The organism is Pseudomonas sp. NY15437 (assembly GCF_048068435.1).
GTDB lineage: Bacteria > Pseudomonadota > Gammaproteobacteria > Pseudomonadales > Pseudomonadaceae > Pseudomonas > Pseudomonas nitroreducens_B.
This window is the reverse complement of sequence record NZ_JBLUQC010000002.1, coordinates 665,875-750,075: the sequence shown is the minus strand read 5'-3', so window position 1 is coordinate 750,075 and position 84,201 is coordinate 665,875. Positions and strand designations below refer to the sequence as shown.

Below are 84,201 nucleotides of genomic sequence, written 5' to 3'. Positions count from 1 at the left end.
TTTTATAACCCCAAACGCCGGCACAGCAGCGCTATGCAGCTATCGCCAGTGGAGTTTGAGAAACGCTATTTCCAGAGCTTGGAAAGTGTCTAGGAAAGCCGGGGCGATTCACTGTTCGAGGTGAGAAATCAAATCAATGGAGGAAAAGGCCAGAAACTCCTCAAACACAGCCAGATGCTCAAGGTACTTCTTGGTCGTTTCGAGGGCTCTGCCCGAGTGCTCCATGGTGATGTATAGGTTGGGGTAGTAGATCGGGATGTAGTCTTGTACCAGCAGCTTTCTTCGAGCAGCATTCACCACCTGCTCTGTGACCTGGAAACCCATGTTGCCCTCTCATAAAACATAACTTTTTTAAGTATAGTCATGGGCATCGACTGGTCAGCGCAAAACCTAACGTTTTACTTTCCCGAATTTTAGCGCTTGTCGCTACCATTCAAGCACTGAAGAGACAGGACTAAAGGCGAATCAAAGCATGTCCAAAAGTGACAAAACAGGCAAAACAGGCTCTTACGTCTACACCATGCACCGGGTCGGCAAGGTCGTGCCGCCCAAGCGTGAAATCCTCAAGGACATCTCCCTGTCGTTCTTCCCTGGCGCCAAGATCGGCGTGCTGGGCCTGAACGGCGCGGGTAAATCCACCCTGCTGCGCATCATGGCCGGCGTCGACACCGAGATCGAAGGTGAAGCCCGCCCGATGCCCGGCATCAACGTCGGTTACCTGCCGCAGGAGCCCAAGCTCGACCCGCAGGCCACCGTGCGCGAGATCGTCGAAGAGGCCGTCGGCCAGATCAAGGCAGCCCAGGCTCGCCTGGACGAGGTCTACGCCGCCTACGCCGAGCCGGACGCCGACTTCGACGCCCTGGCTGCCGAGCAGGCGAAGCTGGAGGCCATCCTCCAGGCTTCCGACGGCCACAACCTGGAGCGTCAGCTGGAAGTCGCCGCCGACGCCCTGCGCCTGCCGCCGTGGGACGCCAAGATCGAACACCTCTCCGGTGGCGAGAAGCGCCGCGTGGCGCTGTGCCGCCTGCTGCTGTCCGCCCCGGACATGCTGCTGCTCGACGAACCGACCAACCACCTGGACGCCGACTCCGTCGCCTGGCTGGAGCACTTCCTGCACGACTTCCCGGGCACCGTGGTGGCGATCACCCACGACCGCTACTTCCTCGACAACGTTGCCGGCTGGATCCTCGAACTCGACCGTGGCCACGGCATCCCGTTCGAAGGCAACTACTCCGGCTGGCTGGAATCCAAGGCCAACCGCCTGGCCCAGGAAGCCAAGCAGGAAGCCTCCCACGCCAAGGCCATGAAGGCCGAACTGGAGTGGGTACGCCAGGGCGCCAAGGGTCGCCAGGCCAAGTCCAAGGCCCGTCTGCAACGCTTCGAGGAACTGCAATCGCAGGAATTCCAGAAGCGCAGCGAGACCAACGAGATCTACATTCCGGCCGGCCCGCGCCTGGGCGACAAGGTCATCGAACTGCACAACGTCACCAAGGGCTACGGCGAGCGCGTGCTGATCGACAACCTGTCGCTGAGCATTCCCAAGGGCGCCATCGTCGGCGTGATCGGCGGCAACGGCGCGGGTAAATCGACCCTGTTCCGCATGCTGACCGGCAAGGAACAACCGGACTCGGGCACCATCGAAATCGGCGAAACCGTGCAGATCGCCAGCGTCGACCAGAGCCGCGAAATCCTCGAAGGCAACAAGACCGTGTGGGAGCAGGTCTCCGACGGCTTCGAGCAGATCAAGATCGGCAACTACGAAGTCCCGTCGCGCAGCTACGTCGGCCGCTTCAACTTCAAGGGCGGCGACCAGCAGAAGTTCGTCAAGGACCTCTCCGGTGGTGAGCGTGGCCGCCTGCACCTGGCGCTGACCCTGAAGCAGGGCGGCAACGTGCTGCTGCTCGACGAACCGTCCAACGACCTCGACGTGGAAACCCTGCGTGCGCTGGAAGAAGCGCTGCTGGACTTCCCCGGCGCCGCCATCGTGATTTCCCACGATCGCTGGTTCCTGGACCGCATCGCGACCCACATCCTCTCCTACGAGGACGACGGCAAGGTGGTCTTCTTCGAAGGCAACTACACCGAGTTCGAAGCCGACCGCAAGAAACGCCTGGGCGACGCGGCCTCGCAGCCGCACCGCGTGCGTTACAAGAAGCTGGCGTAAGCCACTTCTGCAGGAAAACGGGGCCTTCGGGCCCCGTTTTCGTTTCTGCGGCTTTGCGGCCGGCTCAGCGGCTGCGCTTGAGATCATCCAGCGCGCGGCGCTGCTCCTCCAGCTGGCGCTGCAGTGTGTCGATTTGCCGCGCCTGGTCCTGCAGGGTACGTTGCTGGTCTTCCAGTTGGCGCGCCATGCGCTGCAGGTCGTCCGTGCTGAAGTTCGACTTGTGGATCACTTCGCTGTCGAATGTATCCGCCACCAGCAGCGCGCCAGACTCGGTGAAGTGGCCCAGTTTCATGGCTCCGAGAGCCGGCAGGGCGAGGCAGGCGGTGAGGGCGGCAAGGGCGACGAGGGGGCGGCTGGGCATGGTCGTGATCCTGGAAGATGTGAGCGGATGGATGCAATGATCTATTGATTTTGTATACAGGAATCTGGTTTTCTGCCGCTCTGGCAGACGTGGGAATTATATTTTTTGCACCATAAAGATTCAGAAAAGCGTCACGCTGCACTATCTCAGTGCGGTGTGGGTTGCTAGAGTCTGCCGGCAAAAAAAAGCGTTACATAACCAGAAAAGTACCGGTGTAGACATGATGCAATCCGTTGATTCGTTCCTCGAGCGCCTCAAGCGGCGCGACCCCGACCAGCCCGAATTCCACCAGGCGGTGGAAGAGGTGCTGCGCTCCCTGTGGCCCTTCCTCCAAGCCAACCCGCGTTACCTGCAGGCAGGCATCGTCGAGCGCATCGTCGAACCTGAACGCGCGATCCTGTTCCGCGTGCCGTGGATGGACGATGCCGGGCGAGTGCGGGTCAACCGGGGCTTCCGCATCCAGATGAGCAGCGCCATCGGCCCGTACAAGGGCGGCCTGCGCTTCCACCCTTCGGTGAACCTGGGCGTGTTGAAGTTCCTCGCCTTCGAGCAGGTCTTCAAGAACTCCCTGACCTCGCTGCCCATGGGCGGCGGCAAGGGCGGTTCGGACTTCGACCCCAAGGGCAAGAGCGACCTCGAAGTCATGCGCTTCTGCCAGTCGTTCATGAGCGAGCTGTTCCGCCACGTCGGCGCGGACCTCGATGTGCCGGCCGGTGACATCGGCGTTGGCGCGCGCGAGATCGGCTACCTGTTCGGCCAGTACAAGCGCCTGTCCAACGAGTTCACCTCGGTGCTGACCGGCAAGGGCATGTCCTACGGCGGCAGCCTGATCCGCCCGGAAGCCACCGGCTACGGCTGCGTGTACTTCGCCCAGGAAATGCTCAAGGCCCGCGAAAGCGGCTTCGATGGCCAGCGCGTGGCCATCTCCGGCTCCGGCAACGTGGCGCAGTACGCCGCACAGAAGGTCATGGAGCTGGGCGGCAAGGTGATCTCGCTGTCCGATTCCGAAGGCACGCTGTTCTTCGAGGCCGGCCTGACCCTGGCGCAGTGGGACGAAATGATGGAGTTGAAGAACGTCCGTCGCGGTCGCCTCAGCGAGATGGCAGGCCCGGGCCTGCGCTTCCTGGCGGGCCAGCGCCCGTGGTCGCTGGCCTGCGACATCGCGCTGCCCTGCGCCACCCAGAACGAGCTGGATGCCGAGGACGCGCGCACCCTGCTGGCCAACGGCTGCATCTGCGTGGCCGAAGGCGCGAACATGCCGTCGACGCTGGAGGCGGTGGATATCTTCCTCGAGGCCGGCATCCTCTACGCGCCGGGCAAGGCCTCCAACGCCGGCGGCGTCGCCACCAGCGGCCTGGAGATGAGCCAGAACGCCATGCGCCTGCTGTGGACCGCCGGTGAAGTGGACCAGCGCCTGCACGGCATCATGCAGAACATCCACCATGCCTGCGTTGCCTATGGCGAGGAAAACGGCCGGATCAACTACGTGAAGGGCGCCAACATCGCCGGCTTCGTCAAGGTTGCCGATGCCATGCTGGCCCAGGGCGTGGTCTGATCGCTCCCCGGAAATGAAAGACGGGCCCGATGGGCCCGTTTTTCATGTCACCCGCCTTGCGCGGGCTGCCCTTCGCAGGAGCTAGCCTGCTCGCGAACCCGCCCAACGCCGAAGCCGCCGGGAGGTTGTTTCGCGAGCAAGTGCGCTCCTACCTGTCCGCTATCAATCCACGGGTTTTGGCGTGGTCGCGGTGCTTGGCGGCAGCAGCGGGTATTCCACCGTCGGCTGCTTGCCGGTAACGGTCTTGAGGAAAGCGACGATATCGCCCACTTCTTCGTCGTTGAGCTGTTTGCCCAACTGCGCGTTGCCCATGATCTTCACCGCTTCGTCCAGGTTCCAGACCTGCCCGCTGTGGAAGTACGGCGCGGTCAGCGCGACGTTGCGCAGGGGCGCGGCGCGGAAGACGTATTCGTCGTTCTCGGTCTTGGTCACTTCGAAGCGACCCTTGTCGCCGCTGGGCAGGATCTTGTCGTCGGGCTTCTTCACCAGGCCGAACGGGAAGTACGCCTGGCCACCCAGGTTCACGCCGTTGTGGCAGGCGATGCAGCCGGCGCTCATGAAGGTCTGCAGGCCCTTTTTCTCCTGCTCGTTCATCGCCTTGTCGTCGCCCTTGAGGTAGAGGTCGAAGCGCGAGTCCGGGGTGATCAGGGTCGACTCGAAGGCCTGAATGGCCCGCGCCATGTTGTCGAAGCTCACCGGTTGCGGGTCTTTCGGGAAGGCCTTGCCGAAGGCCGCGACATACTCGGGCATGCTCTGCAGGGTCAGCTCGACGTTCTTCGGCGTGTTGTGCATTTCCACCGGGTTCTGCACCGGGCCCTTGGCCTGCTCTTCCAGGTCCTTGGCGCGGCCATCCCAGAACTGCGCGACGTTGAACACGGCGTTGAATACCGTGGGCGAGTTGCGCGCACCTTTCTGCCATTCGTGGCCGCTGGAGGTGGGCACGTTGTCGGCGCCGCCGGTGCCGATGTTGTGGCAGGTGTTGCAACTGATCACGTGGCTGGCGGACAGGCGCGGTTCGAAGAACAACTGCCGGCCCAGCGTCACCTGGTCGGGGTTCAGCGTGTCGCTGGGTTTCTCGGGGATGGGCTTGAAGATGCCATTGGCCTGGTCACGCAGGGCGTCGGCATTCGCGGCTGCCGATGCCGCGCCGAGGGCCAGTAGTAGGCTGCCCAGGGCGAGTTTTCTGAAGGGCTGCATGTGGGGTCTCCTTGTCTCAGGCTATTGGTTGTTGTCTGAGTTCAAGGAGAGGTCAGTGGGGCGGGGGAGGGCTTGATCGACGTCAAGCGCGGGACTTTGTCGGCCGCGCAATGATGCCGCAGTCTCAGTTGGCGCGCAGTGCGCGCGACAGGGCGCGGTCCTTTTCCTGTTCCCAGTCGCGGTCCCGGTCGCTGTTGCGCTGTTCCTCGTACTGCTGGCGTTCCTGGCTTACGCGCATCGCCTGGCATTGCTGGAAGCCGTCGTTCCAGCCCAGGGCATATCTGGGCTCGTCCAGGTAACGCGGCACGTTCTTGCGGAATTCGCCGCCGATGGCGCCGGCCGCCTGGCGACCGCTGCCGCAGCCGTCGTCATAGCCGTCGGCATAGGCGGGCGGGTAGCCCTGGGCAATCAGGCTTTCGTGGGTGGTTTCGCAGCCGGCGAGCAGCGCGGCGCAGAACAGGATGAGGGTGGCGCGGTGCGCCATGGGAGCTCCCGTGTACCGATAAGGCGGGCACACGCGCCGGCAGAGGAAGCGCCACTCGAGGTGACATGGCGCGACTCTAGCCAGCGGCTGGTGAGAAAAGCGTCAAGCCGGCGTGATGCGGATGTGCTGGCCGCCGGCGTGACGCGCCTCGAATGCGATGCGCACCGGCAGGAAGGCTTCGATCACCGTGCGGTTGCTCAGCAGATGGTCGCTCGCCACCGGCGTGGTGAAGCTGCCGCCGCCGGCCAGGGCCAGGGGCAGCAGCAACTGGTCGGCCAGATGCTCCTCGACGCTCGTGCCGCTGCGGCGCCAGTCATCGGCCTGGCGCAGCGCCTGGCTGGCGACGCGCTCGGCGCTGACCCCGGGCTGGCCGAAGGCGCAGAACGCCAGGGTCAACTGCTCGCACGCGATCTCCAGCAGCAAGGCGTTGCCCGGCCCCTGGTCTTCCGGCAGGCGGACGACCTGGACGGACGCCGCGCGCCAATCCTGATGCCGCTTCACCTTCTCCAGCTCGCGATCCCCCACGTGACCGGGAATGGCCGCCAGCAGGGCGCGGGCTGAACGCGATAGCACGGTCCCCGCTTCCGGCAGATGCAGTGGCCGCAGCTCGCCGGGCGCGACGCGCACCCGCAGTTCACCTCCTCCGGCCGGCATGAAGCCATGGCGCAGCAGGGCGAAGTCGACCGTCGCGCCCATGCGCCGCAACAGCGGCAGCCAGCTGCGTTCGATGAAATCCGCTGGCGGTGCCAACGGATTGTGCGTGCCCCCCGTGATCGCCAGGTTGCTCGGCCCATCGGCGAACAGCAAAGCCGGCAGTAGCGTCTGCAACACCAGCACGGCGCTGCCCGCGCTGCCGATGGCGAAACGGTAGTCGCCACCGCGAACCGCACCGGGGCGGAAGGTCAGGCTGCGCGCGCCGAGTTCATCGCCCTGCACCGTCGCGCCGCAGACCTCCGCCGCCGCGCGCACGGCCGTCAGGTGCTGGCGCAGCAGCCCCGGCCGCGAACGCCGGCCACGGATGTTGACGATGCGCAGCGCCTTGCCGGTGATCATCGACAGGCTCAGCGCACTGCGCAGGATCTGCCCGCCGCCGTCGGCGCCGTCGAGTTCGATCAGGTCCTTGTTCATCGGGCATACGTCCTCACCTGATCGCGCAGGAAGTGGTCCAGGCGCTGCGTGTCGCGGCAGCCGCCACGGGGTGCGCCGAGGTCTTCCGCGCGTTGCAGCTCTGCCTCGATCAGCCGGTGCAGTGTCGGGCGCGCCGGGCCGTATTCCGCCTCCACCGCCTGGCGCTTGAGCAGCAGCAGTTCCTCGACTTCGGCACGCTGTGCGGCGTTGTCGAGGGTGGCCTCCATCAGCGTCTCGAAGACCATCGGCGGCATGCCGAGGCCCTGGTCGATCCAGCGCACGGCCAGCAGCGGGCGCAGCACGTAGAGGTACTTCTTGTAGCGAACCTCCTCGCCCTGCAGATAGCCACGGAAGTTCTTCCTGGCCATCGACAGGTAGTGCGCTCGCGCAGCGGCGGGGGAGTAGAAGTCCCGCGCCAGTTGGCGCAGTGCCTCGGCTGCCGCCGATTCGCTGCGGTACACCAGCGGCGAGTCCAGCCATTCCAGCAGTGTCGGGTTGGACTTGCGCAGCAGCCTCAGGGTTTTGCGCAGTTCCCAGCCGCTGAGGTCCAGTTCGTCGGTCAGCGGGCGTTCCAGCACGTCGCGCGGTTCGTCCACGCGCAGGTACCACTCCGGTTGATGCACGTAGACGAAGCGCACATCGTAGTCGCTATCCGGCGAGGCGAAGCCCCAGGCGCGGCTGCCCGACTCGCACGCATAGAGCACCGTCACGCCGTGCTCCTGTTCCAGTCTTGCCAGTTCCTCCAGTACCCGTTCGCGCATGGCGGCGGGGAGGGGATGGCGTTCTTCCTTGTTCATGTTCCGTTTCCTTGTCTTGCTGTCGGCGCGGGCCCGTCCGGCCCGCACCGTTCTATCCCTTCACGCACACCACCTGACGCAGGGTATGCAGCACTTCCACCAGTTCGCGCTGGGCGTCCATCACGGCGTCGATGTCCTTGTAGGCCATCGGGATCTCGTCGATCACATCCGCATCCTTGCGGCATTCGACGTGGGCGGTGGCGCGCACCTGGTCTTCGACGCTGAACAGCTTCTTCGCCTTCGTCCGGCTCATGGTGCGGCCGGCGCCGTGGCTGCACGAGCAGAACGCCTCCTCGTTGCCCAGTCCGCGAACGATGAAGCTCTTGGCGCCCATCGAACCCGGAATGATGCCGAGCTGGCCCTTCTGCGCGGACACCGCACCCTTGCGCGTCACCAGTACCTCTTCGCCGAAGTGGCGCTCCTTCTGCACGTAGTTGTGGTGGCAGTTCACCGCCTCCAGGCTCGCTTCGAACGGCTTGCGGATGACCTGCCGCGCCGCGGCGATCACCGCACGCATCATCAGTTCGCGGTTCTGCCGGGCGAAGTCCTGGGCCCAGCCCACGGCTTCCACATAGTCGTCGAAGTGCCGGCTGCCTTCCTCGAAGTAGGCCAGGTCACGGTCCGGCAGGTTGGCGATGTGCTGGCGCATATCGGCCTGGGCCAGTTCGATGAACAGGTTGCCGATGGCGTTACCCACGCCGCGCGATCCGCTGTGCAGCATGAACCAGACGCGGTTGGCCTCGTCCAGGCAGACCTCGATGAAGTGGTTGCCGGTGCCGAGGGTCCCCAGGTGCTTGCGGTTGTTGGTTTTCTCCAGCTTCGGGTACTTGTCGGTGATCACCTTGAAACGCCCCGCCAGCGCCTTCCATGCGTCATCGGCATGCCCGGGCACATCTTCCCAGGCGCCCTGGTCGCGGCGGCCGAAGGTCTTGCCGTGGGGCACGGCCTTTTCGATGGCGGTGCGCAGGCCGTGCAGGTTGTCCGGCAGGTCCGCGGCCACCAGCGAGGTGCGCGCGGCGATCATGCCGCAGCCGATATCCACACCCACGGCGGCCGGGATGATGGCGCCCTGGGTAGGGATCACGCTGCCGATGGTCGAGCCCTTGCCCAGGTGCACGTCCGGCATCACGGCCAGGTGCTTGAAGATGAAGGGCATCTTCGCGGTGTTCATCAGTTGCTGCTTCGCGTCGTCCTCCACCGGCACGCCCTGGGTCCAGAGCTTGATCGGTCTGCCGTTGGCGACTTCCAGCAGTTGGAAGGTTTGGATGCTCATGTTTCGATGCTCTCTTGTTGCGTGGCGACCTGGCCGGCAGCGGGCTGCGCCCGGCCATCGCGGATGCGTTTGTTCAATCGACAGGCGCGGCAGCGTATCGCCGTGGAATACACCTGTCCCTGACAGTCTTCGTACCACCATTTCTGCTGCGCGGCGGTCCAGGTCTGCCGGACACCGCAGTCCCGGCAGGTGAACTCCTGGTCCTCGTACCAGCCACGGCGCACGAACAATGGGTCTCCGTAGCTGTTGTAGGGTGCCAGGTTCGAGGGCGTGACCGGGAAGCTGCCGGGCGGTCCGGGGCGGTGCCCGGGGCGCCTGGCCTGCTCGGCTTTCCATGCCTTGCGCCGTTCGCGCTTCTGGCGGATTTCCTGACGGCGCTGCTTGTTGCTCTTCACGTTGCCGACTCCTGCGCCGTGCAGGCCCTTGTCAGGCCTGCTTCAGCGTCACCAGTCCATTCAATACCTGATCCAGGCCGCCGAATACCGAGATACGGTCGATTCGTTCGGCGACCCGCTCCAGGGTCTCCAGTTCCTTCAGGCGCAGGGCGGTGGGGTTGTCTTCCATCACCTTGGCCGTGTTCAGCAGCGAGCGGGTCGCTGAGGTCTCTTCGCGACGGCGGATCACGTTCGCCTGCGCAGCCTTCTCCGCCTCCACCACCTGGGCGAGCAGGGTCTTCATCTCGCCCGGCAGGATGATGTCGCGCACACCGAGGCCGCTGACTTCGATGCCGGTGCCCGGCAGGCGCTCGTTGAGGTAGGCGCTGACCGAGTCGTCGATGAGCTGCTTGTTCTCCAGCAACTCGTCCAGCGAACGGGTGCCCACCGCCGCGCGCAGGCCGAACTGCAACTCGCGGTAGAGGTGCTCCAGCGGCTTGGACAGGCTGGAAAACGCCGTCAGCACATCGCTGTAGCGCCAGTTGGCGGCCAGGTTCAGGCGCAGGCTCACCTTGTCACGGGTGAGGATTTCTTGGCCGCTGACTTCCAGCGCCTGGATCCGCGTATCGATCAGCTCCACGCTCACCTGGCGGTTGTAGCGCCAGAAGCCGTACTGGCCCGCCGGCAGCAACTCGACCACCGCACCGTCGACCTTCAGCACGCCGACCTGGTAGGCCGGCACCAGGGTCACCAGCAGCGCCTCGGCGCCGATCACGCTGCGGCCGCGCAGGTTGCTCTGCATCTGCTGCAGCAACGCCGGAGCGACTCGGTATTCCTGGCTCAGGTCGATGCGTTCCAGGCGCTGCTCGGTCTGGCCCTTCCAGTACAACCGGCGGCTGCCCGGCGCGAGGATTTCCGCCAGCACGCCGTCCTCGAAGCGCAGGCCGGCCTCGTCCTCGGCCAGGTCCATGCGGGTGAAATGGCGCTCTACCAGCGCCGGCTCGGACTGGCGCAGGTAGCCGGCCAGGCGGTGTTCGAACAGCGGGGTGTTCAGGCTGAAGGTTTCCACGCTCAGGCGGTTGTACAGGTCCAGGTGGCGGTAAATGCCCGGCTCGAGGATCGCCAGGAAATCGCCCTCGGAGTACAGCAGGCCGCGTTCGTTCTTCTTCACGGTAAAGCGCTTCAGCAGTTTCATCTTTTTCGTCCTTCTTCTGTTGTCCTGGGTGCCGGTGTCCGCCGGCCCGTCGGGTGGCGAGGCGGGGGCTCGCGAGAGCCAGGTGCTGCGGACTGCCTGTCCATTGCGCCGAATCCTTCGGCCAGCATCTGCCTTGTCGCGGGCCCGGTCCTCGTACCGGGCGGGTCGGCGGTGGCTTCGGGTCCCTGGCGTATCCGGCCTTCCTGGCCTCTTTGCGCCTGCCCCGTCGCACACCGGCGGGGTGTTGCCTTCATGAGTAGCTGCCTTAACTGGGCAGTGTTCGAGCGGGAGTCGAACCCGCGACAGGCCATTTCTTGGATGGCTGCTCTACCGGACTGAGCTATCGAACGGCGCGGGCAGGATTCGAACCTGCGACGGCTCCAGCAACGTGGAGTGCTCTACCGGGCTGAGCTACCGCGCCATCGACCGTGACTGCTGCAGCGGCATGCCCGAAGCCGACACCAGGGGTGGGCTTGGGCACCGGCGGGGTTGGAACCCCTGCCCGTGGGCTGCATCAGCGATGCGGTCGAGGGAGATATAGCGAGGGGCGTGCCAGGTTGGCTTTCGATGGGTGTGGTGTGCTTTCAACTTATTGATAAATAACGATTTAATTTTATTTTCGGTGTAAATTTTCGAGTCTGAGGATTGGCCGGTTCTGGAATTTATGGATATGCTGAGATCGTTGTTTATCTTTGTGGATAAAATATGAAGGCCAAGAAAACCGTCGCCATCGGCTTCCTCGGTTCCACCCTGGACCGCGTCGGCAAGGGCGCGGCGCGCTGGCAGAAGTGGCGGCCGACGGTCGGCCTGTGCCAGCAGCAGGACCTGCTGATCGACCGTCTGGAGCTGATCCACGGGCTGGATGCGCGGGACGTCAGTCTGGCCGAGCGTATCGCTGCCGACGTGCGCCACGTGTCCCCGGAAACCGAGGTGCGCCTGCAGCCCATGGCGTTGCGCAACCCGTGGGACTTCGAGGAGGTCTACGGCGCGCTGCACGATTTCGTCGGCGGCTATGCCTTCGATACCGAGCACGAGGATTACCTGGTGCATATCACCACCGGGACCCACGTCGCGCAGATCTGCTGGTTCCTCCTCACCGAGGCGCGTTACCTGCCGGCGCGGCTGGTGCAGGCATCGCCGTCGCGGCGCAAGGACGAGGCGCGGCAGCCGGAAGGAACCGTCGCGGTCATCGACCTCGACCTGTCGCGCTACGACCGCATCGCCACGCGCTTTCGCCGCGAGCAGGAGGAGAGTCTCGCTTTCCTCAAGTCCGGCATCGCCACGCGCAACGCCGAGTTCAATCGTTCCATCGAGCAGATCGAGCGGGTCGCCGGGCGTTCCCGCGCGCCCATGCTGCTGATCGGCCCGACCGGCGCGGGCAAATCCTTCCTCGCCCGCCGCGTCTACGAGCTCAAGCGCGCGCGGCACCAGTTCCAGGGCCGCTTCGTCGAGGTGAACTGCGCGACATTGCGCGGCGACGGCGCCATGTCCGCGCTGTTTGGCCACATCAAGGGCGCCTTTACCGGCGCGCAGAACGCCCGCGAAGGGCTGCTGCGCGCGGCGCACGGCGGCATGCTGTTCCTCGACGAGATCGGCGAGTTGGGCCTGGACGAGCAGGCCATGCTGCTCAAGGCCATCGAGGAAAAACGCTTCTTCCCCCTGGGCGCGGACCGCGAGGTGGGCAGCGACTTCCAGTTGATCGCCGGCACCCACCGCGACCTGCGCGAACGGGTGGCCGAAGGACTGTTCCGCGAGGACCTGTTCGCCCGCATCAACCTCTGGACCTTCGACCTGCCGGGGCTGGCCGGGCGTCGAGAGGACATCGAGCCGAACATCGACTTCGAACTGGAGCGCCATGCCCGCGAGCAGGGCCGCCTGGTGCGCTTCAACCGCGAGGCGCGGACGTGCTACCTGGCGTTCGCCAACTCGGCGCAAGCGCTGTGGAGCGGCAACTTCCGCGAGCTGTCGGCGTCCATCACGCGCATGGCGACCCTGGCCGACAGCGGACGGATCGACGAGGCGCTGGTGGAGGAGGAGATCGGCCGGTTGCGCCGCTCCTGGGGCGCCGCGCAGGCCCAGGGGCCGCTGGATCCATGGCTGGGGGAGGGTGCCAAGGCGCTGGACCTGTTCGATCGCCTGCAGCTGGAAGCGGTGATCGACGTCTGCCGGCAGGCGCGCAGCCTGTCCGATGCCGGTCGCCAGCTGTTCGCCGTCTCGCGCCAGGAGAAGCAGAACCCCAACGACGCCGACCGCCTGCGCAAATACCTGGCGCGCTTCGGGCTGGATTGGGCGTCGTTGCGGGACTGAGGCGCCACGCGCCTCAGTAGTGGTACCAGCGCAGCTCCAGCATCACTTCGCTGCGCGGGCTGGCCTCGTGGCTGAACTCGCGCTGGGCCGACAGGCGCAGGCCGAGGTTGCGGCCCAGTTCCACCTGCTGGCCGAAGCTCAGGGTGCGGCGCACTTCGCCGTTGTGGAAGTAGTCGCCCTTGCCTTCCAGGCTGAGGTTGCCCAGCGGGTTGCTCCACAGCATGCCGGTGTCGAAGCCCATGGCCGGCGCGATGGTGGCGGCGAAGTCGGGGTTGTTCTCGATGCGAGCCGTGCCCAGGGCATAGGCTTGCAGGTCGTCGGTCAGCTTCCAGCTGCCGCCGGCGCCGCCATTGAGGTGGCCGACGAGGGTATCGTGGTCATTGTCGCTGTGTTTGCCGATCACCCGCTCCCAGCCGCCGGCGACCTGCCACGAGAGCGGCTTGAGCAGCTCGTTGCGCGGTGTCATGGAGCGGATGGTGACCAGGTCCAGCTGCTGCAATTGCCAGCGGTTGCCTTCGTACTGGCGCAGCTTGAGCTGGCCGAGTTCGATCTGCGCGCCGAGGGGGAAGCCGTACGCGTTGTCGTCGAGGTCGTGGTAGGCCATGCGCAGGCCGTACTGGGCGAAAGCTTCGCCGTCGCGGCTGCCGGCGCCGATCTGCCAGGTGCGCGACTCGTGACCGTCCTCCGGCTGACCGGGGCGCTCCACGGCCAGTGCCGGCGGCGGATTGCGGTTGATCGCCTTGAGCAGGTTGTAGCTGCGCGAGGCGGTGGATTGGTCGCGCTCCTGGCCGGTGGCGCGGTAACGCACCAGGCGGAAGGCGGTGTCCTGCACCAGTGCCTGGCGATCGGCGGGCAGGGCGGCAAAGGCGGGGCTCAGTAGCTGGCTGTCGTCGTCGGCGATCTGGCGTGCCAGCACCTTCTCGTCATGGCTCAGGGGCTCGCCGCGGGCGAGCAGCTCGCGCTCGCGGGACGGGCGATAGTCCACCCGCTCGATCAGCCCGGCGTCCTTCACCGCGCGCACCGTGTCGGTGGGGATGGCGGTGAGGGGGAAGTGATCGGTGAGTTCGGTGCCGGGGCGGGCGATCTCCAGCAGCTCCAGCAGGCGGAACGAGCAGTTCTCGTCGAAGAAGTAGTACTTGAAGCGGATCTGCTTCAGCTCCCAGACGTGCTCGACCATGCGCGCGGTTTCTTCCGGCGTCAGGTTCAGGCGGTACTCCCAGAGGTCGCGGTTCTCCAGGCGGCTGTATTCGGAGAGCTTCTCGCGGTAGGGCACCAGGGCGAACAGGCCGGGGTAGCCGCCCATCAGGCCTTTCCAGGCGTAGAGGATGCTGTTGTCCATGCCCTCGATGTAGGCGCCGAAGTTGAGCGCGTAGCTGAGCAGGGCGGTGTGGTCGGAGTCGACGTCGGCCTGGTCGATGCGCAGCAGCGTGTGGCCGAACATCGAGGACGGGCTGTTCAGGTAGGCGGCCGGGAACACCAGCGCGGCGCTGTGCGGGTTGATGTCGTGGTACCAGGTGGTGAATTCCTTGCACTCGAACGCCGGCAGGTCATCGAGCTGCAATTGCTGACGCAGCCAGCGGGTGCGCGCCGGATAGATGCACTGGGCGTGCTTGTCGCCGAGGCTCGCCGGGGCGTAGAGGGCGTTCACGGTGGCGGCCAGTTCCGCGTCGGGGTGGCGGTCTCCGTCCGCGGCGAGGAAGAACTTCGGGTCGTCGACGAAGCTGCGCCAGCCACCGAGCTTGGCGTGTTCGTAGTGACCCAGGGCCAGCCAGTAGGGCTCGTCAGCCAGCGATTGCAGGCGTTGCGGGTCGATCTGCGGGGCCGCGATCAGTGGCGTGCAGGCGCACAGCGCCATCCAGGGCAACAGGCGTTTGGGCATCGAGTGGGCTACTGGAAGGAAAGGGGGAGCCCGCCCGGAGCGGGCGGGCTCGCGTCGGCCATCAGGCCTGTTCGGCGTACTTGGCCAGGGTGCTGTCCTGCTTCAGGACGGCCTGGGTGTTGGCGTAGACGTCTTCAGCGGTGACGTCGGACTTGTTGAAGATCTGGGCGAAGTGTTCGTGGGTGACCTGGGCGAAATGCGCACGGTCCTCGGGCTTCACGCCCAGTACCACGGCGTAGGTGGTCAGCGCTTCGCCGTCACCCTTGGCCATGTCTTCGGACAGCTCGTCCATCATGCTGCTGAGCACGATCATCGGCTTGCCGCCGTAGGTCAGCGCGCCGTTGGTGTGGCAGCCGTTGGTGCCGGTGGTCATGCCGAAGGTGTTGTTGCCGCTGGTGCCGTTGGTGGTCGCTGCCAGGACGTGGGTGGCGGTGCCGCGCTGGCCCTTGAACAGCATGTTGCCCCAGCCGCAGCCGTCGCTGCCGGGTGCATCGGCGAGGGCGCTCAGGGAGGCGGTGGCGAGGAGGGTACCGAGCAGAATCCTTTTCATCTTTTTTCTCTCTTTTTGAGGTCGGGGACCATTGAACAGCCGCTGACAGCAGAACAGCGCCAGGCCAGAGCTTTTCTCCATTGCCTGGCGGGTGTCAAGGCAGGCGCTGCCGCAGCCGCTCCGGCTGGGCCTGCGCAAGCGTCGCGAATGACCGGTAGTTGATCGGTATCAGCGGCGGAAGTCTTGGAACCGACCACACTTGAATCAGTTCCACTTGCGAGGAAGTAGTCATGGTCGATTTCGATCCACGGCCAGCGCTGGACCAATTGGCGGCCGAGTATTCCAAACGCGCCGAAGCCATCCGCCGCGACCTCGGTCGCAGCCATTCGCCGGACTTCGCCGAGCAGGCCCAGCAGCGGCAGAACGACGACGTGCTGCGCGCCCTGCTGGCCGAGGCGGAGGCGGGCATGCGCCTGGTGGGCCTGGCGCGCCTGCGCCTGGCAGAGGGCACCTATGGCGAATGCGCGCGTTGTGGCGAGGCCATCGAGGAGCGCCGCCTGCGCGCCCTGCCGGCCGCCGAGCACTGCCTGCGCTGCGCCGATGCGGTGGACTGAAACTGTCACCAATACTGCCTTGCCAGTGGCGCGCGGGCGGCGCGAGAATGCGGACGAATCTCCGCGGCCTCGCGCCGCCCGAAGCAAGGACCTCCAATGCCCGATTCCGTTGCTGCCGGCCTGCGCCTGGCGCCCGATGAACTGACCCGCCCCTTCACCCCCGAACAGTTTCCCTTCAAGACCACCGAAGAACTGGAGCCTTTCCTGGGCGTGCTTGGACAGGAGCGCGCGGTCGAGGCGCTGCAGTTCGGCGTGGCGATGCCGCGTCCGGGGTACAACGTGTTCGTCATGGGCGAGCCGGGTACCGGTCGCTTCTCGTTCGTGCAGCGTTACCTGAAGGCGGAGGGCAAGCGCCTGCCGACGCCGGCCGACTGGGTCTACGTCAACAATTTCGATGATTCCCGCGAGCCGCGGGTGATCGAGCTGCCGCCGGGCAGCGCCGCCGAGTTCGGTTCCGATATCGATCACCTGATCGACAACCTGCTGTCCACCTTCCCCTCGGTGTTCGAGAACCCCGCCTACCAGCAGAAGAAGAGCGCCATCGACCGCGCCTTCAACCAGCGCTACGACAAGGCCCTGGATACCGTCGAGCGCCTGGCGCTGGAGAAGGAGGTCGCCCTCTATCGCGACAGCGCCAACATCGCCTTCACCCCGATGAAGGACGGCAAGGCGCTGGATGAAGCCGAATTCGCCCAGCTGCCGGAAGAGGAGCGCGAGCGCTTCCACGCGGACATCGCCGACCTGGAGGAGCACCTCAACGAGGAGCTGTCCAGCCTGCCGCAGTGGAAGCGCGAATCGAGCAACCAGCTGCGCCAGCTCAACGAGGAAACCATCACCCTGGCGCTGCAGCCGCTGCTGGCGCCGCTGGTGGAGAAGTACAACAACAATTCCGGGGTCAGCGCTTACCTGCAGGCCATGCAGCTCAACCTGCTGAAGACCGTGGTCGACCAGTTGGTGGACGCCGAACGCACCGACCCGCAGCGCAAGCAGAGCCTGGAAGAGCAGTACGCGCCGAACCAGGCCATCGCCCACCACGCCACCAGCGGTGCGCCGGTGGTGTTCGAGTCGCACCCGACCTACGACAACCTGTTCGGCCGTATCGAATACGCGTCCGACCAGGGCGCGCTCTACACCAGCTACCGCCAGCTGCGCCCCGGTGCGCTGCACCGCGCCAACGGTGGCTTCCTGGTGCTGGAGGCGGAGAAGCTGCTCAGCGAGCCGTTCGTCTGGGACGCCCTCAAGCGTGCGCTGCAATCGCGCCAGTTGAAGATGGAGTCGCCGCTGGCCGAGCTGGGCCGCCTGACCGCCATGAGCCTGACGCCCCAGGTGATCCCGCTGAATATCAAGGTGATCATCATCGGCTCGCGGCAGATCTACTACACGCTGCAGGACCTCGATCCGGACTTCCAGGAGATGTTCCGCGTGCTGGTGGACTTCGACGAGGACATCCCGCTCGCCGAGGACAGCCTCGAGCAGTTCGCCCAACTGCTCAAGACCCGCACCTCCGAAGAGGGCCTGGCGCCGCTCACCCGCGAAGCCGTCGCGCGTCTGGCCACCTACAGCGCCCGCCTGGCCGAACACCAGGGGCGCCTGTCGGCGCGGATTGGTGATCTGTTCCAGCTGGTCAGCGAAGCGGACTTCATCCGCCAGTTGGCCGGCCAGGAAGTGACCGACCTGGGCCACATCGAGCGTGCCCTGAAGGCCAAGGAAACCCGCACCGGGCGGGTGTCGGCGCGGATTCTCGACGACATCCTCGCCGGCATCATCCTGATCGACACCGAAGGCGCCGCGGTGGGCAAGTGCAACGGCCTGACCGTGCTGGAAGTGGGCGACTCCGCCTTCGGCATGCCGGCGCGCATCTCCGCCACCGTCTACCCGGGTGGCAGCGGCATCGTCGACATCGAGCGCGAGGTTAACCTCGGCCAGCCGATCCACTCCAAGGGCGTGATGATCCTCACCGGCTACCTCGGCAGCCGTTACGCCCAGGAATTCCCCCTGGAGATCTCCGCCAGCATCGCCCTGGAACAGTCCTACGGCTACGTGGACGGCGACAGCGCCTCGCTGGGCGAGGTCTGCACGCTGATCTCCGCCCTGTCGCGCACGCCGCTGCGGCAGTGCTTCGCCATCACCGGCTCGATCAACCAGTTCGGTGAAGTGCAGGCGGTGGGCGGGGTCAACGAGAAGATCGAAGGCTTCTTCCGCCTCTGCGAGGCCCGTGGGCTGACCGGCGAGCAGGGCGTGATCATTCCGCGCGCCAACGTCGCCACCCTGATGCTCGACGAGCGCGTGCTGCAGGCGGTGCGCAACGGCCAGTTCCACATCTACGCCGTGCGCCAGGCCGACGAGGCGCTGAGCCTGCTGGTCGGCGAGCCGGCCGGTGCGCCGGACGCCAAGGGCCATTTCCCCACGGGCAGCGTCAACGCCCGCGTGGTGGAGCGCCTGAAGGAAATCTCCGAGCTGGGCATGGACGAAGAGGACAAGGAAAAGCCGGCCAAGGAGCCTGTCGCCGCCAAGCCCGCCAGCAAGCCGAAAACCGAGAAGGTGCCGGCGGAGAAGCCGCCGGTGGAAAAAGAACGCGCCCGCCGGAAGAAGGACGCCGACTGACCGTCGGGCGGGGCAGGGGCGCCGCCGCGGCGCTCCTGTCCGCTGGTTTTACACACCGTTGCCTGCAACATACGGGGATAAATCCGCGCTTTCGCGTGTCGGAACCTGGGTGTAGTCTCGAACTCAGGACAACCGCGAGGGTGCCGCCATGCCGCGTAACCTCTGCCTCATCCGCCCCTGTCTGGGGCTGACCACGCGCATCGAGTGCGAGATCAGGCCGCTGGCCGGAGAGAATGGACTCTGGACCTTGTTGTGCGCTGCCGGCATGTCCGGCGCGCAGCCCACCGCCATCAAGGCGCAGGGCCCGTTCTGCGGGCCTTTCGTGGCGGAAGGTGTGCTCGACGCGATCTCCGACTGCCTGGCCCAGCAGGGCTACATCGTGGCAGACGACCCGCCCATCTGGCAGTTGCACCTGCAAGGCGAACTGCGCCGCCTGAACGGCGAACGCTCGCGCCATGTGGGCAATTTCCAGTTCCGCCCGGAAGGTTGACGGTCGATTGCGCAGCCCCTGCACAATTCGCTGAAGCCCGCGGGGCGCCTGGACGCTGCGGTTTCATACCGTGGCCGCCCACATATTTATCCACAGAAATCCGGGATAACTTGTAAACCTCATCCGTTATACTGCGGCCGCCCTTTTCCCAAGACCTTTCCTACGAACACCATGGAACGATTCGTCGAAAACTCCCTGTACGCGGCGCGCTGGCTGCTGGCGCCGATCTACATCGGCCTGTCGCTGGCCCTGCTGGCGCTGACCATCAAATTCTTCCAGGAAATCTTCCACATCCTGCCGAGCATCTTCACGATTGCCGAAGCGGACCTGATCCTGGTGCTGCTGTCGCTGATCGACATGGCGCTGGTCGGCGGCCTGCTGGTGATGGTGATGTTCTCCGGCTACGAGAACTTCGTGTCGCAGCTGGACATCGACGAAGGCAAGGAAAAGCTCAGCTGGCTGGGCAAGATGGACGCCAGTTCGCTGAAGAACAAGGTGGCTGCCTCCATCGTGGCGATTTCCTCGATCCACCTGCTGCGCATCTTCATGGACGCCAAGAACATCGATGACAACAAGCTGATGTGGTACGTGATCATGCACCTCACGTTCGTTCTCTCGGCGTTTGCCATGGGCTACCTGGACAAGGCCACGCGCCACGATCACTGAAGTTTCCCCGCGCTGTCCCCGCCGCCCGGCCGTTGCAAAACGGACGGGCGGTTGTGTTTTCGGCTTGCGGTGGGCCCCGGCTGGTCAAGACTTCTGCGTGGATCAACCCGCAGGAGGTGCAGCATATGAATCTGCAGGAACTGACCAGACGTTCCGTCGCCGGTGACATCGACGAAATCAACCTGGTGTCGCTGGAAGGCGATATCTATGTGCTGGAGGCGCGAATGGGCGCGCGCTTCTACCCGGTGCAGGACGAGGCCGGGCACGTCATCAGCGTGCGTTCGGTCGCCCACGCGCGGGAAGTGCTGAAGGCGCTGCCCAGCGTTCCGTTCCATCTGGTGCATGCGGTGGTGCACGACGAGATGTGCGGCATGGACGATGAGCGCGACATCGGCGCGGGCGTGACCATCCCGCTGCACTAGCGTGGCCAGGACTCCCGCCGAGCGAGGCACGCGCGGTGGGGGAGGCGGAGCATCTGTGCTAGGCTGGCGGCCCTTTTTCGAACCCCCAGCGGAGCGCCCGCCATGAGCGAACTCAACCTTTCCACCGACGAAGCCCGCGTCAGCTACGGCATCGGCCGTCAGCTGGGCGACCAGCTGCGCGAGAACCCCGTTCCGGGCATGACCCTCGACGCCATCCTGGCCGGCCTGTCCGACGCCTACGCCGGTGCCGAAAGCCGCGTGCCGGGCGAAGCCCTGTCCGCCAGTTTCCAGGTGATCCGTGAGCGCATGCAGGCCGAAGCTCAGGCGAAAGCCGAAGCCGCCGCCGCCGTTGGCCGTGACTACCTGGTGGAAAACGCCAAGCGCGAGGGCGTGACCGTCCTGCCGTCCGGCCTGCAGTACGAAGTGCTGACCAGCGGCGAAGGCGCCAAGCCGTCCCGCGAGGACACCGTGCGCACCCACTACCACGGCACCCTGGTCGACGGCACCGTGTTCGACAGCTCCTACGAGCGTGGCCAACCGGCGGAATTCCCGGTGGGCGGCGTGATCGCCGGCTGGGTCGAGGCCCTGCAACTGATGAACGCCGGCAGCAAGTGGCGCCTGCACGTGCCGAGCGAGCTGGCCTACGGCGGCCAGGCCGTCGGCAGCATCCCGCCGCACAGCGTGCTGGTGTTCGATGTCGAGCTGCTGGACATCCTCTGATTCCCGACGGTTCGCTGCGCAGCGCCATCCCTGGCGGCTGCGCAGGAAGAAAGGGGCGCTCAGGCGCCCCTTTGTGCATCCGCCTCCCGGGCGGCGGAGCACCGGCGGCGCATCCTGCGCCGCCGCAATCACTCAGGCGTATCGGCTCTTGTAGGAGCGAGCTTGCTCGCGAACCTCTCAGCTCTGGCGCTGGGCTGTTCGCGAGCAAGCTCGCTCCTACCCTTACCGTCGGCTGCGTCGCTCTCAGCGCAGCGCGCGGGCGTAGCAAAACAGGAACAGGTTGCGCACCAGTTCCTTGAGCACCAGCGGCTCGCTGGTGCTGAGCTCGGACAGCTCGAGGCCACCCTGTTCGCGCAGCTCGTCCAGCGCGTCCTCCTCCAGCACCGCGCAGACTTCCCCGGTGTCCCGGTGCAGGATGCGCAGGTAGGGGTGCGGGCGATCCAGCCAGGCGTCGATCATGTAGGTCATGGCGAGTTCCTCCGTGCAGACCGTTTAATGAGAATAATTCTTATTATCTCAATAGCAAGCCTTAATGGGATAATTTTTTCGCGCAGGCGACGATCTGTTGTTCCCGGTCAATGGAGCGGCAACAAAAAGCCCGCCGCGGCGGACCGGGGCGGGCTCTTGCGAAACGGCAGATCAGTGCGTGCGGGCGACGGCGAACTCGGCCAGCTCGATCAGTGCGGCCTGGTACTCGTTGTCCGGCAGCGCTTTGAGGCAGTCGATGGCGCGGGCGGCGTACTCGCGGGCCAGGTTGGCGGTGTAGTCCAGGGCGCCGGCGGCTTCCACGGCGGCGCGGATGCCTTCCAGGTCCTGGCTGCCGCCCTGCTGGATGGCCTTGCGCACCAGCGCAGCCTGTTCCGGGGTGCCATCGCGCATGGTGGCGATCAGCGGCAGGGTGGGCTTGCCTTCGGCGAGGTCGTCGCCGACGTTCTTGCCCAGGCTGGCGGCGTCGCCACGGTAGTCGAGCAGGTCGTCCACCAGTTGGAAGGCGATCCCCAGGGCGTCACCGAACAGGCGCAGCGCCTCGGATTGTTCCGGCTGGGCGTTGGCCAGCGCGGCGGCGCTGTGGGTGGAGGCCTCGAAGAGCATCGCGGTCTTGCCGCGGATGACTTCCATGTAGGTTTCTTCGGTGGTGCTGGCGTCACGGACCTTGGACAGCTGCAGCACTTCGCCTTCGGCGATCACGCGGGTGGCCTGGGAAATGATGCGCATGACCGGCATGGAGCCCAGCTCGACCATCATTTCGAAGGAGCGCGCATAAAGGAAGTCGCCCACCAGCACGCTCGGCGCGTTACCCCACTGGGCATTGGCGGTGGCGCGGCCGCGGCGCAGGCCGGAGGCGTCGACCACGTCGTCGTGCAGCAGGGTGGAGGTGTGCAGGAATTCGATGGTGGCGGCCAGCAGCTTCAGGTCGTCGCCCGAATAGCCCAGGGCCTTGCCGGAGAGGAGCACCAGCAGCGGGCGCAGGCGCTTGCCCCCCGCGGAGATGATGTAGTCGCCGATCTTTTCCACCAGGGGAACGCGGGAAGTGAGTTGGCGACGGATGATGCCGTCGACGGCGGTGAAGTCGTCCGCCACCACGCGATAGAAAGCCTGGGGTTGCATTAAAGACAGCGCTCCTCGTAGATTGCCGCGGCATGCTAGGTGCCGCTGTTTGGGCTGTCAAGGCAAGGCCCCATGGGGCTTGATCCGCACCGGGGCTTTGCGTACAATCGCGGCCCCGAACTTCCCTGGCATATCCTGCCTTACGCAATTGCACGGGCGTCCTTTCCGGCCCCATGCAGCCATGCCGACCGATTCCTCTTTCTATAAAGCGTCGGGTGAGCAGGTCTAACGGAGACATCCAGATGTACGCAGTAATTGTTACTGGTGGCAAGCAATACAAAGTCACCGAAGGCGAATTCCTCAAGGTCGAGAAACTCGACGTCGCCACCGGCGAAGCGATCAACCTGGATCGCGTTCTGCTGGTCGCCAACGGCGATGACGTCAAGATCGGCCTGCCGGTGGTAGAAGGCGCGAAAGTGACCGCAGAAGTGGTTTCCCACGGTCGTCACGACAAAGTGCGCATCATCAAGTTCCGCCGCCGCAAGCACCACATGAAGCGCCAGGGCCACCGCCAGTGGTTCACTGAAATCAAAATCACCGGCATCCAGGCCTAATTCCTTTTAGGAGAATTGACTCATGGCACACAAAAAAGCTGGCGGTAGTACCCGCAACGGCCGCGACTCAGAAAGCAAACGCCTTGGCGTGAAGCTGTTCGGTAGCCAGGCTGTCAAAGCAGGCAACATCATCGTGCGTCAGCGCGGCACCCAGTTCCACGCTGGCTACGGCGTTGGCATGGGCAAGGATCACACCCTGTTCGCTAAAGTCGACGGCGTGATCAAGTTCGAAGTGAAAGGCGCCTTTGGCCGTCGCTATGTAAGCGTCGTCGCTGCCTAAGCGAGCTCTCACTGAAAAAGCCCTGTCTCGCGACGGGGCTTTTTTGTTTCTGGCGTTTCCAGGCGAGGTGCCGTCGGTTCGGGCGTTTGCGCGGACTTGGCTGTATCCTATGCTCCTTTTCTTATTTTCAACCCGCCGGCTCGGCGGGAGGCGTTCGCAATGAAATTCGTCGACGAAGTATCCATCCACGTGAAAGCCGGTGACGGCGGCAACGGCCTCATGAGCTTCCGCCGCGAGAAGTTCATCGAGAAAGGCGGTCCCAACGGCGGTGACGGTGGCGACGGCGGCTCGGTGTTCCTCGAGGCCGACGAGAACCTCAATACCCTGGTGGACTACCGCTACACCCGCCGTTTCGACGCCCAGCGCGGCGAGAACGGCGGCAGCAAGGACTGCACCGGCGCCAAGGGCGAGGACCTCGTTCTGCCGGTGCCGGTCGGTACCACCATCATCGATGCCAACACCCAGGAAATCATCGGCGACCTGACCACTGCCGGTCAGCGCATCATGGTGGCCCAGGGCGGCTGGCACGGTCTGGGTAATACCCGCTTCAAATCCAGCACCAACCGTGCGCCGCGCCAGACCACGCCGGGCAAGCCGGGCGAGGCGCGCGACCTCAAGCTGGAGCTGAAAGTGCTGGCGGACGTCGGTCTGCTGGGTCTGCCGAACGCCGGCAAGAGCACCTTCATCCGCGCGGTGTCCGCCGCCAAGCCGAAGGTGGCCGACTACCCCTTCACCACCCTGGTGCCGAACCTGGGCGTGGTCAGTGTCGGCCGTTTCAAGAGCTTCGTGGTCGCCGATATCCCCGGCCTGATCGAAGGTGCCGCCGAGGGCGCCGGCCTGGGTATCCGCTTCCTCAAGCACCTGGCGCGCACCCGCCTGCTGCTGCACATCGTCGACATGGCGCCGCTGGATGAGAGCGACCCGGCCGATGCCGCGGAAACCATCGTCCACGAGCTGGAGAAGTTCAGCCCGGCGCTGACCGAGCGCGATCGCTGGCTGGTGCTGAACAAGATGGACCAGATCCTCGAGCCCGAGGAGCAGGAGCGCCGCAAGCAGGAAGTGGTGGATCGCCTGGGCTGGGAAGGTCCGGTCTACGTGATTTCCGCCCTGGAGCGCGAGGGCACCGAGGCCCTGAGCCAGGACATCATGAAATACCTCGACGAGCGCACCCTGCGCATCGAAGAAGATCCGGCCTATGGCGAAGCCCTGGCGGCCCTGGATCAGCGCATCGAAGATGAGGCCCGCGCCCGTCTGCAGGCGCTGGACGATGCTCGCGCACTGCGTCGCGCCGGCCTGAAGAATGCCGACGATGCGGATGACGATGATTTCGAGGATGACGAAGACGACGGCGACGGTCCGGAAATCTTCTACGTGCCCTGACGGGGTGCGTGGTCAGTTCTCTGTTTGTAGCGTGTAGCCCGGCGGCCCAGGCTGCCGGGTCCTCCAGTGTTCCCCGTGGATGCGGGGATGAACCGAACCGCCTGATTGTTAAGGTTGAGGCTATGCGTGAGAAGGTCACTGGCGCCAAGCGCTGGGTAGTCAAGATTGGCAGTGCGTTGCTGACCGCCGATGGGCGTGGTCTGGATCGCGACGCCATGGCGGTATGGGTCGAGCAGATGGTCGCGCTGCATTGCGCGGGCGTCGAGCTGGTGCTGGTGTCCTCGGGCGCCGTGGCGGCGGGCATGAGTCGCCTGGGTTGGGTTTCCCGACCGAGTGACATGCATGAGCTGCAGGCGGCTGCCGCGGTGGGGCAGATGGGCCTGGTGCAGGCCTGGGAGTCCAGCTTCGGCGTGCATGGCCTGCAGACCGCGCAAGTGCTGCTGACTCATGATGACCTGTCCGACCGCAAGCGCTACCTGAATGGGCGCAACACCCTGCGCACGCTGGTGGATCTGGGCGTGATCCCGGTGATCAACGAGAACGACACCGTAGTCACCGACGAGATCCGCTTCGGCGACAACGACACCCTGGCGGCGCTGGTGGCCAACCTGGTCGAGGCGGACCTGCTGGTGATCCTCACCGATCGCGACGGCATGTTCGACGCCGACCCGCGCCACAATCCGGACGCCGAGCTGATCTTTGAGGCGCGTGCCGATGATCCTGCCCTGGACGCCGTCGCTGGCGGCACCGGTGGTGCGCTGGGGCGTGGTGGCATGCAGACCAAGCTGCGCGCGGCGCGCCTGGCGGCGCGCTCCGGTGCGCACACCGTCATCGTGGGTGGCCGTATCGAGCGTGTGCTGGATCGCCTGCGTGTCGGCGAGCGCCTTGGCACGTTGCTGACCCCCGAGCAGAGCCGCAAGGCGGCGCGCAAGCAATGGCTGGCGGGACACCTGCAGATGCGTGGCACCCTGGTGCTGGACGACGGTGCGGTGAAGGCGGTTGCCCAGGATCACAAGAGCCTGCTGCCGGTCGGTGTGAAGGCCGTGCAGGGCAGCTTCCGTCGCGGCGAAATGGTGGTGTGCGTGGATCAGCACGGACGCGAAATCGCCCGCGGCCTGGCCAATTACAGTGCTCTGGAAGCGCAGAAGATCATTGGTCAGCCGACCGACGCCATCGAAGGCCTGCTGGGCTATGTCGATGGTCCGGAGCTGGTGCACCGCGACAACCTGGTGCTCGTCTGAGGAGAGTGTTCATGCGCAAGGGATGGATGGCGGCGTTGATGCTGCTGCCGGCGCTGGCCCGGGCCGATGTGGTCGGCGAGGTGTCCACCGTGTTCAAGTGGGTCGGTCCGAACGACAAGATCGTCGTCGAGGCCTTCGATGATCCGAAGGTGGCGGGCGTCAGTTGCTACCTGTCCCGCGCCAAGACCGGCGGTGTGAAAGGTGGTCTGGGCTTGGCGGAGGATCGCGCCGAAGCGTCGATCTCCTGTCGTCAGGTCGGGCCGATCCAGTTCACTGGCGACCTCAAGGATGGCGAGGTGGTGTTCCAGCAGCGCACCTCGCTGGTCTTCAAGACCATGCAGGTGGTGCGCTTCTTCGACAAGAAGCGCAATGCGCTGGTCTACCTCGTCTACAGCGATCGCGTGATCGAGGGTAGTCCGCAGAATGCGGTGACGGCGATTCCTATCATGCCGTGGCCTGAAAAGTAGAAAGGAGAAGGGCGGGTGACCGCCCTTTCTTTTTGCCTGCAGGTTTTTCACTGGCAGAGAAGATGAGTCTGTGGATAACTCATTCGAAGGGTAAATTGCAGGCAATAAAAAACCGGCCCTGGGGCCGGTTTTTCAAGAACGGAACGCTTACGCGGTGGCCAGGGCCTTCACGTGGGCGTTCAGGCGGCTCTTGTGGCGAGCGGCCTTGTTCTTGTGGATGATGCCTTTGTCAGCCATGCGGTCGATGACCGGTACGGCGGCAACCAGAGCGGCCTGGGCCTTCGGCAGGTCCTTGGCGTCGACTGCTTTGACTACGTTCTTGATGTAGGTACGAACCATGGAACGCAGGCTGGCGTTGTGGCTGCGACGCTTCTCAGCCTGTTTGGCGCGTTTTTTGGCGGAAGGTGTGTTGGCCACCGTCGAGCTCCTCGAAAAAAACTTGGGATGTTGCGAATAAATTAAGGCCGCGAATAATGCCGTTGCATCAAGGCCTTGTCAAGGGTATGAGCGGCTGCCGACGAGTGGTGCGACGGGCGCACGCTCTCCGCGGGATGGGGTGATTTATTCCCCCTGCGGCCCTACACTGCTGCGCTTCGCCTGGCGGTCGAGCAATCGCTGCAGGCCAGTGCCGCGCCCGGCAGGGCGGCCATTCTACCAGCTCTGGACGCTATGAACCTACTCAAGTCGCTGGCCGCGGTCAGCTCGATGACCATGATCTCGCGGGTGCTCGGCTTCGTGCGCGACACCATCGTCGCGCGCATGTTCGGCGCCGGCATGGCGACCGACGCCTTCTTCGTCGCCTTCAAGCTGCCCAACCTGCTGCGCCGCATCTTCGCCGAGGGCGCGTTCTCCCAGGCGTTCGTCCCGATCCTGGCCGAGTACAAGACCCAGCAGGGCGAGGAGGCGACCCGTACCTTCATCGCCTACGTGTCCGGCCTGCTGACCCTGATCCTGGCGCTGGTGACGGCGCTGGGCATGCTCGCCGCGCCCTGGGTGATCTGGGTGACGGCACCCGGCTTCGTCGATTCGCCGGAGAAGTTCGCGCTCACCAGCTCCCTGCTGCGGGTGACCTTTCCTTATATCCTGCTGATTTCGCTGGCATCCCTGGCAGGGGCGATCCTCAATACCTGGAACCGCTTCTCGGTGCCGGCCTTCGTGCCGACGCTGCTGAACGTCAGCATGATTGTCTTCGCGCTGTTCCTCACCCCCTACTTCGACCCGCCCATCATGGCGCTGGGCTGGGCGGTGCTGGCCGGCGGCCTGGCGCAGCTGCTCTACCAGCTGCCGCACCTGAAGAAGATCGGCATGCTGGTGCTGCCGCGCCTCAATCTGCGCGATTCCGGCGTCTGGCGTGTGCTCAAGCAGATGGGCCCGGCGATCCTCGGTGTCTCGGTCAGCCAGATTTCGCTGATCATCAACACCATCTTCGCGTCCTTCCTGGTGGCCGGCTCCGTGTCCTGGATGTACTACGCGGATCGCCTGATGGAGCTGCCGTCCGGCGTGCTGGGCGTGGCGCTGGGCACCATCCTGCTGCCATCGCTGGCCAAGACCTACGCCAGCGATGACCGCCACGAATATTCGCGGCTGCTGGACTGGGGCCTGCGCCTGTGCTTCCTGCTGGTGCTGCCTTGCTCGCTGGCCCTGGCGGTGATCGCCGAGCCGCTGACCGTCGCGCTGTTCCAGTACGGCAAGTTCGACGCCCACGACGCGCTGATGACCCAGCATGCGCTGGTAGCCTACGCGGTCGGCCTGCTCGGCATCATTCTGGTGAAGGTGCTGGCGCCGGGCTTCTACGCGCGGCAGAACATCAAGACCCCGGTGAAGATCGCGCTGTTCACCCTGGTTTCCACCCAGCTGATGAACCTGGTGTTCATCGGCCCGCTCAAGCATGCCGGGCTGGCCCTGGCGATCAGCCTGGCGGCCTGCCTGAACGCCGGGCTGCTGTATTGGCAGCTGCGCAAGCACCGGCTGTTCGAGCCGCAGCCGGGCTGGGGCACGTTCATCGCCAAATTAGTCGTCTCTGTACTGGTGATGTGCGCCGTGCTGATCGGCATGATGCACTTCATGCCGGCCTGGGATCAGGGCGGCATGCCGATTCGCCTGGCGCGCCTGGGCGCGCTGGTGGTGGCCGGTGTGGTGGCCTATTTCGGTATGCTGGCGCTTCTGGGCTTCCGCTTGCGGGACTTCTCCCGCCGCGCGGTGCTGTAACCTTCGCCGGGCAAAGCATTGCATCCGTTTGCGGCGACGGCATTTTGCCTGTCGCACGGCAACGGGTGCAGGTATAATCGACCACTTTCTGAGCAATACGCGCGCTATGCAGCTGCTTCGAGGCCTTCATAACCTGCGGCCCCTGTCCGGGGGCTGTGTCGCCACCATCGGTAACTTCGACGGCGTCCATCTTGGCCACCAGGCGATCCTGGGGCGTCTGCGCGAGCGTTCGCTGGAGCTGGGCGTGCCCAGCTGCGTGGTGATCTTCGAGCCGCAGCCGCGCGAATACTTCGCGCCCGATGCCGCCCCGGTGCGCCTGACCCGCCTGCGCGAGAAGCTCGAACTGCTGCGCCAGTACGGGGTCGATTTCGTCCTCTGCCTGGCCTTCAACCGCCGTCTACGCGAGCTGTCGGCCGCCGAGTTCGTCCGCCAGGTGCTGGTGGAAGGCCTGCGGGTCCGCCATCTGGAAGTGGGCGACGACTTCCGCTTCGGCTGCGATCGCTCCGGCGACTTCGCCTTCCTGGTCAATGCCAGCGCGGAGCAGGGGTTCACCGTCGAAGCCGCCACCACTGTGGAAGTCGACGGCATGCGCGTGAGCAGCTCGCGCATCCGCAAGGACCTGGCCGACGGCGACCTGCACCGGGTCGAGCGCCTTCTGGGCCGTCCGTATCGCCTGAGCGGCCGCGTGCTGCACGGGCAGAAGCTGGGGCGCACGCTGGGTTCGCCCACCGCGAACATCCAGCTCAAGCGCCGCAAGGCGCCGCTCAATGGCGTGTACCTGGTCAGCACGATGGTGGCTGGCCAGCGCCAAAACGGGGTTGCCAACATCGGCACCCGACCGTCTGTGAATGGCGACGGCCGGCCCCACCTGGAAGTGCATCTGCTGGATTTCGCTGGCGACCTCTACGGCCAGCATCTGGACATCACCTTCCACCAGAAGCTGCGCGATGAGCAGCGTTTCGCCTCGCTCGAGGCACTCAAGGCGGCCATCCTCGCCGACATCGCCGCCGCCCGGGCCTACTGGCTGGGCCAACCGCTTGATTGAAGATCCTGAACAGGCCCTGAGATGACCGATTACAAAGCCACTCTGAACCTTCCCGAAACCGACTTCCCGATGAAAGCCGGCCTGCCCCAGCGCGAGCCGCAGACCCTGAAGCTGTGGAACGACATTGGCCTGTACCAGAAGCTGCGGAAGATTGGCGAAGGTCGCCCGACATTCATCCTGCACGATGGCCCGCCCTACGCCAACGGCAGCATCCACATCGGTCACGCGGTCAACAAGATCCTCAAGGACATCATCGTCCGCTCCAAGACCCTGGCTGGCTACGACGCCCCCTACGTGCCGGGCTGGGACTGCCACGGCCTGCCCATCGAGCACAAGGTCGAGACCACCCACGGCAAGAACCTGCCGGCGGACAAGACCCGCGAACTGTGCCGTGAATACGCCGCCGAGCAGATCGAAGGGCAGAAGGCCGACTTCATCCGCCTGGGCGTGCTGGGCGACTGGGACAACCCCTACAAGACCATGAACTTCTCCAACGAGGCCGGTGAAATCCGCGCCCTCGCCGAGATGGTCAAGCAGGGCTTCGTGTTCAAGGGCCTGAAGCCGGTGAACTGGTGCTTCGATTGCGGCTCCGCCCTGGCTGAAGCCGAGGTCGAGTACGCCGACAAGAAGTCCGACGCCATCGACGTCGCCTTCCCGGTGGAAGACGCCGACAAGCTGGCCGCCGCCTTCGGCCTGACCAGCCTGCCCAAGCCCGCCGCCATCGTCATCTGGACCACCACCCCCTGGACCATCCCGGCCAACCAGGCGCTGAACGTCCACCCCGAGTTCACCTACGCGCTGGTCGATACCGGCGAGCGCCTGCTGGTGCTGGCCGAGGAGCTGGTCGAGTCCTGCCTGCAACGCTACGGCCTGGAAGGCCAGGTCATCGCTACCGCCCAGGGCGAGTCGCTGGACCTGATCCGCTTCCGCCATCCGTTCTACGAGCGCTTCTCGCCGGTCTACCTGGCCGAGTACGTCGAGCTGGGCGCGGGCACCGGCGTGGTTCACTCCGCCCCGGCCTACGGCGAGGACGACTTCCGTACCTGCAAGCAGTACGGCATGAGCAACGACGACATCCTCAGCCCCGTGCAGAGCAATGGCGTCTATATCACCGACCTGCCGTTCTTCGGCGGCCAGTTCATCTGGAAGGCCAATCCGGCCATCGTCGCCAAGCTCGATGAAGTCGGCGCGCTGCTCAAGCACACCAGCATCAGCCACAGCTACATGCACTGCTGGCGCCACAAGACCCCGCTGATCTACCGCGCCACCGCGCAGTGGTTCGTCGGCATGGACAAGCAGCCGCAGAGCGGCGCCACCCTGCGCGAACGTGCGCTGGAAGCCATCACCCAGACCGAATTCGTCCCCAGCTGGGGCCAGGCGCGCCTGCACGGCATGATCGCCGGCCGTCCGGACTGGTGCATCTCGCGTCAGCGCAACTGGGGCGTACCGATTCCGTTCTTCCTGCACAAGGCCACTGGCGAGTTGCACCCGCGCACCGTCGAGCTGATGGAAGCCGTCGCCCAGCGCGTCGAGCAGGAAGGCATCGAGGCCTGGTTCAAGCTCGACGCCGCCGAACTGCTGGGCGACGAAGCCGCGCAGTACGACAAGATCAACGACACCCTGGACGTCTGGTTCGACTCCGGTACCACCCATTGGCACGTGCTGCGCGGCTCCCACGCCGAGCTGGGTCATGCCAGCGGCCCGGCCGCCGACCTCTACCTGGAAGGCTCCGACCAGCACCGCGGCTGGTTCCACTCGTCGCTGCTGACCGGTTGCGCCATCGACGGCCATGCGCCGTACCGCCAGCTGCTGACCCACGGCTTCACCGTGGACGAGTCCGGCCGCAAGATGTCCAAGTCCCTGGGCAACACCGTGGTGCCGCAGACCGTGATCGACAGCATGGGCGCCGACATCCTGCGCCTGTGGGTCGCGTCCACCGACTATTCCGGCGAGATCGCGGTTTCCCAGACCATCCTGCAGCGCAGCGCCGACGCCTACCGGCGTATCCGCAATACCACGCGCTTCCTGCTGTCCAACCTCTCCGGCTTCGACCCGGCCAAGGACCTGCTGCCCAACGACCAGTTGCTGGCCCTGGACCGCTGGGCCATCGACCGCGCGCTGCAACTGCAACGCGAGCTGGAAGAAGCCTACCGCGACTACCGCTTCTGGAACGTCTACTCCAAGGTGCACAACTTCTGCGTGCAGGAGCTGGGCGGCTTCTACCTGGACATCATCAAGGACCGCCAGTACACCACCCAGGCGGACAGCGTCGCCCGCCGTTCCTGCCAGACCGCGCTGTTCCACATCGCCGAGGCCCTGGTGCGCTGGATCGCGCCGATCCTGGCGTTCACTGCCGAGGAAATCTGGAGCTTCATGCCGGGCGAGCGCGCCGAATCCGTGATGCTCAGCACCTGGTACGACGGCCTCGCCGAACTGCCGGCCGATGCCGAACTGGACCGCGCCTACTGGGACGAAGTCATGGCCGCCAAGGCTGCCGTGAACAAGGAGCTGGAGAACCAGCGCAGCGCCAAGACCATCGGCGGCAACCTGCAGGCCGAGATCACCCTCTACGCCGAAGACTCCCTGGCCAAGCGCCTGGAGAAACTGGGCAACGAGCTGCGCTTCGTGCTGATCACCTCCGCCGCCACCGTCGCGCCGCTGGCCGATGCGCCGGCCGATGCGGTCGAGAGCGAACTGCCGGGCCTGAAGCTGAAAGTGGTCAAGTCCGCCCACGCCAAGTGCGGCCGTTGCTGGCACTTCCGCGCGGACGTCGGCAGCCATGCCGCGCATCCGGAACTGTGTGGCCGTTGCGTCGAGAACATCGATGGCGCGGGCGAGGTGCGTCACTATGCCTAACGCCGATCGTTTCGGCCGCCTGCCCTGGCTGTGGATCACCGTGGTCGTGTTCGTGCTGGATCAGATCAGCAAGGCCTTCTTCCAGTCCGAACTGACCATGTACCAGCAGATCGTGGTCATCCCTGACCTGTTCAGCTGGACGCTGGCCTACAACACCGGCGCCGCGTTCAGCTTCCTGGCCGACAGCTCCGGCTGGCAGCGCTGGCTGTTCGCCCTGATTGCCATCGTGGTCAGCGTCGTGCTGGTGGTCTGGCTCAAGCGCCTCAAGCGCGGCGAGACCTGGCTGGCCATCGCCCTGGCCCTGGTGCTGGGCGGCGCGCTGGGCAACCTGTACGACCGCATGGTCCTGGGGCACGTGGTGGACTTCATCCTCGTGCACTGGCAGGACCGCTGGCGCTTCCCGGCCTTCAACCTGGCCGACAGCGCCATCACCGTCGGCGCCATCATGCTGGCGCTGGACATGTTCAAATCGAAGAATTCCGGAGAGACCGCCAATGGTTGATTCCTCTGACACCATTCAGCGCATCGGCGGCGACTCGAAGGTCACCCTGCATTTCGCCCTGAAGCTCGACGACGGCAACGTCGTCGACAGCACCTTCGACAAGCAGCCGGCCACCTTCACGGTTGGCGACGGCAACCTGCTGCCGGGCTTCGAGCAGGCGCTGTTCGGCCTCAAGGCCGGCGACAAGCGCACCCTGACCATCGAGCCGGAGCAGGGCTTCGGCCAGCCGAACCCGGCCAACGTCCAGGTGATGCCGCGCGACCAGTTCGACGGCATGGAACTGGCCGAAGGGCTGCTGGTGATCTTCAACGACGCCGCCAAGACCGAGCTGCCGGGCATCGTGAAGGAATTCGACGAGCAGCACGTCACCATCGACTTCAACCATCCGCTGGCTGGCAAAACGCTCGCCTTCGAAGTCGATATCATTGATGTGACACAAGCCTGACCTTGCTGATGGCCCGGATTCGACCGGGCCGCCCGCGCCAGGCACTGTATTCCTACCGGCCCCTCGTGGGCCGGCTTGCGTAGCACTCGAGGCCACCATGCAAATCAAACTCGCCAATCCCCGCGGCTTCTGCGCCGGCGTCGACCGGGCGATCGAGATCGTCAACCGCGCCCTCGACGTCTTCGGCCCGCCGATCTACGTGCGCCATGAAGTGGTGCACAACAAGTTCGTGGTGGAGAACCTGCGCAACCGCGGCGCCGTGTTCGTCGAGGAGCTCGACCAGGTGCCGGACGACACCATCGTCATCTTCAGTGCCCACGGCGTATCCCAGGCCGTGCGCAAGGAAGCCGAGAACCGCGGCCTGAAGGTGTTCGACGCCACCTGCCCGCTGGTGACCAAAGTCCACATGGAAGTCGTGCGCTACAGCCGCGACGGCCACGAGTGCATCCTCATCGGCCACGAAGGCCACCCGGAAGTCGAAGGCACCATGGGCCAGTACGACGCCTCCAACGGCGGCGCCATCTACCTGGTGGAAGACGAGGCCGACGTCGCCGCGCTGGCGGTGCGCAACCCCGAGGCGCTGCACTTCGTCACCCAGACCACCCTGTCGATGGACGACACCTCCAAGGTGATCGACGCCCTGCGCGCGAAATTCCCGCACATCCAGGGCCCGCGCAAGAACGATATCTGCTACGCCACCCAGAACCGGCAGGACGCGGTGAAGGAATTGGCCGACCAGTGCGACTTGGTGCTGGTGGTCGGCAGCCCGAACAGCTCCAACTCCAACCGCCTGCGCGAGCTGGCCGAGCGCATGGGCACTCCCGGCTACCTGATCGACGGCGCCGAAGACCTGCAGAAGGAGTGGTTCGATGGCGTGCAGCGCATCGGCATCACCGCCGGCGCCTCGGCGCCGGAAGTGCTCGTGCGCGGCGTGATCGAGCAACTGCGCGAGTGGGGCGCAGAGCCCGAGGTGGAGCTGGATGGGCGGGAGGAGAACATCACCTTCTCGATGCCCAAGGAGTTGCGGGTGAAGGCGGTTTGACTGGCTACTGCTACGTGACACCGAAATGAAAAAGGGCCGACATTGTCGGCCCTTTTCTTTTACCAGCAGGTCGCAAGCGCTGCGCTGCCGCTCTTGGTTTTTACCCCGGAGCTATCCACGGTGAGCGTGCCGCATTCAGCGTCGTTGGCTTGTGCTCCTGTCGGCGTCGCGGTCAGGTTCACGCAGTTCGCAATGGTCTTGCCGCTGCAGGCCGCTGCCGTGATGTTGTACTTGCGGGATTCACTGGCAACCGCGCCATTGGCGTCCGCCGAATAACCCAGTCCGCCCGCTCCCGTCCCTAAGGTGGCGGTATAGGTCTGATTCTGCGAGAAGAATCGTTCCTGCGCCTGGAGCATCTCCATCAGCTTGGCTTTTCCATCTGCTCGTCCCGAGCGCAATACATATTGCTGATAGCTGGGGTAGGCGATAGCGGCAATGATGCCGACTATCGCCACAACGACCATCAGCTCGATCAGGCTGAATCCCTTTTGACGCATCAATTCTCTCTCCAATAGGTACTGTTCACGGCGTTATCGGTCTTGCACAGACCCGAGCTGGTGAAGGTGCATTTCAGATCACTGCCGTTACCGTCTCCGGAGGGTTTTTCCGAGCCGACCAGCACCGTCGTCTTGTTGTCGCTCAGAATGACAGCCGGAGTGGGCGGAATGCCGCCGCGAACCAGGTCGAACGACCGGCTGGGTGTCTCGGAGCCATTGACGGTCTTGGTATAGACGGCGGAGGCATCCACCAGATTCATGGCATACATGCGGCCGCGGCCGACATCCGGCCCGCAAGTGGTCACTGTCTGACCGTTGGGGCTGAAGGTGGTGAACAGCACCGCTCCCTTGTAGCTGATCGAAGTGGACAGCACTTTCTCGCCCTGAGGGAAACGAACGAACCAGCCACTGCTGGCATTCAGCAGATCAGAGTTGACGCTGTAGCTGTCACCGGGGGTCAACTGCTGGTACAGCGTATTGATCTCGCCACGCAAAACCGGAATCTGGCTGAGCGCGGCGCTGCGTGCCTTGTTACGCAGATAGTCATACGCCTCGAAGGTAGTCAGCGGAGGCGTGCTGTCCTGGTTCGTGGCGTCCTGCAGCTCGGCGGACGTCAGCAGATTGCTCGAGCTGTTGTACGGCGTGCTGGCCAGGGCCTGAAGCTCGGTTTGCAAGGTGGCGGCCTGGCTGGTTAAAGCAACTCGCTGTGTCTCCAGGTCGGTGGCCAGTTGCAGCAGGCTCTGCTGGCTGCTGGCCTGACTTTGCAGGGTCGCAGCGTTCTCGGCCTCCTTGAGTCCGTTGAGTGTCGGAACATCGACCGTGCTCGGAACATCCGTCAGCGCAAGCTGCGAGGCGACGCTCTGGACCGCTGCGTTCGCCGCCGCGACATCGTTGGCGCGGATGGCCTGATCAAGGCTGTTGAGGGCGGCGGTCAGGTCGACCCCGTTGAGCGACAGTCGCTGGGTATAGGCCGCAGAGGCTTGGTAAGCGTCGCGTGATTGATCAAGGTCCGCCTGCAGGGCATTGATGGTGTCGTCGGAGGCGCCGGAAGCCTTGGCGTTCAGTACCGCCTGCTCCTTGCTGGTGATGGACTCTGCGGCTTGCTCCAACGTCTTCTGGACGATCATGACACCTGCCATCTGCTGCCCCAGTGCCTGGGCCGAATCGGGTGAGAAGGCGTACAGCTGTTTCAACGAATTCTGCAGCGTCAGCAACTGGTTCTGCAGGCCGCTTTGTTGCGCAGACTCGGGCGCATGCTCGTCAAGGAACGGATTCTCCTTGTAGATCGCATCGATTTGCGCCTGACGCTGGGTGGCGTCGCTGTTGGCCTGGGTCAGCTGATTGTACTTCTGGGTGTAGCCGATGCTGCTCTTGTAGCTGTCGAAGTTGGTGTCGGCTGTGCTGGTCGCCTGGTTCAGTTGCGCAATCTGGCCGAGCTTGGTGTCGATGCTCTGCTTGATTTCCTGAGCCTGCTGGCTGGTGAGGTTGACGCTGGTGACATCGACCAGGCTCGACTCCGTCAGCGTGGTATAGCTGGAAGGAGCAGCATAGACGTTGCTATCGCGCAGAACGTAGAAGCGATCGACGGTATCTTCGTTGAGCGGGTGCTCTCGATAACCCGAGCCCAGGGCGATCGTGAAGTAGGTTTTGCCGCCACGCTCGCGAATCAGTGCGACGTCGGGGGCGTTGTAGAAGCGACGATTGTCTGCCGCCGTGCTGCCGCCCAATGCAGCAATACGGCCGCCGGTGGCAAAGTTACTCGCCCCTGCGTTACCGGAGTTGAGGTCGATACGGAATACCTGGCCTCGTGTGTCGGCCATGAAGATGGTATCGATCAGCCCGTCTCCGCTGATGTCGACGAGTGTCGGGTCCGCCGGAATACTGTTGGTCAGGGTGGCGATCTTCAGGTTGGCAGAGGTTTCCGCCGTGGCCCCGGCGTGCCAGAGCAATGCTCCGGTATCGGCGTCCACCATGTAGAGGGCGTTGCCGACCGTGTCGTTGGTGGGGGTGTTGGGCGACTCGGTATCCTGGTTGGTGTCATAGCCACCGGTAAAGAACAGCACGGTTTTGGTGGTGCCATTGAACTTGACCTTTGCCAGCTTGGGCGAAGACCAGGTCTGACCGAGTTTCTCGAAGCCGGTGCTGACGCCCCCTTTGATGACCCATTTCAGTTTGGGTGTGATGCTGACCGACGTGCCGGTGCTGGAAGGGGAGACGTCCAGCGCGTAGTAGTTGCGTCCGCCACGGCGCATGCCGGCGTACAGCGTCGCTTGGGTAACGGTGCGCGTCGAGTTGCTGCTCATCGCCCCGTAGGTGACGTTCATTTCCAGCTGGCCATCCATCCCGTATCGCTTCATGGCCGACCCTTTCGGATCGTTCAGGTAGTAATTCAGGTTCGGCAGCAACTCCTTCGGTATGAAAGAGAAAATTTCGTTGCCGGTGGCCGGATCGATCGCGTTGATGAAGCCTTCGTTGGTGCCGTAGAACAGAACCAATCGTTCCGTTGACGTGGCTGTCGGGGGCGTGGCCTGGGAGTTGGCTACCCGCTGCAGATCTTCGTCCGTCACGTAGGCCACCAGGCGAGGCTCGCTGTGCAGGATATCGGCAATGGCAAGTCGAGGGGTGCCATCGCTCGGGTTGAGACCAGTGCCCCAGTTGATGGTGTCGGTGCGCGACTGGTCGCTCGCGCTGGTTGCCAGGCCGAGCATGGGCTTGGTGATGTTGCTGTTGCTGGTGGCCAGTGCGGAGAGGGCGACTGAGCCGGTAAGGCCAGGCCCACGATCCTCGCCTGTATAGGTGAATACATTGCGGTTGGCTGGGGCAGGCAGGCGACCAGCCGCGCCGCCCAGTTTCACATCCTTGCCGTCCGCGCTGGTGCTCCAATAGCTCGTCGATGTCGTATTGAAGAAACCGGTGGTGCTGTCCACCGCGTTATTGCCATTGCGATCCATCACGATCGAATTGCCGGTCGTGTCGTTGCCCAGCTTGTACTTCTTGATGTTGCCGAACCAGCGAGCACCTTCCGCCGGGCGGAACAGGGCGTAGTACAGGTCATTGCGGTAGCCGAGGTTGTTGTATGCACTGACGGACACGCTGGGTGTCGCGAAGGTGGTGTTCTCGGCAAGGATGTCCACGGCGATCGAGCGCAGCGCTTCTGCCAACTCCGACGTATTGCTGGTGGTGAAGAAGCGTCCACCGCCCAGGTCGGCACTGTCCTGCAGAAGGCGCGTGTCGCTGATGTTGCCGAAGCCGATGGTATAGGTGTTGACCGTCTGCTTGCCGGTTTGGCTGGAGCTCATATCCTGATTCGCCATGTACTCGGCGAGACCCGGCATCCAGCAGCCGGAGGTCGTTCCGTTATCGTCGGTCGGATAGTTCCTGTTGCACGATTTGTAGGTCTGGTTGACCGATGAGACGAGGTTCTTGACTGTGTTGTTGGAGTCGGTGTCGTTACTCGGCAGGCCATCGGTCAGAACGATGATGTTGCTCTTCTGGCAGGAGTACTGGATGGGCGATTTGTACTTGCTGCCCGTCAGCGAACCGGCATCGCTCTTCCAGGGGCTGACCAGTTTGGAGTCGGTCTTGCTCTCTACATACCCCTTGGAGTTCAGGCCCCAACTCGGGGTGCCGCCCGACATGTACAGGTAGGTTTCGTAGTAGGACTCCAGCAGGGGCGTGCCACCGTTGGCGTAGTAGGTGCTGAGTGCCGTCTTGAAGGCGGTGGAGACATCGCCTGCGCGTTGCATCGGAATGTTGACGAAGCCACCGTTGCTCGACGAGTCGAAACGCGCGAGACCGATGTTCACGTCGTTGCTGGCGGCCAGTTCGTCCACCAGCGAATTGACGACTTCCTTGACCACCTGGATGCGGGTCTTGGTGCCCTTGTTCTTGTTCGTGTTGGTGCACCAGTTCAGCGGCACAGTGTTGGTGCCGTTGTAGTTCAGCGAGGTGCAGTTGGTGCCGGGAACCGAACTGAGCATCGAGCCGGAGGTATCAATGAGGAACATCAGGTTCGGACGAATACGCTGGTCCGCGGGAAGGTCGCGGGTGACGTAGATTTCAGTGTCGTCCGCCATGGCCGTTTGCAGGCCGCCTGCGAGGTAGGTGAAGGCGGAGAGCCCCAGCAGAAGTTTGCGCTTGAATGTCATTACTGGGACTCCGGTTTACGCAGGAAAACCTTGGACGCGCGGGTCGGATCGGCTATCGGAAACATGACCATGCCTTGCCAATCAATTTTTCCGCCCAACTCCCGGAACTCGACCGGAGCACCGCCGAGCACGAAGACCGTATTGCGGTCATAGGTGAAGCGGCGGGAAGGGCACTCGGCGCATGGAAGGGCCAGGATGGCACCTGCGGCGCCATTGGGGCCGGAGCTGGCGTTGATGATGATCTGGGTATCTTCGATGTACCCAGTTTCTTCTTCGTCTTCCGAGTGGGCTGCCACGCAAAATGCGCTGGCACAAACCGCAAGAGCGAACGGGAGGAAGCGACTCATACGAGGGCCTATTTCGAATTGATGAAGTAGATGCCTTGGGTTTGATTGGACGACGCACCATTGTCCAAGCTGGAAACCGAATTGATCTCATAGCCAGAGCATTCGAACTTTCCGACACTGGCGCCTTCGCAAAGACTTTTGTTCATGTAGCGAATGGTGTTCGTGGTGATATTCGCGTTGGCCTGAATTGCGTCTACTGGCAGGGCAGCGCGCCGATCCGGAAAACCGTGGATATCCTCGATGTTTTGGTTGGCAGCATCCAGCAAGGGTTTTCGGCCCAGCAGGTTCGCGTTGTAGGCCGCTATCTGCGAGCGGATTTCGGTCTGCGCGTTCTGGTACGTGATGCCCCTGAACTGGGTGTTGCCCGCCATGCGTTCTTCCACGTTGGTCAGGCGTGCAGCGGTAATGCCGGCGATGGTCAGCACCGCCAGGAACACCAAGGCCACGATGAGGCCGGCGCCTTGTTGAGATCGAAGTGAAAGGGCGTTTCGCATGCGAGCCTCAGTAGGTGTTCTTAAGACCGATCGTGGTGGTGAAGATCTGCCGTGCCAGCCCGTCGTTCGGTGACAGCGCCGGGGCGTCCAGCAGGTAATAGCCGCGTTGTTGCGGGCGGGGCGTCACGGTTGCCTGGGAGTTGGCCAGCACCGCGATGCGCACAGCCCGAACATCCGCCCATTTGGAAACACGATCGGCCGATACATAGCGAGTGACGGCTTCCGGATTTCCATCGGTGCTGATGCCGTAGAGCACCTGCATGGCATCGATGCCGGGAACCAGCGGCTGGTTCTGGCTGAGCCAGGCGGTTTCACCCAGGAAGTACGAACTGCAGGTCAGGCTCCCGTTGCTGACGCGGAAGACGTTCACCACGATCTTGCCGGCGTTGGCGCTGGTGATTTCCGTCCCAGCACAGTCCCGCCGCTTGTTGCTGTCGGAGCTGTCCGCGGGGGCCTGGAACGCAACCGCGATGCTGTCGGAAGCATTCCCGTTGCCGTTGCTGCTGCAGGGCGTGTCGTCAGGCCCCGCGCAGTTGGGGCCTTGTACGGCCAGTGGTTTGGGGAGAAGAGAGCCAGGCTCCAGGTAGCCGCCGAGGCGCACGCTACTGGACAGGAAGGTCAGGGCGAATCGTCCGCTCTCCTGCATGCGTGACATCGCATCGTTGGTGCTATAGGTCTGCTTGACGGACAGGAACACCTGAATGACGCCCAGCATGAGAACCAGGCTGAGGGTCATGGCGATCATCAGTTCGACCAGTGTCAGGCCTGCCTGATGACGATTGCGGGCATTCATCGACGCACCCCCAGTGTCGTAGTCAATACCGACTCCGACGATTGTTGCTTGGCGTCATCCCCCTTGCTTTTCCAGCGGCTGGTGAGGGTCAGCAGGTGGTTGTTGGCATTCACGGTCAGGGCTGCACCTTGCGACGGCGTGGTGAGGAAGTCCGTGCTGGTGTAGCGCCCGGCGGCTGCCGTGGCGTTGGCTGCATAGGTGGTGCTGGCGGCATAGGAGCATTGCGCCTCCCAGCGATCGAAGGCGGCCATCTGGTCGCTGCTGCAGGTGGCCGCATTGACCTTCGCACCCGAAATCGGGTTGAAGTGGTCAGCGCACCAGGTAGCGGGCAGGTTCGCGCAGTTGGGGGCGGCCGTATAACTGCCTTCGGCGCCCAGGCTGTTTGCCCTCATGCGTTCGGCAAGTTCCTGCATGACCCAGGTCGCTTGCGAACGCTGGTTGCTGTCGGCGGTGCCTCTCAGAGCGTTCAGCTGCAGCGCGGCGACGCCGAGAAGCCCGACGGTAAACACCAGAAGTGTTACCAGGACCTCGATCATCGTGATGCCGAGTTGGGAGTGGCGCGTCATGGTTATTCCCTTAGCACGAAGCGTCGCGAGCTACGGTGCGAACGGTCGTGCGCCCCACAGCGTTGATGTCGATACAGCGCCCTTCCGTCACGGAGGAAGACGAAGGCGCGTTTATCTTGAATGGCCGGGCACTGAGACCGCTCATGAGGCTTCCATCGCGGCGATAGGTCAGCTTGTTGGCGCTGAGCTGATAGTCGCTGGATATCTCGACCCCACTCATGGCGCCGTAGTGCTGGATCGCCGCGGCGTCCTGGCAGTTGGCGATGGTGGCTGGGCCGAAGCACCACCCGTTGACCCAGCCGTTGGCGCCGCTGGCAGCGGGAAGGACCACCATGTTGGTGTTTCGTTTGGCGGCTTCTGCCCGGGCGGCAGCCAGGGTGCTGGCCAGGTCAGACGTCTGGCTGGCGATGCGTTGTCGGGTAACGAAGTCCCCCATGGATGGCGCAGCGATGGACACCAGGATTGCCAGTACGGCAAGCGTGACCATCAACTCCACCAAGGTGAACCCTGCCATTTCCTTACGGCGCGGCATGGCGCAATTCCTCACATTTTCGATGGCGGCAATGCTGCCTAGCTGTGTAGGAAATGTCTTTTTTCTATGGATGACCGTTCGTATTAAGGGGATGTTCGGTCATGCCTTTCGGGGTTCTGTGAACCCTGTCGCGTCGGGGGTGAGAAGTCGGTCAGCGGGGGCAGAAATCCGCGGTACTGCCGGATTCGCTGCGGATGCGTCCGATCTTGTTGAACACGACGCGGTAACTCGTCCGGCCCTCGCCGCAGAGCGTCAGCGTGGCGGCGTGGAACGCGCCGTTGGGTTGGATGGCATTGCCGCGCGGGGTGAAGTGGATGTAGCGGCGCGAGGTGCTGTCGGTGCGGATGCTGACGTCGTTCAGGCCGCCGTGGGCGACGAGGGGTGGTTGTTGCGGGTCGCGCACGCCTCGATTGGTCGGGTCGACGAAGACCTCCCAGCCCATGGCCCAGTCGCTGTTGGTCGCGGCGATGCTGATCGGTTGTCCGCTGTGCGCGGCCGATTCGCGGGCGAAGTCGAGCGCATTGCGCAGTTCCTGGGCCGCGATAGTCGTTCGCTGGTTGTGCAGCAGTTCGCTGAAGGACGGCGCCGCGATGGACAGCGCGACGGCGACCAAAGCGAGGGTGAACAGCAATTCGACGAGGGTAAAGCCCGATTCCCTGGCCATGCCTGGCTTCCATGCAGTGGAGGTGCAGGAAGTATTGGCCGGCAACGGCGGCACGCTTGTCGTCAAGTTGGATGAGGACCGTAGGAGCGGTCCGATGCCGCATCGACTTCTGTCTTGCTCCGTCGTCGGCCGAGGCCCGGTATAGTGTGCGGCCGGCGATGGGCCGTTGATTTTCCTGGGATGTGGGGCGTGGTATGCCGGACATGATCGTGGTGGGCGGAGGGGTGGTCGGGATGCTGACTGCCTGGACTCTGGGGCAGGCGGGCGCCGAGGTGCTGCTGCTGGAGCGGGGCGAAACGGGGCGCGAGGCGTCCTGGGCCGGAGGCGGCATCGTCTCGCCGCTCTATCCGTGGCGCTACAGCGCGGCGGTCGCCAACCTGGCCCACTGGTCGCAGGATTTCTATCCGCAACTGGGCGAGCGCCTGCTCGCCGATACCGGGCTCGACCCGGAAGTACACGTCACCGGGCTTTACTGGCTCGACCTCGACGACCAGGCCGAGGCCCTGGCGTGGGCCAAGGCCCATGGCCGCCCGCTTTCGGCCGTGGATATCGGTGCGGTGCACGAGGCTGTTCCGGCGCTGGGGCAGGGCTTCGAACGGGCGGTGTACATGTCCGGTGTGGCCAATGTGCGCAACCCGCGCCTGGCCAAGTCGCTGCGGGAGGCGCTGGTGCGCCTGCCCAACGTCCAGGTGCGGGAGCAGGTCGAAGTGACGGGATTCCTGCGCGACGGCGAGGCCGTGAAAGGTGTCCGCACCGCACAGGGCGATGTGACCGCCGATTCCGTGGTGCTGGCCGCCGGCGCCTGGAGCGGCCAATTGCTGGCAAAGCTGGGCCTGGAGTTGCCCGTGGAGCCGGTGAAGGGCCAGATGATTCTGTATCGCTGTGCGCCGGACTTCCTCTCCAGCATGGTGCTGGCGAAAGGTCGCTACGCGATTCCGCGTCGGGATGGGCACATCCTGGTGGGCAGCACGCTGGAGCATGCCGGGTTCGACAAGACCCCGTCGGATGAGGCGCTGAGTAGTCTGCGTGCGTCGGCCGAAGAGCTGCTCCCCGCGCTCGAGGGCATGGAGCCGGTGAAGCACTGGGCCGGGTTGCGTCCGGGGTCGCCCCAGGGCATTCCCTTCATCGGCGAGGTGCCGGGCCATCGGGGGCTGTGGCTGAACACCGGGCACTACCGCAACGGCTTGGTGCTGGCGCCGGCATCCTGCCAGTTGCTGGCGGACCTGATGCGGAAGCGTCAGCCGATCATCGAGGCGGCGCCCTATGCGCCGGAAGGGCGGCTGGTGGCGACGCCGATCGTCTAGGTCGGGCTGGGGATCAGTCGATCCCCAGCTTCTTCAGGCGGTAGCGCATGGAGCGGAAGGTCAGGCCCAGACGCTGCGCCGCTGCGGTGCGGTTCCAGCGGGTCTCTTCCAGGGCCTGCATGATCAGCTTGCGTTCGATGTCTTCGAGGTAGTCCTCGAGGTTGTCGATCTGCGCCAGGCTGGCTTCGCCGCCGCTGTCCGGGGTGCTGGTTTCGGCCAGGCGCAGGTCGTGGGGCTGGATGACGTCGTTTTCGCAGAGCGTGTAGGCGCGCTCCAGCATGTTTTCCAGCTCGCGCACGTTGCCGGGGAAGCGGTAGCTCTTGAGCTTCTCCAGGGCCTCGGGGCTGACCGAGGCGGCCGGCAGCCCGCTGTCGCCGGCAAGGCGCTTGAGCACGCGGTCGGTCAGCAGCGGGATGTCTTCACGGCGTTCGCGCAGCGGTGGAACCCGCAGTTCGATGACGTTCAGGCGGTAGTAGAGGTCCTGGCGGAAGCGCCCGGCGGCCACTTCGGCGGCCAGGTCCTTGTGGGTCGCGCAGAGGATGCGCACGTCCACTGCCACTTCCTGCTGGCCACCCACGGCACGTACGGCTTTTTCCTGGATGACGCGCAGCAGCTTGACCTGCATCGGCAGCGGCAGGTCGGCCACTTCGTCGAGGAACAGGGTGCCGCCGTTGGCTGCCTGGAACAGGCCGAGCTTGTCCTCCACGGCGCCGGTGAAGCTGCCTTTCTTGTGGCCGAAGAATTCGCTTTCCATCAGCTCGGAAGGGATTGCCCCGCAGTTCACCGGGACGAAGGTCTGGCTCTCCCGCGGGCCTTGCTCGTGGATCAGCCGCGCGACCAGTTCCTTGCCGCTGCCGGATTCGCCGCTGATGTACACCGGGGCCTGGCTGCGGGCGAGCTTGGCTACGTGGTTGCGCAGGGTGCGCATGGGCGGCGAGTCGCCGAGCAGGCGGCTGTCCACCGGTGCTTCCTCGGCGTCGGGCGAGCGCAGGCGCAGGGCGGAGTTCACCAGTTCGCGCAGGCGCGCGAGGTCCACCGGCTTGGTCAGGAAGTCGAAGGCGCCGGCCTTGAGCGCCTGCACCGCGGTGTCCAGACTGCCGAAGGCGGTGATCATCGCCACCGGCATCTGCGGATGGCGTTGCTGGATGTACTGCACCAGGTCCAGGCCGGTGCCGTCGGGCAGGCGCATGTCGGTGAGGCAGAAGTCGAAGGGCTCGCGGGCCAGGAAGTCGCGGGCTTCCTTGACGTTGCGGGCGCTGCGGGTGTCCAGCTTCATGCGGCCGAGGGTGATCTCCAGCAGCTCGCGGATGTCGGGTTCGTCGTCGACGATCAGGGCTTTTTGACGGCTCATGGTGTTTGCGTCTTCTTAGCTTTGTTTGCGCGGGTGGGCGAAGGTGATGCGGAAGCAGCTGCCACCTTCGTCACGCGTCTTGTAATCCAGCCGAGCCTGGTTGCTTTCGCACAGCTCGCGGGAGATGTACAGGCCAAGGCCGGTGCCCTTGCTTTCGGTGGTGAAGAACGGCTCGAACAGCTTGCTGCGCTGTTCAGCGGCGACGCCGGGGCCGTCATCGAGTACTTCCAGCACGGGGAGGTCCGTTTCGCTGTCGCGGAACAGGCGCAGCCAGACCTGGCCAGTGCCGTTTTTCTGAGTGCTGTACCGTAACCCATTCTGCACGAGGTTGGTCAGTACCTGGGTCAACTGGTGCGGGTCCATGCGCGTCTGCACGGTGCCCTGGCCGGTCTCGACGTGGATCTGCTGGCCCTCGCGCAGACTCTCGCGCATTTCGCCGGCGTAGCGGTGCAGCCAGTACTTCAGGTCGAGCAGCTGCGGCTCGGACTGGCGCCGGCGCGAGAGCTGGAGGACGTTCTCGATGACCAGGTTCATGCGCCGCGACTGGTCCTGGATGATCTGCGCCAGGCGTCGGTCGGGTTTGTCCAGCTCCTCGGATTCCAGCAGCAGTTGCGCCGCGTGGCTGATGGCGCCGAGCGGGTTGCGGATTTCGTGGGCGATGCCGGCGGTCAGCCGGCCGAGGGCGACCAGCTTGAGTTGCTGCGCTTGCTGGGCGATCTGCGAGATGTCCTCGAGGAACATCAGGATGTGTTGCTCGTTGTCGCGCCGCAGCGGGATGAAGCTGGGTTGCACGGTCGGGCCGGACTCCGTCGGCTGCAGGCTCGGCGGGCGCAGGGCGGGGTTCTGCTGCCACTGCTGCAGGCTGGAGACCAGTTGCGGGCTGTATTCGGCCAGCGAGTGGCCTGGCAATTCGTGGCCGCCCAGCAGGGTGGTGGCGCTCTGGTTGGCCAGCAGCACGCGGTGACGGTCGCCCAGAACGAGGATACCGGTGCGCATGCGCTGCAGGATCAGCGCGTTGAGTTCTTCGAGGTTGGCGACCGTGGTGGCGCGCTGCTCGGCAATGCTCTCAACGATCTGCTGGCGCCGGGCGAGGGCCTGGATCAGCAGCGCCGAGGCGAAGCTCAGGGCGCCCAGGCCGCCGGCCTGTACGTAGTGGTTGAGGGCGGTGGGCTGGCTGAGGCTGAGGTAGAAGGTCAGGTAGATCAGGCCGATGGCGGCAATGGCCGCGATCAGCAGGCCGATGCGTCCGCGCAGCAGGATGTTGGCGATGGCGACGGCGACCACCATCAGGTTGCCGATGCCGCTGGGGATGCCGCCGGCGGTATAGAACAGCGCGCTGAGCAGCAGCACATCCAGCGCCGCCAGGATGAACAGCGGCAGCAGCTGGCGCGGCGTGGGCATCAGCACTGCGATGAGGATATTGAGGATCAGGTAGACCCAGCAGCCGATGTGGAACAGTTCGGGGTGGGCGAGCTTGAGCAGATCATCGTCCAGGCTGCTGGAGATCAGCAGCACCAGCACCAGCCCGATGGTCAGGCGGTACAGGTGATACAGGCGCAGGACCCGCAGGCCCTGGCCCGTGAGCGAGATGCCTTCAGCGATCACGGTCGGTGCGGTCCTGTTCGAGGTGCGCCCGGCTGCAGTACCACTGGTTCTCGTGCTGCAGGGCATGCGTCTGCGGTACATGCACGCCGCACTGGGCGCAGCGCACCATCGGCGCAGCCTGATCGTCGCCCTTGGGCTTCTCCACAGGGCGTGCCGGGCGGGTGGCCTTGCGCCACAACCACCAGCCGAAGGCGAAGAGGGCGATCCAGAACAGCAGACGGGTCATGGCAATCCCTTTTGCATAAAGAGCGGCAGTTTATCCAAGCCGCGCGGTGCCGCACAGTGAGCCGGTACGCGAGTCCCCATCAGCGCCCCAATAAAAAGGGAGGCCGAAGCCTCCCTTTTATCGAGCCCGTCTGTCGGGATCAGTCGAAGATGCCGAAGGTCATGTAGCTGAACCAGGAGCGGTCGCTGCCGCCGGCGTTGCCTTCGGACTCGTGCTGTTCTTCCTGCACGTCGCTCTGGTTTTCCGGCTTGAGTTCGGCCGGGATCTGCTGCTCGGCGTCTTCGTACTGCTTGATCACGTCCTTGGATGCCTGGGTTTCCATGTGCGGCGGGGCATCGTTGGTTTCGATCAGGCCCAGGGTGGCCTTTGCCAGCCAGGAGCGGTTGTCGGCTTCGTCTTCACGCGGAACGAACTGGCCATCCTTGAGGCTGGGGTTGTCCGGGTAGTTCGCCTTCAGGGTTTCCAGGCTGGAATCGGCCAGGTCGTTCAGGCCCAGGCGCTGGTAGGCCTCGACCATGATCGCCAGGCCATCGCCGACGGCCGGGGTTTCCTGGAAGTTCTCGACCACGTAGCGGCCGCGGTTGGCGGCGGCGACGTAGGCCTGGCGCTTGAGGTAGTAGTGGCCGACGTGCACTTCGTAGGCGGCCAGCAGGTTGCGCAGGTAGATCATGCGCGCCTTGGCGTCCGGTGCGTAGCGGCTGTTGGGGTAGCGGCTGACCAGCTGGGCGAACTCGTTGAAGGAGTCGCGGGCGGCGCCCGGGTCACGCTTGGTCATGTCCAGCGGCAGGAAGCGCGCCAGCAGGCCGCGGTCCTGGTCGAAGGAGGCCAGGCCCTTGAGGTAGTAGGCGTAGTCGACGTTCGGATGCTGCGGGTGCAGGCGGATGAAGCGCTCAGCGGCGGCGCGGGCGGCCTCGGGCTCCATGTTCTTGTAGTTGGCGTAGATCAGCTCCAACTGGGCCTGCTCGGCGTAGCGGCCGAACGGATAGCGGGACTCCAACGCTTTCAGCTTGGCGACGGCGTTGGTGTAGCTCTTGTTGTTGAGGTCATCCTGTGCCTGCTGGTACAGCTGGCTTTCGCTCAGGTTCTCATCCACCTTCTCGCCCTTGGAGGAGCAGGCGGTGACGAAGGCGAGGATGGCGATCAGCAGCAGGTGTTTCACTTGCATGGCGGCTTGCGTCCCTGGACGGTCGGCTGTCGCGGCCGCAACCGTCTGTTATGATTGGCGCCCCAGGGATACCCCTGGGACAAAGGCCCCGTATTTAACCACAGCGCGCAGCCGAACCAAAAGGCCGTGCGCCCTTCGTGTCCCGTCATGTCCGATATCATCCAACTCGCGGCAGAAGTGCCGTTCGACCTCGGTGGTCAGCGTCTCGACCAGGTCGCCGCCCAGCTCTTCTCCGACCACTCCCGGTCCCGCCTGGCGGGCTGGATCAAGGACGGCCGTCTCAAGGTCGACGGCGCCGTGCTGCGCCCGCGCGATATCGTCCACACCGGCTCGCGCCTGGAGCTTGCCGTCGAGCTGGAGGCCCAGGGCGAATGGGTCGCCCAGGACATCGAGCTGGACATCGTCTATGAAGACGATCACATCCTGGTCATCGACAAGCCGACCGGCCTGGTGGTTCACCCCGCCGCCGGTCACCAGGACGGCACCCTGCTCAATGCCCTGCTGCACCACGTTCCGCACCTGGCCAACGTGCCGCGCGCCGGCATCGTCCACCGGCTGGACAAGGACACCACCGGCCTGATGGTGGTGGCCAAGACCCTGGGAGCCCATACCAACCTGGTCGCCCAGTTGCAGGCGCGCAGCGTCAGCCGCATCTATGAGGCCATCGTCACCGGCGTGATCGTTGCCGGTGGCACCGTTGACGCGCCCATCGGTCGCCACGGCGTGCAGCGGCAGAAAATGGCGGTGATCGAGACCGGCAAGGTCGCCATCAGCCATTACCGCGTGCTGGAGCGCTTCCGTGCGCACACCCACACCCGGGTGAAGCTGGAAACCGGCCGCACCCACCAGATCCGCGTCCATATGACGCATATCGGCCACCCGCTGGTGGGCGACCCGACCTACGGCGGGCGTTTCCGCATTCCGCCGGGCGCCAGCCCGACCCTCGTCGAGTCCCTGCGCGACTTCCCGCGCCAGGCGCTGCACGCGCGCTTCCTGGAACTGGACCACCCGGCCACCGGCGTGCGCATGAAGTGGGAATCGCCGCTGCCGGACGACTTCACCTGGCTGCTGAGCCTGCTGCGGCAGGACAACGAGTCTTTCGTATGACCTCCTGGCTGACGCCCGACTGGCCGGCCCCGGCGAATGTCCGCGCCTGCGTGACCACCCGGGCCGGTGGCGTCAGCGCTCCGCCGTTCGACAGCTTCAACCTCGGTGACCATGTCGGCGACAAGCCGGCCGCCGTGGCCGAGAACCGCCGCCGCCTGACCGAGGCGCTGGGCTGCCGCCCGGCCTGGCTGAGCCAGGTGCACGGAATCGACGTGGTCCAGGCCGACCCCGCCAGCGTCGCCACGGCCGATGCCAGTTGGAGCGCCACGCCGGGCGTCGCCTGCACCATCATGACCGCCGACTGCCTGCCGGCGCTGTTCTGCGACCGCGCCGGCACTCGCGTCGGCGCCGCCCACGCCGGTTGGCGCGGGCTGGCTGGCGGCGTGCTGGAAGCGACCGTGGACGCCTTGGGCGTCGCGCCGGCCGAACTGCTGGTCTGGCTCGGCCCGTCCATCGGCCCGCAGGCCTTCGAGGTCGGCCCGGAAGTGCGCGAAGCTTTCCTGGCGGACCATGCCGAAGCCGAGCGCGCCTTCGTGCCGAGCGCCAATGCTGGCAAGTACATGGCCGACATCTATGCGCTGGCGCGCATCCGTCTTGCGGCGAAGGGCGTGACGGCCGTCTACGGCGGCGATTTCTGCACCTTCAGCGATACCGAGCGCTTCTATTCCTACCGCCGTAGCTCCCGCACCGGCCGCCTGGCCAGCCTCATCTGGCTGAGCTGATCGGCTTTTCGTAGGAGCGAGCAAGCTCGCTCCTACAAAGTCCTTCCACGGTCGAGGTCCGAGACTCGCTCCTTATGGCTTTCTGTAGGCACGAACTGACGGGTGTCATGGCCAAATGGCTTGAACCGACCAAAATCGTCCTTATCTATCTGGCATCCCGGCGGGTTAGTCGTGACCAGGGGCACTCATCGCTCCGGCCCGCTATAGAAAGGAAGGACGACCCTCATGCGAATCGACCGTTTGACCAGCAAGCTCCAGCTTGCACTCTCCGATGCCCAGTCCCTGGCCGTTGGGCATGACCACCCGGCCATCGAGCCGGTGCACCTGCTGTCCGCGCTCATCGAGCAGCAGGGCGGCTCCATCAAGCCCCTGCTGATGCAGGTCGGCTTCGACATCCCTGCGCTGCGCGCCTCGCTCAACAAGGAGATGGACGCGCTGCCGAAGATCCAGAACCCCACCGGCGACGTTAACCTGTCGCAGGACCTGGCGCGTCTGCTCAACCAGGCCGACCGCCTGGCCCAGCAGAAAGGCGACCAGTTCATCTCCAGCGAGCTCGTGCTGCTGGCGGCCATGGACGACAGCACCAAGCTCGGCAAGCTGCTGACCAGCCAGGGCGTTTCCAAGAAGGCCCTGGAAAACGCGGTGGCCAACCTGCGCGGCGGCGAGGCGGTGAACGACCCGAACGCCGAGGACTCGCGCCAGGCGCTGGACAAGTACACCGTCGACATGACCAAGCGCGCCGAGGACGGCAAGCTCGACCCGGTGATCGGCCGTGACGACGAAATCCGCCGGACCATCCAGGTCCTGCAACGCCGTACCAAGAACAACCCCGTGCTGATCGGCGAGCCCGGCGTCGGCAAGACCGCCATCGTCGAAGGCCTGGCCCAGCGCATCGTCAATGGCGAAGTGCCCGATGGCCTGAAGGACAAGCGCCTGCTGGCGTTGGACATGGGCGCGCTGATCGCCGGCGCCAAGTTCCGCGGCGAGTTCGAGGAACGCCTGAAGGCGGTCCTCAACGAGCTGTCCAAACAGGAAGGGCGGATCATCCTGTTCATCGACGAACTGCACACCATGGTCGGCGCCGGCAAGGCCGAAGGCGCCATGGACGCCGGCAACATGCTCAAGCCAGCCCTGGCTCGTGGCGAGTTGCACTGCGTCGGCGCCACCACGCTGGACGAATACCGCCAGTACATCGAGAAGGACGCCGCCCTGGAGCGCCGCTTCCAGAAAGTCCTGGTGGACGAGCCGAGCGAGGAAGACACCATCGCCATCCTGCGTGGCCTAAAAGAGCGCTACGAGGTGCACCACGGCGTCACCATCACCGACGGCGCGATCATCGCCGCGGCCAAGCTCAGCCACCGCTACATCACCGACCGCCAACTGCCGGACAAGGCCATTGACCTGATCGACGAGGCCGCCAGTCGCATCCGCATGGAGATCGACTCCAAGCCGGAGGAACTCGATCGCCTGGACCGCCGCCTGATCCAGCTGAAGATCGAGCGCGAGGCGCTGAAGAAGGAAGACGACGAGGCCACCAAGAAGCGCCTCGCCAAGCTGGAAGAAGACATCGCCAAGCTCGAGCGCGAGTACGCCGATCTCGAGGAGATCTGGAAGTCGGAGAAAGCCGAGGTCCAGGGTTCCGCGCAGATCCAGCAGAAGATCGAGCAGGCCAAGCAGGAAATGGAAACCGCGCGGCGCAAGGGCGACCTGGAAACCATGGCGCGCATCCAGTACCAGACCATTCCGGACCTGGAGCGCAGCCTGCAGATGGTCGACCAGCACGGCCAGACCGAGAAGCAGCTGCTGCGCAACAAGGTGACCGACGAGGAAATCGCCGAGGTCGTCGCCAAGTGGACCGGCATCCCGGTGTCCAAGATGCTCGAAGGCGAGCGCGAGAAGCTGCTGCGCATGGAAGACGAACTGCACAAGCGCGTCATCGGCCAGAACGAGGCCGTGGTGGCGGTTTCCAACGCCGTGCGCCGCTCCCGTGCGGGCCTGGCGGACCCCAATCGCCCCAGCGGCTCGTTCCTCTTCCTCGGCCCGACCGGCGTGGGCAAGACCGAGCTGTGCAAGGCTCTGGCCGAGTTCCTGTTCGACACCGAGGAAGCGCTGGTGCGCATCGACATGTCCGAGTTCATGGAGAAGCACTCCGTGGCTCGCCTGATCGGCGCGCCGCCGGGCTACGTCGGCTATGAAGAGGGCGGTTACCTGACCGAAGCCGTGCGCCGCAAGCCATACTCCGTGGTGCTGCTGGACGAAGTGGAGAAGGCCCACCCGGACGTGTTCAACGTGCTGCTGCAGGTGCTCGAGGATGGCCGTCTGACCGACAGCCACGGGCGTACCGTGGACTTCCGCAACACCGTGGTGGTGATGACCTCGAACCTCGGTTCGGCGCAGATCCAGGAGCTGGTCGGTGATCGTGAAGCCCAGCATGCGGCGGTCATGGATGCGGTGAATTCCCACTTCCGTCCGGAATTCATCAACCGGATCGACGAAGTCGTGGTCTTCGAACCGCTGGCCCGCGAGCAGATCGCCGGCATTGCGCAGATCCAGATGGGCCGCCTGCGCAAGCGCCTGGCCGAGCGCGAGCTGAGCCTGGAGCTGAGCGACGACGCCATGGACAAGCTGATCGCCGTCGGTTTCGATCCGGTGTATGGCGCGCGGCCGCTCAAGCGCGCGATCCAGCGCTGGATCGAGAACCCGCTGGCGCAGCTGATCCTGGCCGGCAGGTTCAACCCGGGCGCGAAGATCCACGCCAAGGTCGAGAACGACGAGATCGTCTTCGCCTGATCCGTGCTCCACGAAAAAGCCCGCCAATTGGCGGGCTTTTTCGTTGGCTCCTTGTAGGAGCGGGCCATGCCCGCGATCGCGCGCATGGCGCGCTCCTACAGGTGTTTCGGCGGTCAGCCGGTGTCGCGGGCTCCACCCAGCAGGACCAGCAGTTGTTCGATCAACTCCGCCTGGTCCTCGGCGATATCGATGATGTGGAATCCCGCCCAGCCCAGCTGCCCATCCGCGCCGGCGCGGCTCCACAAACAGTCGGCACCCAGGTGGATTTCGCCGATCTCGTCCAGCGGCGGCGCCGGTACCAGTTGGCAGTCCCAGACGGAATCGGCGTCCGGCACGTCCACACCGCAGAGCATGAAACCCTCGGCGGACAGGTCGGCGAGCCGGCCCAGGCTGCGCCCGGAGTGGCGGTCGAAGACTTCCACGGTCAGCCCGGTCTGCTGCCGGCTATGCTGGCGACGCTCACTCATCGACGGCTCCTTCAGGTCTGTGCCGGGGTGCGCCCGGTCATCAAGCGTTGCAGAACCCGGTAGATCGCGCCCAGTGCGCGATCCATCAGCGGGGCGGACTGTTCCGGCGGCACCAGGCGGACCTTGCCCGCTTCCATCTCCTGAGCCAATTGCACGATCGGTTTGACCGCCACCCGTTGCCCGGTGTGGTCGACGAACATGTAGTTGTGGGTGGTGGGGCTGAACCATGACAGCTTGAGCCGGCGCGCCGGCGTAGTGTCGTGAAACTCGAACCAGGCGCCGAACTCCAAGTGGCTCAGCTCTTTCATCAAGCTCTTCGCACGTTCTGACAGGACTTCGCCGTCGGGCTTGACCAGGGTATGGCCCTCGGCCCCGAGCATTGCGCCCAGCGGGCTCTGCGGTAGTTCCTGCTTGAACTGGGCCGCGATTTGCGGCTGCTGCGCCTGGATCGCCTGCTGGCAGGCCACCAGATCCTGCAGCAGGCGGCGGATGCCGGCCTCGTGGTAGCCGCCCAGGACCTCCAGGCCCTTGCGCAGCTCTTCCAGCAGGGCCAGGCGGATCGCTTGCAGGTGTTCACGGCCGGCTGGGTCCAGCGGCGTCACGCTCCAGGCCAGTTGTTCGGCCACTTCGCAGGCGCGCTTCCATTCGTCGCTGTGCTCACCGCTGCGCAGCACGATAAAGGTGAGGGCATCGCACCAGCTCATTTCCAGGAAGTGGCGTACCAGTTCCGGCAGCTCGCGGCCCTGGGTCACCCGGGCGATGGCTTCCAGCGCTTGTTCCCGTGCTGCCAGCAGACGGTCGCGGCCGCGGGCGGCCTCCATGGCGCGGCGCTCGCGCAGCTCGACCTTCTGCCGAAGGTTGGCGACGTACTCGTTGAACTCGCCCAGCAGGTTGTCGAACAACGACAGGTCGCCAGCGAAATCCTGGATCACCCGCTCGACCACCCAGTGCATCTTCGCCAGCAGCGCGCGCTCCTCGCCCTCGCCGCCATAGAGCACGCCGGCCTGGGCCATGGCGTTGAGCAGCTTGCGCGCGGGGTGGTGGTGCTGGGTGAACAACTGCTTGTCCAGCAGCGCCACCTTGAGGAACGGCGTGTGCAGGTGGGAGAGGGTGGTCTTGCAGCTATCGGGCAGGTTCTCGTCATCCAGGATGAAGTCGAAGACCATGCCCACCAGGTCGATGACGTCAGCTTCCTGGTCGGTCAGGCGAGTGCTTTTCGGCTGCGCGCTGCCGGCTTCGAGCTGGCGCTGCAGGTCGGCCTTCAGTGCATCGACCGGCTGCGGCCGGCGCAGACGCTGGGCTAGCTCCTGGGCGGACTCCCGTTGTAGCCGGTTCAGCGCCTCGAGCAGTTCATTGGCGCTGTAGGTCGTGCTGGCAGAACTCGGGCCGAAGCTGACAATGCTCTGGGTGTTGCCGAACAGCGTGGCCTTGTTGCCCCGCCGGCGGTGCTCGGCAAGCAATACGGCGAGGCCGCTGAACAGCGCATTACGGTCGCCGGGAGGCATGTCCGGCAGGTCGCTGGCGGTATAGGGCGATGGCGCGGAGCGGCCGCCGTCTGCCGCCGAAGGGCTTTCCCGGGCCTCGGTCGTGCGCGGCGCTGGCGCGGCCGCCGGGCGTTGGCCCTGGGGCCGGTATTTCAGGTTCGGCAGGATGCCGCCGTCGGCCAGGCGTTTGTTCAGCTGCTCATACAAGGGCTGGAGATGCTGCATGACCTGCTGATCGAACAGCACATACAGGATGGTCTTGACCCGTAGCGCAAAGGCGCTGCCCGCCAGGGTGTCACGGAACGCCTGGGCGATCGCCTGTGGGCCGAACGGGTTGCGCTCCTCGCCCAGCTTGCTGCCGTTGTTCAGCAGTGCCAGGCGCTGATCAAGGGCGAAGAGCAGTTGAGCGCACTGGGCGCGCACCTGGTTGACCATGTTGGTCACCAGCAGCGTCTCTTCGTATTCATCGTTGCCGACCAGGGTCAACTGGTCCACGTCCAGCTCCTCCAGCGGCGCCACTGCCGGCAGCTTGCCCTCGAGGAAGTCGTTCAGGCCCTTGGCGATGCGTTGGTGATAGGAGCGTTCGAGATTCGGCCGCTCGCGGCGAACCTCGCGCATGGCGTCGAAGAACAAGGCTTGGACCTGATTGTTCTCGGCCTTCTCGGCGCATTCGAACAACGTGTCGTCCACCTGCGCGAAGACATGCCCCAGCAGTTCGGCGAGGTGATTCATCGCCAACTGGCGGCAACCCTGCACCAGTTCGCCGAAGCGGGGCTGGATGACCCGGCTGGCGATGGGGGAGGGCGGTGGGGTGTCCTTGTTGCTCATGGCCATCCTGTGCGTGATCGCCCCGTCTGCACCCGCGGTGGATCACTCATGGTTTCCATGCAGATATAGCAACCAGCCCGGTCGCCTGCAAAGCAGAGAAAAACTTTTTGGATCAGAGTGTTGACAGGCGTTTCGATATACGTAAAATGGCGCGCCTCTGATGCGGGAATCCGGTGAAGCCGGAAGAAAGTAGAGGAGATTGGAAGGCTCGTCGTTCCGCGATAGCTCAGTCGGTAGAGCAAATGACTGTTAATCATTGGGTCCCTGGTTCGAGTCCAGGTCGCGGAGCCAACTTCCAAGCGGGGTATAGCGCAGTCCGGTAGCGCGCCTGCTTTGGGAGCAGGATGTCGGGAGTTCGAATCTCTCTACCCCGACCAAAATTTGGGTCGTTAGCTCAGTCGGTAGAGCAGTTGGCTTTTAACCAATTGGTCGTAGGTTCGAATCCTACACGACCCACCATATTCAAGACGTCTGGTTCGCCGGATGCAGGAAGTGGACGCAATGCCACTTCAGTAAAAAAGCCCGCCTTCACGGCGGGTTTTTTTTGCTCATTTTTCGGCTGATGCCTTTCGCCTGCTATCACTTCCTCCCATCGAGGACGCCATTTTCCTCCGGTGACGCTGACCTGCGGAAAGCGAACTGCCGCTGTCGGCAGGCTGGCCGTGGCGCCCAGACCGATATGGGCGTAGCGGCATCTATTCAGTCAGGCGATTCGGCAGGAAAAGCCATGGCTCGGGCGGTAGATATCTGCGGTACCGCTCGGAAAATCCGTCAGACGGTTTCGGGTTTTGTCGTTCTTCCTCAGAAAAAACAACAGGCGTAATGGCCAACGTCTGGATGTCCAGTTGATGTAAGTGAACGGTTTTCCGCGCCGATTTCTCACATTCAACGGCATTTTTCCTGAGCCATTTCCGAGCCTAGGAAATTTTTACTTTTTTTAGCGCAACGTGCCCTGGCTTCGTCGGCGTGGTCCGATCTTCCCGCGCGTTTAGGAAATTTACTCTGGCCCTCTCACATTGAGTTTCTTGAGGGGGAGATCCATATGGAAGTCGAAAAAGTCGCTCTGGTCGCAGTTACCGCGAATGCAGCCGAGAAAGTGACGGTCAAGACGGGGGGCAAGATCAAGGCGGCAGCGGGCACCAAGTACCTGCTGCAGGTGATCAACAGCGATGTATCGCCCGAGAACGCTACCGTCCAGCGGGACGGCAAGGACCTGCAGGTCTTCTTCGAGGGCAGCGATACACCCGACCTGACCATCCAGGACTTCTTCGCCGAGGGCATGGACAGCCAGCTCTACGGCGTCGCGGAAGACGGCCAGTTGTACGCCTACGTGCGTACCGACGGTGAAGGCTACTACGGCCCGCTGTTGCTGAATGAAGGCGAATCGGCGCCCATCGCCCTGGGCGGGGATTCCCTGGGCGATGGTGCGCCCTATCTGGCCTCCAATTTCGATGAGACCGCGGGTTTCGTACTGTGGCCCTGGCTGCTCGGCCTGGCAGGCATTGGCGCCGCCACGGCGGCCGTCATCGACCACAACCGCGACGACGGTCATAAGACCCGCACCAGCCCTGCGCCGACCAATATCAAGGTGATCGACGACGTCGGCCCGATCCAGGGGCAACTGGCCAACGGTGACGTGACCGACGACGCCCGCCCGACCGTTACCGGCAGCGGCATGGCCGGCGCGGTGATCCGCCTCTACGACAACGGCACCGAGATCGGCAGCACCCAGGTCGGCAGCACCCAGGTCGGCGCGGATGGCACCTGGTCCTTCACGCCCACCTCTGATCTGCCCGATGGTGAACACAAGTTCACCGTGATCCAGGAAGTCTCCGGGCGCAAGCCGAGTGCGCCGGTGGATGTGCTCGACTTCTCCGTCGATACTGTCCCGCCTGCCGACCCGGTCGCCACCATCGTCGGCGGTGTCGAAAACGGTGGCGATCTCTATTCGCCGAGCAATACGCCGACCCTCACCGGCACCGGTGAACCGGGCGACACCATCATCATCGAGTTCCCCACTGGCGAGAAGGTCACCACCACGGTCGGCCCGGATGGCAAGTGGACGGCCAACCCGCCCAGCCAGGGGCTGCCCGAGGGCCCGGTGGACATCATCATTACCGAGCGGGACCCGGCCGGTAACGAAACCACCGTCAAGCTGCCGGCCATCGTCGACACCATCGCCCCGGATGCGCCGCAGGTATGGCTGGACCCAGCCTCCGACAGTGGGGTGAAGGGCGACAACATCACCAACGACACCAAACCGAAGATCGTCGGCAAGGCCGAGGCGAACTCGCAGGTCACCGTCACCATCAAGGAAACCGGCGAAGTCATCCAGGTGAAAGCCGACGAGAATGGCGACTGGTCCGTGGTGCCCACCCGCGTACTGCCCGAAGGTCCGATCCACATCGAGGCCGTCGCCACCGACGCCGCCGGCAATACCAGCCAGCCGGGCACCCTCGACCTGACCATCGACACCACCCCGCCGAACTACCATGACCTCGCCATCACCGGCGTGCTCGACAGCGTCGGCGAGATCACCGGCAATATCGCCAATGGCGGCGAAACCGACGATGCCCACCCGGTGATCAGCGGTACCGGTACCGCCGGCGACACCGTCATCGTCTATGCCAAGGACAGCACCGGCAACCACGAAATCGGCCGAGCGACCGTGGGCAGCGACGGCACCTGGTCGCTCAAGCCCGAACTGCCGCTGGTTTCCGGCCTCAACGTGCTGACCGCCGTGGAAGTGGACGTGGCGGGCAACCAGACCGTGCCGAGCCAGCCGTACAGCATCACCGTCGATACTGGCGCGCCCGCGGCGCCCACCATCGTCAACGTCTATGACGACGTCGGCCCCTACCAGGGCTTCCTGCAGAAGGGCGCCGTCACCGACGACAACCAGCCGACCTTCAACGGCACCGCGCAGCCTGGCACCACCATCAAGCTGTATGACGACGGCAAGCTGATCGGCAGCGGCGTCACCGATGCCAAGGGCAACTGGAGCATCACCACCGACAAGCTGGCCGACGGCCTGCACGAGGTGACCGCCACCGCTACCAACAGCGTGGGGCAGGCCAGCGAGCCGACCGGCGTCTGGCCATTTACCGTGGATACAGTCGCCCCGGACAACGTGAAGAACCTGGTCATCCTCGACGACATCGGTGAAAAGACCGGGCCGCTGTACAACGGCGACACCACCATGTCCACCGCGGTGTTGGCTTCGGTGGAGGTCAGCAGGCCGTCGTCCGCCTTTGGAATGCTGGTGATGGTCGGAGCGTGGAGCGCACCGCTGTCCTTGCCCATCGCTTGCACGACGATGGCGCCAGTGATGTTGTTGTCGACCAGGGCATTGATATGCAATGTGGCCGTCTGGGTATGACCAGCACTGTCGACGCCGGTGTAGACGTAGTTAGTCATCGGAGATACCACTCCCCAAGCCGATGGTGGTCACCGGAATGGAAGAGTTGCCGCCCGGCGGGTTGGCCATCAGGTTCTGCCAAGTGGTGAGCTGGGCCGCGGTGGGCGATGTCGTGGGGTTACCGTCGGAAATGAAGAACACTTGCTTGTTGGCGACGGTACCCGCCGTCATTTCCGCCGTGATGTTCGCCGTCGCCTTGGTCAGTGCCGACACGTAGTTGGTACCGCCCACGGCGCTCAGGGCATTCACGACTTTGAGCAAGTCGGTGTACCCCGTATCGGTCGCCTTGGAGAAGGTGAACGTGCCTTTGTCAGTAGCCGAGTCGGCAAAGGTGATCAGGTTGAGCGTCGCCTTGGCACCCATGCTGACGATGGTATTCATCATGTTGAGCAGGGCGGTCTTGGCCGACGTGATGCCGGTCCCCGACATACTGCCGGAGGTATCCAGAACCACGGTGTAGTTGGTGACGGGCGACTTGGTATCCACCGTAGCGGGATAGTCGTCCCCGTTCGGTATGACACTGAAGTCATAGCGCTCGGACGGGACGCTGGTATTACCAGCAGCATCGGTAGCCTCCGCCGTCAGCTTGTGTACCCCTTCCGGCAGGCCCGTGGTCGGAGTGAAGCTCCACTTGCCGTCCTTGTCGGCCGTCACACGGCCGATTTCCTTGCCATCGTCCTTGACCACCACCGTGCTGCCGGCTTCCGCCTTGCCACTGATGACCGGCGTGGGGTCATCGGTGTCGCCGCCATTGGCGATGTTACCGATGGCGTAGCCTTCATCGGCATAGACCGAATCGATGGTCGGCTGCGCCGGCGCGGTGTAGTCGGTGGTAATGCTGTAGACGTCGGATTTCGGGCTGGTGTTGCCCGCCTCGTCAGTCGCCGTGGCGGTGAAGTCGTGCTTGCCTTCGCTGATGCCTGACGTCGGCGTGAAGGACCAGTTGCCGTGGTGATCTTGCCCGTGTCCACGATGAAGTCGAACTTGTCGGACGGATTGCTGACGTTGCCGGCGGCGTCGATGGCCTTGGCCGTGATGCTGTGATCGCCGCGACCGAGCGGATTGGTCGGGGTGAACGACCAGTTGCCGCTGGCATCGGTCAGCGCGGTGCCGAGTTTCAGGGTGCCGTCATAGATCTCCACCTTGCTGTTGGCTTCGGCAGTACCGCTGATCTTCGGCTGATCATCATCGGTGGTATCGCCCGGCTTCAGGTGCCCAGCGTGGTTTCGCCGTCCTTGACGGTCACGGTACTGCCGACCTTGCCGGTGCCGTTGATGACCGGACGGGTATCGTCGGTCTCGCCACCACTGGTGATATTGCCGGTGATGCTGCCGACGTTATCGACCACCGAGGTGATCGACACCAGCAGCTTGGAGGTATCGACGGTCACATCCAGCTTGTTGCCCGGGCCGGAGCTGTTACCCGCCTGGTCCAGCACGACGGTGGTGAACGAGTGATCGCCGTCCTTCAGCGCTGTGGTAGGGATGAAGCTCCACTTGCCCTGGGCGTCGACATCCGCGCGGCCCAGCTCATTACCGTTGTCATAGAGGATGACCTTGCCGTTAGGTTCGGCATCACCGGTGAACACCGGACGGTTGTCGTCAGTGGTATCGCCGTTGTGCAACGGGCCGGTTTCATCGCCCACGTTGTCGGTCACGACCAGCGTGGTGTTGGCCGGCGCGGTCGTATCGACGGTGAACGGCCAGATGCCGGTCGGGTCACTGACCTTGCCTACCCCATCGGTGGCAGTCGCGGTCACCTCATGCAGGCCGTCGGCCAGTGTGCTGGTAGTGATGCTCCAGTGGCCCTTCGCATCGGCCTGCCCGCTGCCGATCAAGGTGCCGTCGGTGTCATACAGCTTGACGGTGCTGCCCGCCTGGGCGGTGCCACTGAAGGTCGGCTGGTTGTCATCGGTAATGGCGCCCTTCTGCAGGAAGCCGGTGTACGGCCCGACGTCGTCCAGGACGTTCTCGATCACCGGCGGCGCCGGGGGCGCGATGTCCAGCGTGAAGCTGTACTTGGCACTGGGGACGGACGTATTGCCGGCCGGGTCCATTTCCACTGCCGTCAGCTGGTTCAGGCCCGAGACCAACGGGGTGGTCGGCTGCAGTTTCCAGGTGCCATCGGCACCAACAGTGGTGCGGCCAATTTCACGATCACCGGTAACGTCGTGGGTGTAGACGATCAGTGTGTCGCCCGCGGTGCCCTTGCCGCTGATGACCGGACGCGGGTCGTCAGTGATACCGCCGCTTTCGATATTGCCGGTCACTTCGCCCACGCTATCGAGCACGCCGGTAATGAGCGGCGCGGCAGGCGGCGTGTAGTCGGTGATGATGCTGAAGACGTCTGATTTCAGGCTGGTGTTGCCAGCCTTGTCAGTCGCATCGACGGTGAAGTCGTGCGGGCCTTCGTTGAGCGGCGTGGTGGGGGTGTAGGACCAGTGCCCCTCATTGTCCGCGGTGACGCTGCCCAGCACCTTGTTGTTGTCGTAGACCGTGACCTTGGAGCCCGCTTCCGCCTTGCCGGAGAGGGTCGGGCACGGGTCGTCGGTTACGCCGCCCTTGGCAACCGGGCCCTGGATCGAACCTACGTCGTCATAGACCTCGTCGATGGTCGGCTTGGACGGCGCGGTGGTATCAGCGCGCGGCATATGCGCGGGCCAATGCGGCGGAAGAGAAGATGGAGTCGACGCGTCGCGAGTCCGAATACCTCATCCGCAACCTGGTCGAGCAACGCGATTTGTCCGCCTCGCGCGTCGATGACTACAAGTCGCTGCTGGTGGAGTCCGATCGGGTGCGCAAGATGTTCTATGACCAGTGGTACCACCTGGGCAAGCGCACCCTGCTGGATGTGCTGATCGCCGAGAACGAGTACTACTCTGCCCAGATCGCCGCGTGCGATACCTACTACAACGCCAAGGCCAGCGATCTGCGCATCCGCGCGGAAACCAGCGGCCTGATGGCCTGGCTGGCGCCGGGCAGCGAGGCTAGCGCTCGCTGATTGCCCGCGGTCCTGTGACCGTTTCCGCCTGATCCATTGCGTTACTTCCGGCATGCCCGCCCCGGCGGTCATGGTGGCGGAACTCGTCCCTGAAGCCAGGGCGGGCATGCCGAGAAGACGCCGATTTTTCCTGCACGCGCGTCATAAATTGAATGACTTTCTCCCTTGCGAATGCTCCTGTGCGTCGATGTGTCGCAGGGTGCGCAGCGGCAGTTCGTCACATTCGCAAGGGTTCTTGATCACCATCATGGCAAGGTCTTTGCCGAAGGTGTTGGCGGTCTGTCTCGGGCTACCCGTGGCTGGCTGTAAGCCGCGTCCTTCGCCGCTTCGACGCTGCCCGATGGCTCGCCGACGGAAGCACTGGCCGGCAGGACTTAGCCTCACAAAGACTCGGTGAATTGATCATTTTGCGATCAGTCAGAACTGTGACTGTTTCGTGGGCTGAGAAAATATCTTGTTAAAAATGAAAGGGCGGGGCCTTGAAAGGGGTTTCTGAAATGCTTTGTAATATCCGCCGTCCATTTCCTACCCCCAAATCGCTGAGTCGCACTGACGCAGATCATTGCCAGTGTTCACCCTGTGGTGCAGCGGCATAACAACAGGGGGCTGCCATCGGTGGGCTCCTGTCATAAGACGAGTCGGGCAATCCGCTCGTGCATCCGGTGTGCGACGCGCGCGCTTCAACGAGCCGCCAGTCCAGACACCACACGCTGAATAACACGGAACGAATCAGCTGACGAAATCGGTTTCGCATCGCGAAGACCGGGCGACCTCCCTTTGCCTGGAATCCTTGCGGCCGCGTTCGTGAATCCATGACAGCCCTGGCAGGCGGCTTGGAAAAGTCGCGGGTAACGAGTCGTCGAGCAATGCGTGGCGAAGGCTCATGGGCGGTGAGGCGATTTTCATCCACTAAGGCCGCAAGATGAAAAAAGAGCAGTACACAGGAATTTTGAAGAGACTTGCGCTGCTGCCGATGCTGATGCTCGGTGGCTGCAACATGGCGCTGTTCGACCCGAAAGGGCAGGTTGGCGCCGACGAGAAGTCCCTGATCATCACGGCAACCCTGCTGATGCTGATCGTGGTGGTGCCGGTGATCCTGATGACCCTCGGGTTCGCCTGGAAATACCGGGCTTCGAACACCAAGGCCACCTACATGCCGGACTGGTCGCACTCGACCAAGATCGAGCTGGTGGTATGGCTGGTTCCCTGCCTGATCATCGCCGTGCTCGGCTGGATCACCTGGGAGAGCACCCACAAGCTGGACCCGTACCGTCCGCTGGACTCCGAGGTCAAGCCGGTGACCATCCAGGCCATCTCGCTGGACTGGAAGTGGCTGTTCATCTACCCGGAACAGGGCATCGCCACCGTCAACGAAATCGCCTTCCCGAAAGATACCCCGGTGAACTTCCAGATCACCTCGGATTCGGTGATGAACTCGTTCTTCATCCCGCAGCTGGGTAGCCAGATCTACTCCATGGCCGGGATGCTCACCAAGCTGCACCTGATCGCCAACGAAGAAGGCGTGTTCGACGGCATCTCCGCGAACTACAGCGGCGGCGGCTTCTCGGGCATGAAGTTCAAGGCCATCTCCACCTCCGAGCAGGGCTTCCAGGAGTGGGTTGCGAAGGTCAAGGCCTCGCCGCAGACCCTGAACCTGGATCAGTACCCGGAGCTGGTGAAGCCGACCGAGAACGTCCCGGCGACCTACTTCGCAACCGTCAGCCCCGAGCTGTTCTCCCACGTGCTGAACAAGTGGGAACACGCCGGTCACGCCATGGCGAAAGCCGAGCAGGCCAAGGGCGAGCACGGCGAAGCAGCCCATGACGAGGCCGCCATGGCGGGCCACGACATGAGCAACATGCAAGGCATGCAGGGCATGCAAATGAATCCGAGCCAGGAGTAACCGCAGATGTTCGGGAAACTGACACTGTCGGCCGTGCCGTATCACGAGCCGATCATCGTCATCACGCTGGCCGTCGTCGCCCTGTTGGGCCTCGGCGTAGTCGGCGCGATCACCTACTACCGCAAGTGGACCTACCTGTGGACCGAATGGCTGACGTCCATCGACCACAAGAAAATCGGCGTGATGTACATCATCGTCGCTCTGGTCATGCTCCTGCGCGGCTTCGCCGACGCCATCATGATGCGCGGCCAGCTCGCGCTGGCTGAAGGCGCCAACCACGGCTACCTGCCGCCGGAACACTACGACCAGATCTTCACCGCTCACGGCGTGATCATGATCATCTTCATGGCCATGCCCTTCATGACCGGTCTGATGAACCTGGCCGTGCCGCTGCAGATCGGCGCGCGCGACGTGGCGTTCCCGTTCCTGAACTCCCTGAGCTTCTGGCTGCTGGTCGTCAGCGCCATGCTGGTGAACGTCTCGCTGGGCCTGGGCGAATTCGCCCGTACCGGCTGGGTCGCCTACCCGCCGCTGTCCGAACTGGCCTACAGTCCGGGCGTGGGTGTGGACTACTACATCTGGGCGCTACAGATATCGGGTATGGGTACCTTGCTCACGGGTATCAACTTCCTGGTGACCGTGTTCAAGATGCGCACCCCCGGCATGAAGCTGATGCAGATGCCGATCTTCACCTGGACCTGCACCTTCGCCAACATCCTGATCGTTGCGTCGTTCCCGATCCTGACCGCGGCCCTGGGCCTGCTGTCGCTGGACCGCTACTTCGACATGCACTTCTTCACCAACGAGCTGGGCGGCAACGCCATGATGTACATCAACCTCTTCTGGGCCTGGGGCCATCCTGAGGTGTACATCCTGATCCTGCCGGCCTTCGGTATCTTCTCCGAAGTCACCGCCACCTTCGCCGGCAAGCGCATGTTCGGCTACACCTCGATGGTGTGGGCGAGCGCCGCGATCACCTTCCTCGGCTTCACCGTGTGGCTGCACCACTTCTTCACCATGGGTTCGGGCGGCGACGTCAACGGCTTCTTCGGCGTTGCGACCATGCTGATCTCCATCCCGACCGGGGTGAAGCTGTTCAACTGGCTGTTCACCATCTACCGTGGCCGCCTGCGCTTCACCACCCCGATCCTGTGGACTCTGGGCTTCATCGTCACCTTCACCATCGGTGGCATGACCGGCGTTCTGCTGGCCATCCCGGGCGCTGACTACCTGCTGCACAACAGCCTGTTCCTGATCGCCCACTTCCACAACACCATCATCGGTGGCGCGGTGTTCGGCTACCTGGCCGGCTTCGTCTTCTGGTTCCCGAAAGCCTTCGGCTTCACCCTGGACGAGAAGTGGGGCAAGCGTTCCTTCTGGTGCTGGCTGGTCGGCTTCTACATGGCCTTCATGCCGCTGTACATCCTCGGCTTCATGGGCATGACCCGTCGCCTGAACCACTACGACAACCCAATGTGGAAGCCGTACCTGGTGGTGGCGTTCTTCGGTGCCGTGCTGATCTTCTTCGGTATCGCCTGCCAGCTGATCCAGCTGCTCGTGTCGATCAAGAACCGCAAGCAGCTGGCCGACGTGACCGGCGACCCGTGGGGCGGCCGTACCCTGGAGTGGTCCACTTCCTCGCCGCCGCCGTACTACAACTTCGCCGAACTGCCGAAGGTCAACGACATCGACGCGTTCCACGAGATGAAGCAGACCGGTACCGCGTACCGCAAGCTGCCGGCCTATGCACCGATCCATATGCCGAAGAACACCGCCGCTGGTTTCTCCATCGCGCTGTTCGCCTTCATCTTCGGCTTCGCCGCCATCTGGCACATCTGGTGGCTGGTGGGCGTTGGCTTCGTCGGCATGATCGCCTCGGTCATCGTGCGCAGCTATGTCACCGACCTGGACTACTACGTCCAGCCCGATGAGATCGAGCGCATCGAAAACGCCAACTTCCAGAAACTCGCCACTGCGCAGGTATAAGCGATGTCTACGGCAGTACTGAATCAACACCTGGTCGATACGCACGAAGCGGCGCACGACCATGACCACGCCCACGACAGCGGCGGCATGACGGTCTTCGGCTTCTGGCTGTACCTGATGACCGACTGCATCCTGTTCGCGAGCGTCTTCGCCACCTACGCCGTGCTGGTCAACCACACGGCCGGCGGCCCGAGCGGCAAGGACATCTTCGAGCTGCCCTATGTGGCCGTCGAAACCGCGATCCTGCTGATCTCCTCCTGCACCTACGGCCTGGCCATGCTGGCCGCGCACAAGGGTGCCAAGGGCAAGGCCATCGCCTGGCTGGGCGTGACCTTCCTGTGCGGCGCCGCGTTCATCGGCATGGAACTCAACGAGTTCCATCACCTGATCGTCGAAGGCTTCGGCCCGAGCCGCAGCGCCTTCCTGTCGTCCTTCTTCACCCTGGTCGGCATGCACGGCCTGCACGTGTCCGCAGGCCTGCTGTGGATGCTGGTGCTGATGGCGCAGATCGGCACCCGTGGCCTGACCGCGCAGAACAACACCCGCATGATGTGCCTGAGCCTGTTCTGGCACTTCCTGGATATCGTCTGGATCTGCGTCTTCACCGTCGTCTACCTGATGGGGGCTCTGTAATGACCGCTGCTGCACATCATCACGACTCCCACGGTGCCGGCCACGACAACCACGGCGCCGGTCACGGCAGCCTGGGTTCGTACGCCATCGGCTTCGTGCTCTCGGTGATCCTGACCGCGATTCCGTTCTACATGGTCATCGACGGCGGCTTCTCGCGTCACGCCACCCTGCTGACCATGGTGATCCTGGGCCTGGTCCAGGTCGTCGTGCACCTGATCTGCTTCCTGCACATGAACTTCAGCTCCGAAGGCCGCTGGAACGTGATGGCATTCATCTTCACCGCCATCATCATCCTGCTGGTGGTCGGTCTGTCGCTGTGGATCATCTACACCGCAGACAGCCTGATGATGCCGATGCCCTGAGGGCCGATGCCGTGAAACTCAAGCGTTATCTCCTGGTCGCCAAGCCGGGCATCATCTTCGGCAACCTGATCGCGGTGGCGGGGGGATACTTCCTCGCCGCCCGCGGCAGCGTTGACCCGATGCTGCTGCTGGCTACCGTGATCGGCCTGTCCCTGGTCGTTGCCAGCGGTTGTGTGTTCAACAACTGCATCGACCGCGACATCGATCGCTTCATGGAGCGTACCCGTAGCCGTGTCACCGTGACCGGGCAGATCTCGCTGAAGGCCGCCCTGGCCCACGGTGTGGTGCTCGGCGCGGCGGGCTTCGGCCTGCTGGCGTGGAAAACCAACGTGCAGGCGACCCTGCTCGCCGCGTTCGGCTTCTTCGTCTACGTCGTGCTCTACAGCCTCTGGCTCAAGCGCAGCTCCGTCTACGGCACGCTGGTCGGCAGTCTCTCCGGAGCCATGCCGCCGGTGGTGGGCTACTGCGCCGCCAGCGGTCACTTCGACATGGGCGCGGCGGTGCTGCTGCTGATCTTCTGCCTCTGGCAGATGCCGCACAGCTATGCCATCGCGATCTTCCGCCTCAATGACTACCGCGCCGCCGGGATTCCCGTGCTGCCGGTGGAGCGGGGCATCGAAGCGACCAAGAAGCAGATCCTCTACTACGTGCTGGCCTTTGGTCTTGCGACCCTGCTGCTGACCGTGACCGGCTTCGCCGGCTACGGATACCTGGTGGTGGCGCTGGCCGTCAGCGCCTGGTGGCTGTTCATCGCGGTGAAAGGCTTCAGTGCCGAAGACGACCGCCGCTGGGCCCGCCAGCTGTTCGCCTTCTCCATCATCGCGATCAGCGTGCTGAGCCTGATGATGTCCATCGACTTCCAGGCCATCCCGGCCCAGTCGATGCTGGCGGCGCTGTAAGGCTGCTTCGCTGCAACGAAAAAGCCGCCCTTCGGGGCGGCTTTTTTGTGCCTGGCATTTCATCGGGCTTGGAACCGCTCTTCGTAGGAGCGAGCTTGCTCGCGAACAGTGTTCCCCGGCAGCTTTGGCGTTCGGGGCTGCCTTTGTAGGAGCGCGCCATGCGCGCGATCGCGGGCATGGCCCGCTCCTACAGGTGAGGCGTATGCGCCTCGCGCGTAGGAGCGGACTCCGTCCGCGATCGCCAGCCGGTCAATGCAACTTCAAGCGCGGCTCGGTACTGCGCCCGATGCGGTCCGCGATCATCAGCAGCGCGGTGCGGAACGGCCCGTACAGCGCCATCTGGTGCATGCGGTAGAGCGACACGTAGAACATCCGCGCCAGCCAGCCCTCGAGCTTCACGCTGCCCATCAGGTTACCCATCAGGTTGCCCACCGCGCTGAAGCGCGACAGCGAGATCAGCGAGCCATAGTCGGTGTAGCGGTACTCCGGCAGCGGCTTGCCCTCCAAACGCGCGACGATGGCCTTGGCCAGCAGCGACGCCTGCTGGTGCGCCGCCTGGGCGCGTGGCGGCACGTTGCGTTCGCTGCCATCGCCCAGCGGGCAGGCGGCGCAATCGCCGAAGGCGAAGATGTTGTCGTCGCGGGTGGTTTGCAGGGTAGGGCGGACCACCAACTGGTTGATGCGGTTGGTCTCCAGGCCGTCGATTTCCTTGAGCAGGCTCGGCGCGCGGATGCCCGCCGCCCACACCTTCAGGCTCGCCGGAATGAACTCGCCCACCGCCGTGCGCAGCCCGTCCGCAGTCACCTCCTGCACCGCCGAACCGGTGAGCACGCGCACGCCGAGTTTCTCCAGCGTCTGGTGCACCGGGCGGCTGATGCGCTCGGGCAGCGCCGGCAGTACGCGCGGGCCGGCCTCGATCAGGGTGATGCGCATGTTCTGCGGCTGGATGCCGGTCAGGCCGTAGGCCGCCAGCTCCTGCGCGGCGTGGTGCAGTTCCGCCGACAGCTCGACCCCCGTGGCACCGGCGCCGACGATGGCGACGCTGATCTGATCGTCCTTGTCCTGCCCGGCGTGGGCGCGCAGGTAATGGGTCAGCAGCAGCTTGTGGAAGCGCTCGGCCTGCTCGCGGGTATCCAGGAAGATGCAATGATCCGCAGCGCCCTGGGTGCCGAAGTCATTGGTGGTGCTGCCGATGGCCAGGACCAGCGTGTCGTAGTCCAGCGCGCGCGCCGGCACCAGCTCCTCGCCCTGCTCGTCGAGCGTGGCGGCGAGCTGGATGCGCTGGCTCGCGCGGTCCAGGCCGGTGAGACGGCCGAGCTGGAATTCGAAGTGGTTCCATTTCGCCTGGGCGACATAGTTCAGCTCATCCTCGTAAGAGTTGAGCGAGCCGGCGGCCACTTCGTGCAGCAGGGGTTTCCAGATGTGGGTGAGGTTGGCGTCGACGAGCGTAATGCGCGCCTTGCTTTGTTTACCCAGGGTGCGGCCGAGACGGGTCGCGAGCTCCAGCCCGCCGGCGCCGCCGCCGACGATCACGATACGATGGGACATGGTGCATTCTCATAGCTTAAGGAATCCTGTATCGGCCCGTGGCGGCACGGCGCTCACGCAAGGTAGGCCAGGAGGCGGCTCAGCAAACCCAGGGCGATGACCACAGCGAGCAAGCCACCCATCATCAGCCAGGGCTTGAACGGCGCACGCTGGACCTGGTGGACGGGGGAGCTGAGGTACTGATCGACCTTCTGCTGGTCTTCGGGGCTCAGGCGACTGGGCATGGGCGGCCTCCGTTTATAATGTCCTGCATTCTAGTAGGGCTCGGGCGGCCTCTCAATGCGCCGCCGATCAATGCCGCATTGCGCCGGCGCCTATTTACAGGCCGACGCCCATGTCGAAGAGGATGCTGCGGCCCAGGCTGCCGCGCAGGAAGTCCGGCGCGTCACTGTGGGCGAAGAGCACGCGGGCGAAGGTCGGGCCGACCACCGACAACGAGCGCCACCCCTGGCGCAGGTATTCGGTGGGGGGCGGGAAGGGCGTATTGAAGTCCGGCGTCTCGCGCTTGAGGCTGACGAACGCCAGCAGGTCCAGCTCGCGCGGGTCGATGCCGCGCTCGGTGTAGTTGTGCGCTTTCTTGCGCAGCGTCGGCGCCAGGCGCGCCTGCAGTTCCGCGCAGGGAATCCGTCGCGGTCGCTGTTCACGGCGGATCAACTGGTTGAGGCTCTGGGCCATGCGCCGGCGCAGCAGCTCCTCCTTCCATTCCTCGTTGAGCCGGCGCCCCTGGTCGAGCACGAAGAAGACCTCGAAGGTGGCGTCGCGGAACAGCACATCCGGTGGCTGCTGCGTGGGTGCGATGAAGTCTTCCTGGCGATACGGCACCTTCAGCGCCTGCAGCAGCCGCTGGCAGGCCCAGCACTCCCGCTCCCATTTGCGGGCGTTGGAGAGGAAGTCATTGGCTTGTTCCGCCTGGCGCGTCAGCAGGCGCAGATAGTCGGTCTCGTTCATGACTCAAGCATAGTTGCTGGCGGCCGCAGGCGAGCCCCGATGGCGGTGTAGACTGTTGCCAATCATTGTCGGTTCCAGGCAAGGGGGACGCGTGAAACGATTGCTGGGCGGATGGCTGTTGATGGTGCTGGCAAGCGCGGCGGTGGCGCAGGAATCGCCCGCCATCGGCTGGACGCTGCTGGACCAGTTCGACAAACCCTACACCGCAGGCGCTGACCTGAACGTCCTGCTGGTCGCCCACGACATGGCCGGCTCCAAGCTGGTCAAGGCGGCGCTGACAGATCATCCGCAGGGCTATCTCGAAGCGCGGCACGCCGCCTTCGTCGCCGACATCAGCCGCATGCCGGCCGCCATCTCCAAGCTGTTCGCCATCCCCGCCATGCGCGACTACCCCTACCGCGTGCTGCTCGACCGCGAGCCGCGGGTGGCCAGCCGCTTCCCCGGCCAGGCCGATGCGGTGACCTGGCTGCAGCTGGACCAGGGCAAGGTCGTCTCGACCCATCAGTTCGACTCGGTGCAGGCCCTGCGCCAGGCGTTGGAGCGGGGCACGCCGTGATTGCCGCGCAGCTGCTGTCGGCCGAAACCCTGGAGATCGGCTGGGCGATCTACCTGCCCATCGTCGCCTGGGCCATCTGGCGCGCGCCGTGGCTGGAACTGGTCAGCGACTTCCGCCGCCAGCACCTGGTGTTCGGCACCATGCTCGGGTTGTTCCTGCTGTGGCTGGTGCGGCGGGACTTCGCCTCTGGCGTGTCCTTCCACTTCATCGGCATGACCGCCGTGACCCTGCTGCTGGACTGGCCACTGGCAATTCTGGTCGGCCTCGTGGCGCAGCTCGGCCTGTGCGCCATCGGCCGACAGGACTGGGCCGCCCTCGGCGTCAACGGCATCCTGCTGGTGCTGATTCCGGTGGTCATCACCGAACTGGCGGCGATCTTCGTCGAGCGCCGCCAGCCGCGAAACCTGTTCGTCTACATCTTCTGCTCGGGCTTCTTCCCGGCGGCGCTGGCGGCCGTGTGCAGCCTGCTGCTGGGCCTAGGCCTGCTGTGGATGGACGGGCTGTTCCCGATGCCGCCGTGGATCGAGGATTTCATCGGCTACCTCTGGCTGATCATGTTCCCGGAGGCCTTCATCAACGGCACCATCGTCACCGGGCTGGTGGTCTTCTACCCGGACTGGCTGGAAACCTTCAACCGCACGCGCTACCTGCAGGCGCCGTGGAAGGACGACGATGAGCCGCGTTGATGTTCGTACATCGTCCAGGTGCATCGCCGCCGTCGATTGATCCAGGTCAGTTCGCGAAGCTCGGGCGATCAGGGAAGCTTTCTCCCCCATTCGCAGGAGATTGCCAATGAGCATTCACAGCTGGGCCGAGCAGCGTCTTTCAGAGCTGCTGATCGAAGCCGAAGCCGGCGGGCAGGACCCGCAACTGGTCGTGCGCGCGCTGCTCAGCGCGGTGGTGCGGGCCAATGCGCAAGTGCGCACGCAGGAGGACCTCGAGCACGAACTGCATTTCCTCGCCGATAACCTGGACGAGGATCGGGACTACACCTTCATGCGTCCCTGAACGAAAAAGGCCCGCAGATGCGGGCCTTTTTTCTTCTGTAGGAGCGAGCTTGCTCGCGAACGCTCTTTCGGCTGTCACCCCCACAGATCGGGCGGTTCGCGAGCAAGCTCGCTCCTACGAAAAGCTGCAAAAAAGCCACCTCGAGGGGCGGCTTTTGTCGAGCTCAATGCCCGCGCGGCTTTTCCAGATCACCAGAGAACAGCTCGTCTTCCAGATTGTCGCCGGGAATGGCGTGCTCTTCCGCCGCCCAGGCGCCCAGGTCGATGAGCTTGCAGCGGTGCGAGCAGAAGGGGCGGTACTCGCTCTTGGCGCTCCACTCCACGGGCGCGCCGCAGGTGGGGCATTCCACGGTCAGGGGTTGGCTCATGGTTGTCCTCCACGCAGGCCGAGATAGAACTGATGCAGACGCTCGACCTGCTGGTGCAGGTGGCCGAGGTCGCCATCGTTGAGCAGCACGTCGTCCGCGTGCTTGAGCCGGTCGTCGCGCAAGGCCTGGGCCTTGAGAATCGAACGGACGTGATCTTCCGACACCTGGTCGCGGCTCATGGTGCGCTCCAGTTGCAGGTGTTCGGGGGTATCCACCACCAGTACGCGCTGGGTCATGCGGTGCTGCCCGGACTCCACCAGCAGCGGCGAGACCAGGATGGCGTAGGGCGATTGCGCCTGCGCCAGGTTGCTGGCGATTTCCTGGCCGATGAGCGGGTGCAGCAGTTGCTCGAGCCAGCGGCGCTCGTCCTCGGCCTTGAAGATGCGCTCGCGCAGGGCGGCGCGGTTGAGCTGGCCGTCCGGCAGCAGCATGGCGTCGCCGAAGCGCTCGACGATCTTCGCCAAGGCAGGGCGGCCGGGTTCCACCACCCAGCGCGCGGCATTGTCGGCGTCGACCGTATGGATGCCCAGCGAGGCGAAATGCTCGGCGGCGGCGCTCTTGCCGCTGCCGATGCCGCCGGTGAGGCCCAGAATCCAGGGTTTCATCATTCTCCTTCAGCCGGCCCGGTGGCCGTCCAGAAGCGCCGACGAAACTCGGCGCAGGAGAAGGCTAGCGGAAACCGGCGAACTGCAGATAGGTCGCGGTTATTTGATCACCCCAGAGCAATGCAATCCAGCCGGCGATGGCCAGATAGGGGCCGAAGGGGATGGGCGTACTGGTTTCCGCATTGCGAAGGCGCAGCATGATCACACCCAGCACCGCACCCACCAGCGACGACAGCAGGATGGTCAGCGGCAACACCTGCCAGCCACCCCAGGCGCCGAGCATGGCCAGCAGCTTGAAGTCGCCGTAGCCCATGCCTTCCTTGCCGGTGATCAGCTTGAACAGCCAGTACACCGACCACAGGCTCAGATACCCGAACACCGCGCCCCAGAGCGCGTCGCCCAGGTTGGTGAAGAGGCCGAAGTGGTTGACGATGAGACCGAGCCACAGCAACGGCAACACCAAGTCGTCCGGCAGCAGCTGATGATCGATATCGATCATGCTCATCGCCAGCAAGCCCCAGGTCAGCAACAGCATCGCACCGGCCTGCCAGCCGAAGCCGTAATGCCAGGCGATGAAGGCCGACAGCGCGCCGCACGCCAGCTCGACCAGCGGATAGCGCTTGCTGATCGGCGCCTTGCAGGCCGAACACTTTCCGCCCAAAACCAGCCAACTGACCACCGGGACATTCTCCCAGGGCTTGATCTCATGGGCACAGTGAGGGCACTGGGAGTTCGGCAATACCAGGTTATACGTCGGCTGCTTCTCGCCCTCCGGCAGCCCCAGCGTTTCCCGCGCCTGCTGGTGCCAGTCGAGCTGCATCATCCGCGGTAGGCGATGGATCACTACGTTGAGGAAACTGCCGATCAGCAGACCGAGCAGGGTGACACATAAAACAAAGGCCAGCGGGGTGCTGGCCAGGAAGTTGGATATGGGCATCTTTAAACTACTTGGCCCAGCTGGAAGATCGGCAGGTACATGGCGATGATCAGGCCGCCTACCAGCACGCCGAGCACGGCCATGATCATCGGTTCCATGAGAGTGGTTAGGTTGTCGACGGCGTTGTCGACTTCTTCTTCGTAGTAGCTGGCTACCTTGTCGAGCATGTTATCCAGTGAGCCGGACTCTTCGCCGATGGCGGCCATCTGAACCGCCATGCTGGGAAATACGCCTGTCGTTTTCATGGAGAAGTTCAACTGAGTGCCCGAGGACACGTCCTGCTTGATCTTGGCGACGGCATTGCGGAAGACGACGTTGCCGGTGGCGCCGGATACCGAGTCCAGAGCCTCTACCAACGGCACGCCGGCAGCGAAGGTGGTGGATAGCGTACGGGCGTAACGGGCTACGGCGGACTTGTAGATGATGTCGCCGACAATCGGAATGCGCAGGACACCACGGTCCACCAGATCACGGAACTTTTCCGAACGAGTGTGTGCGGTCTTCAAGCCGAAGCCGATCGCGAACATGGCGATCAGAATGATGAACCACCAAGCTTGCATCACTTCGGAGAGGTTGATGACCATCTGAGTGAACGCTGGCAGCTCGGCACCGAAGTTCTCGAATACCGACTGGAACTGAGGTACTACCTTGATCAGCAGAATGGCAGAAACGATCAGAGCCACGATGACCACCGCGATAGGGTAGGTCATGGCCTTCTTGATCTTGGCCTTGAGCGACTCTGTCTTCTCCTTGTAGGTCGCCACGCGATCGAGCAGCGTTTCGAGGGCGCCCGACTGCTCGCCTGCATCCACCAGGTTGCAGTAGAGGTCGTCGAAATACAGAGGCTTCTTGCGCAGGGCGTTGGCTAGGCTGTTGCCGGCGGCCACTTCCTGCTTCACTTCATCGATCAGCTTGCGCATGTTCGGGTTGTCGAAGCCCTCACCAATGATGTCGAAGGACTGCAGCAGGGGGACGCCCGACCCCATCATCGTTGCCATTTGGCGGGTGAACAGCGCGATGTCCATGGGCTTGATGCGCTTGCCCTGGCTGAGGAGGGATATTCCCTTCTTGCGTACCTTGGTCGGGTTGATGCCTTGCTTGCGCAATTGTGCCTTGACCAGCGCCGTGTTGACTCCGGAAAGCTCCCCCTTGACCTTCCCGCCCTTGCGATCAGTGCCTTCCCAGGCGAAGACGCTGCTCTTCAATGCTTTTTCCGCCATGGATTAATCCTTGGTCACGCGGTTGACTTCTTCGAGGCTGGTTATGCCTTGCATGGCTTTCAGTAGGCCCGAAGTGCGCAGATCGTTGAAACCTTCTTTACGTGCTTGGTCGGCGATCTGAATGGAATTGCCTTCTTCCATGATAATCCGCTGCAAGGCCGGCGTGATTTTAACCACTTCATAAATCCCTACGCGTCCCTTGTAGCCACCCTTGCAATTTTCACATCCAATGGGCGTATAGAGCTTGAAGGTACCAATTTTGTCTTCTGGGAAACCTTCGTGACGTAGCGCCTCGGGAGGAATATCGTGCTCCTTCTTGCAGTGAGGGCACAGTTTTCGAGCTAGGCGCTGGGCGATGATCAGATTGGTGGAGGTTGCCAGATTGAAAGACGCGACGCCCATGTTCAGTAAGCGTGTCAGAGTTTCTGCCGCGCTATTAGTGTGCAGTGTGGACATCACCATGTGGCCCGTCTGCGCGGCCTTGATGGCGATTTCGGCTGTTTCCAGATCCCGGATCTCGCCGACCATGATCACGTCCGGGTCCTGACGTAGAAATGCACGTAGTGCTTGGGCGAAATCCATGCCCTGGCGCGGGTTGACGTTAACTTGGTTGATGCCTTCCAAGTTGATCTCCACTGGGTCTTCGGCAGTAGAAATGTTGATGTCTGGGGTGTTGAGGATGTTAATACCCGTATATAACGAGACAGTCTTTCCAGAACCCGTCGGTCCGGTGACGAGAATCATGCCTTGTGGCTGCTTGAGGGCATCTAGGTAAAGGTGCTTCTGTGATTCTTCATAGCCCAATGCATCGATGCCCATCTGCGCGCTGGCTGAGTCCAGAATTCGCATCACGATCTTCTCGCCCCACAACGTGGGCATAGTATTGACTCGGAAGTCGATGGACTTACTCTTAGATACCCGCATCTTTATGCGGCCGTCTTGGGGCTTGCGACGCTCTGAAATGTCCAGCCCGGCCATAACCTTTAGGCGTGCCGAAATGCGGCTGGCCAATTGAATAGGGGGCTTTGCGACCTCGTGCAACATTCCGTCGGTACGGAAGCGTACGCGGTAGATTTTCTCGTAGGGCTCGAAGTGAAGGTCCGAGGAGCCGCCTTTGATGGCGTCAAGCAGCATCTTGTTGACAAAGCGCACAACAGGGGCGTCGTCGGCGTCTCCGCCGATGGGCTCATCTTTTTGCTCTGCATTGCCGTTTTCGATATCCAGGCCGTCCAGGTCGATGTCGCCCAAATCGTCCAGAGCGCTCGTTGCACTTTCAAAGAGCTTTTCGATGGCCTCCCCGAGCTTGTCGTCCTCAACCAGAATGGCTTCGGTGGTCAGGCCGGTGCTGAACTGTACGTCGGTGATTGCCTGGTGGTTAGTCGGGTCGGAAAGACCCACGAACAACTTGTTACCGCGACGCCAAAGCGGAAGGACGCGGTGCTGGCGAATCAGTTTTTCTGACACCAGCTCCTTGGGCAGGGCCTCCCGATCGATGCTGGTCAAATCGCAGAACGCTACACCGAATTGATCGGCAGCGAGCTCCGTAAGCGGCCGGCTTTTCACCAATTTGTTCTGAACCAGATAGGTGACAAGCGACAGTTTGTTACGTTGCGCCTGCAATTGTGCCTGCTGGGCGCTTCTCTCATCGAGAAGCTCGGATTGCACCAGTTGGCGAGCGAGGCCGGACAGGACGACTTGATCGTTCATGAAAGGGAATGCCAAGAAGAGTATCAATGCCTTATAACGCAGATGTCACGGAGTGCCAAATTGGTGAAGGGCGCCTGTCAAAAAATGTCACTTCTGGCGCAAGAGTGCGTAGGCTCTGCGAGAGAATCACTGTTTGGCGAGCGTGGATGTGGCTGCGGGAGGGATGGCATGATTTCTGCTTAGGGTCTGTTTAGGTCCTACGACCTCTTATAAACCTGGAGAGAATTATGAAGGCTCAAAAAGGCTTTACTCTGATTGAACTGATGATCGTGGTCGCCATCATCGGTATTCTGGCGGCTATTGCACTGCCGGCTTATCAGGACTACACCAAGCGTTCTCACGTGACCGAGGGTTTGACTCTCGCTTCTGGCGCCAAGACCGCTGTCACTGAATATTTCGCCTCCAAAGGCGCTTGGCCTAGCAACAACGCCTCCGCTGGAATTGCTACTGCTGCTTCTATCAAAGGCAATGCCGTTCGAAGTGTGACCGTGAACGCCTCGCAAATCACTATCGTTTATAATACTAAGGTTGAAGCTGGCAAAACTGTTATTTTGCAGGGCTCATCGTCCAGCTCCGGAGCTGTGACTTGGACTTGCAATACCGGCAACCTGAGCTCTAAGTATCTGCCGTCCAACTGCCGCTAACCGGTATTGTTTAAAAAAGGCCCCGGAAGGGGCCTTTTTCATAAGGAGTCGGAGTGAAGTTATTTGTTGCCCTTTTCGTGGGGCTATTGGTGTTTGTCACATTGCTCTATGCGCCGGGGCTGCGCGGAGACTTCGAGTTCGATGACACGGCCAACATTATCGACAACACCAAGCTTCAAATAACCGCCCTCGATACAAAACAGCTCCAAGCAGCAGCTGTCTCGGGAGATGCTGGCCCCACAGGGCGCCCGTTGGCTCTCGTCAGTTTTGCGCTGAATATCTATTTCTTCGGAGTGCAGCCGTTCTACTTCAAGCTGATCAATGTGCTGATTCACCTGTGCAATATAGCGTTGGTGGCTGGCTTCACTTCTATGATCCTGCGGCGGATGTACGGTCTTTCCGCCCGGCATGGAGCACTGGCAGGATTGGCGGTGGCTGCGCTCTGGGGCGTGCATCCCATCAATCTGACCAGCATTCTTTATGTCGTACAGCGTATGACCAGTCTCTCTGCGCTGTTCGGTTTCGTTGCCATCTACCTGTATGTCCGTTGGCGGTCGCTGCCGGGGAAGGAGCAGCTTTCTTTCAGGGGGGGGCTTTCGGTACTCCTGATCCTGCTGGCATTAGTGCTCTCGCTGTTCAGCAAGGAGTCCGGGATCCTTTTCGTGCTGTTGCTCGCCTGGATCGAGTACTGCGTCTTCGAGTTCCAGATTGATCGACGAGTGCCGCGTGTCGGACCGCTCGCCCTCGGGCATCTGGTGACGATCGCAGGGCTGACAGCGGCACTCGTTGCAGTTATCTGGGTAATTCCGCCGATGATTTCGCCCGGCGCATTCGCTCAGCGCGACTTTACTCTGTCTGAACGTCTCCTTACTGAGTCGCGGGTGATCTTCCTTTATTTGGGCATGATCATATATCCGACCCTATCCAGTCTAAGCCTTTATCACGATGATTTCGTGATATCGACGTCGCTGACTCAGCCGGGCGGCACGGTGTTTGCGGTATTCGGAATCATCATGTTGCTAGCTGCCTGCCTGGTTTGCTGGCGCCGTTATCGCATGTTGTCCTTTGCGATTGGCTGGTTCTTCATCAGCCATCTGCTCGAGTCCACGGTATTTTCGCTGGAGTTGGTCCATGAGCACCGTAATTATTTTGCAAGCATCGGTTTGCTTTGTTTTCTGGTCGGGCTCTGTACACAACTGCGCGGGTTGGCACGTATTGCGTTGATAACACTGGGTGCGGCCTTTTTCCTGTTGTTCTCCTTCGTGACTTACAATCGCTCCCTTGTCTGGTCGAACCTGGTCGACCATGCGGCGTACGAGGCGGAGATGCATCCACGGTCTGACCGGGCGAACTATCAAATGGGGCGCATCTACCTGAAGCTGCTGGACAGCAGCAAAGACAAAGCTTTCGCCGCCAATGCCAGAGATTACTTTCAGCGTTCGGCAAATTCTTACCTTCCCGGTAATGGCTCGTACTTCGCGCTCATCCATCTGGCCTACTATCTGAACGAAAAAGTGGACCCTAATGTGGTCAAGCAACTTCAGGTACGCTTGCGAACCTTGCCTTTCTACAATAGCAATGTGGCATTCCTGCGGGCTCTGGTTGATTGCCAGTTGGGCGACTTCTGTCATTTACCCCCCGAAGAGCTGGTGGGCCTGCTGGCGGCATCTTTGGAGAACCCTCGGGCGGCGCCGGAAAGCCGAAGTCAGGTCTATTTGCTGCTGGGGCGGTATTTCATCGAGTCGATCGGTGATCTGAAAAAGGGTGAAGAGTTCTTCCGCGATTCGATCAACGTGTTGGATGCCCCCGGGGCGAGGATCATGCTGGTCCAGGCGCTGCGGATGCAGGGGCGTTTCGCTGAAGCGCTCGACGAGTTGAAATACGCGGCCACTCTGGACCGGCTGGGGGCGAATGCCCAGTGGATCACCTCGGAGCGAGAAAAACTCCAGCAGGCACAAGACAACAAGGTGGAAAAACAGAATGTCGATCACTGAAAGCGGGCCGCAAAGTCTGAGTATCGTTTTACCGGCGAAGAACGAAGCCGAAGGGCTGTCGCTGGTCCTGCCGCACCTCAAGTCGCTGTACCCGCAGGCGGAGATCATCGTGGTCGATGATGGTTCGACCGATCACACCGACAGCGTTTGCGAGGCTGCTGGGGTGATCCGTGCCGCTCATCCCTACAGTCAGGGCAATGGCGCGGCGATCAAAACCGGGCTGAGACGAGCCACGGGCGAGATCGTCGTATGCATGGATGCCGACGGTCAGCATCGTCCGGAGGAAATCGAACTGTTGCTGCAGAAAATGGCTTCCGGTTATGACATGGTGGTGGGCTCGCGCAACAAGGCCGGTCAGGCCAGCGCCCATCGCGGACTGGCCAATGCGTTCTACAACCGCCTGGCCAGTTGGGTGGTCGGCCATAAGGTCGCCGACCTCACTTCGGGCTTCCGCGCCATGCGTCGTTCGCGCGTCATGGAGTTCATTTCGCTGCTGCCCAACGGGTTTTCCTACCCAACCACGACAACCATGTGCTTCTTCCGCGCAGGTTATCTGGTTGCGTATATTGACATTGATGTGCAATCGCGACTGGCCGGGACGACGAGCCATATCCGGCTGTGGAAAGATGGCATGCGCTTCCTCCTGATCATCTTCAAGATCGGCACGCTCTACTCGCCGCTGAAAATTTTCCTTCCCATTGCCGCGAGCCTCTTCGCCACCGGCATCGGTTATTATCTATACACTTTCCTGACCATGTCCCGGTTCACCAACATGAGCGCATTACTGTTCACGTCGGCGCTGGTGATATTCCTAATGGGGCTTATCTCGGAGCAAATCACCGCTCTGATGTATCAGGACCGGTCAGGCCATTGATGAGCGCCCTTCCACCCTCGCGCCCGATTTTGCTGGTGCTGGCATCAACCTATCCGCGGTGGCGAGATGATCCGGAGCCTGGATTCGTCCATGAATTGAGTAGACGGCTGATCGAGCGCTTCGACGTTCATGTCATCACTCCCCATTTTGCCGGTGCGCCGCTCGAGGAAACGATGGATGGTGTGTGCATCCATCGTTTCCGCTACGCCCCTGCGCCCTGGGAGGCTCTCGTCAGCGGCGGTGGCATGCTGGCGAATGTCCGTCGCTATCCTTTGAAATGGTTGCTGGTTCCCGCCTTCCTGCTGGCCATGTTGTTTACGTTGCTACGCTTGGTCTGCTCGCTGCGACCTGCGGCCATTCACGGGCACTGGATCATTCCGCAAGGAGTGGTCATCGCGCTGGCAAGCTACCTCTGTCATTTGCCGCCAGTGCTGCTGACCTCCCATGGAGCGGATATCTTTTCGCTCAAGGGCGGGCTAATGGGGAGGTTGAAGAGCTGGGTACTCCGCCGTATCGATCATCTGAGTGTCGTGAGCCATGCCATGGTCGCGCCGGCGCTGGCATTGGGAGTGTCTCTCGATCGGCTCGACGTGCTGCCGATGGGGGTGGATCTGGAGGAGCGATTCACGCCTTCGGAAACTGTTCGGAGTAATCGGCTGTTGCTGTTCGTCGGTCGCCTGGTTGAGAAAAAGGGGCTGGCCCACCTGCTTGATGCGCTGCCGATCCTCTGCCAGCGGTATCCAGGGCTTCGCCTGCGCATCGTGGGCTTTGGTCCGCTGCTGGAGTCGTTGCAGCAACGAGCCGGCGAGTTAGGGCTGAATGAGGCTGTCGAGTTCGTTGGGGCTGTCGCTCAGGAAGGGCTGGTTCAGCACTACCGGGAAGCGACCCTGCTGGTCGCCCCGTTCGTCACTGCTTCCACGGGCGATGTTGAAGGTCTCGGGTTGGTCAGTATCGAGGCGGTCGGCTGTCGGTGTCCGGTGATCCTTGGGGATGTGCCGGCGGTGTGGGATGTGCTGGCCGAGCAACCGGAATGGATTGTCGATTCACGGGATTCACAGGCGCTCATCGCTGCCATTTCTTCCGTTCTCGATGATTCGGAGGCCGCCCGTCAACGAGTGGAGGCGCTGCGCAGTCGCCTTTATCAGGCGTTCTCCTGGACCGCGGTCGCACAGCGCTATGCCCTGCTGTTCGACCGCCTGATAGCCGGCTCCGGGGGGCGCCAGCCGTGAGCGCAAGGGCGCTGACCATCTGGCTACCCGCCCTGCGGACCGGTAGCGGCGCCGATGTCTTTGCCTTGCGCTTGGCCGAGGGGCTGGAAAAGGCAGGTCACCGTCCCGTTGTGCAATGGTTCGATCGACGATTTGAGTTATGCCCCTCGCTGCTCAAGACCGTTCGGCCTCCTCCACGGACAGATCTGGTTCACACTGGTAGTTGGCAGGGTTTCGCCTTCAAGCGCCGGGGGCTGCCGCTGGTAGTGACCGAACATCATTGTTCGATTCATCCTCTGTTGCGCAGATACCACTCCACTCCTCAGGCGCTCTATCATCGTTACTGCGTTCAGCGTTGGAATCGCCTCAGTTATCGAATGGCCGACAGCGTTGTGGCGGTGAGCCATTTTGCTGCCCAACCGCTAAGGCCGATGTTGGGTGAGCGCCTCCAGGTTATCCACAATGGCATCGACACAACGCGTTTCAGCCCTGCCCCGCGAGCGCCGTCGAGTCGCTTTCGGTTGCTTTTCGTTGGCAATCCATCTTGCTGGAAGGGCGCGGATCTGCTTGCTCCGCTGGCGGCACGACTGGGAGAGAGGTTCGAGGTATGTTGCCTGAGTGGCTTGCGTTCAAACTGGCCGAAACGGTTCGATGCGAAGGGGCTTACCTTCCTGCCGCGCGTTGCCCCGGTAGACATGCCGGAAGTCTATCGCTCAGTCGATGCGGTGCTGGCTCTGACTCGCTTCGAAACATTCGGTTATGTGGCACTGGAGGCGATGGCTTGCGGAGTTCCGGTGGTTGGCTTCGATAGCGCCGGCACGGCCGAAGTCTGTGCGGGCCCCGCCTCGGCATTGCTCGGTCCCGTCGAAGACCTCGAAGTTCTGGCCGGGCATATTCGTGAATTGTCGATGGACGTCGGGCTTGCTCGGCGCCTGTCGGAGAATGGCCGTACCCGGGCTGAGGAGTTGTTCTCCATCGACCGGTGCGTTGGGGCTTATGTGATGTTGTATAGGCGGTTGGTTACGTGATGACGGTCGAACGGGCTGATCCCTTCTGGAGCGACGCCGAGTTGGAGGCTGTGCCGACTTGCCCGATATGTGGGGCGGCCGCATCTCGCGTCCAGTACGCGGGGCTGAGCGATGAATTGGAAGGCGTGCCGGGGCAATGGCCAATGCTTCAGTGCCTCACTTGTGCAAGCAGCTATCTCGCCGAACGACCGGTGCCATCTGCAATCGGCAAGGCTTACGGCAGCTATCACACGCACGTCGATCCACGCAGTGAGCACTCGAGAGATAACGGCAGCGGCGTGCTCTGGCGTCTGATCAACGGTTACCTCAATTACCGATTCGGCGCGGGGCGTAGCCCGGCCCAGCCCTCAGGGCATTGGTTGATTGCTCTGTTCCCGCCAATACGGCTGCAGTTGGACTTCTTCTTCCGCCATCTCCCGTCGACCGGAGGCCGGTTGCTGGATATCGGTTGTGGTAATGGACGCTTCCTGTTGCGGGCTCGCGAAGCTGGCTGGCAGGTGCAAGGGCTCGACCCTGACGCCAAGGCGGCTCAGGCCGCGCGCCTTGCCGATCTTCCTGTTCATGTCATAAGTTTCGAGGATCTGCCGGCGGCTGAAAATTACGATGTGGTGACTTGCTCCCATGTCATCGAGCATGTGCATTCACCCCGAGCCCTTTTGCTGTCAATGAGATCGCATCTTCGGCCAGGCGGCATGCTGTGGTTGGCGACGCCGAATGCCCACAGCCTGGGCCATCTGATTTTTCGCGAGAAATGGCGCGGATTAGAACCGCCTCGCCACCTGCAGATCTTCTGCATAGCGTCACTGCGCAAACTGCTCGATGACGCCGGGTTCGAAGACATCATGTTCAAGCGCCGCGGCCGGGGGGCTGCCTATATCCTGCAGGCATCCAAGGCCGCGATGGCGAAGCCCGGGATCATTCAGCGTCTGCTGCCGGTGTGGTTCGTCGATCTGCTGGCGACACTTTCGCCGCGCTTTTCGGAGGAGATCGTCGTGATAGCCCGGAAGCCTGAGGTTTGATGTGCCCTGTCACGGCGGTGCTGATCAATTTTCGCGATGCGGAACGGACCTGCAGATGTGTAAGGAGCATCCTTCGTGAGCAAGTAGACCGAGTGTTGGTATGGGATAACTCCGAAGACGCCGGCCACTCTGCGGCCTGTGTTCAACAGGTATTCCTGGGAGATCTGCGAGTGCAGATCGAGGTCAGCAGCAGAAATCTCGGATTCGCTGCGGGCGCCAATAGCGCCATCGAAAGCGCACTCCGCGAGCAGCCAGACAATTGGATTCTGCTCATCAACAACGATGCGACCTTACGCGAGGGAGCCCTGAGTCGGATGGCGCAGGTATTGGTGGATCAGCCCCAGACTCAGTTGATCAGCCCTGGCATCAGTCACGCAGGCGTGGTATCCGGGCCGCTGTTCTATCACCGCTGGACAGGTTTGCAATTTCATCGTCCCATGCCGGGCAGTTTTGCTTTTCCCACTGGCTGTTGCCTGTTGATGGCGCCCGAGCGCATTGCGTTGCCGTTGTTCGATGAAGCTTTCTTCATGTATGGAGAGGACGTCGCGCTCGGAGCCAGGCTCAAGGCGGTCGCGCACATGCCCGAGGTGCTGGTAGACCATGAGGGCTCGGCAAGCAGCGGGCTGGGGAGCCGATTCTACGAGGAGCGCCTGGTTGCTGCCCATTGCCTGCTGGCGCGGGTTCTGGCACGCAATGCCGCGGAGCGTTGCGCGATGCTACTGGTGCGGTTGCCAGTGCTGCTGGCACGGGCCGCATTGCGGTCCCTGCGATTCCGCTCGCTTCTACCCATGAGAGCCTTATATGGCGGTGTGCTCATCGCGGTTGGCAGAGATCCCCTGCGGCCCCCTGTTTGCGCAGCGTCCGGAACACGAGCGACCAGCCAACGCCTGCCATGAAAG

At 63.6% G+C, this 84,201-nt stretch carries 79 protein-coding genes, 4 tRNA genes and 2 pseudogenes (1 of these 85 only partly in view); 44 read left to right on the top strand and 41 right to left on the bottom strand.

Translation table 11 applies throughout. The annotated features are described in order from the left end of the window. Positions 1–111 precede the first annotated feature (111 nt). Positions 112–324 (bottom strand): annotated as a pseudogene (locus tag ACNFIA_RS07530) (site-specific integrase); the annotation flags it as partial. A 148-nt stretch (positions 325–472) separates the two neighbouring features. On the opposite strand from ACNFIA_RS07530, the gene ettA reads away from it, so the two are divergent. After that, positions 473–2,164, top strand: a complete 1,692-nt coding sequence (gene ettA / locus ACNFIA_RS07525) for an energy-dependent translational throttle protein EttA (RefSeq protein WP_416783717.1) — start codon at positions 473–475, stop codon at positions 2,162–2,164. 64 nt (positions 2,165–2,228) lie between these two features. Here the strand turns inward: ettA and ACNFIA_RS07520 are convergent, their stop codons facing one another. Then, the gene (locus ACNFIA_RS07520; protein ID WP_416783716.1) at positions 2,229–2,525 is read right to left on the bottom strand and encodes a hypothetical protein; all 297 of its coding nucleotides are present in this window, start codon (positions 2,523–2,525) and stop codon (positions 2,229–2,231) included. 220 nt (positions 2,526–2,745) lie between these two features. Between ACNFIA_RS07520 and gdhA the strand changes: the two genes are divergently transcribed. Continuing rightward, a complete protein-coding gene (gene gdhA, locus ACNFIA_RS07515; RefSeq protein ID WP_416783715.1) occupies positions 2,746–4,080 on the top strand; it encodes an NADP-specific glutamate dehydrogenase in 1,335 nt (444 codons plus the stop codon). 162 nt (positions 4,081–4,242) lie between these two features. Here gdhA and ACNFIA_RS07510 read toward each other — a convergent pair whose 3' ends face one another. The 8 genes from ACNFIA_RS07510 to ACNFIA_RS07475 all read right to left on the bottom strand — a co-directional run bounded on the left by ACNFIA_RS07510 (position 4,243) and on the right by ACNFIA_RS07475 (position 10,949). Beyond that, positions 4,243–5,277 carry a cytochrome-c peroxidase gene (locus tag ACNFIA_RS07510; protein ID WP_416783714.1) on the bottom strand — a complete coding sequence of 345 codons (1,035 nt, stop codon included), beginning with the start codon at positions 5,275–5,277 and terminating at the stop codon, positions 4,243–4,245. A 124-nt stretch (positions 5,278–5,401) separates the two neighbouring features. Next, positions 5,402–5,761, bottom strand: coding sequence for a hypothetical protein (locus tag ACNFIA_RS07505; RefSeq protein WP_259759246.1), 360 nt, complete (start codon positions 5,759–5,761; stop codon positions 5,402–5,404). 102 nt (positions 5,762–5,863) lie between these two features. Further along, positions 5,864–6,889, bottom strand: a complete 1,026-nt coding sequence (gene rtcA, locus ACNFIA_RS07500; RefSeq protein WP_416783712.1) for an RNA 3'-terminal phosphate cyclase — start codon at positions 6,887–6,889, stop codon at positions 5,864–5,866. Next, positions 6,886–7,686, bottom strand: a complete 801-nt coding sequence (locus ACNFIA_RS07495) for a nucleotidyltransferase domain-containing protein (RefSeq protein ID WP_416783710.1) — start codon at positions 7,684–7,686, stop codon at positions 6,886–6,888. The genes rtcA and ACNFIA_RS07495 overlap by 4 nt, the downstream gene beginning before the upstream one ends. Positions 7,687–7,738: 52 nt before the next feature. Beyond that, complete coding sequence (locus ACNFIA_RS07490) at positions 7,739–8,959, bottom strand: RtcB family protein (RefSeq protein ID WP_416783709.1); 1,221 nt, start codon at positions 8,957–8,959, stop codon at positions 7,739–7,741. Further along, positions 8,956–9,354: a zinc-ribbon domain containing protein gene (locus ACNFIA_RS07485; RefSeq protein ID WP_416783708.1), complete on the bottom strand. Its 399-nt coding sequence runs from the start codon at positions 9,352–9,354 to the stop codon at positions 8,956–8,958. The genes ACNFIA_RS07490 and ACNFIA_RS07485 overlap by 4 nt, the downstream gene beginning before the upstream one ends. Positions 9,355–9,385: 31 nt before the next feature. Further along, positions 9,386–10,528, bottom strand: coding sequence for a slipin family protein (locus ACNFIA_RS07480; protein WP_416783706.1), 1,143 nt, complete (start codon positions 10,526–10,528; stop codon positions 9,386–9,388). Positions 10,529–10,876: 348 nt separating this feature from the next. After that, positions 10,877–10,949 (bottom strand) — tRNA-OTHER (locus ACNFIA_RS07475). Between the two features lie 284 nt (positions 10,950–11,233). Between ACNFIA_RS07475 and rtcR the strand changes: the two genes are divergently transcribed. Further along, complete coding sequence (gene rtcR, locus ACNFIA_RS07470) at positions 11,234–12,835, top strand: RNA repair transcriptional activator RtcR (protein WP_416783705.1); 1,602 nt, start codon at positions 11,234–11,236, stop codon at positions 12,833–12,835. A gap of 13 nt (positions 12,836–12,848) precedes the next feature. Here the strand turns inward: rtcR and ACNFIA_RS07465 are convergent, their stop codons facing one another. Together ACNFIA_RS07465 and ACNFIA_RS07460 are read right to left on the bottom strand one after the other, a co-directional pair. Next, positions 12,849–14,714 carry a DUF4105 domain-containing protein gene (locus tag ACNFIA_RS07465; protein ID WP_416783704.1) on the bottom strand — a complete coding sequence of 622 codons (1,866 nt, stop codon included), beginning with the start codon at positions 14,712–14,714 and terminating at the stop codon, positions 12,849–12,851. 61 nt (positions 14,715–14,775) lie between these two features. Continuing rightward, on the bottom strand, positions 14,776–15,264 hold the full coding sequence (locus ACNFIA_RS07460) for a DUF3015 domain-containing protein (RefSeq protein WP_038803701.1): 489 nt from the start codon (positions 15,262–15,264) through the stop codon (positions 14,776–14,778). 230 nt (positions 15,265–15,494) lie between these two features. On the opposite strand from ACNFIA_RS07460, the gene ACNFIA_RS07455 reads away from it, so the two are divergent. The 6 genes from ACNFIA_RS07455 (at position 15,495) to ACNFIA_RS07430 (ending at position 20,720) form a co-directional block, all read left to right on the top strand. Continuing rightward, on the top strand, positions 15,495–15,818 hold the full coding sequence (locus tag ACNFIA_RS07455; RefSeq protein ID WP_416783703.1) for a TraR/DksA family transcriptional regulator: 324 nt from the start codon (positions 15,495–15,497) through the stop codon (positions 15,816–15,818). 96 nt (positions 15,819–15,914) lie between these two features. Next, positions 15,915–18,422, top strand: coding sequence for a Lon protease family protein (locus tag ACNFIA_RS07450; RefSeq protein WP_416783701.1), 2,508 nt, complete (start codon positions 15,915–15,917; stop codon positions 18,420–18,422). 148 nt (positions 18,423–18,570) lie between these two features. Next, the gene (locus ACNFIA_RS07445; RefSeq protein WP_233300022.1) at positions 18,571–18,912 is read left to right on the top strand and encodes a hypothetical protein; all 342 of its coding nucleotides are present in this window, start codon (positions 18,571–18,573) and stop codon (positions 18,910–18,912) included. A 171-nt stretch (positions 18,913–19,083) separates the two neighbouring features. Then, positions 19,084–19,578: a TIGR00645 family protein gene (locus tag ACNFIA_RS07440; protein WP_259759256.1), complete on the top strand. Its 495-nt coding sequence runs from the start codon at positions 19,084–19,086 to the stop codon at positions 19,576–19,578. 125 nt (positions 19,579–19,703) lie between these two features. Continuing rightward, entirely contained in the window at positions 19,704–20,000 is a 297-nt protein-coding gene (locus ACNFIA_RS07435; protein ID WP_259759257.1) for a DUF6482 family protein, read from the top strand. A 102-nt stretch (positions 20,001–20,102) separates the two neighbouring features. Continuing rightward, positions 20,103–20,720, top strand: coding sequence for an FKBP-type peptidyl-prolyl cis-trans isomerase (locus tag ACNFIA_RS07430; RefSeq protein ID WP_416783700.1), 618 nt, complete (start codon positions 20,103–20,105; stop codon positions 20,718–20,720). Positions 20,721–20,963: 243 nt separating this feature from the next. Here the strand turns inward: ACNFIA_RS07430 and ACNFIA_RS07425 are convergent, their stop codons facing one another. Beyond that, complete coding sequence (locus tag ACNFIA_RS07425; RefSeq protein ID WP_015475681.1) at positions 20,964–21,188, bottom strand: hypothetical protein; 225 nt, start codon at positions 21,186–21,188, stop codon at positions 20,964–20,966. 171 nt (positions 21,189–21,359) lie between these two features. Next, positions 21,360–22,328: a polyprenyl synthetase family protein gene (locus ACNFIA_RS07420; protein ID WP_416783698.1), complete on the bottom strand. Its 969-nt coding sequence runs from the start codon at positions 22,326–22,328 to the stop codon at positions 21,360–21,362. A 242-nt stretch (positions 22,329–22,570) separates the two neighbouring features. Between ACNFIA_RS07420 and rplU the strand changes: the two genes are divergently transcribed. From rplU to ACNFIA_RS07395, 5 genes are all read left to right on the top strand, one after another. Further along, positions 22,571–22,882 (top strand): 50S ribosomal protein L21, encoded by a 312-nt coding sequence (gene rplU, locus ACNFIA_RS07415; RefSeq protein ID WP_017521623.1) that lies wholly within the window; start codon positions 22,571–22,573, stop codon positions 22,880–22,882. Between the two features lie 22 nt (positions 22,883–22,904). Then, on the top strand, positions 22,905–23,162 hold the full coding sequence (gene rpmA / locus ACNFIA_RS07410) for a 50S ribosomal protein L27 (RefSeq protein WP_017521622.1): 258 nt from the start codon (positions 22,905–22,907) through the stop codon (positions 23,160–23,162). Positions 23,163–23,321: 159 nt separating this feature from the next. Continuing rightward, positions 23,322–24,542, top strand: coding sequence for an Obg family GTPase CgtA (cgtA, locus tag ACNFIA_RS07405; protein ID WP_226045984.1), 1,221 nt, complete (start codon positions 23,322–23,324; stop codon positions 24,540–24,542). 122 nt (positions 24,543–24,664) lie between these two features. Continuing rightward, positions 24,665–25,783, top strand: coding sequence for a glutamate 5-kinase (gene proB, locus ACNFIA_RS07400; protein ID WP_416783696.1), 1,119 nt, complete (start codon positions 24,665–24,667; stop codon positions 25,781–25,783). A gap of 11 nt (positions 25,784–25,794) precedes the next feature. After that, positions 25,795–26,250 carry a CreA family protein gene (locus ACNFIA_RS07395; protein WP_236175519.1) on the top strand — a complete coding sequence of 152 codons (456 nt, stop codon included), beginning with the start codon at positions 25,795–25,797 and terminating at the stop codon, positions 26,248–26,250. 147 nt (positions 26,251–26,397) lie between these two features. On the opposite strand, the gene rpsT is transcribed toward ACNFIA_RS07395, so the two are convergent. Next, the gene (gene rpsT / locus ACNFIA_RS07390; protein WP_009617555.1) at positions 26,398–26,667 is read right to left on the bottom strand and encodes a 30S ribosomal protein S20; all 270 of its coding nucleotides are present in this window, start codon (positions 26,665–26,667) and stop codon (positions 26,398–26,400) included. A 252-nt stretch (positions 26,668–26,919) separates the two neighbouring features. Here rpsT and murJ point away from each other — a divergent pair, with 252 nt between their 5' ends. From murJ to ispH, 6 genes are all read left to right on the top strand, one after another. Further along, positions 26,920–28,458: a murein biosynthesis integral membrane protein MurJ gene (gene murJ, locus ACNFIA_RS07385; protein WP_416783694.1), complete on the top strand. Its 1,539-nt coding sequence runs from the start codon at positions 26,920–26,922 to the stop codon at positions 28,456–28,458. Between the two features lie 106 nt (positions 28,459–28,564). Beyond that, a complete protein-coding gene (gene ribF / locus ACNFIA_RS07380; protein WP_416783692.1) occupies positions 28,565–29,503 on the top strand; it encodes a bifunctional riboflavin kinase/FAD synthetase in 939 nt (312 codons plus the stop codon). A gap of 21 nt (positions 29,504–29,524) precedes the next feature. Further along, on the top strand, positions 29,525–32,359 hold the full coding sequence (ileS, locus tag ACNFIA_RS07375) for an isoleucine--tRNA ligase (protein WP_416783690.1): 2,835 nt from the start codon (positions 29,525–29,527) through the stop codon (positions 32,357–32,359). After that, entirely contained in the window at positions 32,352–32,861 is a 510-nt protein-coding gene (gene lspA / locus ACNFIA_RS07370; protein ID WP_259759265.1) for a signal peptidase II, read from the top strand. The genes ileS and lspA overlap by 8 nt, the downstream gene beginning before the upstream one ends. Continuing rightward, positions 32,854–33,306, top strand: coding sequence for an FKBP-type peptidyl-prolyl cis-trans isomerase (gene fkpB / locus ACNFIA_RS07365; RefSeq protein ID WP_416783689.1), 453 nt, complete (start codon positions 32,854–32,856; stop codon positions 33,304–33,306). The genes lspA and fkpB overlap by 8 nt, the downstream gene beginning before the upstream one ends. Before the next feature lie 97 nt (positions 33,307–33,403). Continuing rightward, entirely contained in the window at positions 33,404–34,348 is a 945-nt protein-coding gene (gene ispH / locus ACNFIA_RS07360; protein WP_416783687.1) for a 4-hydroxy-3-methylbut-2-enyl diphosphate reductase, read from the top strand. Positions 34,349–34,407: 59 nt separating this feature from the next. Here ispH and ACNFIA_RS07355 read toward each other — a convergent pair whose 3' ends face one another. The 8 genes from ACNFIA_RS07355 to ACNFIA_RS07320 form a co-directional block, all read right to left on the bottom strand. Then, positions 34,408–34,845, bottom strand: a complete 438-nt coding sequence (locus ACNFIA_RS07355) for a type IV pilin protein (protein ID WP_416783760.1) — start codon at positions 34,843–34,845, stop codon at positions 34,408–34,410. After that, the gene (locus tag ACNFIA_RS07350) at positions 34,845–38,993 is read right to left on the bottom strand and encodes a PilC/PilY family type IV pilus protein (protein ID WP_416783685.1); all 4,149 of its coding nucleotides are present in this window, start codon (positions 38,991–38,993) and stop codon (positions 34,845–34,847) included. Before ACNFIA_RS07350 ends, ACNFIA_RS07355 begins: the two co-directional genes overlap by 1 nt. Beyond that, a complete protein-coding gene (locus ACNFIA_RS07345; protein WP_416783684.1) occupies positions 38,993–39,340 on the bottom strand; it encodes a hypothetical protein in 348 nt (115 codons plus the stop codon). Before ACNFIA_RS07345 ends, ACNFIA_RS07350 begins: the two co-directional genes overlap by 1 nt. 8 nt (positions 39,341–39,348) lie before the next feature. Next, positions 39,349–39,834 carry a pilus assembly PilX family protein gene (locus tag ACNFIA_RS07340; RefSeq protein WP_416783682.1) on the bottom strand — a complete coding sequence of 162 codons (486 nt, stop codon included), beginning with the start codon at positions 39,832–39,834 and terminating at the stop codon, positions 39,349–39,351. A 7-nt stretch (positions 39,835–39,841) separates the two neighbouring features. Further along, a complete protein-coding gene (locus ACNFIA_RS07335) occupies positions 39,842–40,627 on the bottom strand; it encodes a PilW family protein (protein ID WP_416783680.1) in 786 nt (261 codons plus the stop codon). After that, a complete protein-coding gene (gene pilV, locus ACNFIA_RS07330; protein ID WP_416783678.1) occupies positions 40,624–41,193 on the bottom strand; it encodes a type IV pilus modification protein PilV in 570 nt (189 codons plus the stop codon). Before pilV ends, ACNFIA_RS07335 begins: the two co-directional genes overlap by 4 nt. Before the next feature lie 10 nt (positions 41,194–41,203). Further along, positions 41,204–41,725 carry a pilus assembly FimT family protein gene (locus ACNFIA_RS07325; protein ID WP_416783676.1) on the bottom strand — a complete coding sequence of 174 codons (522 nt, stop codon included), beginning with the start codon at positions 41,723–41,725 and terminating at the stop codon, positions 41,204–41,206. Between the two features lie 151 nt (positions 41,726–41,876). After that, on the bottom strand, positions 41,877–42,389 hold the full coding sequence (locus ACNFIA_RS07320) for a GspH/FimT family pseudopilin (protein WP_416783674.1): 513 nt from the start codon (positions 42,387–42,389) through the stop codon (positions 41,877–41,879). Positions 42,390–42,583: 194 nt separating this feature from the next. On the opposite strand from ACNFIA_RS07320, the gene thiO reads away from it, so the two are divergent. Then, complete coding sequence (thiO, locus tag ACNFIA_RS07315; RefSeq protein ID WP_416783673.1) at positions 42,584–43,693, top strand: glycine oxidase ThiO; 1,110 nt, start codon at positions 42,584–42,586, stop codon at positions 43,691–43,693. Between the two features lie 13 nt (positions 43,694–43,706). On the opposite strand, the gene ACNFIA_RS07310 is transcribed toward thiO, so the two are convergent. The 4 genes from ACNFIA_RS07310 to ACNFIA_RS07295 form a co-directional block, all read right to left on the bottom strand. Further along, the gene (locus ACNFIA_RS07310; protein WP_416783671.1) at positions 43,707–45,044 is read right to left on the bottom strand and encodes a sigma-54-dependent transcriptional regulator; all 1,338 of its coding nucleotides are present in this window, start codon (positions 45,042–45,044) and stop codon (positions 43,707–43,709) included. A 15-nt stretch (positions 45,045–45,059) separates the two neighbouring features. Next, positions 45,060–46,649 (bottom strand): sensor histidine kinase, encoded by a 1,590-nt coding sequence (locus ACNFIA_RS07305; protein ID WP_416783668.1) that lies wholly within the window; start codon positions 46,647–46,649, stop codon positions 45,060–45,062. Further along, positions 46,639–46,875 (bottom strand): PP0621 family protein, encoded by a 237-nt coding sequence (locus tag ACNFIA_RS07300; protein ID WP_259759277.1) that lies wholly within the window; start codon positions 46,873–46,875, stop codon positions 46,639–46,641. The genes ACNFIA_RS07305 and ACNFIA_RS07300 overlap by 11 nt, the downstream gene beginning before the upstream one ends. Positions 46,876–47,014: 139 nt before the next feature. Then, on the bottom strand, positions 47,015–48,040 hold the full coding sequence (locus ACNFIA_RS07295) for an outer membrane protein assembly factor BamD (RefSeq protein WP_259759278.1): 1,026 nt from the start codon (positions 48,038–48,040) through the stop codon (positions 47,015–47,017). A gap of 147 nt (positions 48,041–48,187) precedes the next feature. Here ACNFIA_RS07295 and rluD point away from each other — a divergent pair, with 147 nt between their 5' ends. The 3 genes from rluD (at position 48,188) to clpB (ending at position 52,659) form a co-directional block, all read left to right on the top strand. Further along, entirely contained in the window at positions 48,188–49,147 is a 960-nt protein-coding gene (gene rluD, locus ACNFIA_RS07290) for a 23S rRNA pseudouridine(1911/1915/1917) synthase RluD (RefSeq protein ID WP_416783666.1), read from the top strand. After that, positions 49,144–49,869 (top strand): peptidoglycan editing factor PgeF, encoded by a 726-nt coding sequence (gene pgeF, locus ACNFIA_RS07285; RefSeq protein WP_416783664.1) that lies wholly within the window; start codon positions 49,144–49,146, stop codon positions 49,867–49,869. The genes rluD and pgeF overlap by 4 nt, the downstream gene beginning before the upstream one ends. Before the next feature lie 225 nt (positions 49,870–50,094). After that, positions 50,095–52,659 carry an ATP-dependent chaperone ClpB gene (gene clpB, locus ACNFIA_RS07280; RefSeq protein ID WP_259759281.1) on the top strand — a complete coding sequence of 855 codons (2,565 nt, stop codon included), beginning with the start codon at positions 50,095–50,097 and terminating at the stop codon, positions 52,657–52,659. 113 nt (positions 52,660–52,772) lie between these two features. Here the strand turns inward: clpB and ACNFIA_RS07275 are convergent, their stop codons facing one another. After that, entirely contained in the window at positions 52,773–53,126 is a 354-nt protein-coding gene (locus tag ACNFIA_RS07275) for a PilZ domain-containing protein (RefSeq protein WP_169888755.1), read from the bottom strand. 11 nt (positions 53,127–53,137) lie between these two features. Further along, positions 53,138–55,438, bottom strand: a complete 2,301-nt coding sequence (locus tag ACNFIA_RS07270) for a DUF1631 domain-containing protein (protein ID WP_416783661.1) — start codon at positions 55,436–55,438, stop codon at positions 53,138–53,140. A 215-nt stretch (positions 55,439–55,653) separates the two neighbouring features. Here ACNFIA_RS07270 and ACNFIA_RS07265 point away from each other — a divergent pair. The 4 genes from ACNFIA_RS07265 to ACNFIA_RS07250 all read left to right on the top strand — a co-directional run bounded on the left by ACNFIA_RS07265 (position 55,654) and on the right by ACNFIA_RS07250 (position 58,817). Further along, positions 55,654–55,729, top strand: a tRNA-Asn gene (locus ACNFIA_RS07265). Between the two features lie 9 nt (positions 55,730–55,738). Then, a tRNA-Pro gene (locus ACNFIA_RS07260) sits at positions 55,739–55,815 on the top strand. A gap of 6 nt (positions 55,816–55,821) precedes the next feature. Continuing rightward, positions 55,822–55,897: transfer RNA gene (locus tag ACNFIA_RS07255), tRNA-Lys, on the top strand. A 583-nt stretch (positions 55,898–56,480) separates the two neighbouring features. Next, the gene (locus tag ACNFIA_RS07250; RefSeq protein WP_416783659.1) at positions 56,481–58,817 is read left to right on the top strand and encodes an Ig-like domain-containing protein; all 2,337 of its coding nucleotides are present in this window, start codon (positions 56,481–56,483) and stop codon (positions 58,815–58,817) included. Between the two features lie 30 nt (positions 58,818–58,847). On the opposite strand, the gene ACNFIA_RS07245 is transcribed toward ACNFIA_RS07250, so the two are convergent. The 3 genes and pseudogenes from ACNFIA_RS07245 to ACNFIA_RS07235 form a co-directional block, all read right to left on the bottom strand. Further along, positions 58,848–59,939: an Ig-like domain-containing protein gene (locus ACNFIA_RS07245; protein WP_416783759.1), complete on the bottom strand. Its 1,092-nt coding sequence runs from the start codon at positions 59,937–59,939 to the stop codon at positions 58,848–58,850. After that, positions 59,831–60,067, bottom strand: a pseudogene (locus ACNFIA_RS07240) (Ig-like domain-containing protein); the annotation flags it as partial. The gene ACNFIA_RS07245 and the pseudogene ACNFIA_RS07240, both read right to left, overlap by 109 nt. Continuing rightward, on the bottom strand, positions 60,064–61,506 hold the full coding sequence (locus tag ACNFIA_RS07235; protein ID WP_416783657.1) for an Ig-like domain-containing protein: 1,443 nt from the start codon (positions 61,504–61,506) through the stop codon (positions 60,064–60,066). The gene ACNFIA_RS07235 and the pseudogene ACNFIA_RS07240, both read right to left, overlap by 4 nt. Positions 61,507–61,535: 29 nt before the next feature. Here ACNFIA_RS07235 and ACNFIA_RS07230 point away from each other — a divergent pair, with 29 nt between their 5' ends. From ACNFIA_RS07230 to cyoE, 6 genes are all read left to right on the top strand, one after another. Next, the gene (locus tag ACNFIA_RS07230; protein ID WP_416783656.1) at positions 61,536–61,856 is read left to right on the top strand and encodes a hypothetical protein; all 321 of its coding nucleotides are present in this window, start codon (positions 61,536–61,538) and stop codon (positions 61,854–61,856) included. Between the two features lie 922 nt (positions 61,857–62,778). Further along, the gene (gene cyoA / locus ACNFIA_RS07225; protein WP_169890157.1) at positions 62,779–63,759 is read left to right on the top strand and encodes a ubiquinol oxidase subunit II; all 981 of its coding nucleotides are present in this window, start codon (positions 62,779–62,781) and stop codon (positions 63,757–63,759) included. A gap of 6 nt (positions 63,760–63,765) precedes the next feature. Continuing rightward, positions 63,766–65,745 carry a cytochrome o ubiquinol oxidase subunit I gene (gene cyoB, locus ACNFIA_RS07220; protein ID WP_416783654.1) on the top strand — a complete coding sequence of 660 codons (1,980 nt, stop codon included), beginning with the start codon at positions 63,766–63,768 and terminating at the stop codon, positions 65,743–65,745. A 3-nt stretch (positions 65,746–65,748) separates the two neighbouring features. Continuing rightward, positions 65,749–66,378, top strand: a complete 630-nt coding sequence (gene cyoC, locus ACNFIA_RS07215) for a cytochrome o ubiquinol oxidase subunit III (RefSeq protein ID WP_015475724.1) — start codon at positions 65,749–65,751, stop codon at positions 66,376–66,378. Continuing rightward, a complete protein-coding gene (cyoD, locus tag ACNFIA_RS07210; protein WP_169890160.1) occupies positions 66,378–66,740 on the top strand; it encodes a cytochrome o ubiquinol oxidase subunit IV in 363 nt (120 codons plus the stop codon). The genes cyoC and cyoD overlap by 1 nt, the downstream gene beginning before the upstream one ends. An 11-nt stretch (positions 66,741–66,751) precedes the next feature. After that, on the top strand, positions 66,752–67,639 hold the full coding sequence (gene cyoE, locus ACNFIA_RS07205) for a heme o synthase (RefSeq protein ID WP_065084247.1): 888 nt from the start codon (positions 66,752–66,754) through the stop codon (positions 67,637–67,639). A 249-nt stretch (positions 67,640–67,888) separates the two neighbouring features. Here cyoE and ACNFIA_RS07200 read toward each other — a convergent pair whose 3' ends face one another. The 3 genes from ACNFIA_RS07200 to ACNFIA_RS07190 all read right to left on the bottom strand — a co-directional run bounded on the left by ACNFIA_RS07200 (position 67,889) and on the right by ACNFIA_RS07190 (position 70,135). Next, positions 67,889–69,187: an NAD(P)/FAD-dependent oxidoreductase gene (locus tag ACNFIA_RS07200; RefSeq protein WP_416783652.1), complete on the bottom strand. Its 1,299-nt coding sequence runs from the start codon at positions 69,185–69,187 to the stop codon at positions 67,889–67,891. 53 nt (positions 69,188–69,240) lie between these two features. Continuing rightward, positions 69,241–69,411, bottom strand: coding sequence for a DUF3094 domain-containing protein (locus ACNFIA_RS07195; protein WP_065084249.1), 171 nt, complete (start codon positions 69,409–69,411; stop codon positions 69,241–69,243). A gap of 94 nt (positions 69,412–69,505) precedes the next feature. Further along, complete coding sequence (locus ACNFIA_RS07190; protein ID WP_416783650.1) at positions 69,506–70,135, bottom strand: DUF1780 domain-containing protein; 630 nt, start codon at positions 70,133–70,135, stop codon at positions 69,506–69,508. A 121-nt stretch (positions 70,136–70,256) separates the two neighbouring features. Here ACNFIA_RS07190 and ACNFIA_RS07185 point away from each other — a divergent pair, with 121 nt between their 5' ends. From ACNFIA_RS07185 to ACNFIA_RS07175, 3 genes are all read left to right on the top strand, one after another. Then, positions 70,257–70,691, top strand: a complete 435-nt coding sequence (locus ACNFIA_RS07185) for an FAD/FMN-containing dehydrogenase (RefSeq protein ID WP_416783758.1) — start codon at positions 70,257–70,259, stop codon at positions 70,689–70,691. Next, positions 70,688–71,377 carry an energy-coupling factor ABC transporter permease gene (locus ACNFIA_RS07180; RefSeq protein ID WP_226046021.1) on the top strand — a complete coding sequence of 230 codons (690 nt, stop codon included), beginning with the start codon at positions 70,688–70,690 and terminating at the stop codon, positions 71,375–71,377. The genes ACNFIA_RS07185 and ACNFIA_RS07180 overlap by 4 nt, the downstream gene beginning before the upstream one ends. Before the next feature lie 106 nt (positions 71,378–71,483). Continuing rightward, complete coding sequence (locus tag ACNFIA_RS07175; RefSeq protein WP_226046022.1) at positions 71,484–71,699, top strand: hypothetical protein; 216 nt, start codon at positions 71,484–71,486, stop codon at positions 71,697–71,699. 163 nt (positions 71,700–71,862) lie between these two features. On the opposite strand, the gene yacG is transcribed toward ACNFIA_RS07175, so the two are convergent. The 5 genes from yacG to pilB form a co-directional block, all read right to left on the bottom strand. Continuing rightward, positions 71,863–72,066 carry a DNA gyrase inhibitor YacG gene (yacG, locus tag ACNFIA_RS07170; protein WP_226046023.1) on the bottom strand — a complete coding sequence of 68 codons (204 nt, stop codon included), beginning with the start codon at positions 72,064–72,066 and terminating at the stop codon, positions 71,863–71,865. Beyond that, entirely contained in the window at positions 72,063–72,674 is a 612-nt protein-coding gene (coaE, locus tag ACNFIA_RS07165) for a dephospho-CoA kinase (RefSeq protein WP_416783647.1), read from the bottom strand. The genes yacG and coaE overlap by 4 nt, the downstream gene beginning before the upstream one ends. A gap of 61 nt (positions 72,675–72,735) precedes the next feature. Continuing rightward, positions 72,736–73,608 (bottom strand): prepilin peptidase, encoded by an 873-nt coding sequence (locus ACNFIA_RS07160; protein WP_416783645.1) that lies wholly within the window; start codon positions 73,606–73,608, stop codon positions 72,736–72,738. Positions 73,609–73,610: 2 nt separating this feature from the next. Next, positions 73,611–74,828, bottom strand: a complete 1,218-nt coding sequence (locus ACNFIA_RS07155; RefSeq protein ID WP_416783643.1) for a type II secretion system F family protein — start codon at positions 74,826–74,828, stop codon at positions 73,611–73,613. A gap of 3 nt (positions 74,829–74,831) precedes the next feature. Further along, entirely contained in the window at positions 74,832–76,535 is a 1,704-nt protein-coding gene (gene pilB / locus ACNFIA_RS07150) for a type IV-A pilus assembly ATPase PilB (protein WP_416783641.1), read from the bottom strand. A gap of 227 nt (positions 76,536–76,762) precedes the next feature. Between pilB and ACNFIA_RS07145 the strand changes: the two genes are divergently transcribed. The 7 genes from ACNFIA_RS07145 to ACNFIA_RS07115 are packed head-to-tail and all read left to right on the top strand — an operon-like array spanning position 76,763 to position 84,198. Then, positions 76,763–77,179 (top strand): pilin, encoded by a 417-nt coding sequence (locus ACNFIA_RS07145; protein WP_416783639.1) that lies wholly within the window; start codon positions 76,763–76,765, stop codon positions 77,177–77,179. Between the two features lie 53 nt (positions 77,180–77,232). Then, complete coding sequence (locus tag ACNFIA_RS07140; protein ID WP_416783637.1) at positions 77,233–79,173, top strand: hypothetical protein; 1,941 nt, start codon at positions 77,233–77,235, stop codon at positions 79,171–79,173. Further along, positions 79,160–80,047 (top strand): glycosyltransferase family 2 protein, encoded by an 888-nt coding sequence (locus tag ACNFIA_RS07135; protein WP_416783636.1) that lies wholly within the window; start codon positions 79,160–79,162, stop codon positions 80,045–80,047. Before ACNFIA_RS07140 ends, ACNFIA_RS07135 begins: the two co-directional genes overlap by 14 nt. Continuing rightward, positions 80,047–81,276, top strand: a complete 1,230-nt coding sequence (locus ACNFIA_RS07130) for a glycosyltransferase (protein WP_416783756.1) — start codon at positions 80,047–80,049, stop codon at positions 81,274–81,276. The genes ACNFIA_RS07135 and ACNFIA_RS07130 overlap by 1 nt, the downstream gene beginning before the upstream one ends. Continuing rightward, positions 81,273–82,283, top strand: coding sequence for a glycosyltransferase family 4 protein (locus ACNFIA_RS07125; RefSeq protein WP_416783635.1), 1,011 nt, complete (start codon positions 81,273–81,275; stop codon positions 82,281–82,283). The genes ACNFIA_RS07130 and ACNFIA_RS07125 overlap by 4 nt, the downstream gene beginning before the upstream one ends. Beyond that, entirely contained in the window at positions 82,283–83,302 is a 1,020-nt protein-coding gene (locus ACNFIA_RS07120) for a class I SAM-dependent methyltransferase (protein WP_416783754.1), read from the top strand. The genes ACNFIA_RS07125 and ACNFIA_RS07120 overlap by 1 nt, the downstream gene beginning before the upstream one ends. Then, entirely contained in the window at positions 83,302–84,198 is an 897-nt protein-coding gene (locus tag ACNFIA_RS07115; protein ID WP_416783634.1) for a glycosyltransferase, read from the top strand. The genes ACNFIA_RS07120 and ACNFIA_RS07115 overlap by 1 nt, the downstream gene beginning before the upstream one ends. Here the strand turns inward: ACNFIA_RS07115 and ACNFIA_RS07110 are convergent. Next, positions 84,116–84,201, bottom strand: the 3' end of a protein-coding gene (locus ACNFIA_RS07110) for a lipopolysaccharide biosynthesis protein (RefSeq protein WP_416783632.1). 1,180 nt of this gene lie beyond the right edge of the window; the window shows 86 of its 1,266 coding nt (coding positions 1,181–1,266); its start codon lies off the right edge, out of view; the stop codon is at positions 84,116–84,118. The genes ACNFIA_RS07115 and ACNFIA_RS07110 overlap by 83 nt on opposite strands.

Coding starts and splice junctions, on each gene's coding strand:
- cyoB (WP_416783654.1), top strand. CDS start 63,766: ATGTTCGGGAAACTGACACTGTCGGCCGTGCCGTATCACGAGCCGATC.
- ACNFIA_RS07135 (WP_416783636.1), top strand. CDS start 79,160: ATGTCGATCACTGAAAGCGGGCCGCAAAGTCTGAGTATCGTTTTACCG.
- cyoA (WP_169890157.1), top strand. CDS start 62,779: ATGAAAAAAGAGCAGTACACAGGAATTTTGAAGAGACTTGCGCTGCTG.
- ACNFIA_RS07430 (WP_416783700.1), top strand. CDS start 20,103: ATGAGCGAACTCAACCTTTCCACCGACGAAGCCCGCGTCAGCTACGGC.
- ACNFIA_RS07440 (WP_259759256.1), top strand. CDS start 19,084: ATGGAACGATTCGTCGAAAACTCCCTGTACGCGGCGCGCTGGCTGCTG.
- ACNFIA_RS07520 (WP_416783716.1), bottom strand. CDS start 2,525: ATGCCCAGCCGCCCCCTCGTCGCCCTTGCCGCCCTCACCGCCTGCCTC.
- ACNFIA_RS07295 (WP_259759278.1), bottom strand. CDS start 48,040: ATGCAAGTGAAACACCTGCTGCTGATCGCCATCCTCGCCTTCGTCACC.
- cyoC (WP_015475724.1), top strand. CDS start 65,749: ATGTCTACGGCAGTACTGAATCAACACCTGGTCGATACGCACGAAGCG.
- ACNFIA_RS07250 (WP_416783659.1), top strand. CDS start 56,481: ATGGAAGTCGAAAAAGTCGCTCTGGTCGCAGTTACCGCGAATGCAGCC.
- ACNFIA_RS07155 (WP_416783643.1), bottom strand. CDS start 74,828: ATGGCGGAAAAAGCATTGAAGAGCAGCGTCTTCGCCTGGGAAGGCACT.
- ettA (WP_416783717.1), top strand. CDS start 473: ATGTCCAAAAGTGACAAAACAGGCAAAACAGGCTCTTACGTCTACACC.
- coaE (WP_416783647.1), bottom strand. CDS start 72,674: ATGATGAAACCCTGGATTCTGGGCCTCACCGGCGGCATCGGCAGCGGC.
- ACNFIA_RS07310 (WP_416783671.1), bottom strand. CDS start 45,044: ATGAGCCGTCAAAAAGCCCTGATCGTCGACGACGAACCCGACATCCGC.
- ACNFIA_RS07355 (WP_416783760.1), bottom strand. CDS start 34,845: ATGCGTCAAAAGGGATTCAGCCTGATCGAGCTGATGGTCGTTGTGGCG.
- ACNFIA_RS07435 (WP_259759257.1), top strand. CDS start 19,704: ATGAATCTGCAGGAACTGACCAGACGTTCCGTCGCCGGTGACATCGAC.
- fkpB (WP_416783689.1), top strand. CDS start 32,854: ATGGTTGATTCCTCTGACACCATTCAGCGCATCGGCGGCGACTCGAAG.
- ACNFIA_RS07235 (WP_416783657.1), bottom strand. CDS start 61,506: ATGCCGCGCGCTGATACCACCGCGCCGTCCAAGCCGACCATCGACGAG.
- ACNFIA_RS07160 (WP_416783645.1), bottom strand. CDS start 73,608: ATGCCCATATCCAACTTCCTGGCCAGCACCCCGCTGGCCTTTGTTTTA.
- ACNFIA_RS07345 (WP_416783684.1), bottom strand. CDS start 39,340: ATGAGTCGCTTCCTCCCGTTCGCTCTTGCGGTTTGTGCCAGCGCATTT.
- ACNFIA_RS07420 (WP_416783698.1), bottom strand. CDS start 22,328: ATGCAACCCCAGGCTTTCTATCGCGTGGTGGCGGACGACTTCACCGCC.
- rpmA (WP_017521622.1), top strand. CDS start 22,905: ATGGCACACAAAAAAGCTGGCGGTAGTACCCGCAACGGCCGCGACTCA.
- ACNFIA_RS07395 (WP_236175519.1), top strand. CDS start 25,795: ATGCGCAAGGGATGGATGGCGGCGTTGATGCTGCTGCCGGCGCTGGCC.
- ACNFIA_RS07445 (WP_233300022.1), top strand. CDS start 18,571: ATGCCGCGTAACCTCTGCCTCATCCGCCCCTGTCTGGGGCTGACCACG.
- ACNFIA_RS07495 (WP_416783710.1), bottom strand. CDS start 7,686: ATGAACAAGGAAGAACGCCATCCCCTCCCCGCCGCCATGCGCGAACGG.
- ACNFIA_RS07200 (WP_416783652.1), bottom strand. CDS start 69,187: ATGTCCCATCGTATCGTGATCGTCGGCGGCGGCGCCGGCGGGCTGGAG.
- ACNFIA_RS07120 (WP_416783754.1), top strand. CDS start 82,283: ATGACGGTCGAACGGGCTGATCCCTTCTGGAGCGACGCCGAGTTGGAG.
- ACNFIA_RS07460 (WP_038803701.1), bottom strand. CDS start 15,264: ATGAAAAGGATTCTGCTCGGTACCCTCCTCGCCACCGCCTCCCTGAGC.
- ACNFIA_RS07450 (WP_416783701.1), top strand. CDS start 15,915: ATGCCCGATTCCGTTGCTGCCGGCCTGCGCCTGGCGCCCGATGAACTG.
- ACNFIA_RS07190 (WP_416783650.1), bottom strand. CDS start 70,135: ATGAACGAGACCGACTATCTGCGCCTGCTGACGCGCCAGGCGGAACAA.
- yacG (WP_226046023.1), bottom strand. CDS start 72,066: ATGAGCCAACCCCTGACCGTGGAATGCCCCACCTGCGGCGCGCCCGTG.
- rluD (WP_416783666.1), top strand. CDS start 48,188: ATGTCCGATATCATCCAACTCGCGGCAGAAGTGCCGTTCGACCTCGGT.
- ACNFIA_RS07300 (WP_259759277.1), bottom strand. CDS start 46,875: ATGACCCGTCTGCTGTTCTGGATCGCCCTCTTCGCCTTCGGCTGGTGG.
- ACNFIA_RS07320 (WP_416783674.1), bottom strand. CDS start 42,389: ATGGCCAGGGAATCGGGCTTTACCCTCGTCGAATTGCTGTTCACCCTC.
- ACNFIA_RS07130 (WP_416783756.1), top strand. CDS start 80,047: ATGAGCGCCCTTCCACCCTCGCGCCCGATTTTGCTGGTGCTGGCATCA.
- ACNFIA_RS07505 (WP_259759246.1), bottom strand. CDS start 5,761: ATGGCGCACCGCGCCACCCTCATCCTGTTCTGCGCCGCGCTGCTCGCC.
- ACNFIA_RS07335 (WP_416783680.1), bottom strand. CDS start 40,627: ATGAATGCCCGCAATCGTCATCAGGCAGGCCTGACACTGGTCGAACTG.
- clpB (WP_259759281.1), top strand. CDS start 50,095: ATGCGAATCGACCGTTTGACCAGCAAGCTCCAGCTTGCACTCTCCGAT.
- pgeF (WP_416783664.1), top strand. CDS start 49,144: ATGACCTCCTGGCTGACGCCCGACTGGCCGGCCCCGGCGAATGTCCGC.
- murJ (WP_416783694.1), top strand. CDS start 26,920: ATGAACCTACTCAAGTCGCTGGCCGCGGTCAGCTCGATGACCATGATC.
- ACNFIA_RS07175 (WP_226046022.1), top strand. CDS start 71,484: ATGAGCATTCACAGCTGGGCCGAGCAGCGTCTTTCAGAGCTGCTGATC.
- ispH (WP_416783687.1), top strand. CDS start 33,404: ATGCAAATCAAACTCGCCAATCCCCGCGGCTTCTGCGCCGGCGTCGAC.
- ACNFIA_RS07480 (WP_416783706.1), bottom strand. CDS start 10,528: ATGAAACTGCTGAAGCGCTTTACCGTGAAGAAGAACGAACGCGGCCTG.
- ACNFIA_RS07490 (WP_416783709.1), bottom strand. CDS start 8,959: ATGAGCATCCAAACCTTCCAACTGCTGGAAGTCGCCAACGGCAGACCG.
- ileS (WP_416783690.1), top strand. CDS start 29,525: ATGACCGATTACAAAGCCACTCTGAACCTTCCCGAAACCGACTTCCCG.
- cgtA (WP_226045984.1), top strand. CDS start 23,322: ATGAAATTCGTCGACGAAGTATCCATCCACGTGAAAGCCGGTGACGGC.
- ACNFIA_RS07425 (WP_015475681.1), bottom strand. CDS start 21,188: ATGACCTACATGATCGACGCCTGGCTGGATCGCCCGCACCCCTACCTG.
- ACNFIA_RS07340 (WP_416783682.1), bottom strand. CDS start 39,834: ATGCGAAACGCCCTTTCACTTCGATCTCAACAAGGCGCCGGCCTCATC.
- ACNFIA_RS07275 (WP_169888755.1), bottom strand. CDS start 53,126: ATGAGTGAGCGTCGCCAGCATAGCCGGCAGCAGACCGGGCTGACCGTG.
- rtcA (WP_416783712.1), bottom strand. CDS start 6,889: ATGAACAAGGACCTGATCGAACTCGACGGCGCCGACGGCGGCGGGCAG.
- proB (WP_416783696.1), top strand. CDS start 24,665: ATGCGTGAGAAGGTCACTGGCGCCAAGCGCTGGGTAGTCAAGATTGGC.
- pilB (WP_416783641.1), bottom strand. CDS start 76,535: ATGAACGATCAAGTCGTCCTGTCCGGCCTCGCTCGCCAACTGGTGCAA.
- ACNFIA_RS07115 (WP_416783634.1), top strand. CDS start 83,302: ATGTGCCCTGTCACGGCGGTGCTGATCAATTTTCGCGATGCGGAACGG.
- ACNFIA_RS07195 (WP_065084249.1), bottom strand. CDS start 69,411: ATGCCCAGTCGCCTGAGCCCCGAAGACCAGCAGAAGGTCGATCAGTAC.
- ACNFIA_RS07350 (WP_416783685.1), bottom strand. CDS start 38,993: ATGACATTCAAGCGCAAACTTCTGCTGGGGCTCTCCGCCTTCACCTAC.
- gdhA (WP_416783715.1), top strand. CDS start 2,746: ATGATGCAATCCGTTGATTCGTTCCTCGAGCGCCTCAAGCGGCGCGAC.
- ACNFIA_RS07455 (WP_416783703.1), top strand. CDS start 15,495: ATGGTCGATTTCGATCCACGGCCAGCGCTGGACCAATTGGCGGCCGAG.
- cyoD (WP_169890160.1), top strand. CDS start 66,378: ATGACCGCTGCTGCACATCATCACGACTCCCACGGTGCCGGCCACGAC.
- ACNFIA_RS07510 (WP_416783714.1), bottom strand. CDS start 5,277: ATGCAGCCCTTCAGAAAACTCGCCCTGGGCAGCCTACTACTGGCCCTC.
- ACNFIA_RS07230 (WP_416783656.1), top strand. CDS start 61,536: ATGGAGTCGACGCGTCGCGAGTCCGAATACCTCATCCGCAACCTGGTC.
- ACNFIA_RS07325 (WP_416783676.1), bottom strand. CDS start 41,725: ATGCCGCGCCGTAAGGAAATGGCAGGGTTCACCTTGGTGGAGTTGATG.
- ribF (WP_416783692.1), top strand. CDS start 28,565: ATGCAGCTGCTTCGAGGCCTTCATAACCTGCGGCCCCTGTCCGGGGGC.
- ACNFIA_RS07270 (WP_416783661.1), bottom strand. CDS start 55,438: ATGAGCAACAAGGACACCCCACCGCCCTCCCCCATCGCCAGCCGGGTC.
- ACNFIA_RS07465 (WP_416783704.1), bottom strand. CDS start 14,714: ATGCCCAAACGCCTGTTGCCCTGGATGGCGCTGTGCGCCTGCACGCCA.
- thiO (WP_416783673.1), top strand. CDS start 42,584: ATGCCGGACATGATCGTGGTGGGCGGAGGGGTGGTCGGGATGCTGACT.
- lspA (WP_259759265.1), top strand. CDS start 32,352: ATGCCTAACGCCGATCGTTTCGGCCGCCTGCCCTGGCTGTGGATCACC.
- ACNFIA_RS07185 (WP_416783758.1), top strand. CDS start 70,257: ATGGTGCTGGCAAGCGCGGCGGTGGCGCAGGAATCGCCCGCCATCGGC.
- rtcR (WP_416783705.1), top strand. CDS start 11,234: ATGAAGGCCAAGAAAACCGTCGCCATCGGCTTCCTCGGTTCCACCCTG.
- pilV (WP_416783678.1), bottom strand. CDS start 41,193: ATGACGCGCCACTCCCAACTCGGCATCACGATGATCGAGGTCCTGGTA.
- rplU (WP_017521623.1), top strand. CDS start 22,571: ATGTACGCAGTAATTGTTACTGGTGGCAAGCAATACAAAGTCACCGAA.
- ACNFIA_RS07145 (WP_416783639.1), top strand. CDS start 76,763: ATGAAGGCTCAAAAAGGCTTTACTCTGATTGAACTGATGATCGTGGTC.